The following is a 114,595-nucleotide window of genomic DNA, read 5'->3' as shown; positions in this document are numbered from 1 at the left end:
AGGGCCAGCGAGAACCCGGCGTCCTCGAAGCGACGGGCAAGATCGTCAGCGACAGGGGACACCCGCAGTAGTTCGCTCACCGCACGGCGTTGCACCTGACTCAGGGCACTGGGATTGTCTTCGTTGGCGTTCGGCACAGCAGAAAAGGGTACGTGGCCCGGACGCGGGAGGGCGCCTCCATTAAACGCCCACAAGCGCCCGGTGGACATGCGGAAACATCCCACCTAGATGTTTACTCGTATCTCAGCACATACAGGACAGCTGGACGCCCGGTTCCGATCTTGGGGCGCGGACCGTGGCACTTCCCTTCCGCGCGCATCGTTACCATGCGTGGACGCACATTCCGACGACCACTGACGACGAGGGACGGGCGAGCGCGTGGCCGAGGCGGCAGACTTCCAGGGGATGAGTCCCTCACCTGCCCATCGGTGGCTCCGGCGCACCGGAGCGCTCCTCGCGGGCGCGCCCCTGCTGGCCGGCCTGTTGCAGCTGCCCGCCGGCCCGGCCGCACACGCCTCCGAGAAGCGCTCCCCGGCGGCCGCCGGCGGATCCCGCACCGTCAGTGTCTCCCTCGACTCGCTGAGCCCCGATACGCCGACCGACGACGACACCCTGACGGTCTCCGGCACGGTCACCAACAACGGCAAGCAGCCCGTCACGGCCGCGCATGTAGGCCTGCGTGTCGACCCCACACCCCTGAACAGTCGGTCGGCCATCGACAGCGCGGCCGAGCGAACCGGGTACCGGCCGAGCGTCGACGGCTCCGAGCTGGGGGGCAAGTACGCCGCCGAGTTCGACAAGCTCACCCCGGGCGTCTCGCAGAACTTCAGCATCTCCGTCCCCGTCAAGGACCTGGACCTGGGTTCCGACGGGGTCTACCAGCTCGCCGTCTCGCTCTCCGGTCAGACCTCCGCGCAGCCGTACGAGCAGGTGCTCGGCATCCAGCGAACCTTCCTGCCCTGGCAGCCCGACGGCACCACGACCAAGACGAAGACGACGTTCCTGTGGCCGTTGATCTCCAACGTCCACATGACCGCGGAGACGCTCCCCAACCAGCAGCAGACACCCGTCTTCCAGAACGACGAACTGGCCCAGGAGCTCGCTCCGGGCGGCCGCCTCTCCCAGCTGCTGTCACTGGGCAAGGACCTGGACGTCACCTGGGTGATCGACCCGGACCTCCTCGCCTCGGTGGACGCGATGACGGGCAGCTACAGCGTCAAGGGCGAGGGTGACAAGGTCACGGCGGGCAAGAACCAGGCGGTCGCCAAGCAGTGGCTCTCCGAACTCGAGAAGGCGGTCCAGAACAAGGAGGTCGTAGCCCTCCCGTTCGCCGATCCGGACCTGGCCTCACTGGCCCACAACGGCAGGAACGTCACGGGCTCCCTGAGCCACCTCAAGGACGCCACGGATGTGGCCTCGAGCACGGTGGAGACCGTCCTCCACGTGAAACCCGACACGGACTTCGCCTGGCCCGTGAACGGTGCGATCGATCCGTCGATCGTGAAGGTCGCCACCTCCGCGGGTGCCGACAAGGTGATCGCCCGCAGCGACAGCCTCGAGGACGGCGACCTGTCCTACACTCCCACGGCCGCCCGCCCCATCGGCGGCGGAACGACGGCTGTGGTCACGGACGCCGGCCTGTCGACGGCATTCACGGGTGACCTGACCTCGGCCGCAAACTCCACCCTCGCCGTACAGGAGTTCCTCGCCCAGAGCCTGATGATCAACCTGCAGGAGCCGGACAAGGCCCGCAGCGTCGTCATCGCCCCCCAGCGGATGCCCTCCGCCGACCAGGCTCAGTCGATGGCGGAGGCGGTGAGGGCCCTCCAGGCAGCCGGCTGGTCGCAGTCCGCCGATCTGTCGGAGGCCGCCAGGGCCAAGCCGGATCCGAACGCCACCACCAAGGTGCCGTCCATGTCCCGCTACCCCTCGTCGCTGCGCAAGGCGGAGCTGCCCAAGTCGGCGTTCCAGCAGATCGAGGAGACCCAGGACAAGCTCGAGAGCTTCAAGGTGATCCTCAGCGACCCCTCCCGGGTCGCCACTCCCTTCGGACGGGCGATAGATCGCGCCGTATCCACCTCGTGGCGTCGGCACGCCACCGAGGCGTCGACATTCCGCCAGGGCGTGGAGGCGTACCTCGAGGTGCTCACCGGCCAGGTCCGGCTGATCCCGAAGTCAGAGACGAAGCTCTCCGGCCGCAGCGCCACGATCCCCGTCACGGTCCAGAACAACCTGATGCAAGGGGTCGACCGTCTGGTACTGCGACTCACCTCGCAGCAACCGACCCGTCTGAAGATCGGCAACGGCCCCTACTTCGAGCAGCCCATCACCGTCTCGGGCGGCCACAGCCAGTCCGTGAAGTTCACCACCACGGCCAACGCCAACGGCCGGGCCGCCGTCGTCGCCCAGCTTTTCACCGAGGACGGGCGGCCCTACGGCCCCGCCGTCACCTTCGATGTGAACGTCACCGAGATCACGCCCACGGTGATGCTGGTCATCGCCGGCGGCGTCCTGCTGCTGGTACTCGCCGGATTCCGCATGTACACCCAACGCAAGCGGCTGGCGGCACAGCAGGCCGAGGAGGAGCAGCAGGGCGACCCCGAGGGCCCGGACGCCGCCTCGGAAGAGGGGGGTCTGAACGGGGCCGCGGACGGGACCGTAGACACTGGGGACGGCGAAACCTCGGCGAAGGCACCTGTAAAGGAGTCGGATGCGGAGACCGGGGCAGACGACCCGGAGCAGCCGAGTGACCCGACACCGGACACCGCAACGGAAACCGCCGACCCGTCCGGCGCGGGTGAGAGAGTGGACCGTTGAGCGATGTCGTGGCCGGTGGGCCTGGTGACAATGAGGTGGGGTAACCATGAACGCGCCGTACGTCGGTGACCGCGGCCAGGGCGCCGCGGGCAGCCAGGGCTACCCCGAGAGCCCGCCGCCGCACGAGCCCGGTCAAGTGCCCGCGCAGCCCCCGGCGGACATGTACCTCCAGGACGCCTACGACCAGGATCCCTACCGCTCACAGGGCCTCTCCGCCCAGGACCCGGTGACCGAGGCGCTCTATGACCGCGCCGCCCACCCGCCGCCACCCCCGGGCACGTACCAGCCGCAGCAGCCCTTCTACGCGCAGCCCCCGGCATCGCAGTACGCCCCCGACCCACGTGTGTGGGCACAGCCACCGGCGCCGGAGCCGGAGGGTCCCTCTCAGTACCTTCCGTACAGTGACGATCCCCGCGCGACGCAGTTCGTGGGAGTTGACGACCTGGTCACCCAGGCCGGCGAGGAGCGCCACGAGCCGGACGCCTTCGCCCACCTCTACCGGGACCAGCAGCAGGGCGGTGGTCAGCCCTACGTGGAGCGGCCGACCGCTCCCGGCGCGACCACCGCGCCGCCGCCCGGCCAGGGCCCGGCGGGACAGTACCCGGGCCAGGCCCACACTGCCCCCGCGTCGCCGATGGCCGGGCCGTATGCTCCGGGGCCCACCCCGGTGGCACCGGGCGCGGCCTACGCATCTGCGCCGGCCTCCGCTCCGGAGCCGGCCCCCGCACCTGCGGCGAAGACGGCCGGGCGGGCCTCCGGCCTGCTCAAGTCCAGCGCCGTCATGGCTGCCGGCACCATGGTCTCCCGCCTCACCGGCTTCATCCGCTCCGCGCTGATCGTGTCCGCGCTGGGGCTCGGTCTTCTCGGCGACTCGTTCCAGGTCGCCTACCAGCTCCCGACGATGATCTACATCCTCACCGTCGGCGGCGGCCTCAACTCCGTCTTCGTGCCGCAGCTCGTCCGCGCGATGAAGGAGGACGACGGAGGCGAGGCGTACGCCAACCGACTGCTGACGCTGGTCATGGTGGCACTGGGTCTGCTGACCGCACTGGCGATGCTCGGTGCACCCCTCCTGGTCCGTGTCCTGTCCGTCCCCGTGGCCAACGACCCGGCCGCCAACGAGGTCGCCGTCACCTTCACCCGCTACTTCCTGCCCTCGATCTTCTTCATGGGCATCCATGTGGTGATGGGGCAGATCCTGAACGCGCGTGGCAAGTTCGGCGCGATGATGTGGACCCCGGTCCTCAACAACATCGTGATCATCGTGACGCTCGGCGCTTTCATCTGGGTCTACGGCACCGCCGCCGACTCCGGGATGACCGTCCACTCCATCCCGCCGGAGGGCGAGCGGCTCCTCGGCATCGGTGTCCTGCTGGGACTGGTCGTCCAGGCCCTGGCGATGATCCCCTACCTCGGGGAGACCGGCTTCCGCCTCCGGCTGCGCTTCGACTGGAAGGGGCACGGCCTGGGCAAAGCCGCGATGCTCGCCAAGTGGACGGTCCTGTTCGTCCTCGCCAACCAGGCGGGCGCCTTGGTCGTCACCCAGCTGTCCACGGCCTCGGGCAAGGCTTCTCCCGTCAAGGGCACCGGCTTCGCCGCCTACGCCAACGCCCAGCTGATCTGGGGCCTGCCTCAGGCGATCATCACCGTCTCCCTGATGGCCGCTCTGCTGCCGCGGATCTCGCGCTCGGCCGCCGAGGGCGACGGCGGGGCCGTCCGGGACGACATCTCCCAGGGCCTGCGCACCACGGCCGTCGCGATCGTGCCGATTGCCTTCGGGTTCCTCTCGCTCGGCATCCCGATGTGCACCCTGATCTTCGGCTCCTCCGGCACCGGTGCAGCCACCAACATGGGCTACATGCTGATGGCCTTCGGCCTCGGTCTGATCCCGTACTCGGTGCAGTACGTCGTGCTCCGCGCCTTCTACGCGTACGAGGACACCCGCACCCCCTTCTACAACACGGTCATCGTGGCCGCTGTGAACGCGAGTGCTTCGGCCGTCTGCTACTTCGTGCTCCCGGCTCGCTGGGCCGTGGTCGGAATGGCGGCCTCGTACGGCCTGGCGTACGCGATCGGTGTCGGCGTCGCCTGGGCCCGGCTGCGCAAGCGGCTGGGCGGCGACCTGGACGGCGCACGGGTGGTGCGGACATACGCACGCCTGGGAATCGCCTCGGTGCCGGCCGCTCTGCTGAGCGGTGCGGCCTGCTACGGAATCGGCCGCACGCTGGGACAGGGCGTCGGCGGCTCGTTCGCCGCCCTGCTCAGTGGTGGCGCACTGCTTCTCGGTGTCTTCTACGTCGCCGCACGGAAGATGCGCATCGAGGAACTCAACTCAATGGTCGGCATGGTCCGCGGGCGCCTGGGGCGCTGAGGCGGGGGTACGCGCACAACCATCGTTCGTCGCCGTGTGTCGTGCATTGCGACGGACTGTGGGCACAATTGGTTTCTGCGTCGGTCAGCGCGCAACGGATGGGGAGGCAGGAACGACGGTGGCGGAACGGAGCACGGCTGCCGTCGACGTGGCAGACAACAGCGGCGACGAGCCGCTGACCGCCAAGGCGGACCAGTCCACGTCCGACGGGGCGACCCAGGACCGGGAGCAGGACACGGACAACGACGAGGCACACGGGAACGGTGCGACCGAGCGTCTCGGGAAGACCTCGCCGCTCGAGTTGCACAGCGGCCATAAGCTCGCCAGACGCTACCGCCTCGAGGAGTGCGTCACCCGTCTGGACGGATTCAGCAGCTGGCGTGCTGTGGACGAGAAGCTCCGACGTGCCGTCGGGGTGCACATCCTTCCCGCGGACCATGCACGGGCCCGTTCCGTGCTGGCCGCGGCACGCTCCTCGGCGTTGCTCGGCGACCCCCGCTTCGTACAGGTCCTGGACGCCGTCGAGGAGAACGACGTCGTCTACGTGGTCCACGAGTGGCTGCCCGACGCCACCGAGCTGACCACGCTGCTCGCCTCCGGACCGCTGGAGGCGCACGACGCCTACCAGATGGTCACCCAGGTCTCCCAGGCGATGGCCGCCGCCCACCGTGAGGGCCTCTCCCATCTGCGCCTGACCCCGGGCACTGTCCTTCGCACCTCCTCGGGTCAGTGGCGCATCCGCGGTCTGGCCGTGAACGCCGCACTGCGCGGCATCGGCTCGGACACCCCGCAGCGCACGGACACGGAGGCCATCGGCGCGCTCCTCTATGCCGCTCTCACCCAGCGCTGGCCGTACGACGACGACGCCTACGGCCTGTCCGGACTCCCCAAGGGTGTCGGCCTCATCGCACCCGACCAGGTCCGTGCCGGTGTCCACCGCGGTCTGTCCGAGCTCTCCATGCGCGCACTGGCCAACAACGGGGCCACCGCGTCCCGCCACGAGACCGCGTGCACCACGCCCGAGGAACTGGTGAAGGCGATCGGGGACATGCCTCGCGTCCGCCCGCCGGAGCCCGCATTCGCGGCCCCGCCCGAGTACCAGCGCACGACCTACCAGCAGGGCACCTACGGCCGCTCCACGGCCCGCCCGGGCGTCGCCCAGCCCGTGCCGACGCCGCCGCCCCCGCTGCAGAGCCCCACCGGCAAGGCCCTCAAATGGGTCGTGTCCGCTCTGCTGATCGTGGCGCTGGGGCTGGGGAGCTGGCAGCTGGCCGACGCGCTCATGGACCAGGGCGACAAGTCCAACGACACGCACCAGACGCAGACGACGGACGGGAACGACAAGAACGGCGGCAAGCCGATTCCTGCCGGGCCTCTCAAGATCCAGGGCTCACGCGAGTATGTCGCCAGTGGCGATGCCCAGGCACCTGAGGATGTCGCCAAGACCTACGACGGCGACAGTTCCACGTACTGGCGGACCAAGCGCTACAACGACGGGCCGGCATTGGCGCCCTACAAGCCCGGCGTGGGCATCGTCTACGACCTCGGCTCGGCCAAGGAGATCACAACCGCGTCGATAGGGCTCCGGTACTCCGGCGACCACACGACGGTCCATCTCTACGCCACGGATTCGCTGACGCCCTCGACGGGGGTCGACGGGATGAAGGAGATCGGAACCGCCACCACAAGCGGGGACTCTCTCACGGTGAAGACGAAGAAGACGGTGAAGACCCAGTACGTGCTGCTGTGGATCACGGATGTGCCGAGCGCGCCCAGTGACGGCTACAGCAGTGCCGGCTTCAAGCAGGCCATCACCGACGTGAAGTTCACGGGCTGAGCAACACGCTGAGGGAGGGGGTCCGATGGCTCGTGAGTCCGAATACGGCGATACCAGCGACCAGGACCTCCTCGCCCGTCATGTAGAGGGCGACCCCGACGCCTTCGGCGAACTCGTACGGCGCCACCGCGACCGTCTCTGGGCCGTGGCGCTCAGGACGCTGGGAGACCGCGAAGAGGCCGCTGACGCCGTCCAGGACGCCCTCGTCTCCGCGTACCGGGCCGCCCACACCTTTCGCGGCCGGTCGGCCGTCACCACCTGGCTGCACCGGATCACGGTGAACGCCTGCCTGGACCGCGCCCGCAAGGCGGCCTCCAGGAAGACCTCACCGGTCGACGACGCGGAGCGGCTGGAGCAGTTGCTGGAGCCACACGAGTCGGCTTCCGCTCCTGCCGAGCGCAATGATCTCCACCGTGAACTACTGGAGGCCCTGGGCACCCTGCCTGCCGACCAGCGGGCGGCCCTCGTTCTGGTGGACATGCAGGGCTACCCGGTAGTGGAGGCCGCCCGCATTCTCGACGTACCGACCGGGACGGTGAAGAGCCGCTGTGCCCGGGGCAGAGCCAGACTGCTACCGCTGCTGACCCATCTGCGTACGGAGGGCGGCGGCAAAGACCGAAAGTCGGGCGACGGACGGAACCGGGCGCAGGGGACGTCCGTCCCACCCGCAGCGGGACCACAGGATGTAGGGCCAAGCGATTCAGCTGCTGTGAAGGGCGGAGGTGGGCGAGCGTGACATCCACGACCGACACAGCCGGGCACCCGGACGTCGAGGAGCTCTCCGACCTCAGCGAAGGTCTTCTCCCGCCGACCCGCACCGCGGATGTGCGACGGCACCTGGCGGACTGTGCTCTCTGCTCGGAGGTGTACGACTCCCTCGAAGAGATCCGAGGCCTCCTGGGCACGGTGCCGGAGCCCCCGCGTATGCCGGACGACGTGGCGGAGCGGATCGACGCGGCCCTGGCCTCCCACGCTCTGCTGGACGCGATGACACCCGCCACCGTGGCCACTCCCCAGGGCGGTCCGGTCGCCGCACATGTTTCACGTGAAACATCGCCCGCTTCCGCATCCGACCGCCCTTCGGGCCACGCCACCGCGGCCACCGGACCGGGGTGCTCAAGGCGAACGCGCCGAAGCGGCCCCAGGACCGTCGCCCTGGCCGCCGTTTTCACGGCCGCGGCCCTGGGGGTGGGCACCTTGCTCGTCCAGACCCTGGGCAACGACTCGGGCAAGAGTCCACCGACGGCTGCTGAGGCCCAGACGGACGCTGCGCACACCTACTCCGAGGGCACATTGCAAGGCCAAGTGGTGAAGCTGCTCGATGAGGGGCAGACCGGAAGCGGCCACCCCGAGAACACCAAGCCCTGGGGCATCCAGTCCGCAGACGGCAACACGGGGTCGTCGGCCATGGGCACCGACAAGACGCTCCGCGGCACCAGCGTCACCGTGCCGAGTTGCGTCGAGCAAGCCATTCGGACGAATCAGGCCGTCCTCGCTGCCGACGAGGGCGTCTACCAGGGGACCGTCGTCTATCTCGTCGTCACCCGCGACGCCTCCGACAGCACCCGGGTCACCGCCTTTATCGTCGACGCGGCATGTGTGAAGCAGGCCTCGGCCTCGCCCGGCAAGGTGCTGCTGACCCACTCGTACGCCCGCTCCTGAAGCATCCACCGTCTGACGGCTCCTGCCTCGGTAGCGCTTGGAATCCGTGTACGGTGACGCGTCTGCGTGTGCCCGGACACGGTGGGAATGCGGGCCCCTTAGGATCCGTTGGGTGGGGTGAGAGTACAGAGAGAGCCTCCACCGAGTAGCAGCCAGACTCCAGAGACGAGGAATCAAGCCGTGAGCGACGTCCGTAACGTGATCATCATCGGCTCCGGCCCCGCCGGCTACACGGCAGCGCTCTACACCGCGCGCGCGTCGCTGAAGCCGTTGGTGTTCGAGGGTGCCGTCACCGCGGGCGGTGCGCTGATGAACACCACCGAGGTGGAGAACTTCCCTGGCTTCCAGGACGGAATCATGGGCCCGGAGCTCATGGACAACATGCGCGCCCAGGCAGAGCGCTTCGGTGCCGAGCTCCTTCCGGACGACATCGTCTCTGTCGACCTCACCGGTGAGATCAAGACCGTCACCGACACCGCCGGCACGGTCCACAAGGCGAAAGCCGTCATCGTCGCCACCGGCTCTCAGCACCGGAAGCTGGGGCTGCCCAACGAGGACGCACTGTCCGGGCGCGGTGTCTCCTGGTGTGCCACCTGTGATGGCTTCTTCTTCAGGGACCAGGACATCGCCGTGATCGGCGGCGGGGACACCGCAATGGAAGAGGCCACCTTCCTCTCCCGGTTCGCCAAGTCCGTGACGATCATCCACCGCCGTGACACCCTGCGGGCCTCCAAGGCGATGCAGGACCGCGCCTTCGCCGACCCGAAGATCAAGTTCGTCTGGGACAGCGAGGTCGCCGAGATCAAGGGCGACCCGAAACTGGAGAGTCTGACGCTGCGGAACCTGAAGAGCGGGGAGCTCACCGAGCTGCCGGTGACCGGCCTGTTCATCGCGATCGGTCACGACCCGCGCACCGAGCTCTTCAAGGGCCAGCTCAACCTCGACGGGGAGGGCTACCTCAAGGTGGACGCCCCCTCGACCCGGACCAACTTGACCGGAGTCTTCGGCGCCGGCGACGTCGTCGACCACACATACCGCCAGGCGATCACCGCGGCAGGCACAGGTTGCTCCGCCGCCCTTGACGCCGAGCGCTTCCTCTCGGCTCTCGCGGACAGCGAGCAGCAGGCCGAGCCCGAGAAGACCACCGTTTGACCCTTCCCTTCCTCCCATCGCATCACCGAGTTAAGGAGCCCGCCGTGGCCGGCACCCTGAAGAACGTGACCGACGACTCCTTCGAGCAGGACGTCCTCAAGAGCGACAAGCCCGTCCTGGTGGACTTCTGGGCCGCCTGGTGCGGTCCGTGCCGTCAGATCGCGCCGTCGCTCGAGGCGATCGCCACCGAGTACGGCGACAAGATCGAGATCGTCAAGCTCAACATCGATGAGAACCCGGCCACCGCCGCCAAGTACGGTGTCATGTCGATCCCAACCCTGAACGTGTACCAGGGCGGCGAGGTCGCCAAGACCATTGTCGGCGCCAAGCCGAAGGCCGCCATCGTCCGCGACCTCGAGGACTTCATCGCCGAGTAAGAAGGCGGCGCCGCTGAGCCAAGGCGGCGATGTTTCACGTGAAACACGAATGGGCCAGCCCCCCAAGGGGCTGGCCCATTCGTATGGGGAGAGCAGGGCGAGGGCCGCGCTCAGAAGCTCACAGCGGCCGCAGCGCGGGTTCCTTCTGTACGGCCCCCAGGAGGCGGTCCAGCGCCAGCTCGACGTCCTCCTTCCAGGAGAGCGTCGTGCGCAGCTCCAGCCTCAACCGGGGGTACGTCGGATGCGGGCGTACCGTCTTGAAGCCCACTGCCAGGAGATGATCGGCGGGCAGGAGGCACGCAGGTTCCTTCCAGCGCGCGTCGCCGAACGCCTCGATCGCCTTGAAACCTCGACGCAGCAGATCCTTGGCAACCGTCTGGACCATCACCCGGCCGAGCCCCTGCCCCTGATACCCGGGCATGATGAAGGCGGTCATCAACTGAACGGCATCCGAGGACACCGGGCTCGTGGGAAATGCGGTGGACCGTGGGACGTAGGCGGGGGGTGCGTACAGCACGAATCCCACCGGTACATCGTCCACGTAGACCACCCGGCCGCAGGATCCCCAGTCGAGCAGGACGGCCGAGATCCACGCCTCTTTCTCCAGCGCGGACGTGCCGGTCCTTACCGCTGCTTCACCGCTGACGGGATCCAGCTCCCAGAAGACACACGCCCGACAACGATGGGGAAGGTCCGGAAGGTTGTCCAGCGTGAGCGGTACGAGCCGACGCCCCATGAAGGCAGTTCCTCGCTTCCTTCGCCCGCAGCATCGCGGGCGGCTGTCAGAGTGCTCCGCTCCCTGAGCATGCTGCCGACGAACCCGCCGACCGCTCCCAGGCCCAGGCCCGCAGTCACCAGTCCGGTACGGCTCATGGTTCGCAAGGCCCCCGCCTCCCCGATGAAGGTGCCGCCAGGTGGATGCGCCATACCCGAACGCATCGTATCCATGATGCGATTCCATCGATACCGCCTGAAAGCAAAGAGCGGGCCGTGTTCCGGTACACACCGGACACAGCCCGCTCTGACGGTCGACAGCACAGAATCCGTCATGCCACCCGTCGGCTCAGTCCTCCAGCTCCTCCGAGTCATCATCCAGCAGACTCCGCTGAAGCACCGGACCCTCGCCCGGTGCAAGCGAGCCCAGGATCCGCTCCAAGTCCTCCATCGAGGCGAACTCGACGGTGATCTTGCCCTTCTTCTGCCCGAGGTCGACCTTCACCCGAGTCTCGAAGCGGTCCGACAGTCGTGTCGCCAGATCGCTCAGCGCGGGGGAAACCCGGCCACCAGCGCGCGGTCCCTTGGAACGCGGAGCGCTCTGCGGTCGTGATCCCATCAGTGTGACGATCTCTTCGACAGCCCGCACGGACAGCCCCTCGGCCACGATCCGATGGGCCAGCCGGTCCTGCTCCTCCGAGTCTTCGACGGACAGCAGGGCTCGGGCGTGGCCGGCCGACAGTACTCCCGCGGCGACCCGGCGCTGGACCGCCGGCGACAGCTTCAGCAGCCGCAGCGTGTTGGAGACCTGTGGGCGGGACCGGCCGATGCGGTCCGCCAGCTGATCATGAGTGCAGTTGAAGTCCTTGAGGAGCTGGTCGTAGGCGGCCGCCTCTTCCAGCGGATTCAGCTGGGTCCGGTGCAAGTTCTCCAGAAGAGCGTCCAGGAGGAGCTTCTCGTCCTCCGTGGCCCGCACGATCGCCGGGATGAACTCAAGACCGGCCTCACGGCAGGCCCGCCAGCGGCGCTCGCCCATGATGAGCTCGTAGCGCGAAGGACCGACCTGTCGCACCACGATGGGCTGCAGAAGGCCGACTTCTTTGATAGAGGTGATCAGTTCGGCGAGCGCGTCCTCGTCGAACACCTCTCGGGGCTGCCGCGGGTTCGGCGTGATGGAGTCGAGGGGCAGCTCGGCGAAATGGGCACCGAGCGGCGGCGCGGATGTCTCCGCGGCACTGCCCGTCGACGGCTCCTCGGTTTCATATGAAACAGGAGGGAGCGTGGTCACCTTCGCGGCGGCCACCCCCCGGTCCGTCGTCAACACGGGCACCGCCGTCGAAGAGCCGGACACACTGCCGCTCCCCGCACCCGGCGTCGCCGTCTTTTCCCCTGTCGGGGCAGCAGGGATCAGCGCGCCGAGACCACGGCCCAACCCCCTCCGTCGCTCGCTCACTGGATCCCCTCCACCATGCTCTGTTCCGTCTGGGCGCCGAGGTGGGCCTGCTGCTCGTCGTAGTGGACGCCAACACCCCTCAGCGCAATTTCACGTGCCGCCTCAAGATACGACAGAGCGCCACTCGACCCTGGATCGTAGGTCAGCACCGTCTGCCCATAACTCGGGGCCTCGGAAATGCGGACCGAGCGCGGGATGCTCGTCCTCAGCACCTCGTCACCGAAGTGGGTCCGGACCTCTTCCGCGACCTGGGACGCCAGCCGCGTCCGTCCGTCGTACATGGTGAGCAGGATGGTCGACACATGCAGGGCGGGGTTGAGGTGCCCCCGGACCAGATCGACGTTCCGCAGCAGTTGGCCCAAGCCCTCCAGTGCGTAGTACTCACACTGGATAGGGATGAGCACCTCCTGTCCGGCGACCAATGCGTTGACCGTCAACAGGCCCAGGGAGGGCGGACAGTCGATGAGGACGTAGTCCAGAGGCTGCTCGTAGGACTGGATCGCCCGTTCAAGTCGGCTCTCCCGCGCCACCAGGGACACCAACTCGATCTCCGCACCGGCGAGATCGATCGTGGCAGGCGCGCAGAAGAGACCTTCGACATCGGGGACAGGTTGGACGACCTCAGCGAGCGGCTTGCTCTCCACCAACACGTCATAGATGGAGGGGACTTCGGCGTGATGGTCGATTCCCAGCGCAGTGGACGCATTGCCCTGAGGGTCAAGGTCGATCACCAGAACCCGGCCACCATGCAGGGCAAGCGATGCCGCAAGGTTGACTGTCGTCGTGGTCTTGCCCACCCCACCCTTCTGGTTGGCGACCACAATGACACGGGTCTGCTCGGGTCGCGGCAGGCCTTCGCCGGCGCGCCCCAGTGCCTCCACCGCAAGTTGGGCAGCACGACCGATGGGAGTGTCGTCCATCGGGGGCGGTGTTTCACGTGAAACATCGTCCCCCATCGACTCGGTACGGGGACCGGGGACCGGATCGGTCATCGGTCCCGCGATGTTGGCGTCGGACCGCAAGGATTCACTCTCCTCGACTTCAAGCTCGCAATGAACAGAGCCTCCCATGCCTTCGGGGTCGTGAACCAGTGAGGTCTGGCCTTCTGTGGAGAAATCCACCTCTGTGGACAACTCTGAGCCCTCCACGGGGGATAAAACCCCGTGCCTGGACGGTTCACCGAGGGATCCGAGGGGCTTGCGATCGCGGGGTTCGGCCGCAGCCCGGCCGCGACTGATGATGCCGTGGAGCAGTGAGCGACGTTTCACGTGAAACACGATGCACAGCAGCCCCGGCTTGGACTCTGCGACACTCCGAGATGCATGGGTTTGGCAGCTTGTGTGGCGTACGACTGGTGGTCGGGACGGATGAGTCCCTCACTCCGGCAACCTGATCAAGCAACCAGTCATCGACGCCGGCGAGTCCGGCCTGTCCGGGCCGCCTTCGCCCGTTTGGCCGCGAAGCGCACCCCGCCGGGGCTCTCGCCGACCTCAACGCGGACCACGGTCGAGAGCGGATCCACAATCCCCTCGCCGACATGCAGGATGGACGTCTCCACGGCGCCGAGCTTGGTCAGTGCGGTGGCAGCGCTCTTCAGCTCCTCTTCCGCGGTGTCGCCCTTGAGGGCGAGCATTTCGCCGTAGGGGCGCAACAGAGGAATGCCCCAGGCGGCCAGGCGGTCCAGAGGGGCCACGGCGCGTGCGGTCACGACTTGGACCGGAGGCAGCTGACCCATGACCTCCTCGGCGCGGCCACGGACGACCGTCACATGATCGAGGCCCAGCAGTTCGACAACCTCCGTAAGGAAGTTCGTCCGACGCAGCAGAGGCTCGAGCAACGTGATCTTCAGGTCCTCCCGGACGAGCGCGAGCGGGATGCCCGGCAGTCCAGCGCCGGAGCCCACGTCGCACACGCTCACGCCGTCGGGGACAACCTCCGAGAGCACCGCGCAGTTCAGCAGGTGCCGTTCCCACAGCCGGGGCACTTCCCGTGGGCCGATCAGACCGCGCTGCACACCTGCCTCGGCGAGCAGCTCCGCATAGCGGACCGCGTCCGCGAAGCGATCGCCGAACACCTCGGCCGCCTGCTCGGGCGCAGGGGGAAGCTCTGCTGCCTCCGTCACGAGGACCGTCCTTCCGTACCGCATGAGCGCACTGAGCGCAGACCACCAGAACTATCAGGGACCACTGACTGCCTTCACCGCAGCCGTGAGGGACTACCAGGCTGACAAAGTTCGGCCCCGCCTGCGCAACAGACGGGGCCGGGGGAACGTGTATGGACCGGATCAGGCGGGAAGCACGACGACGAAGCGCTGCGGCTCCTCGCCCTCCGACTCGCTGCGCAGACCCGCGGCCTTGACCGCGTCGTGCACCACCTTGCGCTCGAAGGGCGTCATCGGCTTGAGCTTCACGGGCTCACCGGTGTTCTTGACGTCGGCCGCCGCCTTGGCACCGATCTCCGAGAGCTCGGCACGCTTCTTGGCACGGTAGCCCGCGATGTCCAGCATCAACCGGCTGCGATCGCCGGTCTCCCGGTGCACCGCCAGGCGTGTGAGCTCCTGGAGCGCCTCCAGCACCTCGCCGTCCCGGCCGACCAGCTTCTGCAGGTCACGGCCGCCCGTTTCGTTGATGATCGACACGGACGCCCGGTCGGCCTCGACGTCCATGTCGATGTCGCCGTCAAGATCGGCGATGTCCAGCAGACCCTCAAGGTAGTCCGCCGCGATCTCGCCCTCCTGCTCCAGGCGGGTCAGGGTGTCTGCACCCTCGGCAGCGGCGGAGGTGGTGCCTTCCGTCACGGGATGGACTCCTTCTTACTTCTTGGACGGGGACTTGGGCCGCTGCGGACCCTTGCGCTGGCCGGACTGGGCCCTGCTACGGGTGCTGCTACCGGGCTTGGGTGTCGCCTTCCCGGTGCCACCCGTCTGCTGAGCGTCCTGCGGCTCGTCGGATTTGCTCAGCGACAATGACGAGGAAGGCTGCTCCTCGGAGCCGCTTGCCGGCTTGGCGCCACCGGACTGGCGCTGAGCCTTGGACTGCCGCTTGGGCTGCTGACGCCGGGGAGCGGCAGTGGTGGGCGTACCGTCTTCGACGGTGGCGACGGCCGCGGCCTCGCTCTTCCCCACGGTGCCGTCGGCCTGCGCTGCCAGGCCCGCCTTGGTCAGACCGTTGATGAACTTCCGCTCGAACTCGTTGCGGTCACGGCCCTTGGCGACGATGGCTTTGACGATGGTCTTCTCACGCCGGTTTCGGGTCTCGCCGTGGTGCGTCACGTGCTTGTGCAGACGCTCCAGGTACGCGGCCTGGGCCTTGGAACCGGGGGTCGGGTTGTTGTGGATCACGTACATCTGCTGGCCCATGGTCCACACGTTGGTGGTCAGCCAGTAGACGAGGACACCGACCGGGAAGTTGATACCGAAGACGGCGAACATGACGGGGAAGACGTACATCAGCATCTTCTGCTGCTGCATGAACGGCGTCTTCACCGTGGTGTCGACGTTCTTCGTCATCAGCTGGCGTTGCGTGTAGAACTGGGACGCCGACATCAGGACGATCATGATCGCGGTGATCACCCGGACATCGGTCAGCGAGGCACCGAGCGCCGCGACCTTGTCCGCGCCGTCCGTGAACTTCGCTGCCAGCGGGGCGCCGACGATGTGCGCCTTACGGGCGCTGGCGAGCAGCTGATCGTCGATGACGCCGATCGTCTTGCCCGTCGCGATGCCGTTGAGCACGTGGTAGAGGGCGAAGAAGAACGGGGACTGCGCCAGGATGGGAAGGCACGAGGAGAGCGGGTTGGTACCCGACTCCTTGTACAGCTTCATCATCTCTTCGGACTGGCGCTGCTTGTCGTTCTTGTAGCGCTCCTGGATCTTCTTCATCTCGGGCTGCAGCGTCTGCATGGCCCGGGTCGCCTTGATCTGCTTCACGAAGAGCGGGATGAGGCAGATACGGATCAGGATCACGAGGGACACGATGGACAGGCCCCACGCCCAACCCGTGTCGGGACCGAAGATCTCCCCGTACACCGAGTGGAATTGGACGATGACCCAGGAAACCGGTGTCGTGATGAAGCTGAAGAGGCTGGCAATCGTGTCCACTAATCATGCTCCTTGGGCATGGGACGAGGTCTCTGCGGCCGGGCTCGAGGGAATCCTGTCCCCTTCGATGGCCGGTTCGGCGGCGGAGGGCCCGCCCTTGCGTGCACGCCAGGCGTCGCGCAGCATTTCGTGCCACCGCGGGCGCTTGCGTGGTGGGACATGGTCCACACCACCCAGCGACCACGGGTTGCACCGCAGGATGCGCCAGGCGGTGAGTGCCGTTCCCTTGATCGCACCGTGCCGGTCTATGGCCGTGTAGCCGTAGTGGGAACACGACGGGTAGTACTTGCACACCGGACCGAGCAGTGGACTGATCGTCCACTGATAGAGCTTGATCAGAGCCAGCAGCGGGTACTTCACCGCGCGCTCCCTCCTCCCAGCAGCCGTTGGAGAGCGGCATCCAGGTCTCGGGCCAGCTGTGCTTGGTCGGCGTCACCCGCACCGGGTAGCGCTCGTACGACTACCAGGCTACCGGGGGGCAACAGTGCTACTCGGTCGCGCATCAGATGACGAAGCCTGCGCTTCACCTTGTTGCGTACGACCGCTCCACCCACGGTCTTGCTCACGACGAAACCCGCACGCGTCGGGGGAGCGCTCTCCCCAGGCGCATGCGGGTCCGTTGCACCGCTGCGAAGGTGGACGACGAGAAGCGGGCGTCCGGCCCGGCGTCCTCGGCGTACCACGGTCGCGAAGTCCTCGCGCCGCCTCAGCCGATGCTCGGTAGGCAGCACGACGTCATGCCTGTACGCGATCAGGCGGACAGGCGGGCGCGACCCTTGCCACGGCGGGACGCCAGGATGGCGCGGCCGGCACGGGTGCGCATACGCAGCCGGAAGCCGTGGGTCTTCGCGCGACGACGGTTGTTCGGCTGGAAGGTGCGCTTGCTCACTCGGGGGCTCCAGTAATGATTCGGTGGTTGGCGGGGTGTCGCCTGGCTGTCACCGTGCGCCCACGAGTAGCTCGCATTACGCCCGAGTGCACCGCTTCCCGATCACCGAAATGTGCCCTGGTGGGGACACTGGTGCGTGATCTGTGCCCATCGGAGGCAGGCGGCAGCAGCCATCGACAACTCGACCTGGTTACGGTACGCGCGGCTACGCCATCCGGTCAAACCAACGGCCCGTGGGAGACACTTGTCCACAGGCTGGGGACAACAACTTGAACCGTACCGGCCGCCCTGACTACCGTGGCTGGACTCCGATTCGTTCCCTTATCCCTGCCCCACCCGATTTACATCCCGACCCGTCCCGCAACCACACGTTCGTGGGACCTGTGAGAGAGCGTGCCCTGTGGCTGACCTACCTGCCGATCTTGCCGCAGTGTGGCCACGAGTGCTCGAGCAGCTTCTCGGTGAGGGGCACGGACCGGGTGTCGAGGCCAAGGACGAGCACTGGATCAAGCGCTGCCAGCCGCTGGCGCTGGTCGCCGACACCGCCCTGCTCGCCGTTCCCAACGAGTTCGCGAAGGGCGTCCTGGAAGGCCGGCTCGCGCCCGTTGTCAGTGACACGCTGAGCCGCGAGTGCGGCCGCCCGATCCGCATCGCGATCACCGTCGACGACTCCGTCGGCGAACCGCCGGCCCCGCCCGCCCAGCCGCGCTACGAGGAGCCCGAGCTCACCCCGCCCCAGGGGCGCGACCCGTACGACGGCCAGGGCGCCTATGAGGGATACGGCCGTCACCGTGCGGACGATCACCGCACGGGCCGTTCCGACCAGCTACCGGCCGGACCCGGTGACCAGCTGCCCACCGCCCGTCCCGCCTACCCGAGCGAGTACCAGCGTCCGGAGCCCGGCGCCTGGCCCCGCCCGCCGCAGGACGACTACGGCTGGCAGCAGCAGCGCCTCGGCTTCCCGGACCGCGACCCGTACGCGACGCCGAGCCCGGACTATCGCGGACAGACGCTGTCCCGTTCGCCGTACGAACAGCAGCGCCCGGACTACGACAGCGCACGCCCCGATTACGAGCAGCAGCGCTCCGGCCGGCACGAGCTCCCCGAGCAGCCCTCCGGCGATGGCCATGGGCACCGGGGCGGCCCGGTCCCGGGTCCCACCACCGGAGCGCCCGGCCCGCTGGCCGCACAACCGGCACCGGCGGCCGGCCCCGGCGAGCCCACCGCGCGCCTCAACCCGAAGTACCTCTTCGACACCTTCGTCATCGGTGCCTCGAACCGCTTCGCGCACGCGGCCGCGGTCGCCGTCGCCGAGGCGCCGGCCAAGGCGTACAACCCCCTCTTCATCTATGGGGAGTCGGGGCTCGGCAAGACGCACCTGCTGCATGCGATCGGGCACTACGCGCGCAGCCTCTACCCGGGCACGCGCGTGCGCTATGTGAGCTCGGAGGAGTTCACCAACGAGTTCATCAACTCCATCCGCGACGGCAAGGCGGACGCGTTCCGCAAGCGCTACCGCGACATGGACATCCTTCTCGTCGACGACATCCAGTTCCTGGCGCAGAAGGAGTCGACGCAGGAGGAGTTCTTCCACACCTTCAACACGCTCCACAACGCCAACAAGCAGATCGTGCTCTCCTCGGACCGGCCGCCCAAGCAGCTGATCACCCTGGAGGACCGGCTGCGCAATCGCTTCGAGTGGGGCCTGATCACCGACGTCCAGCCGCCCGAGCTGGAGACGCGCATCGCGATCCTGCGCAAGAAGGCGGTGCAGGAGCAGCTCAACGCCCCGCCGGAGGTCCTGGAGTTCATCGCCTCCCGTATCTCGCGCAACATTCGCGAGCTGGAGGGCGCGCTGATCCGGGTGACGGCGTTCGCGTCGCTCAACCGTCAGCCCGTGGATCTCGGTCTGACGGAGATCGTCCTCAAGGATCTGATCCCGGGCGGCGAGGACTCGGCCCCCGAGATCACCGCGACCGCGATCATGGCGGCCACCGCGGACTACTTCGGGCTGACGGTGGAGGACCTGTGCGGGACCTCGCGGGGCCGTGCCCTGGTCACCGCGCGGCAGATCGCCATGTACCTGTGCCGCGAGCTGACGGATCTGTCGCTGCCGAAGATCGGCGCGCAGTTCGGCGGCCGCGACCACACGACGGTCATGCACGCCGATCGCAAGATCCGTGCGCTGATGGCCGAGCGGCGCTCCATCTACAACCAGGTGACCGAGCTGACGAACCGCATCAAGAACGGCTGAGACCGCACCCACGCGGCACCGCAGACGCCCTCGGGAACCTTCCCGAGGGCGTCCTTCGCTGTCCGCGACCGCACAACGGGTGCCGTGCGCCGTTCTCGGCACGACGCACGGCACGCCCGGGCTCCTCCCCATCCCTTCGCACAGGACGCCCTCCTTCGCTGCCAGAACCAGGCTCGGTGGAAGCCCGCCGCCGCTCCTCGTCCACACGCTGAAGAAGCCCCCGGCCGTTCCCCATCTCACGTCCTGAGGGAGTCCACAGCCCTCTCCCGGCCCAGCACGGCGAACTCGGTCACCCTCTCCCGGGCCGCAGGCCGGACACCCGGTGTTCGAATACCTGGCGGGTTACGGCCACTCTCCACAGATCAGGCGACTTTCTTCCGTCCACATCCTGGGGACCGCGGAGTTGTCCAGACGATGTCCACAGGCTGCCCTGTCGAAGAGCGATCGGCCCAGCTCAGCCACCTGTGGATTGGTGGACGGACGATCTCCACAGGCTGTGGAGAAAACGAAGATCCACAGCCTGTGGGCGAAGTTGTCCACCACCCACCCACAGGTTGCCGTCCGTTGTCCCCAGTGATCCCCGCCTTCTCCACATCCCTGTCCACTGTTCGGCAACGCGACGCGGCTTCTCACCGGCGCGAGTGAAAGCCGTCACACCAAGGTGCTGGGTTGGGCTGTGGGAAAGGTGGGTAAAGCTGGGGACAGCACTGGGGAGAAGTGCCTGAGGGCTGTGCACGGTCTGTGCAGAACTTTCCGTTCTCCACAGAGATCCCTGGTTGTCCACCGCTCGCACCCACAGGGCCCGTGGACAAAATTTCACCTCTGACCTGGGACAACGTAGTTATCCACGGTATCCACAGGCCCTACTACTACTCCCAACTAGAGAGACCGGGAATTTCGCTTCGAAGCGGGTCCTGTGCACAACTCGCTCTCCGGCTCCCGACCGCCCCGCATCACGACTTGACCCCGACGGGCACCTACTGTCGGCGCGGTGCGTCAGACTGTTCCCCGGTGTCCTTCCCCTCCCAGGGGCCCACGACACCGAGTCAGACGACGAAGGCCAGGCAGGGCGAGAACGCCGGCAACAGCAGGAGGCGGCTTACGGTGAAGATCCGGGTGGAACGCGACGTACTCGCGGAGGCAGTGGCCTGGGCGGCACGCAGCCTTCCGGCCCGTCCGCCGGCGCCTGTCCTCGCCGGCCTGCTGCTGAAGGCCGAGGACGGTCAGCTGAGCCTGTCCAGCTTCGACTACGAGGTCTCGGCGCGTGTCTCCGTGGAGGCCGAGGTCGAGGAGGAGGGCACGGTCCTCGTCTCCGGCCGTCTCCTTGCGGACATCTCGCGGGCCCTGCCCAACCGCCCGGTGGAGATTTCCACAGACGGTGTACGGGCCACGGTGGTCTGCGGTTCCTCGCGGTTCACACTCCACACGCTGCCTGTGGAGGAGTACCCGGCGCTGCCCCAGATGCCGAACGCGACAGGCACGGTCCCCGGCGAGGTCTTCGCGTCGGCGGTCCAGCAGGTCGCCATCGCCGCAGGCCGCGACGACACCCTTCCCGTCCTCACCGGTGTGCGCATCGAGATCGAGGGCGACACGGTCACACTGGCCTCCACCGACCGTTACCGCTTCGCGGTGCGCGAGTTCCTGTGGAAGCCGGAGAACCCGGACGCGTCCGCGGTCGCCCTGGTGCCCGCCAAGACCCTGCTGGACACCGCCAAGGCGCTGACCAGCGGTGACACCGTGACGCTTGCCCTGTCCGGCTCGGGCGCGGGTGAGGGCCTGATCGGTTTCGAGGGCGCCGGGCGCAGGACGACGACGCGCCTGCTCGAGGGCGACCTCCCGAAGTACCGCACGCTGTTCCCGACGGAGTTCAACTCGGTCGCGACCATCGAGACCGCCCCCTTCGTGGAGGCCGTCAAGCGCGTCGCCCTGGTCGCCGAGCGCAACACCCCGGTGCGGCTCAGCTTCGAGCAGGGCGTGCTGATCCTGGAGGCCGGCTCGAGCGACGACGCACAGGCTGTGGAAAGGGTCGACGCCCACCTGGAGGGCGACGACATCTCGATCGCCTTCAACCCGACTTTCCTGCTGGACGGCCTGAGCGCGATCGACTCCCCGGTGGCCCAGCTGTCCTTCACGACGTCCACGAAGCCCGCGCTGCTGGGCGGCAAGCCGGCCGTGGACGCCGAGGCGGACGATGCGTACAAGTACCTGATCATGCCGGTGCGGCTCAGCGGCTGAGCGTCGGTCGCCGTCCACAGGTTCCGGTGGGCCGGTGGATCACCGGAACCACCGGCCGTCGGACGAAACCGCAGGTCCGGGCCTATGCGTGGGCATGGAGGGCCGGGAGATGTGCATGAGCCTTCGGGTTTAGGCTCGGACGCGGGTACGAAAGTGCCCCTCATGCACATCGCAACCTAAGGAACACCTGATGGATCTGGGTCTCGTCGGCCTCGGCAAGATGGGCGGCAACATGCGCGAGCGGATCCGCCGCGCAGGCCACACCGTCATCGGATACGACCGCAATCCGGACTTCGCCGATGTCCACAGCCTCGAGGAGCTGGTGAGCAAGCTCGAGGGCCCGCGTGTGGTGTGGGTGATGGTCCCGGCCGGCGCCCCGACCCAGTCCACGATCGACGAGCTCGCCGAGCTCCTTCAGCCCGGTGACGTCGTCGTGGACGGCGGCAACTCCCGCTGGACGGACGACGAGAAGCACGCCGCGCAGTTGGCGGCCAAGGGCATCGGTTTCGTGGACTGCGGCGTCTCGGGCGGCGTCTGGGGCCTGCAGAACGGCTACGCGCTGATGTACGGCGGCGACGCCGGCAACGTCGCCAAAGTGCAGCCGATATTCGACGCCCTCAAGCCCGAGGGCGCGTTCGGCTCGGTGCACGCCGGCAAGGTCGGTGCGGGCCACTTTGCGAAGATGGTCCACAACGGCATCGAGTACGCGATGATGCAGGCCTACGCCGAGGGCTGGGAGCTGCTGGAGAAGGTCGACTCCGTGGAGAACGTCCGAGAGGTCTTCCGCTCCTGGCAGGAGGGCACCGTCATCCGCTCCTGGCTGCTCGACCTCGCGGTCAACGCCCTCGACCAGGACGAACACCTCGACAAGCTGCGCGGCTGGGCGGCCGACTCCGGCGAGGGCCGGTGGACCGTGGAGGCGGCCATCGACAACGCCGTACCGCTTCCGGCGATCACGGCGTCGCTGTTCGCCCGCTTCAGCTCGCGGCAGGACGACTCGCCGCAGATGAAGATGATCGCGGCGCTGCGCAACCAGTTCGGTGGCCACGCCGTCGAGAAGAAGTAATCCACAGGGCCGCCCGGCGGTCCACAACCCTTGGGGAGGTCGGCGAACGACCATGCATGTCACGCACCTGTCGCTGGCCGACTTCCGCTCGTACGCCCGGGTCGAAGTCCCGCTCGACCCGGGCGTCACCGCATTCGTCGGCCCGAACGGGCAGGGCAAGACGAACCTGGTCGAGGCGGTCGGCTATCTGGCCACGCTCGGCAGCCATCGCGTCTCCTCCGACGCACCCCTCGTCCGCATGGGCGCCGAGCGCGCGATCATCCGGGCGCAGGTCCGACAGGGCGACCGGCAGCAGCTGGTCGAGCTGGAGCTGAACCCCGGCAAGGCCAACCGTGCCCGCATCAACAGGTCCGCGCAGGTCAGGCCGCGTGACGTGCTGGGCATCGTACGCAGCGTCCTGTTCGCTCCCGAGGACCTGGCTCTGGTCAAGGGCGACCCCGGTGAGCGGCGCCGCTTCCTCGACGAGCTGATCACCGCCCGCTCCCCGCGCATGGCGGGTGTCCGCTCCGACTACGACCGGGTCCTCAAGCAACGCAGCACCCTCCTGAAGACGGCCGCGCTGGCCCGCCGCCACGGTGGCCGGACGGGTGCGGACCTGTCCACACTCGACGTCTGGGACCAGCACCTCGCGCGTGCCGGCGCCGAGCTGCTCGCCCAGCGCCTCGACCTCATCGCCGCAATTCAGCCGCTCGCCGACAAGGCGTACGAGCAGCTGGCGCCCGGCGGTGGCCCGGTCGCCCTGGAGTACAAACCGTCCGCGCCGGGCGAGGCCCACACCCGTGAGGCGCTCTACGAGCAGCTGATGGACGCGTTCGGCGAGGCCCGCAAGCAGGAGACCGAACGCGGCGTCACCCTGGTGGGACCCCACCGGGACGATCTGCTTCTCAGACTGGGCCAGCTGCCCGCCAAGGGATACGCGTCCCACGGCGAGTCCTGGTCCTACGCGCTGGCGCTGCGCCTGGCGTCGTACGACCTGCTGCGCGCGGAGGGCAACGAGCCGGTGCTCGTCCTCGACGACGTCTTCGCCGAGCTGGACACCCGTCGGCGCGAACGCCTGGCCGAACTGGTGGCACCCGGCGAGCAGGTCCTGGTGACCGCCGCGGTCGACGACGACGTACCGCACGTACTGACAGGGACGCGGTACGCCGTGTCCGGCGGCACCGTGGAGCGCGCATGAGCACCGAAGGGCCCACCCCGAAGAACCCCCCTGAACTCTCGGGCGTGGACCTCGCGCGCGTGGCGCTCCGGGCCGCGAAGGAACAGGCACGCGCGCGGGGGGATGCCGCACAGCAGAAGAAGCAGGCACGCCGCGGCGGACTGCGCTCCGGCGCCCGTGCCGACGGCCGCGACCCCATGGCGCTCGGTGCGGCGATCAACCGGCTGATCACCGAGCGCGGCTGGGAGACCCCGGCCGCCGTGGGCAGCGTGATGGGCCGCTGGCCGCAGATCGTCGGCGCGGACCTGGCCAGGCACTGTGTACCGCAGAGGTACGACGAGGACGAACGCGTGCTGACCGTGAGCTGCGACTCCACGGCGTGGGCGACGCAGCTGCGGCTGCTGGCCCCGCAGCTCGTGGCGCGTCTGAACGAGGACCTGGGGCACGGCACGGTGCGGTTGATCAAGGTGCACGGCCCTGGTGGCCCCGCCCGCCGCTTCGGCCCACTGCGTGCCCCCGGCAGCACGGGACCAGGCGACACCTACGGGTGACCGACATCACTCGAAACCGCCCGGAGCAGGTGCCAGGCGGTCGTTTCGGCGTACCCGCACGCGATTGCGGACTGCGAGCTGACTCCGAAGTAGCCAAGGGTTGACAGCCGGAAGCGCTGGGTGCCTCGTAGAGCCTCTTGGAGCCCCGCTCCGCATATGGGGAGTCGGGCGAGACCGGTTGAGGGCGGCACATGCGGACTCAGGTACCGGCAAACCCCCATCACTGTCGGCGCTACCGGTAGACTAGAAGCTAATCCCGCCCCAAACGTGGGGACCGTCCGGGAGTAGCTGAGCAACGCTGATCAAGGCTTACCAACGCAACATGCCGCAGCCGCTCCGGCAAGCCGCCGACGAGCCCGGCTCGTGCTGTGCCAGAAAGGGCGCTTCGTGGCCGATTCCGGCAACCCCAACGAGAACATCCCGTCCACCGACGCCGGCGAGAACGGCGCGGTGACTTCGTCGAACGGCGAGGTCACCGCCTCGTACGACGCCAGCGCCATTACCGTGCTCGAAGGGCTGGACGCGGTCCGCAAGCGACCCGGTATGTACATCGGCTCCACCGGCGAGCGCGGTCTGCACCACCTCGTGTACGAGGTCGTGGACAACTCCGTCGACGAGGCTCTGGCCGGCCACGCGGACACGATCGATGTGACGATCCTGGCCGACGGCGGTGTGCGTGTCGTCGACAACGGCCGTGGTATCCCGGTGGGCATCGTTCCCTCCGAGGGCAAGCCGGCCATCGAGGTCGTGCTGACCGTGCTGCACGCGGGCGGCAAGTTCGGCGGTGGCGGCTACGCAGTCTCCGGCGGTCTGCACGGCGTCGGCGTCTCCGTCGTGAACGCCCTGTCCAGCAAGGTGTCGGTCGAGGTCAAGACCGACGGCCACCGCTGGACGCAGGACTACAAGATGGGCGTCCCGACGGCACCGCTGGCCCAGCACGAGGTGACGGGTGACACCGGCACCTCGGTCACCTTCTGGGCCGACGCGGACATCTTCGAGACCACCGAGTACTCCTTCGAGACGCTCTCGCGGCGTTTCCAGGAGATGGCGTTCCTCAACAAGGGCTTGACCATCAGGCTCACCGACGAGCGCGAGTCGGCGAAGGCCACCGCAGGGGCGGACGAGGCCGGAGCCGACGAGAAGGACGAGGTCAAGAGCGTTACGTACCACTACGAGGGCGGCATCGTCGACTTCGTGAAGTACCTCAACTCCCGCAAGGGAGACGCGGTGCACCCGACGGTGATCGACCTCGAGGCCGAGGACAAGGACAAGAGCCTGTCCCTCGAGGTCGCGATGCAGTGGAACAGCGGTTACAGCGAGGGCGTGTACTCCTTCGCCAACATCATCCACACCCACGAGGGCGGTACGCACGAGGAGGGCTTCCGTGCGGCGCTGACCTCGCTGATCAACAAGTACGCGCGCGACAAGAAGATGCTCCGCGAGAAGGACGACAACCTCACCGGTGACGACATCCGCGAGGGTCTGACGGCCATCATCTCGGTCAAGCTGAGCGAGCCGCAGTTCGAGGGCCAGACCAAGACCAAGCTGGGCAACACCGAGGCGAAGACCTTCGTCCAGAAGGCGGTCTACGAGCACCTCAACGACTGGCTGGACCGCAACCCGAACGAGGCGGCGGACATCGTCCGCAAGGGCATCCAGGCGGCCACCGCGCGTGTGGCGGCCCGCAAGGCCCGTGACCTCACCCGGCGCAAGGGCCTCCTGGAGAGTGCGTCCCTGCCGGGCAAGCTCTCGGACTGCCAGTCCAACGACCCGACCAAGTGCGAGATCTTCATCGTCGAGGGTGACTCCGCCGGCGGCTCGGCCAAGTCGGGCCGCAACCCGCAGTACCAGGCGATCCTCCCGATCCGAGGCAAGATCCTCAACGTCGAGAAGGCCAGGATCGACAAGATCCTGCAGAACCAGGAGATCCAGGCGCTGATCTCCGCGTTCGGCACCGGCGTGCACGAGGACTTCGACATCGAAAGGCTCCGCTATCACAAGATCATCCTGATGGCGGACGCCGACGTCGACGGCCAGCACATCAACACCCTGCTACTGACGTTCCTGTTCCGCTTCATGCGGCCGCTGGTCGAGGCCGGGCACGTGTTCCTCTCGCGTCCCCCGCTCTACAAGATCAAGTGGGGCCGGGACGAGGTCGAGTACGCGTACTCCGACCGTGAGCGCGACGCGCTGCTGGAGCTGGGCCGCCAGCGCGGCAAGCGTGTCAGGGAGGACTCGATCCAGCGCTTCAAGGGCCTCGGCGAGATGAACGCCGAGGAGCTGCGGGTGACCACCATGGACATCGAGCACCGCGTCCTCGGCCAGGTCACACTCGACGACGCCGCCCAGGCCGACGACCTGTTCTCGGTCCTCATGGGTGAGGACGTCGAGGCCCGCCGCGCGTTCATCCAGCGCAACGCCAAGGACGTCCGCTTCCTCGACATCTGAGTCGGTCTCAGCTGACCGCACCAGGAAGGATCTTCACCAGCAATGGCCGACGAGAACACCCCCGCCACGCCGGAAGAGGCAGCCGGCGACACCAGCGTCCGCATCGAGCCCGTCGGGCTCGAGACGGAGATGCAGCGCTCGTACCTGGACTACGCGATGTCCGTCATCGTGTCCCGGGCGCTGCCCGACGTCCGGGACGGCCTCAAGCCCGTCCACCGCCGCGTCCTGTACGCGATGTACGACGGCGGATACCGGCCCGAGCGCGGTTTCTACAAGTGCGCCCGTGTCGTCGGCGACGTCATGGGCAACTACCACCCGCACGGCGACTCCTCGATCTACGACGCGCTGGTCCGCCTCGCGCAGCCGTGGTCGATGCGGATGCCGCTGGTGGACTCCAACGGCAACTTCGGCTCTCCGGGCAACGACCCCGCGGCCGCCATGCGCTACACCGAGTGCAAGATGGCGCCGCTGTCCATGGAGATGGTCCGCGACATCGACGAGGAGACCGTCGACTTCACGGACAACTACGACGGCCGCTCCCAGGAGCCGACGGTCCTTCCGTCCCGCTTCCCGAACCTGCTGATCAACGGCTCCGCCGGTATCGCGGTCGGCATGGCGACCAACATCCCGCCGCACAACCTCCGTGAGGTCGCGGCGGGCGCCCAGTGGTGCCTGGAGAACCCGGACGCCTCGCACGAGGAGCTGCTCGAGGCCCTCATCGAGCGGATCAAGGGACCCGACTTCCCCACGGGCGCCCTCGTGGTGGGCCGCAAGGGCATCGAGGAGGCCTATCGCACCGGGCGCGGCTCGATCACCATGCGCGCGGTCGTCGAGGTCGAGGAGATCCAGAACCGCCAGTGCCTGGTGGTCACCGAGCTGCCCTACCAGGTCAACCCGGACAACCTGGCGCAGAAGATCGCCGACCTGGTCAAGGACGGCAAGATCGGCGGTATCGCGGACGTCCGCGACGAGACGTCGTCGCGGACCGGCCAGCGCCTGGTCATCGTGCTGAAGCGGGACGCGGTCGCCAAGGTCGTACTGAACAACCTCTACAAGCACACCGACCTGCAGACGAACTTCGGCGCCAACATGCTGGCGCTCGTCGACGGCGTGCCGCGCACCCTGTCCCTGGACGCGTTCATCCGCCACTGGGTGACGCACCAGATCGAGGTCATCGTCCGCCGTACGCGCTTCAGGCTGCGCAAGGCCGAGGAACGCGCGCACATCCTGCGCGGCCTGCTGAAGGCCCTGGACGCCATCGACGAGGTCATCGCACTGATCCGGAGCAGCGCGACCGTCGAGGTAGCGCGCGAGGGCCTGATGGGGCTCCTGGAGATCGACGAGATCCAGGCGAACGCCATCCTCGAGATGCAGCTGCGCCGCCTGGCCGCCCTGGAGCGTCAGAAGATCGTCCAGGAGCACGACGAACTCCAGGCGAAGATCACCGAGTACAACGAGATCCTCGCCTCCCCGGTCCGCCAGCGCGGGATCGTCAGCGAGGAACTCGCCGCGCTCGTCGAGAAGTACGGCGACGACCGCCAGACGAAGCTGATCCCGTACGAGGGCGACATGTCCATCGAGGACCTGATCGCCGAAGAGGACATCGTGGTCACGGTCACCCGCGGTGGCTACATCAAGCGCACCAAGACGGACGACTACCGCGCGCAGAAGCGCGGCGGCAAGGGCGTGCGCGGAACGAAGCTGAAGGAAGACGACATCGTCGACCACTTCTTCGTGTCCACGACGCACCACTGGCTGCTGTTCTTCACCAACAAGGGCCGCGTCTACCGTGCGAAGGCCTATGAGCTGCCCGACGCCGGCCGGGACGCGCGCGGTCAGCACGTGGCGAACCTGCTGGCCTTCCAGCCGGACGAGTCGATCGCCGAGATCCTCGCGATTCGCGACTACGAGGCCGCGCCGTACCTGGTGCTCGCCACCAAGGGGGGTCTGGTCAAGAAGACGCCTCTGAAGGATTACGATTCGCCGCGCTCCGGCGGTGTCATCGCGATCAATCTCCGCGAGATGGAGGACGGTTCCGACGACGAACTGATCGGGGCCGAGCTTGTTTCGCCCGACGACGATCTGCTTCTGATCAGCAAGAAGGCACAGTCGATCCGGTTCACGGCGACCGACGAGTCCCTGCGCCCGATGGGCCGCGCCACCTCGGGTGTCAAGGGCATGAGCTTCCGTGAGGGTGACGAGCTCCTCTCGATGAATGTTGTTCGACCCGGTACGTTCGTGTTCACCGCAACAGACGGTGGGTACGCGAAGCGGACCGCTGTCGACGAGTACCGCGTCCAGGGTCGCGGCGGCCTCGGCATCAAGGCCGCCAAGATCGTCGAGGATCGTGGCTCGCTCGTCGGCGCGCTGGTGGTCGAGGAGAGCGATGAGATCCTCGCCATCACGCTGTCGGGCGGTGTGATTCGTACCCGGGTCAACGAGGTCAGGGAGACGGGCCGTGACACGATGGGCGTCCAACTGATCCACCTGGGCAAGCGCGATGCCGTGGTCGGCATCGCTCGTAACGCCGAGGCGGGGCGCGAGGCGGAGGAGGTCGACGGCGATGTGGCCGTGGACGAGATCGCCGACGACGCCGCTGCCCTCGGCACGGCCGAGGGCGAAATGCCCCCGGCCGAGTAACACGAGGAGTGAGTCAGCGTGAGCGGAGCCACGGGTGCCGGACCGACCGGTGCGGAATCGGACGGCGGCGGCCGTGGCTCCGCGACGAACTCGACGTACTCCCATGAGGCTCATGGATCCCAGGGGGGAACTGTGACAGACACCCGAGGCCCGCAGACGCAGCAGTACCAGGCGGGTCCGGCCGCCCCCGGTGCCGCGCAGCCCGTGCCGGGGGTGCAGCCTGCCGCGGCACCCCCAGGCCAGGTACCCGCCTCCCCCCTGCCGGGGGAGCGGTGGGCCCACCAGCCCGCGGGGCCCTACCACCCGCCGCAGGCGTACCAGGCGCAGCCGCCGGCCGGCGCCGTACGCCGTCCCCGGACCGGGGCGCGCACCGCTCCGCGCACCCGCAAGGCGCGCCTGAGGGTGGCGAAGGCCGACCCGTGGTCGGTGATGAAGGTCAGCTTCCTGCTCTCCATCGCGCTCGGTGTCTGCACGATCGTGGCGTCTGCGGTGCTGTGGATGGTCATGGACGCGATGGGCGTCTTCTCGACGGTCGGCGGCACGCTGTCGGAGGCCACCAGCTCGAACGGGAACGGCTTCGACCTGCAGTCGTTCCTGTCCCTGCCGCGCGTCCTGACCTTCACCGCGATCATCGCGGTCATAGACGTCGTGCTGGCGACCGCTCTCGCGACACTGGGAGCGTTCATCTACAACATCTCCGCGGGCTTTGTCGGCGGCGTCGAGCTGACGCTGGCGGAGGACGAGTAGACGGTTTGTGCGAGTGCCTTCGGCACCCGTGGCGTCCGGCTGCTCCGAGAGCGCGTCCCTGACGGGGATGCGCTCTCTTCGTGGTGGTCCCGGCCCCTTGAGTATCGATTTTGGGACTTCCCACCTCGTGCGCTAATCTTCAGGGGTCAGCGCGCGGAACACACACCGCAGAGCGCGGCGGGGCTATAGCTCAGTTGGTTAGAGCGCATCCCTGATAAGGATGAGGCCACAGGTTCAAATCCTGTTAGCCCCACAGCTGAAGAACAACACATGAATGGGCGTCTCCCCGGTGGGAGGCGTCCATTCTGCGATGTGCCTGGGCCCCGTCGCCCTGGCGACATCCGCGCTCGACATCGACGGCGGACTTCAGCCGTGGACATCGACGGCCCGGCACCTGGGAGCAGGTGCCGGGCCGTTCGCTGTGGCGGTGTACGCAAGATCGCCCTGTGATGGTTCAAGGTGCCCGTGGGGGCTGTGAGGGACCGAAGGGGAGAGGGGCTAGGTCAGCACTGGAGCCGCGCGGTTGGCTCGAGCGTGGCGGTTGCCGGTTCGCATCGGGGCTGGAGGGAGGAGCGGGCGACGGGGATTGCCGGAACGGTGCCCGTGGTCGTTCGGCGCCGACAACTCGGGGAGGAACCGTGGGCCTCGGCTCTGATGCGTTGCTTCATCGTGGGGGGTAGGGACCGACCGCGGGTCCATTCCGACCGGGTCTGTCTCGGCAGCGTCACCTGGAGGACCTGGCGGGCCTGAAGGACCTGGAAGCCGCTGTTGCGCTCCGGCTGGGGCTGGGGTACCGCGGCGGCCGCGGTCTTCTTGATGAGTCCGAGCGCGGTGCACACTGCCAGGAAGGCGGTGACGACGGCGTTCCACAGCTTCATGACCTTGTTCCCGGTCATGTCCCCTCACTTTCGGGTCGAGCGATTTGCGTACTTTCCTCATGATGTGTATGAGGGGCGCGAAGTGGTGGAGCGACGCCCGTGGCGCGACGTTCTTCGGATGAACACCACTCGGATGGACGCAAGAGGTCCGGAAAGTTCGGAAAAGGCCGGGGAGGGCGGTGAACGTCACAGTCTGTGATGGATGACCACCCGTAGGCCACGGCGGTGGTGGTCGGCCGTACTGCGGTGCACCGGGCCCGAGTTGAGGGCCGACTGAGGCGCGTCGATCGATATCGGTCGGTGTGTATAGTCGGGCGCCAGAGGTCCCCTACGTCAAGGAAAGACGAGGTCGCGCGGTGAAGAAGCTTCTCCTGGTCGCACTGGCCGCCATCGGCGGGCTCCTCGTGTACCGCCAGATCCAGGCGGATCGCGCCGAGCAGGATCTGTGGACGGAGGCGACTGACTCCGTGCCCACGGGTTCGTGAGGTCCGACGGACAAACAGATTCGGAGCAGGCCCCGACCGCCGTTGCGGTCGGGGTTTTGTGTCGTCTCAGGGGATGTCGGCGCCTTCGGGGGGAGCGTTTCGGACGCTCGGACGCAATGCCCGGGTGCCGCCGTGGCCTGCGAGGCAGGATGGGCGGCGGTCCGGGTGGTGTACGGCGAGAGGGCGTGGGATGGAGTGGCGCGCTGGGGCGGCACAGGATGCGCTCGCACGCGGGTGGACACCGGCGTGCATGGCGTTGACCCTGTGTGCCACGGCGGCGCTCGCGATGACCGCGGCGTATCCGACGCGGGCTGACCCGGTCTCCGCGGCCACCGAGGGCACGCCGGCTCCGTACGCCTTCGCCGACGACGACACGAGGGTCGAGGGCGCCACCGTCACCACGGACGCCGTGCGCCTGGATTCCGGGCACACGTACCGGAGCACCCTGCCCGCCGCCGGCAAGCGCTACTACCGCCTGGAGCTCGACTCCGCAGCCAACGCCTATGTCTCCGCGACGGCCGTCCCCAGGGCGGGAGCACGGGTCTCCTCGTCCGACGGACTGAGGGTGTCCGTGCAGGACGCCGGCGGAACCACCTGCTCCACCGGGACCGCGTACTTCGGGCCCACCCGGAGTCCGCATCCGATCGCCGCCTGGGCCTCGCGCGAGACGGGCGCCGGTGCCCACGGCTGCAAGGGGGCGGGGGCGTACTACGTCGTCGTGGAGCGGCGCGTTCCGGGGGCCTCCGCGTCCACCCCCGGCGACTGGGATCTCGAACTGGACTATGTATCGGAACCGGCCCTCGGGCAGGCCGGTGCGACGACCCCGCCTGGAACCTGGAACTCCGCCACCCCTGAGGCCGTCCTGGGCGATGCCACGCGGCGCGCCGGCGGGGCCGGATTCGCCACCGCGAGCGCCCTGGGGCAGGGCGTCTGGCAGGACGCCATCAGGCCCGGGCAGACCCTCTTCTACAAGGTGCCCGTCGACTGGGGCCAGCAGCTCTCCGCGACCGTCGAGATGAGCAGTTCCCCCAATGCGGACGGCTTCGTCGGCACCGCCCTGGCCATGTCGCTCTACAACCCCGTGCGCGCCCACGTCGACGACGCCGACGCCGGGTACAACGGTGCCCAGACCTCGACGGCGCTCGAGCCACTGCCACCCGTCGATCACGCCAACCGCCGTGCCGTCGGCGACCGTACGAGCGCGATGCGGTTCGCGGGCTGGTACTACCTCGCCGTGCATCTCGGCGCTCCCGTGGCGGACAGGTTCGGGGACGGGCCGTTCGGGCTGACGCTGCGGGTGAGCGGGACGCCGGCATCCGGTCCGGCGTACGCGGGACGGTCCGCGCCGGGCGGCGTCTTCGGCATCACGGCAGCGGACCGTGAGGAGGCCGCGGCGGGCACATCAGGAGACGGGGGCGCTGCGGACGGCTCCCCGGGGGCGCCGAGGACCGACGCGACGGCACGCGGAGACAGCGGGGCGGAGAGCGACGAGGCCGACCGCGGGGGAACGGACCAGGACGCCCGCACGATGCGGCTGGTCGCCGCGGGCGGGATCGGCACCGGCAGTGTCCTGGTTCTGTGGCTCGCGTTGTGGACCGCGGTCGCCCGGCGCCGGGCACATGGCCGTTGGGCCGGGTGACCGCGCTCAGATCCGCGACAGCGCCCAGAACCCCACCGTGAAGCAGGCCAGCGCGAGCAGCAGAACCGGGACGGCGACCTTCGCCGGCGGTCCCGGGCGCGGGGCGGCCGGTTCTCCGCCGTATCGCGTGATCTCCTGTGGCGTGGTGGGGGCGTACGGGGGCTGGACGTCGTGTCCGTGGCCGGGCTGCCGTACCGAGGGCGTCCGGGCCGAGGGCGGTGCGGCCGAGGACGTGGGCGTGGGCTCGTGGTGCGGGACGTGGGCGGGAGCAGAGGCCGGCATCACGGCTGCGGCCGGTGGTGCGGACGGCTGCCGGGGCGGGCGGGACACCGCCCCGAGCGCCTCTCGTGGGAGCGGTGGCGGCAGATGGAAGCTTCCGGTGTCCGACATCGTGGGCGGTCGCTGGGAGGGCGTCGGATCGACCGCGGGTCTGGGCGGTACGACGAGGGGCGCGGGCCCGGGCGGAGCCGCAGGGGGAGGGGGCGTCGGCACGGCCGGCGAGCCATGGGCCCCGGAGACTGCGCAGGCCGATGTGCCGCTGTCGGGGGCTGTGGGCCCGGCCGTGCCGGGAGGGGAAGCGCCGGGCGTGGACGTGCGGGCTGCCGAGGACGTGGGCGCGACGGTCGGCCGCGGCGGTATCGAACCGGCCGTGGGCCGCGCCGGGCCGCTGCCGGTCCCGCAGGTGCCAGCCGGCCGCGCCGATGCAGTGCCGTCCGCTCCCGAGGGCCCCACCTGCTGTGCCGCGCCGGCCACGGCGTCCTGCGCGCGCGGCAAGGTGGCTGCGGGATTCGTCACCGTCCGCGGCGTACGCAGTGGTCCCTCGGGCCCGAATTCCTCCGGGAGCGGACCGAGTTGGTCGAAGATCTCCACCTGCTCGTCGTCGGGGCCGGGTTCCGGCAGCAGTTCCCCGGCCGCGGCCAGGGCCTTGCGGGCCCCCGTGGCGGTACGGAACCGTGCGGCCGGGTCCGGTTGCAGCAGTGTCGCCACGACCTCCCACAGAGGTCCGGGAACACCGCGGGGCGGTCCGGGCGTGCCGTTGGCCACGAAGTACTCGACGAGCGCCTTGGTGTCCGGCTTGGCGCCCTCCAGCAGGTACAGCGCGACGAGGCCGGTCGCGAACAGGTCGGCCGTGAAGTCCGGCTCCGCGCCGATCAGTTGCTCGGGCGCGAGATAACCGGGCGTACCCACCACGTAGTCGGTCTCCGTCAGCCGCGGTTCGCCCAGGCGCATGGCGATGCCGAAGTCGGACAGCCGCAGGCGGGGCCGGGCGGTGCCGGTGGCCTCGAGAAGCACGTTGGCGGGCTTGATGTCCCGGTGCACCACGCCTTCCGCGTGCACGGCGGCGAGTCCGGACAACAGCTGGTCCAGCAGAACGCAGACCAAGGACGGGGGCAGCGGGCCGTAGTCCCCGACGAGGTGGACCAGCGAGCCTCCGGTCACCAGGTCCATGGTGAACAGGACCTGGTCGTCGTCCGCCGCCCAGCTGGCGGGTGCGAGCACATGCGGGTGGTCGATGCGCAGCGCCTGTTCGCGTACGAACCGCAGCAGCGCATGGGCGTCGCTCTGCTGAAGGACCTTGGCGGCGACGTAGCGGCGGCGTCGGTGGTCCCAGGCGCGCCAGACCACACCGACTCCCCCGCGTCCGATGGGGTCGACGAGTTCGTACCGTCCGGCGAAGACCTCACCCATGGTCGTGCGTCGCTCCTTCTTCCGGACGACGATCAGGACTCCCGCGCACCCCCCGGCGCGAGAGTCCCCAACGGTTCGGGTGTCGGCTCAGCTCTGGTGCGACTGGTAGTGGGCGACCGCGTCGGAGGTGCGGCCGGCGCCGTACACCCGGAGGAACTCTGCCAGTTCCGGGTGGGTCGGGGCGAGGGTGTCCGCCGCCTCGATGATGTCCCCCGCCGCCGCCACCGAGCGCAGCAACGACTGGATCTCACGGACCACCCGCTTGACCGTGGGCGCTCCCGAACTGTTCGTCGTCTGCGTGGTGTTGTTGAGCACGGAGCCCCCCTGCGACTTCCTGATCTCATCCATCCGCTCGGTCGCCTCGGCGGCGCTCACACTGCCGTCCGCGACCTGCCCCGCCAGGTCCTGCAGCAGTTGGACCCGCTGGACCACCGCGGGGTTGCCGATCTTGGCACGCTGACCGCTCATCAGCTGCGACAACATCGGAGCGGACAGTCCCAGCACACTGGCGAGGCGAGCCTGGTTGAGCCCGAGATCCTCGATGAGCTTACGGAAGAGCGCCCCCAACGGCTCTCCGTACCAGTTCCGCTGCAGCTCCCGCGCTCTGGCGGTGGCTTCCTGCTGTGCGGCGTCCATTGCGTCTCCCCATCGCTTCCCCAAGTACCGTGGTTCGCTCTAGCGAACCACGACGAGCATCTTACGAAGAGTGCTCTCCCACGGGGACCCCCAATCTTTTTGGGAGATGCAGGGGATGACCGGGTACGCTGGTGCGCAGCGCCCGCCGGCCTCCGGTTCCACGGCCGGGAGCGTCCCCTTCGGGGCCTTAGCTCAGTTGGTAGAGCGCTGTCTTTGCATGGCAGATGTCAGGGGTTCGACTCCCCTAGGCTCCACATCGGACCGGCCAGGCGCCCTCGCGGCGGCTGGCCGGTCTTTCGTCTGCGGTGAGCGGTGTCACACCGGGGGATTTGCAGCCGTTGCATTCCTTTGCGCAAATGACCTAAAGGGTGCAGAGGCAGCGGCGCCCCGTGTGAGTGACAGGTTTGCCCGAAGCGCGGTGTGGGGTGATATAGGCACACTTATATGATCAAGTGGACCCAAAGATGCGTAAGCAGAAGGGCACATTCCGTAAAGGAAGTCTCCACGGAACTCCCACGCGGGGTGCGTTGCAAACGTCATCGAGCGGGGAACGCGTAAGCCTCTCCCGTTCCACGTGAAATATCACCACGAGGTTGCCCGTGCCTCGCCCCTCCGGCCGAGCGCAAAGCCGGTGAGCAGGGTGAGTACGCCGCTGCCGGCGGAGAGGCGCCGGGCGGGCCGGAACGCGTCCAGTGTGGCCTGGGAGGAGTCGGGAGTGCTGAGGGGTGCGATGAACACCCAGATGCCGACACCAGGCCCATCTGGCGGGTCATCAGGTTGAGGGCGGATCCGGTGGCGAAGGGCGTGGGTGACGGGTCCACGCCAACCGCCGCAGATCCTGGTAGGGGTGCTGGGTATCGAGGCGTCGTAAAAGCTGCGCGTTTTGTCCAGATGTGTGACGCTTCCATATGTCCATTGGTGACGTTCCTGGACCGTCCCGGGTTCCTGCTCGGCGGTTCATCGGGGCGGAGTTCACCTATGCCTGGCCCATGAACAGACGCGCGCGAGGTTCCGATCGGGTCGCCGGCGATGCACGCGGATCTGCTCTCGCACATACGACACCCCTGGAGTGAGCCGCGATGCGGAGACCACTTCCCCCGGGGGCCACCACTGGATGGGACCGTCCATGACCTCTGCTTCCGAAGACCTCCTTCGCATCGAGAAGGGCCATGCCGAGCCCGAGGAGGTGGCTGCCATCACGGCCGTCCTGCTGGCTCGCGCGGCGGCCCGGTCGTCCACACGGGCCACGGCCCACCGGGGCCGGACCAAGGCCGGCTGGCGCCGCCCGGAACGCTCTCGTGGATTCTCGGCGCCCCACAGTTGGCGGAGTTGAGGCTTCAAGCCCTCTGCATCCACCCCGACGGACGCGTCGACCGGGGGCTGCGAGCAGGTCTGCCCGGTCGAGGTGAGCGAGGACGACGCCCCCAGCAGACTCGGCTCGACAGCACGAGATCACCCCTGGTTGCGACCTGTCCAGTCGGCCTCATGAACGAGAGGGCCTGGACCATCCGGGCGTTTCACGTGAAACACCACTGTGGGGCAGGAGACCCTCAAGTCTTCTGCCCCACAGTGTGGTTGCGGACCGGGCTTCAGTGGCGGTCGTCGTCGTTCCCCGCGGACTCCTCCTCCGCCTGCTTGGCCTCGACCTCGGGGTCCAGCACGCTCGGGCCGCTGCCGTCCACCGACGTCAGACGGTCGTCCTGCGAAATTTCGGTCGCAGCGGGCGGCTCGACCAACCAGTCGGGGTTCGCCTGCTTGTCCCACCATTTCCAGGCGGCGAAGGCTCCCCCCGTCACGGCACCCAGCACTGCCAGTCCCCTGGCGATGCGGCCGATCCTGGCCCGCCGCTGCTGCCGGCGCACCAGCTTCTGGATCTGCCGCGGCGAGATCTGACCACGCAGCGCGGCCAGCGCCGCCGCGCCGCGGGCCGCCGCCTCCTCCCGGACCGGACCGGCCGAGGCAACCGCCTGTTCGATCTTGGGACGGGAGTAGTCGGCCGCTTGTCGGGCGGCCTTGCGTGTGTAGAAGGCTGCGTCCTGGGCCGCCTGATCCACCTTGGGCGGCACATGGGTGCGAGCCTGTTCCAGGCGTGGGGCGAGGTGGGCGTCGTACTGGACGCGGGCCTGCCCGGCGGCCTGCAACACCCTGGGCGCGAGACGGACGCGCGCCTCGTGTGCGTAGTGCGCTGCCTTGTCCTTGGCCGTGTCGGCGTAGGGCGCCACCACTTCCGCGGCATGCAGCACGCTGTCCTTCGCCGAACCGGTCGCGGCGCGCACGCTGTCGATGCGGGTCACGGGTTCCTCCTCCTCGGTGGCGTACAGTAACTCGACTTTCCAGCCTTTTACGGATCATGCCTCCCGAAGAGCTCCCGGGCATGCGAGGACGGGCAACCGGGTCATCCGGCCCGTAGGGGGCGGTCCCGGTCCGCCGCCGGACGGGAAGCGATCAGGATGATCTTCTATATCGGCTGATCACGTGCAATAGCGGATGAATACAGGGCAACGGGAGCTTGTCGACGACAATGCCACGGATCGGTGTGTCGCGCCCCCGCGACGGGACGAGTCGACCGGTTTTCTGCGCGCCCGGAGCACGGAACACGGCCGGCGACACGCCCACGACCGCCCACCCGCCCCTGGCGCACCACGACACCGACCCGCGGACGTTCACGCAGAGGTGAGGCCGAGCAACGCCGGGCGCGTACCGTGCGAGGATCAGGGGGTCACAAAGGACAACGGAAGGCAGATCGTGGCTGAGCAGCTTTACGCCACCTTGAAGACCAACCACGGCGACATCGAGATCCGGCTTCTGCCGAACCAGGCGCCGAAGACGGTCCGTAACTTCGTCGAGCTCGCCCAGGGCGAGCGTGAGTGGACCCACCCGGCGACCGGTGAGAAGTCCACGAAGAAGCTCTACGACGGCACGGTCTTCCACCGGGTGATCAGCGGGTTCATGGTCCAGGGCGGCGACCCGCTGGGCAACGGCACCGGCGGTCCGGGCTACCAGTTCGAGGACGAGTTCCACCCGGACCTCGCCTTCGACAAGCCCTACCTGCTGGCCATGGCCAACGCCGGTCCGGGCACCAACGGCTCGCAGTTCTTCATCACGGTCGCCCCGACGGCCTGGCTGAACCGCAAGCACACCATCTTCGGCGAGGTCACCGACGCTGCCAGCCAGAAGGTCGTGGACACCATCGCCACCACCCAGACCAACCCGCGCACGGACCGGCCGGTCAACGACGTCGTCATCGAGTCCGTCGTCGTCGAGTCCCGCGAGGGCTGAGCCCCCTGGGCACACCGCACGAGGGAACCAAAGCGCCCCGCCCGTCCGTAGAACGGAGGGCGGGGCACCCCGTCGTACGGAGAGTGAGGGACCCGATGGACCAGGCGCCAGGCAGCCCGCCGCAGGGCCCGCCGAACCAGGAACCGCACGGAGCCGGGGAGCTGCCCGTTTGCTACCGGCACCCGGACCGGGAGACCGGCATCCGCTGCACCCGCTGTGAGCGCCCCATCTGCCCGGAATGCATGGTCGACGCCTCGGTCGGCTTCCAGTGCCCGGACTGCGTCCGCACCGGGTCCGGCACGGGCCACGCGCCCGGCGCCAGCCGCCCCCGGACCCTTGCCGGAGGCACCGTCACCGCCGACCCCAGGCTCCTCACCAAGATCCTGATCGGGATCAACGTCGCGGTGTTCATCGCCGTCCATGTCGACTCGTCACTGCTGGACCACCTGGTCCTCGTCGGCGCGTGGCCGCCGACACCGTTCACCCCGACCACGGGTGTCGCGGGGGGCGAGTGGTATCGCCTGGTCACCTCGATGTTCACGCACGAGGCGATCTGGCACATCGCCTTCAACATGCTCAGCCTGTGGTGGATCGGCGGTCCCCTGGAAGCGGCCCTCGGCCGCCTGCGCTACATCACGCTCTACTTCGTCTCGGGCCTGGCCGGCGGCGCGCTGACGTATCTGCTGGCCTCCCCGAGCCAGGCATCGCTCGGTGCCTCCGGCGCGATCTTCGGGCTCTTCGGTGCCACCGCCGTGCTGATGCGCCGGCTCCGCTACGACATGCGGCCCGTCATCGCGCTGCTGGTGATCAACCTGATCTTCACCTTCGGCTGGGGCAACATCGCCTGGCAGGCCCATATCGGCGGACTCGTCGGCGGTGTCGTGGTCGGCTTCGCGATGGTCCACGCCCCCCGTGAGCGGCGGGCTCTCGTGCAGTACGGGGTGTGTGCGCTGGTGCTGGCCGTCGTGGTCCTCATGACGGTGCTCAGGACCGCCCAGCTCACCTGATCGGCGGACGTGCACAGGCCGTAGCCCGAGGTTTTACCCAGCGTTGTCCACAGACTGTGGTGGATCTTGTGCATCTGGTGGGGAACGCGCGCCCCCTGTCACCCACTGGAGTTTTCCCAGGTGAGACAGGGGGCGAACATGTTTACGGAGGCCGGTGATTCCGTCATACCGGTGTCAACGCTTGATGCGTTATCCACAGATCGTCGTTCTTTTTCCACTGGTCGCCGACTCTGTGGACAAGGCTGTGGATAACTCAGTGCACAGCCTTGGGCAGAGCCGGCCGCGAGCAGGCCGGAGCCGCTACTTCCACTGCGTGGAGACGCCGAACCCCGCCGCGATGAAGCCGAAGCCCACCACGATGTTCCAGTTGCGCAGCGCGTGGATCGGCAGCGAGCCGTCGGTCACGTAGAAGACCACGATCCATGCGAGGCCGATGAGGAACATGGCCAGCATGACCGGTGCGACCCAGCCGCGGTTGTTCATCTTGATGGCCGTCGCCTGCCTGGTCGGGGGCGGCGTGTAGTCGGCTTTCTTGCGGATACGTGACTTCGGCACGAGGGTCTCTCCTGTCGATGCGCTGCGTGGCCGCGCAGGGTACGGGGGCGGGCTCCGGGGCAGCGTACAGGGGACACCGAGCGCTCCCCCGGGCGTCCGTTAGCGTAGTGCTTCCGCGGCGCCGAAGGAGATAAGGGTACGTTGAGCAATACTGCCGACTCCCACGAGGCGGGTCCCGGTTCCCCGGAATCAGGGTCTACCTCGCCCCGCTCACGCCGGTTGAGGCCCGTGCGCGTGCTCAGCGTGGGCGTTTTCGCCCTCGCCGGGCTCCTTTTCATCACGAGCTTCAACACGGCCAAGGGCACCAATATCCGCACGGACTCCTCGCTGCTGAAGCTTTCCGACCTCATTCACGACCGCAGCCACAAGAACGGCCTGCTCGACGAGTCCAATGCCGCGCTGCGCGACGACAACGAGGCACTGGCCAAGCACACCGCCGGTGGCGGCAGCAAGGCCGAGGAGGCCCGGCTGGCGGCGCTGGAGAAGAACGCCGGCACCCAGAGGGTGACCGGCCAGGCCGTCACGGTCACCCTCAACGACGCCCCGCCCGACGCGACCGCCAAGCTCCCCGGTTATCCCGAGCCGCAGCCCGATTATCTGGTCATCCACCAGCAGGACCTGCAGGCCGTCGTGAACGCGCTGTGGGAGGGCGGTGCCTCGGGGATCAAGGTCATGGACCAGCGGCTGATCTCCACCAGCGCCGTGCGCTGCGTCGGGAACACCCTGATCCTCCAGGGCCGTGTCTACTCGCCCCCGTACAAGATCACCGCGATCGGGAACCCGGACAAGCTCCAGAAGGCGCTCGCCGACTCGCCCGCGATCCAGAACTACATGGTGTACGTCAACGTCTACGGACTCGGCTGGAAAGTCACCGAGGACGGGACGGTGACTCTTCCGGGCTACTCGGGCACAGTGGATCTGCACTACGCGAAGCCCGTGGAGTAGAAGCCCGGAACAGCTGCCGCTGGGGGATCTGTGTCGGTGCGCACGCTCGTCAGGACCGTCAGCGAACTGTGCATCACCATCGGCACCCTCATCGTGCTCTTCGTGGTCTACGTCGTGTTCTGGACGGGTGTGAAGGCCGACGGCGCGATGCACGACCAGATCGACCGGCTGCAGCGGCTGTGGTCGAAGGGGACCGTGACGCCATCGGCGGCACCTCGCGGTTCCGCGAGTCCGGCGCCGTACGCCCCCGGCCGGGCGTTCGCCGTCATGTACATCCCGCGGCTCGGTTTCACGTGGAACAAGCCGGTGCTCGAGGACACGGCCGTGGACACCCTGAAGAAGGGCCTCGGCCACTATGCGGGCACCGCCCAGCTCGGCCAGGAGGGCAACTTCGCCGTCGCCGGCCACCGGCGCACCTACGGCGACCCCTTCAAGGACTTTCCGCGGCTGCGGCGCGGGGACGCGGTCGTTCTCACCGACGGAACGACCTGGTTCACGTATCGGATCGACAAAGGCCCTTACAAAACCGTGCCCGCGGACGTTGAAGTAATCGACCCTGTGCCACGTACGTCGGGGTATACGCGTCCGGGCCGATATCTGACGCTGACGACGTGCGATCCGGAATGGGGGCACAGCCACCGGCTGATCGTCTGGGCGCACCTGGATTCCACACAGCCTGTGGAGGCAGGCGAACCGGCGGCCCTGCGCCGTTAGTCTGGTGGCGTACGGCGTGAGTCTGGTGCCGTGGTGAGACGGAAGGGACGGCATGTACGGCTGGATCTGGCGGCATCTGCCGGGCAACGCATGGCTGAAGGCACTGATCTCCCTCGTGCTGGTCCTGGCCGTGGTCTACGTCCTCTTCCAGTACGTCTTCCCGTGGGCCGAACCGCTGTTGCCCTTCAACGATGTGACGGTGGACAACCAGTGAGCGCGCGCATCCTAGTCGTCGACAACTACGACAGCTTCGTCTTCAACCTGGTGCAGTACCTGTACCAGCTGGGCGCCGCATGCGAAGTGCTGCGCAACGACGAGGTGTCGACGGCGCATGCGCAGGACGGCTTCGACGGTGTGCTGCTCTCTCCCGGGCCCGGCACCCCCGAGGAGGCGGGTGTCTGCATCGAGATGGTGCGGCACTGCGCCGCGACCGGCGTCCCCGTCTTCGGTGTCTGTCTCGGCATGCAGTCGATGCAGGTGGCGTACGGCGGTGTCGTCGACCGTGCGCCGGAGCTGCTGCACGGCAAGACCTCGCTGGTCGAGCACGAGGGCAAGGGCGTCTTCGCCGGACTGCCCTCCCCCTTCACGGCGACCCGGTACCACTCGCTGGCCGCGGAACCGGAGACGGTGCCGGCCGAGCTGGAGGTCACGGCGCGCACACACGACGGGATCATCATGGGGCTCAGGCATCGCGAACTCCCGGTCGAGGGTGTTCAGTTCCATCCCGAGTCGGTGCTGACGGAACACGGCCACCGGATGCTGGCCAACTGGCTGACCCAGTGCGGTGACCGGGGGGCCGTGGCGAGATCGGCGGGGCTCGCCCCGGTGGTGGGCAGGGCCACGGCGTGACCGCACTGCGCCCCGAGCACGAGACCGGCGCCCCGTACGGGCGCGCCGCCGAATCCGGACCCTCGTACGGGCAGCAGCCGTACGAGGGCGCCGGCGCGTGGCACGAGGGGCAGGAGTGGTCCGGCTACGAGCACCCCGGGGACGGCGGCGCGGGGCAGGTCGGGGCGCAGCCGTACGGACAGCGGACACAGCAGACGCCGTACGACGCGACGACGGTGCTGCCTTCGTATGACGAACCCGCGTCCGCCCCCTCGTACGGCCCACCGGCCCCCAGGGACGGCTCGATGCCCCTGAGGGGGCTCGTGGACGACGAGACCGTCGCGCTGCGCGCCACGGACGTCGGGGCGGCGCGGCTGGCCGCGGACCGCGTCGGTGGGGCGGCGCCCGCACCGGCGCCGGGAGGCCGTGCCGCGCGGCGCAAGGCGGCCAGGAGGCACGGACGGCGCGGAAACGGGCCCCGGACGGCCGAGAGGCCCGCTGAGGCGGCTGAGACGGCCTTGGGGGCGCCCAGGTCCCGTATGGAGGCCAGGCGGGCCGCACGGGCCCAGAAACCCGGTGCGGCGGTCCTGGTGAGCCGCTTGGTGGGCGAACTGTTCATCACCACCGGTGTGGTGATGCTGCTGTTCGTGACGTACCAGCTGTGGTGGTCGAACGTACGGGCGCACCAGGAGGCGGGAAGCGCCGCGAAGCACCTCCAGCAGGACTGGGCGAACGGAAGGCGGGAGCCGGGCGAGTTCGCCCCCGGCCAGGGGTTCGCCCTCCTGCACATCCCCAAGCTGGACGTGGTCGCGCCGATCGCGGAGGGCACCAGCAAGACGAAGGTGCTCGACAAGGGCATGGTCGGGCACTACGGGGAAGGCAGCCTGAAGACGGCGATGCCGGACGCGAAGGCGGGCAACTTCGGGCTCGCGGGCCACCGGAACACGCACGGCGAGCCGTTCCGGTACATCAACCGCCTGAAGCCGGGCGACCCGATCGTGGTGGAGACGCAGGACACGTACTTCGTCTACAAGATGACGTCGATCCTGCCGGTGACGTCGCCGTCCAACACGAGCGTGCTCGCCCCGATACCCAAGGGCTCCGGCTTCACCACGCCCGGCCGTTACATCACGCTGACGACCTGCACCCCGGAATTCACCAGCACATACCGGATGATCGTCTGGGGCAAGATGGTCGAGGAGCGGCCGCGCAGCAAGGGCAAGCCGGACGCGCTCATCTCGTAGGGCACGCGGACTCGCGAACTCGTGGGTACCTGGAACAGACGGGGCAGATGCAGTGGGAGTGACGACCGACCACGACGAGCAGACCGGCGCACCGTCGCCGGGCTCCGCCTCCCCCTCCCGGCCGCGCCGCCGCGGGCGCGGGCGGATCGCGGCGGCCGTCAGCGTCTTCGGTGAACTGCTCATCACGGCGGGCCTGGTCCTCGGTCTGTTCGTTGTCTACTCCCTGTGGTGGACGAACGTGATAGCGGACCGCAAGGCCGACCGGGAGGGCGACAAGGTGCGCAACCACTGGGCGGCCGAGCAGGACACCGGGCCGGGCGCGCTGGACACCAAGGGCGGCATCGGCTTCCTGCACGTGCCGTCGATGAAGAACGGCGATGTGCTCGTCGAGAAGGGCACGTCGACGGACGTCCTCAACGACGGTGTGGCCGGCTACTACACGGACCCCGTCAAGGCGACGCTGCCGATGACGGGCACGACCGGCAACTTCTCGCTGGCCGCGCACCGCGACGGGCACGGGGCGAAGTTCCACAACATCGACAAGGTGCGCGAGGGCGATCCGGTCGTCTTCGAGACGAAGGACAACTGGTACGTCTACAAGGTCTTCGCGATCCTCCCGGAGACGTCGAAGTACAACGTGAAGGTCCTCACGGCGATCCCGAAGCAGGCGGGCGTGAAGAAGCCGGGCCACTACATCACGCTGACGACGTGCACCCCGGTCTACACCTCGCAGTACCGCTACATCGTGTGGGGTGAGCTGGAGCGGGTGCAGAAGGTGGACAGCAAGCGGACGCCGCCGGAGGAACTGCGCTGAGCGCGGTTCCTCCCCGGAGCGAAACGACGAAGGAGCCCCAGTACCCATGGAGGGTGCTGGGGCTCCTTCATGACAGCGGGTGGGTCAGTTCCTCCAGCCGGTCACCCCGCCGAAGAAGTTCGCGCCGCCGTCGTTTCCGCCGTTGCCCTGGCCGGGGCCGGTGAACACGGTCACCACGGTGTTCGGGGCGGCCGGCGAGCCCGGAGGCGGATTCGACCCGATGACGATGGAGTTGTCGTCCGTGGGGCCGCTGACGTTGACCTGGAAGCCCGCCTTCTGAAGCGCCGCCCGGACGTCCTTGAGCTTCTGGCCCACGATGTTGTTCGGGATCGTGCCCTGGCCGTTCTGGGCCTGCTTGCCGATCTGGATCTGGACCGTGGAGCCCTTCTTGACCGTCTCGCCCTTCGCGGGGCTGGTCTGGATGACCTTGCCGACCTGGTTCGGGTCCTGGGTCTCCACCTCGACGCAGTTGCCGGTGAGGTTGTTGTCCTTCATCTGCTGCCTGGCACTGTCGCAGCCCTGACCGGTCACGTCCGGCACGGTCGCCGTCTCCACGGCCTTGGCGACCGTGAGGGTGATCGTGGTGCCCTTCTCGACCTTCTTGCCGAACGGCGGATCCGTCTCCAGGACCGTGCCCGCCTCCTGAGCGGACTCCTTCTGCCTGCGCTCGACCTTGAACTGGTAGTCGTCGCCCTCGAGCTTCGTCGTGGCGTCGTTGACGTCCTGTCCGACGACGTCCGGCACCGTCACCTTGGGTGCGCCCGTCGAGACCACCAGGTTGACCGTGCTGTTCTTCTTGACCTCGGTGTTCGGCTTCGGGTCCTGGGTGCAGATGTTGCCCTTCTTCTGGTCGTCGCAGGGCTGCTGCGTGAAGGACAACTTCAGCTCGGCATTGCTCGCCTGCTGCTGCGCATCGGACTGGGTCTGGCCGACGAAGTTGGGTACGGGGACCGTGTCATTGCCCACTCCGCCGCCGCTGAACATCCACTTGCCGATGAGGATCGCGCCGATCAGCACCAGCACACCGGCGAGGACCAGCAGGATCGTCGATGTGTTCGACTTCTTCTGGCGGCGGCGGTCCGGGCGCTCCTCGTAGCCGAAGCCGCCGTCATCGGGGCTCATCGGCGGCAGCATCGTGGTGGCGCCGCCGGGGTCCGTGCGCAGGGCCGTCGTCGCCTGATCGTCGTGGTAGCCGCCGTAGCCGACGGAACCCATGGCCGCCGTGGCCGCGACCGGCTGGCCGTCGAGGCAGGCCTCGATGTCGGCACGCATCTCATCGGCGCTCTGGTACCGGTAGTCCGGGTCCTTGACCAGCGCCTTCAGCACGATCGCGTCCATCGCGGGCGTGATCTCGGGGTCGAAGATGCTCGGAGGCTGGGGCTCCTCGCGGACGTGCTGGTAGGCGACCGCGACCGGCGAGTCGCCCACGAACGGAGGGCGTACCGTCAGAAGTTCGTACAGCAGGCAACCGGTCGAATACAGGTCCGACCGCGAGTCGACCTGTTCGCCCTTCGCCTGCTCCGGCGAGAGGTACTGGGCCGTGCCGATCACCGCCGCCGTCTGCGTCATCGTCATACCGGAGTCGCCCATGGCGCGGGCGATGCCGAAGTCCATGACCTTGACCTGGCCGTTGCGCGTCAGCATGACGTTCGCGGGCTTGATGTCGCGGTGGACGATGCCGTTGCGGTGGGCGTACTCGAGGCCCTGGAGGATGCCGATGGTCATCTCCATGGCCCGCTCCGGCAGCAGCTTGCGGCCGCTGTGAAGCAGCTCACGCAGCGTGGACCCGTCGACGTACTCCATCACGATGTACGGGATCGAGACCCCGTCGATGTAGTCCTCGCCCGTGTCGTACACCGCGACGATCGCGGGATGGTTGAGTGAGGCGGCCGACTGGGCCTCCCGGCGGAACCGGGCCTGGAACGACGGATCGCGTGCGAGGTCCGCCCGCAGCGTCTTCACCGCCACGGTGCGGCCGAGCCTGGTGTCGTGCGCGAGGTAGACCTCGGCCATGCCACCACGGCCGAGCACCTGGCCCAGCTCGTACCGGCCGCCGAGGCGACGTGGCTCTTCCATCAGAGTTCTTGCGCGGGTGCCCGCAGCCGTCAGGCTGGGGGCTGATGGCGTCCCGTGGCTCCGGTGCTTCAGTACAGAGCACGGCGGCCCGACGGGATGCTTCTAGAGCCGCGCGTCCTCCTTCCTGGTGGTGTAGGCGTATCCGTCGCCTCGCTGGAGCAGGCGCAGGTTGCTGTGGTGCGTGTCGGCGTACCCGCCGGGGACAGGGATGCGATGGGTGCCGGAAGCGCGAACAGCAACGCGACCGGTGTACGTACCTTGGTACTTGCCGCGCGGGATGTCGGCTCGTACGAGATCGCCAGTGGAGAAACCGTAGTGCTGTTTCTGACGCGGCAGGTACAGCCTGGGGAAGCCGTGCTTGTCCGTGCGCGTGCGGGCGTAGGAGCCGCGCCCGCACGCTGAGGTGACCAACACCATGTCGGGGTGTCGGACGATGCGGGTGGATGTGCTGATCTCGCCGACCGCGAGGGCGTCAAGTGTGTGCGATTTCGCCAGGCCCTGCACGGCTCGGTTGTACTTGGTTCTCCCGCCGGACCAGGCGGATACGGGGAGCCCCGGACTCTTGAGCGCCTGCCAGAGTTGCCAACGGGTGGCATTCATGGCCGCCGCGTCCCCGAGCGGGGCCTGCGCTTGTGCCAGGAGTCGCGCCAGCCGTGCGGGCTTGCCTGCCAGGAACTCCTCCACCGGCCGCGCGTCTTTGGCCTGGTTGCAGGGACCACAGGCAAGGGTCAGATTGCTCACACGGTCAGAACCCCCGCGAGCACGGGGGCGGATGTGGTCGATTTGGAGTGGGACGTTCTTTGCCCCACAGTAGGCGCAGGTACGCCCCCATTTCTCCAGCAAGTACTGGCGAACCTCGTACCCCGCAAGAGCACCCTGCTGATATTCCACGCCATTCAGGTCCTCACGGCCCAGGCTCAGTGCGTGGGTATCGAACGCGGCCCGCTCGAGGTGCAGTTCGGTAACGGGAAACAGCATCATGAGTCGAGTGACAATGCTCATGGTGGTGTCAACCCTGTGTTGCAAGGATGGAGCAAGCCAGCCCGCCGGGCGGGATCGGTTGCTGAAACGGGGCGCGCGGTAGCGAAGATTCGCACTACGCCGCCTACGTCGGTAGTTCGCCCGCTGCTGCATACTGCCGTGGACCTGTGAGCCTCGGTGCCGGAGTTCGACGGCAAGCAGGCCGCGGCGGCTGGTTGTGACCTCTCCCATGGCCGGGTCGATGTGCTCGACATCGGTGGTGACGGCGATTCCGGTACCCTTCGACCCTGGGTCGATGCGCACCGAGACAGTGGACACGTCGGAGTCCTCCGCAACGCGGTCTTTCAAACGGATCGCGAACGGAATGGATTGCACGATGACCGCCCGGCCTCGGGCCAGAAGCTTGCGGGCTCTGGCGGGGTGGCAGGGCATTAGCGGACGGCCATTCTTGTCGAGGACGGCGACCATCTGCGCCCCTGCCCCCACCTTGCTGTTATCTGTGCGCAGAGTGCTGCTCTCACGAACAGCGTTCACTCCCTTCGCCACCGCGGACGCGGTCGCGTCGGGGTGTCGCCGTACGCCGGGAAGTGACGTGCGTACGGTCTCCCCTCGCCCATGTTCCATACCGGCTGCGTCACCCTGACGGGTGGCGCGCCCACAGCCCGTTTCGTCCCTGCTCCCGGGGTTGTCTGCTGCCGCAGGTTCCAGAGCCTGCCGCTGAGGAAGCACGGCAGGGTGGGTCTGCTCACCTGTATGAAACGTAGTCACCGAACACCTCCATTCACCGATGACTCGGGCTGGTCAACCATGGGCTTGACCACCTGTGGCGGACTAACCCCGACCTTTTCAGGCCGGGGAGCGGCTGACAGCTTCCTACCAGCCCTTCGAGTGGTGCTGTCCGGGGGATACGGTACCCGGCTCGCTGTGTGTGACCTGGCCACATCCGCCACCTGATACAGGACCGGTATCGCAACGTGCACCGATGTGAAGGGGACGTGACGGGGGTCACTTCTTGCTGTTGATGACCGCCTCCATGACGTTCTTCGCGATAGGGGCGGTGAGGCCGCCTCCGGAGATGTCGTCGCGGTTGGCGTTGTCGTCCTCGATCACCACGGCTACGTCGACTGGCCAGCTGCCGTCGGGGAGCTTGGCCTACGAGATGAACCAGGCGTACGGCTTCTCGCTGCTGTTCAGACCGCGCTGACCGGATCTGGGCGTTCAGCTCGGGCAGCGGCCGACTCAGCTCCTGCAACTGCGTACGCGATACGACGTCCAGATTGGGCGCCTGCAGCTTGTCCGCCATGTACGGCTTCATCAGCTTGCCGTCGTTGGCGACCGCAGGAGGCGACCACGGCCACCTACACGGGGGTCGCGGCGATCTCGAATTGCCCGATCGCCAGCGCGAGGAAGGCATCAGTCTGCGGGTTGAGTGACAGGGCCGCGCCCTTGGCGCCGACCGACTGGCGCCGCATGCGAACAGGTCGTGCCCCCTCGGCAGAACTCTGACGAGGGGGCACGACCCGAACGAGAAGGAGCTGCTATCCGCAGTGAGTTGCGACCGTACTCGCGGTCGCAACATCGCTGCCGTAGGGGTTGTCAATCCTGCCGTAGACCATAATGCAGCGGGAAGCTGTGCCGGTAACCGATCGCGGACCCGCGTACGAGTAGTAGTTACCGGTGTCGTTGGCGGACTGGTCGGAGTCGCAGAACTGTCCCGCCGTGGTGCCGGCCACGCACCTCCAGATGTACACCTCCATGTACTTTTTCACGCTCGTGCCAAAGTAGGTGTCGACCGTTACGGCGCAGTTCGTGCCGCCGTTCGCGGTGCTGTAGTAGAGGTAGAGAGTTCCGTACCTGGTTCCGGTTCCGCCGTTGGTTCTGACGGCGTACGAGTCGATCAGGGAGCCGCTACAACCGTAGCCGCTGGCGTGCGCGGCGGGCGCACCCACAAGCGAGAGACCTGCGAAGGCAAGTGCGGATGCGAGAAGGGCGGCGAATTTCTTCTTCATGGAGGGTCCGTCCTCGCTCGAAGGTTTGTTCGGCTGATGCTTCTTCTTGATCATATGGTCTTTATTTGGCTTGACTCAACGGTGAAATTTCGGCCATGACTCAAAACGGATGCCGATTTTATGTCGATTTAATCGAAATGCGCTTAGAATGCTTACCTTTCGGTATGGGCGGCCTTGGAGCCTGAGAGACTGAGCGGCCCCAGCCAGACAACCCCACGCATGACTGTCGCCCGGTACCTGTTCGGTAACGGGCGACAGTTGCGGAAGCGGAGGTGTGTGACGGTGGTCACTTCTTGCTGTTGATGACCGCCTCCATGACGTTCTTCGCGATGGGAGCGGCCAGGCCGCCACCGGAGATGTCGTCACGGTTGGCCTTGTCGTCCTCGACCACCACGGCGACGGCCACCGGCGAGCTGCCGTCGCTGAGCTTGGCATACGAGATGAACCAGGCGTACGGCTTCTCGCTGTTGTTCAGACCGTGCTGCGCGGTACCGGTCTTACCGCCCACGGTGGCGCCCTGGATCTGCGCGTTCGTACCCGTGCCCTTCTGGACGACCGTCTCCATCATCGACTGAAGGATCTGGGCGTTCTTCTCGGACAGCGGCCGGCTCAGTTCCTGCGGCTGGGTCTGCTCCAGGGTGTCGAGGTTCGACGACTGCAGCTTGGCCACCATGTACGGCTTCATCAGCTTCCCGTCGTTCGCGACCGCCGAGGCGACCATCGCCATCTGCAGCGGGGTCGCGGCGGTCTCGAACTGTCCGATCGAGCTGAGCGCGGTCTGCGGCTTGTCCATCTTCTCGGGGAAGTTGGAGGCGTTGGCGCGCACCGGCGTGTACTGCTCGGAGTCGAAGCCGAACTTCTGCGCCTCCGCCAGCATCTTGTCCTTGCCGAGGTCGGCGCCGATCTTGCCGAAGACGGTGTTGCAGGACACCCGCAGCGCCTCGCGCATGGACGCGTTCTTGCAGCGGATGTTGCCCTCGTTCTTCAGCTCGGTCGTGGTGTTCGGCAGGATGTATGGGAGGGGGGAGTCGGTATCCTGATCCGCCGACGTGTACAGCCCGTCCTCCAAGGCGGCCGCCGCGGTGACCACCTTGAAGGTGGAGCCCGGCGGGTAGGTCTCGCGCAGCGCCCGGTTCAGCATCGGGTCGCTCGGGTTGTTCTTCTTCTGCAGCGCCGTCCAGGCCTTGGAGTCGACCGAGGTGGAGTTGCCCGCGAAGGACGACGGGTCGTACGAGGGGTAGGAGGCCAATGCCAGGATCGCGCCGGTCTGCGGGTCCAGCGCCACCGCCGCGCCCTTGCCGCCGACGTTCTTCAGACCGTTGTAGGCGGCCTTCTGCGCGGCGGCGTTCAGCGTGGTGACGACGTTGCCGCCCTGCCTCGGCTTGCCCGTCAGCATGTCGAGGGTGTTGCGGAAGAAGAGCCGGTCGTCGTCGCCGGTGAGGATGCCGTCCTCGATCGACTCCAGCTGCGTGGCGCCGAACGCCTGGGAGGCGTATCCGGTGACCGGCGCCCACATCGGGCCGTTCTTGTACGTGCGCTTGTACGCGAAGTCGTTGAGGCTGTCGGTGGGCGTCTTCTTGGACCCGGTGATCGGGTTTCCGTCGACGACGATGTCGCCCCGCGGTGTCGAGTACCGGGCGATCAGGACACGGCGGTTCTGCGGGTCGCTGCGCAGAGTGTCGGCCTGGACGTACTGGAGCCAGTTGTCGCGGACGAGCAGTGCGAGGACGAGGAGCCCGCAGAAGATCGCGATCCGGCGCAGGGGCTTGTTCACGGGCGGACCACCTGGGTCATCTCGGCGTCGGGGTTCGGGGCGGGGGACGGGGCCGGGCGGCGCGCGGTGTCGCTGATGCGGATCAGGATGCCGATCAGCGCCCAGTTGGCGATGACGGACGAACCACCGTACGCGAGGAACGGCATCGTCATACCGGTCAGCGGGATGAGCCCCATGACACCGCCCGCGACGACGAAGACCTGGAGCGCGAAGGCGCCGGACAGGCCGACCGCGAGCAGCTTGCCGAACGGGTCGCGGGCGGCGAGGGCGGTGCGCACGCCGCGCTCCACGATCAGACCGTAGATCAGCAGGATCGCCATGATGCCCGCCAGGCCCAGCTCCTCGCCGAACGTGGCGAGGATGAAGTCGGAGTTGGCGGCGAACCGGATCAGTTCGGAGTGGCCCTGGCCGAGGCCGGTCCCGAGGGTGCCACCGGAGCCGAACGCCCACAGTGCCTGCATGGCCTGCTCGGAGTGGCCGCCGACACCCTGACGGCTGAGCGTGTACTCCTTCATCGGGTCGAGCCAGGCCTGGACACGCATCTTCACATGCGGTTCGAAGCTCGCCACACCCACGGCACCGGCCGCGGACATCAGCAGACCGAAGAAGATCCAGCTGGTCCGCTCGGTGGCGACGTACAGCATGATGACGAACATTCCGAAGAACAGCAGCGACGTGCCGAGGTCGGTCTCGAAGACCAGGATCAGGATCGAGATCGCCCAGACCACGAGGATCGGACCGAGGTCGCGGCCGCGCGGCAGGTACAGGCCCATGAAGCGGCGGCTGGCCAGGGCGAGCGCGTCCCGCTTGACCATCAGATAACCGGCGAAGAAGACCGCCAGCACGATCTTGGCGAACTCGCCGGGCTGGATGGTGAATCCGCCGATCGAGATCCAGATCTTGGCGCCGTAGACGTTCAGCCCGAGGCCCGGCACCAGCGGGAGCAGCAGCAGGAACAGCGCGGCCACCATGGAGATGTAGGTGTAGCGCTGCAGGGTGCGGTGATCCTTCAGGAAGATCAGCACCATCACGAACAGTGCGATGCCCATCGCCGTGTACAGCAGCTGGTTGGTCGCCTTGCCGCCCGCGACATGGATGGACTGCAGAAGCTTGGACTGGTCGAGCCGCCAGATGACAACCAGACCGAGTCCGTTCAGCAGTGTGGCCAGCGGCAGCAGCAACGGGTCCGCGTACGGCGCGAACTTGCGGACGACCAGATGCCCGACGCCGGCCAGCAGGCCGAGACCGAGGCCGTAGCTGAGCAGTCCGGCCGGTACCGAACCACTGATGGCCAGGCCCACATTGGCGTAGGCGAACACCGGGATGACGACGGCGAACACCAGCAGCGCCAACTCGGTGTTGCGCCGGCTCGGTGCGCCGATCGCGCCGATCGTGGACGTGTGGTGCGTCGTCGTGTTCGTACTGCTGCTCATGGTGTGACAGGGCCCCTCACGGCTTGCTTACTGCTTTCCGCACAGTGAGACGACCTTCTGCTCTTCCTCCGAGAGGCTGGGGCCGGGTGTGGGGGTGGGTGCGGTTGGGGTCTTGGTCGCCGATCCCGAGGGATTCGGGGTCGGCGAGGCCTTGGACGTCAACGAGGCCTTCGTGGTTCCCGTGGTGCCCCCGGCCTGGCCCTCGCCGGTGCTGGACTGGTTCTCGCTCTCGGCCTTCCGGCGCTCGTTCTCCTTCTTGCACGCGGACGCCTGCACGGCCAGCTCGGAGACTTTCGACTGCGCCGCCGAAAGACCGCCCTCGGCGATGGTCGCCTTGACCTGCTTCTGCTGATACGGAGGCAGGTACTTGAGTTCGATCTCGGGGTGGTCCTTCTGCACCTTCGACAGCGACACCCAGGCCAGGTCCTGGCTGATACCGCGGTACAGCGCCACGTGCTCACCGTTGGCGCCGACGTAGTACTGCGTCTGCGTCCACCGGTAGGCGCCGTAGCACCCACCGCCGATGACGGCGAGCGCGAGAACGGTGGAGAAGGATCTCTTCAGCCACTTGCGGCCCCGGCGCGGCTTGACGAAGTCCTCGTCGGAGTAGTCACCGAAGCTGCCCGCCGGGGTGTAGCCGGTGGTGTCGCCGCTGCCGGGCGGGCCGAACTCGCCGCCACCGCCCTGTCCGGGCATCTGGCGGCCGAGGCCCGAGGCGCGGCCGGCGGGCGTCTGCATGATGCCGTTGTCGTGCAGGTGGAGCTGGTTCTCGGCGACCGCACCCACCACGACCGGAGTGTCGGAGAGCTGCCCCGCGAGGGTGTCCCCGGTGTCCAGGTCGAGGACGTCGGCCACGATGACCGTGATGTTGTCCGGGCCGCCGCCGCGCAGCGCGAGCTGGATCAGCTCCTGCACGGTCTCCTGCGGGCCCTGGTAGCTGGCGAGGGTCTCCTCCATGGTCTGGTGGGAGACGACCCCGGACAGTCCGTCGGAGCAGATCAGATACCGGTCGCCTGCCCGCACCTCACGGATGGACAGGTCGGGTTCGACGTGGTCGCCACTGCCCAGCGCGCGCATCAGAAGGGAGCGCTGCGGGTGGGTGGTGGCCTCCTCCTCCGTGATGCGGCCCTCGTCGACGAGCCGCTGCACCCAGGTGTGGTCCTGGGTGATCTGCGTAAGGACGCCGTCCCGCAGCAGATAGGCCCGGGAGTCGCCGACGTGGACGAGGCCCAGCCGCTGACCGGTCCACAGCAGGGCGGTGAGCGTGGTCCCCATGCCCTCGAGCTGGGGGTCCTCCTCGACCATCGCCCGCAACTGGTCGTTGGCGCGCTGCACCGCAGAGCCGAGCGAGGTGAGAATGTCGGAGCCGGGGATGTCGTCGTCGAGCGGGACGATGGTGGAGATCACCTCGGAGGAGGCGACCTCGCCGGCCGCCTGGCCGCCCATCCCGTCCGCGATCGCGAGCAGGCGCGGACCGGCGTAACCGGAGTCCTCGTTGCCCTCGCGGATCATGCCTTTGTGCGATCCGGCGGCGAAGCGCAGTGACAGACTCATGCGCACCTCGCCCGTCGGCTCCGGGTACATCCGCACGGTGCCCACCCTCCGGTCGGGAGCGCGCCGGGGCCCGGGATGTGGGCCACCGCTGCGTGCTCGCTCCGCTCGCTCATTGTCGTACTACTTCCGCAGCTCGATCACGGTCTTGCCGATGCGGATCGGCGCACCCGGTGGAATCGGTGTGGGGGTCGTCAGCCGGGTCCGGTCGAGGTACGTGCCGTTCGTGGACCCGAGGTCCTCGACGATCCACTGCCCGTCCCGGTCGGGATAGATCCTGGCGTGCCGGCTCGAGGCGTAGTCGTCGTCCAGCACGATAGTGCTGTCATGGGCACGGCCGAGCGTGATGGTCTGGCCCTGCAGCGCGACCGTCGTGCCCGTCAGGGAGCCCTCGGAGACGACCAGGTTGGTGGGGGCACCACGGCGCTGACGGCCGCCGCCCGACTGCTGGCGCTGCGGCGGGGGCGCCGCCTGACGGGCGGCCTGCTGAGGCCGCCCGTTGTCCCGGCGCGAGCCGCGCTGTGTGACACGCGTACCGAACAGGTCGCTGCGGATGACCTGCACGGCCACGATCACGAACAGCCACAGTACGGCCAGGAAACCCAGCCGCATGACCGTGAGGGTCAGCTCTGACATTGCCCCCGCTTCACCCTTCGGCTTGCCGGTAAATGATGGTGGTGCTGCCCACGACGATCCGCGAGCCGTCGCGGAGCGTAGCGCGGGTGGTGTGCTGTCCGTCCACCACGATGCCGTTGGTGGACCCGAGATCCTGGATCGTCGAGGGCGTTCCGGTCCGGATCTCACAGTGCCGGCGCGAGACGCCGGGGTCGTCGATCCGCACGTCGGCTTCGGTGCTGCGGCCCAGCACCAGCGTCGGGCGGGAGATCTGATGGCGGACGCCGTTGATCTCGACCCAGTAGCGGGTGCGCCCGCCCGCCGTGGGCGCGGTCGCCGGCCGCTGGCCGTAGGACGCGGCACCCGGCCGCGCACCGGGCGGCGGCGCGGACGGCATGGGCGGGACACCCGGGGAGCCGACGGCCGGCGAGTAGCCGTAGCCGCCGGGGCTCTGCCGGCCCGCCGGAGCGGACGCAGGAGCCTGCTGGTCGGTGGAGGAGGCGAGCGTACGGCTGCGCACCCGGTACAGACCGGTGTCGAGGTCGTCGGCCTTCTCCAGGTGGACCTTGATGGGCCCCATGAAGGTGTAGCGCTGCTGCTTGGCGTAGTCGCGCACCATGCCGGCCAGCTCGTCCCCGAGCTGCCCCGAGTAGGGACTGAGCCGCTCGAAGTCCGGCGCGCTCAGCTCCACGATGAAGTCGTTGGGGACGACGGTCCGGTCGCGGTTCCAGATGGTCGCGTTGTTGTCGCACTCCCGCTGGAGCGCTCCGGCGATCTCCACAGGCTGGACCTCGGACTTGAACACCTTGGCGAAGGTGCCGTTGACCAGACCTTCGAGACGCTGCTCGAACTTCTTCAGGACTCCCACAGGGCACCTCCTCCTTCGCTGTCGTCCTGCGTTCTGCTTCGTACCTGGTACTGCTTACTGATCGTATCCACGCGCCGGAAAATCGGCTGGTTCCCCCTGTCGGCCCTGTCGACGGGTGTCGACGCCACGGGGGGTTCCCTGCCGACGACCCCTTCGAACTCATTCCGGACGTACTCCTTGCGCGTACTTCTCGGATGCACTCCTGGCATGGATCGTAGAGGCGGCTGCAGACCAGTGTCCCGCACCTGACCGTGGACCCTGTCCGTCTCCTGGGGAGATGCGTCGGACCGGTACGAGGTTGATACGTGAGCAGGCACAGGTCGAGATGTTGTGAGACACGACGGGATCGAGGGCGGACGGCGGCAGTCCGCAGCCGGGTCCGGGCGCCGGACGCCGGGGCCGGCCGGAATGCCGAGCACCATCCCTCTGCGCTCGACGATGAGCGGACCGGGTACGGCACAAGCCCGCGGCCGGCCGGCCACGATCTTGGCTGGTCGGCCATGGTCTTGGCCGGTCGGGCCCGGGCCCCGGTTTCCGGGGGTCGGGCCCCGGGCCGGGTGGGATAAGGGATGTGAACGCACCCTCTCCAGCGTGCTAATGTTCTGGATGTCGGAAGGCGCCGGCACCGAGAAGGGCCGGAGCCGGAGGGCACACCCAATGCGCGGGTGGCGGAATAGGCAGACGCGCTGGATTCAGGTTCCAGTGCCCGCAAGGGCGTGGGGGTTCAACTCCCCCCTCGCGCACCACACGAGAAGGTCGTCATCGGATCCCGATGACGACCTTCTCGCCGTTTTCGGCTCGAGGAGAGCATCCTTGGCGCAGTACAGGATGTGAGGAAGCTCTCAGACATGCGGACTTCGGATTCCGGCAGAGGTAGCCGCCTTCGGAGCGGGGGCGGGTGGCGTTCGGGGCGGGCGCTCGTCCCCTTCCGGCCTCCGGGGCCGGGCCGAGCGGTCCGCGGCTTCCGGTGCGTTTGATGCCTGACCGCCGGGACACCCGGTGGCGCGGTCGGACGGCCGTGGCGCGGTCGGCGAGGCGAACGTGCCGCAACCGACGGGGTTTTCCACAGAGGCCGACTTGTCCACAGGGTCTGACGCCTTCCGGCACCCGGCTGTACGGTCGTCCGCAGTTGATGTTCATACGGCGGCATGGTCAGCGGGGGAGGCGGTCGGTGTGGCCGAGGTCGGTACGGAGGCCGGGGCGGCGGTGCCGCGCCAGGAGGCGAGGATCTCCCCGGTGCGCGGCTTCGCGCGGTGGCCGGTCCAGGGCTCCCCCAAGGAGGAGGGCAAGGCTCTGCGGAGCCGCGTACGCCGCCGGGCACACGCCGAACTGGCGTTGGACGCCTATCGCCCCGACGCGGTCACCGCGGTGCAGGAGTCCAACCGCGGCCGGATTCCCGAGCTCACACCGATACGCGTCGGCAGGATGGCCGCCACACCCTTCGCGTTCCTGCGGGGCTCGGCGGGCCTCATGGCATACGACCTCGCGCGCACCCCGATGACGGGCATCAACGCCCAGATCTGCGGCGACGCACACGCCGCGAACTTCGGCCTGTACGGAGACGCGCGCGGCGGCCTGGTCATCGATCTGAACGACTTCGACGAGACGGTGCACGGCCCCTGGGAATGGGACCTCAAGCGCCTCGCCAGCTCGCTGGTCCTCGCCGGCCGTGAGGCGGGGGCCGACGAGGACACCTGCCGGGCGGCGGCGCACGACGCGGTGGGCGCCTACCGCCGCACCCTGCGCCTGCTGGCCAGGCTCCCGGTCCTGGACGCCTGGAACGCGATCGCCGACGAGGAACTGGTCTCCCACACCGACGCCCACGATCTCCTCGGCACACTGGAACGGGTCTCGGAGAAGGCGCGGAACAACACGAGCGGACGGTTCGCGGCGAAGTCCACCGAACCCGTCGAGGACGGCGGCCGTCGTTTCGTGGACGCATCGCCGGTGCTGCGCCGCATACCTGACGCCGAGGCGGCGGCGGTCGCGGCCTCGCTGGAGGAGTATCTGACGACGCTGTCCGAGGACCGCCTCCCGCTTCTGGCCCGGTACGCGGTGCACGACGTGGCGTTCCGCGTGGTCGGCACGGGCAGCGTGGGCATGCGCTCGTACGTCGTGCTGCTCCTCGACCACCGGGGCGAGCCGCTCATCCTTCAGGTCAAAGAGGCCCGGCCGTCCGCATTGCTCCCCCATCTGGCCACGGCCGGCCACCCGCTGCCGGAGGTGGAGCACGAAGGCCGCCGGGTCGTCCTCGGCCAGAAGCGGATGCAGGTCGTCAGCGACATCCTGCTCGGCTGGACATCGGTCGGCGGACGGCCCTACCAGGTACGGCAGTTCCGCAACCGCAAGGGCAGCGTCGAACCCGCGGCGCTGGCCGCCGACCAGATCGACGACTACGCCCGTATGACCGGAGCGTTGCTGGCCCGCGCCCACGCGCACAGCGCCGACCCGCGCCTGATCTCCGGCTACTGCGGCAAGAACGAGGAACTGGACGAGGCGATAGCCACGTTCGCCGTGTCCTACGCGGACCGCACGGAGGCGGACCACGCGGAACTGGTGGCGGCGGTGCGTGGTGGGCGGATTCAGGGGGAGACGGGGGTCTGAGTTCGGGGGGGGTGGGGAGGGAGGGGGAGGGGGAGGCCCCCAAGCGCTCGAGCCCGCCCCTGGGCGCCCGCTGATCCCGGAAGCCGAGGACTTCGGCGGACCGGGAAACGGCTCTGCGTACGTGTCTTACGCTGGTCCGGTGACGACGCCCGAAGCCGAGCAGAGCCAGTCCCTGTCCGCTGCCGAGGAGCCGGTTGCCGAGGGCGCCGGGTCCGGGGAAGGCGCGGGCCCAGGAGGGGACCGTGCCGGGGGCGAGGCGCGGCCCGAGGAGCGGCTGGAGCGGGCCGTGCGGGCCGCCGAGCAGGCGTTGATCGAGTACGAGATCGCCGTGGAGACGTTCCGCGTCGAGGTCGAGAACTTCTCCCGGCTGCACCACCAGAAGCTGGGCCCGATGTACACGCGCCTCGACGAACTGGAGGCGGAGATCGCCGAGGCGCGGGCCGCCCGTTCCGGCGACCCAGAGGACATACGCCGCGCCCAGGAGGCACGCGCCCGGGTCATGCCGATGCCGGGGGTCGAGGAACTGTTCCACGGCTGGATGGACCCCGAGGAAGGGCTGTTCGCGGAGGCCGAGGCCATGCTGACGGACCGGCCCGTGCGGCCCCCGCAGCGCGTGCGCCCCAGCGATGAGGCCCGCAAGCTCTTCCGCGCGCTCGCCCGCAAGGCCCACCCCGACCTGGCCCAGGACCAGAACGAGCGCAAGCGGCGCGACGAGTTCATCGCCCGGGTCAACGCCGCCTACGCCCGGGGCGACGAGGCCCTGCTGCGGGAACTGTCCGAGGAGTGGGCGGCGGGCCCCGTCCCCCAGGAGCGCAGGCCGAGCCGCAGCGAGGAGCTCTACACACGCCTCGAATGGCTTGCGCAGCGCAAGGAAATGCTCACGCTCGTGGCTCGGGAGCTGGAGGAGAGCGCGATCGGATCGATGCTCCGGCTCGCTCCCGACGATCCCGACCGTCTCCTCGACGACATCGCGGAACAGCTGCTGGCCCAGGTGGCGGAGAGGCAGGCCGAGCTGGAGGCGCTGCGCGGCTGAGCCGACCGCGTCGACAACGGCTTCCTGACGGCGGCCGTGAGGTGATCGTCCGTACGCGGCCGATCGCGTACGGTGCTGGTCATCGGGGGTCGAGGCGCGTTCGGGTTGTCGTCGGGTAGCGTCGAAGCATGCATTTCGGAGCTGGTGTGCCCACGGTCGGGGTCGCGGACCTCAAGGACGGCGACTTCCTGCTGGACGTCCGCGAGGACGACGAGTGGCAGGCGGGTCACGCCGAGGGGGCGCTGCACATCCCCCTCAGCGAGTTCGTCGCACGGTACGGAGAGTTCACTGAGGCGGCGCCGCAGGACGGCAGGGTCCATGTGATCTGCCGCTCCGGTGGCCGTTCGGCTCAGGTCGCGATGTATCTGGTCCAGCAGGGCATCGACGCGTTGAACGTCGACGGCGGCATGCAGGTCTGGGCGGCCGCGGGCCGTCCCCTTGTGGACGCCAAGGGCGAGTTGGGCTTCGTGCTGTAGACCGGGGTCCGTGGGCCGCCTCGGGGCGGGCCGCCGCTCATCTCAGTGGATGTGTCGCGAGCAGGTCGCCCAGTGTCTCCTCGTGTGCGGCGGCCGGGCCGAGCGAGAGTTCCAGGTGCTTGGCCCACGCGTGGTAGCGGTGCAGTGGGTAGTCGACGTCGGCGCCGAAGCCCCCGTGCAGATGCTGCGCCGTCTGTACCACCCGCCGTACGCCTTCCGACGCCCAGATCTTCGCCACCGCCACGTCCCCCGACGCCGGCAGCGCACCCGCCGCCCCGGAGCCGATCCGCCATGCGGCCTGCCAGAGTGTGGCTTCCATGGCGCGCAGGTCGATGTACCGGTCGGCGGCCTGTACGGCGACCGCCTGGAACGTGGCGACCGGGTGGCCGAACTGTTCCCGTTTCCCCGTGTACTCGCTCGTCATCCCCAGCACGGCTTCGCCGAGACCGAGCGCGAGCGCGCATGTCCCGGTGGTGAGCAGCAGTCGCAGCCACTCCCAGGCCCCCTCGGCGTCGAGCACGTACCGCGGTGCGAGCCGCGCCGATTCGAGCCGTAGTTCCGCGAGCCGTTCCCCCGTGGTGGAGAACTGTTCGGCCGTTACGACGTCTTCGTGCCCCCGGGGCACCAGGGCGAGGACGGTGCGGCCCGAGTAGTCGGTGTGTGCGGGCAGGAGGACGGCGTCGGCGTTGTACGCCCAGGGCACCGCTGTGTGCATCCCGTCCAGCACCCAGGTGCCGTCTGTGTCCCGGCGTGCGACCACCGCGAGTTCGGCAGGGTCGTGGCCGGTGCGGCCGTGTGCGGCGACCGTGAGGACCTGTTCTCCGCGCCCCGCCCGGGTGAGCAGTTCCTCCTTCAACTCCGGGCTGCCGTAGGCCTGTACTGCTGCGGCCGCGGCTGTGCTCTCCAGCAGCGGTACGCGGGCCAGGACCTTCGCCGACTCCCGCAGCACCATGCAGAGGGCGATCGGGTCGAGGCCCGCCCCGCCGTACTCGGTGTCGAGCAGCAGGCTCAACAGGTCCGCGTCGGCGAGCCGCGCCCACAGCGCCCGGTCGAAATCGTCGGCGACGGCGCCCGAGGCCAGTGCGGGACTGGGCACCCCGTCCGGCGCTACGCGGGCGAACACGGCCTTCGCCGCTTCGAGCGCCGCCTGCTGCTCCTCGCTGAAGGTGAAGTCCACGGCCTGTCCTCCCGGCGGATCCGGTTCCCTGACGGAGCGTCAAGATAGAACAGGTTCTAGAAGAAGGGAACGGCCGGACGAGGCATCGGCGCCACGAGCACCGTCGCCATGTGTCGGTCGGCCGCCCGCAGTTCATCTGTGCCGGCCGTCCCTCCGCTCACCGGTCGAAGTCGAGCTCCACTCGCTCCGTGACGGGATGCGACTGGCATGCCAGTACATATCCCGCGTCCGTCTCCTCCGGCTCCAGCGCGAAATTGCGATCCATGCGCACTTCGCCCGAGACCAGGAAGGCCCGGCAGGTCCCGCACACCCCGCCCTTGCAGGCGTAGGGCGCGTCGGGACGGTTGCGCAGCACCGTCTCCAGCAGTGACTCGCCGTCCTGCACCGGCCAGGTTCCGCCGCGTCCGTCGAGCCGGGCGGTCACCGTGCTGTGTGCAGGAGCCGGTACGGAGGGCGGGACCAGGGCCCCGGCGTCCACATGGAATATCTCCTCGTGGATGCGCGTCCGCGCCACCCCGAGCCCGCGCAGCACTCGCTCCGCCGACTGCACCAGCCCGAACGGTCCGCACAGGAACCAGCCGGCCACCTCGTCCACCGGCAGCAGCGCCGGCAGCAGCCCGGACAGCCGCTCCCGGTCCAGACGTCCGGACGGCAGTCCCGCCTGCTGTTCCTCCCGGGAGAGCACCGTGACCAGCTGGAACCTCTCTGGGAAGCGGTCCTTGAGGTCGGCGACCTCCTCCAGGAACATCGTCGAGGCGGACGTACGATCGCTGCGTATGAGGCAGAACCGAGCCCGCGGCTCCCGCGCCAGCAGTGTCGTCGCGATCGACAGCACGGGGGTGATCCCGCTGCCGCCCACCACCGCCGCGTACAGCCCGGGTGCGGGCTCCACCGTGAACCGCCCCGCCGGAGTCATCACCTCGAGTTCGTCGCCGACGGCGATCTCCTTGAGCGCGTACGTGGAGAAGGCACCGCCGTCGACCAGGCGTACTCCGACGCGGAGTGTGCGGGGCCCCTCGCCGTCCGGTGCCGGGGCGGGGGAGCAGATCGAGTAGGTGCGGCGAACCTCCGTGCCGTCCACGGTGCGGCGCAGGGCCAGGTGCTGGCCGGGGGCGTGCCGGTACTCCTCGCGCAGGGCGGGGGGCACGGTGAACGTCAGGGCCACGGAGTCGTCGGTCAGCCGGTCGACCGCGGCCACCGGGAGTAGGTGGAACCGGGCCATCACAACTCCTTGAAGTGGTCGAACGGCTCGCGGCAGGCCAGGCAGCGGCGCAGCGCCTTGCAGGCGGTGGACGAGAAGCGGCTCAGCAGTTCGGTCTCGGAGGATCCGCAGTGCGGGCAGTGCACGGGTTCGTCCTGCGGGTGGGGCGAGTCGGGGACCGTACGTGTCGGGCCCAGCTGCACGGGCACCGGACCGGCTGTTTCCCGGTGCCGTACGCGTGGGGGCGCTATCCCGAACTCCCGCAGCTTGCGGCGGCCCTCCTCGGAGATGTCGTCCGTGGACCAGGCGGGGGTGAGCACCGTGCGCACGACGACGTTCCGCACACCGTGTGCGTGCAGCACCCGCTCTATGTCCACGGACATCGCCTCGATGGCGGGGCATCCCGTGTATGTGGGGGTCAGCTCGACCTCCACCGTGTCCGCGCCGCGGACGTGGACGGCCCGCAGAACGCCCAGTTCCTCCAGGCTGAGCACGGGCAGCTCGGGGTCCGGGACCGAGCCGGCCAGCCGGCGCAGTTCTTCTTCGAGGGCGGTGGCGGTCACCATGTCGCACCCGGGTGACTGCGGTGCAGATGCTGCATCTCGGCGAGCATCCGCCCGAAGGATTCGGTGTGCAGGCCCTGCCGCCCGGCGCCGGCGGTCCACGCCCCGGACTGCGGTCCCTCGGGGACCTGAAGGGTGGCCCGGTGCAGGACATCGCTCACCGAGTCCAGCCAGGCGTCCTTCATACCCGTCCAGTCGACGTCCACACCGTCGATCGGCAGGAACATCTCACCCGTGAACCGCCACAGCGCCTCGCAGGCGCGTCCCATCCGCTCGTGGCTGAGGTCCGTGCCGTCGCCGAGTCGCAGCGTCCACTGCTCGGCGTGGTCCTGGTGGTAGGCGACCTCCTTGACCGCTTTGGCCGCGAGACCGGCGAACTCGCTCTGGCCCGCGGTCAGGTGGCTGTAAAGGAGGCGCTGGTAGGTGGAGAAGTACAGCAGGCGGGCAATGGTGTGGGCGAAGTCGCCGTTGGGCTGCTCCACCAGTTGCAGATTGCGGAAGGCACGCTCCTCACGGAGGTACGCGAGCTCGTCCTCGTCGCCCACCATCGACAGCAGCACCCGGGCCTGTCCGAGCAGGTCGAGGGCGATGTTGGCGAGCGCGACCTCCTCCTCGAGCACCGGCGCGAGGCCGGCCCACTCCCCCAGACGGTGTGACAGCACCAGGGCGTCGTCGCCGAGGGCCAGTGCGGCCGCGGTGTGCACGGTGGCGGTCACAGGTGCTTCACCCCCTCCGGGATCTCGTAGAACGTCGGGTGCCGGTACGGCTTGTCGGCGGCCGGCTCGAAGAACGGGTCCTTCTCGTCCGGCGAGGACGCCGTGATGGCGGACGACGGGACGACCCAGATGGAGACACCCTCACCGCGCCGGGTGTACAGGTCGCGCGCATTGCGCAGGGCCAGTTCGGCGTCCGGGGCGTGCAGGCTGCCAGCGTGGGTGTGTGAGAGGCCTCGGCGGGAGCGCACGAAGACCTCCCACAGGGGCCAGTCGGTGTTCGTCATGTGTGCGTCGCTCCCGTTCCGCCGTTGTGCTTCGCCGCGTGGGCCGCGGCCGCCTCCCGTACCCATGCGCCTTCGTCGTGCGCCTGCCTGCGCCGTGTTATCCGCTGCTCGTTGCAGGGGCCGTTGCCCTTGAGGACTTCCCAGAACTCGGTCCAGTCGATCGGGCCGAAGTCGTAGTGTCCCCGCTCCTCGTTCCATGTGAGTGCCGGGTCGGGGAGCGTGAGGCCCAGCGATTCGGCCTGCGGGACGCAGATGTCCACGAAGCGCTGGCGCAACTCGTCGTTCGAGTGCCGCTTGATCTTCCACGCCATCGACTGCGCGGAGTGTGCCGACTCGTCGTCGGGCGGGCCGAACATCATCAGGGACGGCCACCACCAGCGGTTCACCGCGTCCTGAGCCATCGCGTGCTGCTCGGGTGTTCCGCGGCTCAGGGCGAGCAGCAGCTCGTACCCCTGACGCTGGTGGAAGGACTCTTCCTTGCAGATACGGACCATGGCGCGCGCGTACGGGCCGTAGGAACAGCGGCACAGGGGCACTTGGTTGGTGATCGCCGCGCCGTCCACGAGCCAGCCGATGGCGCCGACGTCCGCCCACGTCAGCGTGGGGTAGTTGAAGATCGACGAGTACTTCTGCCGGCCACTGTGCAGCTTGTCGAGCAGCTCGTCGCGGCTTGTGCCGAGCGTTTCCGCCGCGCTGTACAGGTACAGGCCGTGGCCCGCCTCGTCCTGGACCTTGGCCATCAGGATCGCCTTGCGGCGCAGGGAGGGGGCGCGGGTGATCCAGTTGGCCTCCGGCTGCATGCCGATGATCTCGGAGTGCGCGTGCTGGGCGATCTGCCGGACCAGGGTGTCCCGGTAGGCGTCGGGCATCCAGTCGCGCGGCTCGATGCGCTCCTCGGCGGCGACGGCGGCGTCGAAGATGGCCTGGTAGGCCGCCGTGTCCGCCGGTGCCGTGCCGTCCGCCTGGGCCGTCCGGTGCGCTGCTGCTGTCGCCATGAGGTCCCCCTCGACCACTCCGTCTCCCGACCGATCGTTCGGTCCGTCGGATTCAATGGTGGGCCGAGGCGCCGTAGGGTGTCAACCGCTGTGGACAACCTCCGAGCCGGGGTCCGCCTGCTGTGTCCATTGGGGTGTGCGGTACGGGTGGGTCTGAGTACCGTTCCGGTGCACATGCCGCGTCGTGCTGCGAACGGGTGAGCGGCCCGTGCCGACAGCGGCAGGGCGCGGCACCAGGCAGGCGAGGCTCCGAAGACGGGGCGGGAAAGACGGGGCGGGATGGACGTGTACGACGAGGAACCGGAGGCCCGGCCGGACCAGCCGGGCGGTTCCGACGATCCGGGGTCACGCCCGCCCGAGGGCGCCGTGAGAGACCTGCCGGAGAACCCGTCGGCGGCCGAGGCCGCGCGGGCTTCGGACGCGGGCGGCCCGGACCCCGACGAGGCGGCCGAAGTCGCGCGGCCTGCAGAGAGGGGCGGTCCTGCCCCGGACGCGGCGGCCCCGCCCGGACGGCCGCCCACCCCCGTCGCCGATCCCGGTGACGCGGAGCCGGCCGCATGTCGTCGCGGTATGGCCGCCCTCTCCCAGCGGTACCAGATCGCCGCCGCTGTGGCGCTCGCGGTCGTCGCCGTCGCCGCCTGTGTGCACCTCGGGATGGTGTTCCTGCACGTCGCGCCGTCGAACACCGTCACCAAGAAGCACGGCAAGGCGATCGACGCATGGATCTATCCCGAGTTCGAGCAGAACTGGAAGCTCTTCGCCCCCAATCCGCTGCAGCAGAACATCGACGTCCAGGTCCGCGCCGAGGTGCTCACATCGGACGGCAGTGTGCGGACGACCGGCTGGTACGACCTGTCCGCGCTGGACGGCGCCGCCATCCACGGCAATCTGCTGCCGAGCCACACCCAGCAGAACGAACTGCGCCGCGCCTGGGACTTCTACCTCGCCTCGCACGACGGCGAGAACCGGCCCTCGGGCCTGCGCGGGGCTCTGTCCGAGAACTATGTACGCCGCCTGGTCGTGCTGCGCCTCGGCCGTGAGCACGCGGTCCGTCGCGGCGAGACCCTCGCACGCGTCCAGGTCCGCTCCCGCACCACCAATGTGCCGCCCCCCGAGTGGAGCGGAGAGCAGGTGTCCCCAACGCCCGTCTACCGTGAGCTGCCCTGGTGGTCGGTGCCGGAAGGGCAGCAGACGGGGGCGAGCACCTGATGAGCCGGCTCACTCCTGCCCTCTCGCGCGGCATCGGCCGCGTCACCGAGGCCGCCCTCGGTCCCTATCAGACAGCGGTCGTTCGCATCGGCTTCTCGGCCACCTGGCTGCTTTTCCTGCTGCGCGAGTTCCCTCACCGACAGGAGATGTACGGACCGGACGGACCGTGGAGCTGGGACCTGGCCCGGCAACTCATCGCGAGCAACCACGCCTTCACCGTCTTGATGTGGTCCGACAGCCGGGCGTGGCTCGAGGCCGTGTACGCCCTCGCGCTGCTCTCGAGCGCCCTGCTGCTGGTCGGCTGGCGCACCCGCGCGATGTCCGTGCTGTTCATGGTCGGTGTGCTCTCGCTCCAGAACCGCAGCGTCTTCATGGGCGACGGCGGTGACAACGTCATCCACCTGATGGCGATCTACCTGGTGTTCACCCGCTGCGGGCAGGTGTGGTCACTGGACGAGCGACGCGTACGGCGGGCCCGGGCGGCACGCGCGCGTGGGGAGTCCCCGGCGCCCGACCGGGCGGGCCCTGTTCTGTGGTGCGTGCTCGGTATCGCGCTGGCCGTGGCGACGGGCGCGGGCCACCTGGGCCTCGACTGGCTCGTCGTGTTCTGGGTGCTGTGGGCCGTCCACGGGCTGTGGTGGTACGTCGGCAGGCGTGCGCTGCACTCCGAGCCGCGCATCCTGCTGGACGTGATCGCCAACGTCGTCCACAACGCCGCCCTGCTCGTGATCATGGCCGAGGCGTGTCTGATCTACTCGACCGCCGGCTGGTACAAGATCCAGGGTTCCCGCTGGCAGGACGGCACCGCGGTCTACTATCCGCTCCACCTGGACTACTTCTCGCCCTGGCCCGCCCTGTCGGAGCTGATGTCCTCGCACGGCGCCGCAGTGCTGCTGGTGACGTACGGAACGGTCGCCGTGCAGGTCGCCTTCCCGTTCACCCTGCTCAACCGGCGCGCGAAGAATGTCCTGCTGACGTTGATGATGACCGAGCACACGGTGATCGCAGTGGTCCTCGGACTGCCTTTCTTCTCGCTCGCCATGATCGCCGCCGATGCCGTGTTCCTGCCGACGTCCTTCCTGCGGCAGCTGGGCGCATGGACGGCTCGCCTACGCGGACGGTTCGTTCCCAGGGGTCTGGCCCGCCTCACGCTGCCCGGTCCGCGCGGGGAGAAGCAGCCCACCGAGGAGGCGTCCGAGCACACGCCGGCCGGCTCGCGGGCGTGAGCCGCACATCGGCGGAGCCGCGTGACGGGCGAGCCGTGCCCGTGCCGTGCGGCCCGCCCCACCGCGCAGCCGGCCGCCTGTGATCCGCGCGAGGCCGTCCGGCCCGCGCCGCACGTAGGCTGCAGGGCATGACGGATCCGTCCCGCGGTGCTACCGCCCTGCTGAGCACCTGGCACAGGCTCGCCGCCACCTCCGTGCTGCTCGACGGCTTCCACGCGCTCAAACACGCGGTGCGGTTCCGTGCGTGCGTCCCGGTGGCCGTCACCACCGACCGGCGGGCGGCGCTCGCCCTCGCTGACGAGCTGGCTCCCGATGTGCGCGACACCCTGGACGCGCTCCTGTCGGAGGTCCCGGAGGACACCTACCGGGCACTCGTACCGCGCCCGCACCCCACCGGGGTCGCCGCTCTCGCCGAGCGTCCCTCGCGCGAGGCCGACCTGGAGATCCTCAGGCGCACACCCCGCAGCGCACCCGTGGTCGTTCTCGACAACCCCCGCAACCTGGGCAACACGGGCGCGGTGATCCGGCTCGCGGCCGGATTCGGCGCGACCGGCGTGGTCACGACCGGCACGCTCGACCCGTGGCATCCGACGGTGGTCCGGGGCGGAGCCGGGCTGCACTTCGCGACCACCGTGGAACGGCTGACCGTGGCCGAGCTGCCGCCCGGCCCGCTGTTCGCGCTGGACCCGGAGGGCGAGGACATTCGCGGGCTGAAGCTCCCCGACGACGCCGTCCTCGCCTTCGGCTCCGAGCGCACCGGTCTGTCCGCCGAGATCCGCGCCCGCACGGACCACCTGGTGGCCCTGCCGATGCGCCCCCAGGTCTCCAGCTACAACCTCGCGACCAGCGTGGCCATGACGCTGTACCACTGGAGCGCCACCGGGGGCGCACCCGCCTGAGCCGGTCCTACGCCTCCCGGCGCACCTCCACCACGCGGAAGCGGTTCGCCACGAACGCGCCGTCGCACAGGGCCGAGTTGGCTGCCGGGTTGCCGCCCGAGCCGTGGAAGTCGGAGAAGGCGGCCGTCTGGTTGACGTACACCCCGCCGGTCAGATTGAGCGAGAGCTGGGCGCACTCCTCCAGACAGGCTTCCTCGACGGCCTGTTCCACCTCTTCGGAGGCGGTGTACGCGCCGACGGTCATGGCGCCCTTGTCCCTGATGGTGCGCCGCAGCAGCTCCACCGCGTCCGCCGCCGAGTCGACGGCGACCGCGAAGGCGACCGGGCCGAAGCACTCGCTCATGTAAGCGGCCTCAGCGTCCGGCTTGGCGCCGTCGAGCTTCACGATCACCGGCGTACGGACGACCGCGCCCGGGAACTCCGGGTTGGTGATCTCCCGCGAGGCCAGAGCGACCTCGCCGAGGCCGGCGGCCGCCTCGAGGCGGGCCTTGACGTCGGGGTTCACGATCGCGCCGAGCAGGGCGTTCGCGCGGGCGTCGTCGCCGAGCAGGCCGCCCACCGACCGCGCGAGATCGGCGACCACCTCGTCGTACGACTTCGGGCCCTCGTCGGTGGTGATGCCGTCCCGGGGGATCAGCAGGTTCTGCGGGGTGGTGCACATCTGGCCGCTGTACAGGGACAGGGAGAACGCCAGGTTCGACAGCATCCCCTTGTAGTTGTCCGTCGACTCCACGATCACCGTGTTGACGCCGGCCTTCTCCGTGTAGACCTGCGCCTGACGGGCGTTGGTCTCCAGCCAGTCGCCGAACGCCGTGGAGCCCGTGTAGTCGATGATCCGGATCTCCGGGCGGACGGCCAGCGTCTTGGCGATGCCCTCGCCGGGGCGCTCGGCGGCCAGGGCGACCAGGTTCGGGTCGAAGCCCGCCTCGGCGAGCACCTGCCGGGCCACCTGCACGGTGAGCGCGAGCGGCAGCACTGCGCGCGGGTGGGGCTTCACCAGGACCGCGTTGCCCGTGGCCAGGGACGCGAACAGACCCGGGTAGCCGTTCCACGTCGGGAAGGTGTTGCAGCCGATGACCAGCGCGGTGCCGCGCGGGACGGGCAGATACGTCTTCGTGAGCGCCAGCGGGTCACGCTTGCCCTGGGGCTTGGTCCACTCAGCGGTGTCCGGTGTGCGGATCTGCTCCACGTAGGCGTAGGCGACCGCTTCCAGGCCGCGGTCCTGCGCGTGCGGGCCGCCCGCCTGGAACGCCATCATGAAGGCCTGGCCGCTGGTGTGCATGACGGCGTGCGCGAACTCGTGCGTCCGGTCGCTGATGCGCTTGAGGATCTCCAGGCACACGACCGCGCGCGTCTCCGCGCCGGCGTCGCGCCACGCCTTCTGGCCCGCGCGCATGGCGGGCAGCAGGACGTCGATGTCAGCGTGGGGGTAGGTGATCCCCAACTCGATTCCGTACGGCGACACTTCCGCGCCCGTCCAGTCGTCCGTGCCGGGCTGGCCGAGGTCGAGGCGGGTGTTCAGGAGGGCGTCGAAGGCGGCCTTGCCCGCCGCTGCGTCCAGGCTGTCGCCCTCGCCGTAGGCCTTGGGGTGCTCGGGGTGCGGGGACCAGTACGCGCGCGTGCGGATCGCTTCCAGCGCCTGGTCGAGAGTGGGCCGATGCTGGGCGATCAGCTGGTGCGCGGTGAGTTCGGCGGCCATGCGGGACCAACTCCTCGTCTCTTGAGCTCTTCCTTGAACTCATGACCTGGGCAGGAACAGGCGGACAGAGTTAGAGTAACCGAACGATCGGTCGGGACAAGGGGGACCGCCGCATCTGTGGAAAACACCGTGCGGGAGGATCGCGCACATGACAGCACTCGACCTCAGCAGCCCCGTGGCCGTCGTGGGCACCGGCACCATGGGCCAGGGCATCGCCCAGGTCGCGCTGGCCGCGGGCCATCGCGTACAGCTGTACGACGCCGTCCCGGGCCGCGCCCACGAGGCGGCGGCCGCGATCGGCGCCCGCCTCGACCGGCTCGTCGAGAAGGACCGGCTCACCGGTGCCGAGCGGGACGCGGCCCGCGCCCGCCTGCTGCCCACCGACAGCCTGGAGGGGCTGGCACGCTGTTCGCTCGTCGTCGAGGCGGCGCTGGAGCGCCTCGAGGTCAAGCAGCAGCTGTTCCGGGAGCTGGAGGACATCGTCGGCGACGACTGCCTGCTCGCCACCAATACCTCGTCCCTGTCCGTGACCGCCATCGGCGGCGCCCTGCGCAACGCGGGCCGCTTCGTCGGCCTGCACTTCTTCAACCCCGCCCCGCTGCTGCCGCTCGTGGAGGTCGTCTCCGGGTGCGCCACCGACGTCACCTCGGCCACACGCGCCTACGAGACGGCCCGCGCCTGGGGCAAGACACCGGTCGCCTGCGCGGACACCCCCGGCTTCATCGTCAACCGCATCGCGCGGCCCTTCTACGCGGAGGCGTTCGCGGTCTACGAGGCGCAGGCCGCCGACCCCGCCACGATCGACGCGGTGCTGCGCGAGTCCGGCGGCTTCCGCATGGGCGCCTTCGAGCTGACCGACCTCATCGGGCAGGACGTCAACGAGTCCGTCACCCGCTCCGTGTGGGAGTCCTTCTTCCAGGACGTGCGCTTCACACCGTCGCTGGCCCAGCGGCGGCTGGTCGAGTCGGGCCGGCTCGGCCGCAAGAGCGGACAGGGCTGGTACGACTACGCGGACGGAGCGGAGCGGCCCGAGCCGCACACCGCGGAGAAGGCCCGACCACCCGCGTACGTCTTCGCCGAGGGCGACCTGGGGCCCGCCTCCGAACTGCCGGCACTGATACGTGAGGCGGGCATCGGCGTCCGCGAGGACGACGAGGACCACGGCACCCGCCTCGTGCTGCCGAGCGGAGGCCAGCTGGCCCTCGCCGACGGGCAGACCTCCGTCGAGTTCCGTGACGTCGTCTACTTCGACCTGGCACTGGACTACCGCAGCGCTACCCGGATCGCCCTGTCCGCCTCCCAGGACACCTCTCCGCAGACCCTCGCGGAGGCCACCGGACTCTTCCAGGCGCTCGGCAAGGACGTCAGCGTGATCGGTGACGTGCCCGGCATGATCGTCGCCCGCACGGTGGCCCGGATCGTCGACCTGGCGCACGACGCGGTCGCCAAGGGCGTGGCCACCGAGGAGGACATCGACACCGCGATGCGCCTCGGCGTCAACTACCCCCTCGGGCCGTTCGAATGGAGCCGCCGGCTCGGCCGCAGCTGGGCCTACGACCTCCTGGACGACCTGCACATGCGGGACCCCTGCGGACGCTACGCCCCGTCCCTCGCGCTCTACCGCCACGCGTACGCATCCGAGAAGCGGGAGGGCACCTCATGACCACCGCCAAACGCGACACGTACACCCCGGAGAGTCTGCTCTCCGTCGCGGTGCAGGTCTTCAACGAGCGGGGCTACGACGGCACCTCCATGGAGCACCTCTCCAAGGCGGCGGGCATCTCCAAATCGTCGATCTACCACCACGTCGCGGGCAAGGAGGAGCTGCTGCGGCGCGCCGTCAGCCGGGCGCTGGACGGTCTCTTCGGGATCCTCGACGAGGAGCGCGCGCGCGTGGGGCGCGCCGTGGTGCGGCTGGAGTACGTCGTACGGCGGATGGTCGAGGTGCTCACGGCCGAACTGCCCTATGTGACGCTGCTCCTGCGGGTGCGCGGCAACACCGGCACCGAGCGGTGGGCGCTTGAGCGGCGCCGTGAGTTCGACCACCGGGTCGCCGAGCTGCTCAAGGCCGCGGCCGCCGACGGGGACGTCCGCGGCGACGTGGAGGTGCGGCTCGCGACGCGGCTCGTCTTCGGGATGATCAACTCGATCGTGGAGTGGTACCGGCCGGAGGGGCGTGGCATGGGCGAGCAGGAAGTCGCCGACGCCGTCGTGCAGTTGGTCTTCTCCGGGCTGTGCAAGGACAGCTGAGGACCGCCGGGGCGGGCCCTGCGCAGGTCAGCGGTCCGGCTCCAGGTCCTCCTCCTCGAACACCAGCAGCGTGCGCGTGCTGAGCACCTCGGGGATCGCCTGGAGCCGTGTGAGGACCAGTTCGCGCAGCGCCCTGTTGTCGGGCGTGTGCACCAGCAGCAGTACGTCGAAGTCGCCGCCCACCAGGGCGATGTGGGAGGCGCCCGGCAGCATGCGCAGCTGCTCGCGGACCGTGCGCCAGGAGTTCTGCACGATTTTGAGGGTGATGTACGCCGAGGTGCTGTGGCCGGCGCGTTCGTGGTTCACCCGGGCACCGAAGCCACGGATCACGCCGTTGTCGATGAGCCTGTTGATCCGGGCGTAGGCATTGGCGCGCGAGACGTGGACGCGCTCGGCGACCGATCGTATCGAGGCGCGGCCGTCCGACTGGAGGATCTGAAGGATGTCGCGGTCGATGGCGTCGAGAAGGCGTGGAACAGACAGTGAGGGGCCGTGCTCCGGCGGCTCGGCCATTTGTTCAGGTGCCATGCGCCCCCGCCTCTCTACCATGGACGTACTGCGTACATCTCAGGTTGTGGAGAACCGTTTGTCCACAGCCTGGAGGCGCCTGTAGCCAAAATGTGCCGACGACCGAACAATCGGTAGGTGAGGCGCGACTTCCGTGGCGCGCCTGAAGCCGCTCCCACGAGGAGGTGCCGTCATGACGGTCATGGAGCAGCGGGGCGCCTACCGGCCCACACCGCCGCCCGCCTGGCAGCCCCGTACCGACCCCGCTCCGCTGCTGCCCGACGCACTGCCCTACCGCGTCCTCGGTACCGAGGCGGCCGCCAAGGCCGACGCGGAGCTGTTGCGCCGGCTCTACGCGCAGGTGGTGCGCGGCCGCCGGTACAACGCGCAGGCGACAGCGCTCACCAAGCAGGGCCGTCTGGCCGTCTACCCCTCCAGCACCGGGCAGGAGGCCTGTCAGGTCGCCGCTGCGCTCGTGCTCGAGGAGCGCGACTGGCTCTTCCCCAGCTACCGCGACACTCTCGCCGCCGTCGCCCGCGGACTCGACCCGGTCGAGGCCCTGACCCTGCTGCGCGGCGACTGGCACACCGGTTACGACCCGTACACGCACCGCGTGGCCCCCCTGTCCACCCCGCTCGCCACCCAGCTGCCGCACGCCGTGGGCCTCGCGCACGCCGCGCGTCTGAAGGGCGACGACGTGGTCGCGCTCGCCCTGGTCGGCGACGGCGGCACCAGCGAGGGCGACTTCCACGAGGCCATGAACTTCGCCGCCGTCTGGCAGGCACCGGTCGTCTTCCTCGTCCAGAACAACGGCTTCGCGATCTCCGTCCCGCTCGCCAAGCAGACCGCGGCGCCCTCCCTGGCCCACAAGGCCGTCGGGTACGGCATGCCGGGCCGCCTGGTCGACGGCAATGACGCGGCCGCCGTGCACGAGGTCCTCAGCGACGCGGTGCGCCACGCGCGTGCCGGCGGCGGTCCCACCCTCATCGAGGCCGTGACCTACCGCATCGACGCCCACACGAACGCCGACGACGCGACCCGCTACCGGGGCGACGCCGAGGTCGAGGCCTGGCGCGCCCACGACCCGATCGTGCTGCTGGAGCGCGAGTTGACGGAGCGCGGACTGCTCGACGAGGACCGAATAAAGGCCGCGCGCGACGATGCCGAGGCGATGGCTGCGGACCTGCGGGCACGGATGAACCAGGACCCCGCGCTCGACCCGATGGACCTCTTCGCCCACGTGTACGCCCGCCCCACCACCCAGTTGCTCGAGCAGGAGACCCAGGTGCAGGCGGAGCTGGACGCGGAGGCCGCCGGACCGGAAGGAGCCGGGCGATGACGACCGTTGCCCTCAAGCCGGCCACCATGGCGCAGGCTCTTACGCGAGCGTTGCGCGATGCCATGGCGGCCGACCCGTCCGTGCACGTCATGGGCGAGGACGTGGGCACGCTCGGCGGTGTCTTCCGGGTCACCGACGGGCTCGCCAAGGAGTTCGGCGAGGACCGTTGCACGGACACACCGCTTGCTGAGGCCGGCATTCTCGGCACGGCCGTCGGCATGGCGATGTACGGCCTGCGGCCGGTCGTGGAGATGCAGTTCGACGCGTTCGCCTACCCGGCGTTCGAGCAGCTCGTCAGCCATGTCTCGCGGATGCGCAACCGCACCCGCGGCGCGATGCCGCTGCCGATCACCATCCGTATCCCCTACGGGGGCGGCATCGGCGGCGTCGAGCATCACAGCGACTCCTCCGAGGCGTACTACATGGCGACTCCGGGGCTCCATGTCGTCACGCCCGCGACGGTCGCCGACGCCTACGGACTGCTGCGTGCCTCGATCGCCTCCGACGACCCGGTCGTCTTCCTCGAGCCCAAGCGGCTGTACTGGTCCAAGGACTCCTGGAACCCCGAGGAGCCCGTGGCCGTCGAGCCCATAGGCCGTGCGGTGGTCCGTCGTGCGGGCCGGAGCGCCACGCTGATCACCTACGGGCCGTCGGTGCCCGTCTGCCTGGAGGCTGCAGAGGCGGCCCGCGCCGAGGGCTGGGACCTCGAGGTCGTCGATCTGCGCTCCCTGGTCCCGTTCGACGACGAGACCGTGACCGCGTCCGTGCGCCGCACGGGCCGGGCCGTGGTGGTCCACGAGTCGACCGGCTTCGGCGGTCCGGGCGGCGAGATCGCCGCGCGGGTGACCGAACGCTGCTTCCACTATCTGGAAGCTCCGGTGTTGCGCGTGGCCGGGTTCGACATCCCGTATCCGCCGCCCATGCTGGAGCGGCACCATCTGCCGGGCGTCGACCGGATCCTCGACGCCGTAGGGCGCCTGCAGTGGGAGGCGGAGAGCTGATGGCCCAGGTCCTGGAGTTCAGGCTGCCCGACCTCGGGGAGGGGCTCACCGAGGCGGAGATCGTCCGCTGGCTGGTCCAGGTGGGCGACGTCGTCGCGGTCGACCAGCCGGTCGTCGAGGTCGAGACGGCCAAGGCCATGGTCGAGGTGCCCTGCCCCTACGGGGGCGTGGTCACGGCCCGCTTCGGTGAAGAGGGTGCGGAACTTCCCGTGGGCGCACCGCTGTTGACGGTCGCGGTCGGAGCCGCCGCCGAACCGGCCGAGGAGTCCTCCGGGAATGTGCTGGTCGGATACGGCACATCCGCCGCTCCCGCCCGACGTCGCCGGGTGCGGTCGTACCAGCCCGGCCCGCGGGCCGCGGACGGTGTGGCCCGTCCGGCCTCTTCCGTCGCCGAACGGTCCCCGGCTCCGGCGGACCTCGGCTCCGCGCCCGCCGCGACGGGCCGGACGCGCCGCCTCACGGTCCCGGAGCGTCCCGACGGTCCCGTCCCGGTGATCTCCCCGCTCGTCCGCAGGCTCGCCCGCGAGAACGACCTCGACCTGCGGCAGTTGGCGGGTTCCGGGCCGGACGGGCTGATCCTGCGGGCGGACGTGGAAGACGCGATCAAGGCCTCGGTGGCGGGGGTCGGTGGCGCCACGGCGGCCACCGTGGCTGTCGCGGCCGGGCCCGCTGCGAGTGCTCTCGCGGACACGCCCGGGACGATCCCCAGCGCTGTGGCGGCGGCTCCCCGGGCGGCGATGCGCGCGGCGGCCACCGCCGGCACGCGCATCCCCCTCAAGGGTCTGCGCGGCGCCGTCGCCGACAAGCTCTCCCGCAGTCGTCGCGAGATCCCGGACGCGACCTGCTGGGTGGACGCCGACGCCACGGAGCTCATGCGTGCGCGCACGGCCATGAACGCGGCCGGCGGCCTGAAGATCTCCCTGCTCGCGCTGCTGGCCCGCATCTGCACCTCGGCGCTCGGCCGTTTCCCCGAGCTCAACTCCACCGTCGACATGGAGGCCCGCGAGGTCGTCCTGCTCGACCAGGTGCATCTCGGCTTCGCCGCGCAGACCGAGCGGGGACTCGTCGTCCCCGTCGTGCGGGACGCGCACACACGGGACGCCGAGTCACTGACCGCGGAGTTCGCCCGGCTGACCGAGGCCGCACGCGCCGGAACCCTCACGCCCGGTGATCTGACCGGCGGGACCTTCACGCTGAACAACTACGGCGTGTTCGGTGTCGACGGCTCCACGCCGATCGTGAACCACCCGGAGGCGGCCATGCTCGGCGTCGGCCGTATCGTCCCCAAGCCGTGGGTGCACGAGGGGGAGCTGGCGGTGCGGCAGGTCGTGCAGCTCTCGCTCACCTTCGACCACCGGGTGTGCGACGGCGGCACGGCGGGCGGCTTCCTGCGCTACGTGGCGGACTGTGTGGAACAGCCGGCGGTGCTGCTGCGCACCCTCTGAGCCGTGACCATGACCGGATGCCGCTGAAACTGTGAGCAAGCTCCCGCGCACAGCCGTTGTGCGCGGGGGTGGCAATGATCCACGCGGCGCCCATACTCGGGGCATGACCGCGTACGAGACCACCGGCGCCCAGGGTGTCGATGTGTACGACGCCGTCGTGCTGGCCGGTGGTGCCGCACGGCGGCTCGGCGGCGTCGACAAGCCCGGTGTGCGCGTCGGCGGGCGGGCACTGCTCGACCGCGTGCTGGCGGCCTGTTCCGGCGCGGCCACCACGGTGGTCGTCGCCGAGCCCAGGCCCACCGTGCGCCAGGTGGTCTGGGCCCGTGAGGAGCCACCCGGAGGCGGACCGGTCGCCGCGCTCGACGCGGGCCTGAGCCGGACCACCGCCGGGTACGTCGTCGTACTCTCCGCCGATCTGCCGTTCCTGGACCAGGAGACGCTACGGGCGCTGCTGGGCGGACTCGCGGCGAGCGACGCCGAGGGGGTCGTGCTCACCGACAGCGAGGGCCGCGACCAGACTCTCGTCGCCGCCTACCGCAGCGCCGCCCTGCGCCGCGAACTGGACCGGCTGGCCACCGAGCACACCGGCCTGACCGGCCTACCGCTGCGGCGCCTGGTCGCCCGGCTGGACCTTGTACGCATCTTCGACCCCGTCGCGTCCTTCGACTGCGACACCTGGGACGACATCGCCTCCGCCCGGACACGTATCAGGGAGCATGAGCACGTGTTGGATGAATGGATCTCCGCAGTCAAGGACGAGCTGGGCATCGACCTCGACGTCGACACCGGTGTTCTCCTCGATCTCGCCCGCGACGCCGCGCACGGCGTGGCCCGCCCCGCGGCTCCGCTGACGACGTTCCTCGTCGGTTATGCGGCCGCGCAGTCGGGCGGCGGGCCCGAGGCGGTGGCCGAGGCCGCCCGCAAGGCGGCCGCGCTGGCCCTGCGCTGGGCGGACGAGGATTCCGCCGAGGCCAAGCCGGACACGGAATGACCGGGCGGGGCGCCCAGGGACACCTGGACACCGAGGAACGCCACGTGGAGGAGGCCTTGGCCGTGGCCAACGAGAGCGGGGGCCGGGGCCGTCCGCAGGAGGCCCGCCCCGCCCCTCCGTCCGAGGAGCGGGGCGACCCGGATCTGGACGAGGCCCTCGCCCTGGTCCGGGATCCGGACCCGCACGCCCCCGGGCCCGCTTCACCACTCGCGGGACCCGGTGCCGGTGCGCCCGCATCCGCGCCCCGTCCCACCGGGCACGACGAGGCCCATGAGCCCGTCGTGGACAGGGCGGCGGGGAACCGATCGCCGGCCGCAGGCGCGTCGAAGCACGGCGCCCGGCACACGGCCACGCCCTGGCCCGAGGCGCGGGCCGTGGCCGAGCGCGCCGCCCGTTCCGTGCCGCGCCGGGAACCCGTCCGTGTCCCCCTCGACACCGCCCTCGGCCTGGTTCTCGCAGCCCCCCTCACCGCCCTCACCGACCTGCCCTCCTTCGACACCTCGGCCATGGACGGATGGGGGGTCGCGGGCCCCGGTCCCTGGGACGTACGGGACGAGGGGATCCTCGCCGGACACGCCGAGCATGCGCCCCTCGGCGACGGCGAGGCCGTCCGGATCGCCACCGGTGCCCGGGTCCCGCCGGGCACCACCGCGGTCCTGCGCAGCGAACACGGGCACACCGACGACAAGGGACGGCTGCAGGCCACCCCCCAGGCTTCGGGCTCCGCTCGGGCAGGGGGGACCTCCACGCTCGCGCACGGCCAGGACATCCGGCCGCGCGGTCAGGAGTGCCACAGCGGAGACCAGTTGCTCCCGCCCGGCACTCAGGTCACTCCGGCCGTGCTCGGACTCGCCGCGGCCGCCGGGTACGACACCCTGACCGTGCAGCCCCGGCCGCGTGCCGAAGTCCTGGTCCTGGGCGACGAGTTGCTGAGCGAGGGCGTGCCCAAGGACGGCCTGATCCGGGACGCACTCGGTCCGATGCTGCCGCCGTGGCTGCGCGCCCTCGGTGTGGACGTGGTGGCCGTCCGCAGGCTGGGGGACGACGCCGAGGCCCTGTTTCAGGCCGTCACGTCCTCGAGGGCCGACCTGATCGTCACGACCGGGGGGACGGCCTCGGGCCCCGTCGACCACGTCCATCCCACCCTGCGCCGTGTCGGAGCCGAACTCCTCGTCGACGGAGTGAAGGTGCGCCCGGGCCACCCCATGCTCCTTGCGCACATGCGTGAGGACCAGCACCTGGTCGGCCTGCCCGGCAACCCCCTCGCGGCCGTGTCCGGGCTGCTCACGCTCGCCGAGCCGCTGCTGCGCATCCTCGGGGGCCGGATGGAACCGGAGCCGTGCACGCTGGCGTTGAGCGATGTCGTCCACGGTCATCCGTACGACACCCGGCTCGTCCCCGTGGCCGTGCGCGCCGATCACGCCGTGCCGCTCCACTACAACGGCCCGGCGATGCTGCGCGGCATCGCCGCCGCGGACGCGCTCGCGGTCGTACCGCCGGGCGGCGCCCGGCGGGGCGTGGAACTGGAGCTCCTCGACCTGCCCTGGCCCTGGGTGGGGTGAGAGCCACTGTGTCCGCCCGGTGGCGGGACGCCGGCAGGGTCCAGGAGGAAAGGGAATGTTTCACGTGAAACGTCCGGGCGTGGTTCCCCCCATCACTCACCGACCGGCCGAGCGCCTCGTCGCATCGGGTGAAATTCCGCGGCGGGGCCGCCCGGTGTCCGGTCCGACAGCTCGGAAAACGGCTGCGCGGGTCCTGGGCGGCTCACTGCGAGGAGTAGCGTCCCCTTCATGTACGCGATCACGATTCCTGAACCCGGTGGGCCCGAGGCGCTGGTGTGGACCGAGGTCCCCGATCCCGTACCCGGCGAGGGCGAAGTACTGGTCGAGGTGGTGGCCAGCGCCGTCAACCGCGCTGACGTCCTCCAGCGGCAGGGCTTCTACAATCCTCCGCCCGGTGCGTCCTCGTATCCCGGACTCGAGTGCTCGGGGCGGGTCGCCGCGCTCGGCCCCGGGGTCTCGGGGTGGGCCGTCGGCGACGAGGTCTGTGCGCTCCTCGCGGGCGGCGGGTACGCCGAGAAAGTCGTCGTCCCCGCGGGGCAGCTGCTGCCCGTGCCCGAAGGGCTCGATCTGCGGCAGGCGGCCGCGCTTCCCGAGGTGACCTGCACGGTCTGGTCGAATGTCTTCATGATCGCCCATCTGCGCCCGGGCGAGACGCTGCTCGTGCACGGCGGTTCCAGCGGCATCGGCACGATGGCGATCCAGCTGGCCAAGGCGGTGGGGGCCAAGGTCGCGGTCACCGCGGGCAGCAAGGAGAAGCTGGAGCGCTGCGCGGAACTGGGCGCGGACGTGCCGATCAACTACCGCGAGCAGGACTTCGTGGAGGAGATCAGGGAAGCCACGGCAGGGGAGGGCGCGGACGTCATCCTCGACAACATGGGCGCGAAGTACCTGGACCGCAATGTCCAGGCGCTCGCCGTGAACGGGCGCCTGGCGATCATCGGCATGCAGGGCGGGGTCAAGGGCGAGCTGAACATCAACTCGCTGCTGCGGAAGCAGGCGGCGATCACCGCGACCTCGCTGCGGGCGCGGCCGCTCGGCGAGAAGGCGGCGATCGTGGCGGCGGTGCGTGAGCATGTCTGGCCGCTGATCGCCTCCGGTCACGTCCGCCCGGTCATCGACCGGGAGATCCCGATGAACGACGCGGCCACAGCCCACCGAGTGCTGGAGGAGAGCGGCCATATCGGCAAGGTGCTGCTTGTGACGCCGTAGCAACGTGCTGCTTGTGACGCCGTAGGAGGACGCGACGGTCATTCCCGGCGCAGGCGCAGGGCCAGAAGCGCGAGCGCCAGCCCGGTACCGACGAGGACCAGGCCGCTGCCGAGAGGCAGGATCTCCACCACGGACTCCGAGGTGGCGGCCTCCCGGGCGAGGACGGCCGGGTCCTTCGACGGGGCGGGGGAGGACGCGGCGGGGCCGACCGCATCGGCGGACGCCTCGATACCCGTGTCCGGGCTCGCGTCCCCGGTGCCGCCTTCCGCGGAGGGTTGGTCCTGCGGTGTCGTCGGGTCGGCGTCCGTGTAGGTCGGGTCGTTCGCCTCGTTCTGCGGTTCGGCATCCGGCCGTCCGGGCCGCTCCCGTCCCTCGCCCGCAACGCTGCCCGCACGGGAGGTGCCGGGCGAGGGCTCGGCGGCGGACAGGCGGGCGGCGGAGTGCCCGGAAGCAGGTGCACCCGCGGCGGGGAGCGCCGTCTTGTGCCCGGGGGCGGATATGAGGCCGAGCAGGGCGGACGTCCTGTTCGCGAGGGGGAAGGCGCCGATCGGCAGGGCGGGCATCGGGGGCCAGAGACGCGAAGGGCCGGACGCCTGGTGCCCGAGCGGAGACGCGAAGGCGACCGTGACGGAGTGCCCGTGTTCGCGGGCGCCCGAGGGGGCTGCGACGGAGGCCGTGTGCCCGGATGTGTGGGCGAGAGCGGGGGGCGGCGCCGCGGAGCGGCGGGCGGGATACGTGGATCGGGTGAGGTGTGCCGGCTGGGCGGCCGCGTCGAAGATTTCGGCGCCGGGCGCGGGCTGAACGGTGTACGAGGCGGGCCGGAGGCCGTACGAAGGACCGAGTCCGTGCCCGGGCGGAACGCCGTATGCGGCGGATATGCACAGCAGGGCCGTCGTCATGAGGACCGGGGGCACAACGGCCACACGGAGCGCGCGGAACGTGGACGGCGTACACAGCCTTGGAGTCATGGGCGTGACCCCCTCCCGTGGTCGGGCGGCAAGATCAACGGCTTCAGCGTCACACGGACTTCGGACTCCGGCATCTCGGCCGCGCGGCTCGCGCGGGCCCGACGGGGCGGTGGGTCCACGGCCGGCATTCCCCCACCCCACCCACTACAGATACCGCCACGTCGATACGCGACGGCCCGCCGGCGTTGCTGGAGGGCGGCCCCGGACGGTGCCCGGCTGCCCGCGGAACTCCAGGCGCGCACCGGGGCCGTATGGGCGCCGGACGCCGGGCAGGGGGATGCGGAGCCGGAGCGCCTGGAGGGGGCGGGACCGGTCCTCCGGCAAGGGCGGGACGCGGAGGGCAGCACGCCGTACGCGCTCACCGACGAGGGCAGGGCCGAACTGCTGGGGAGCCCTTCTGACGAGCGGCACCGACGGGCGGCGCAGGGTGGATCACCCGCAACGGGGGGCACATGGCTGGTGAGGTGTACCGGTGCGAGAGAATGGCGGCATGGAGATGCCGAGGAACGACAGGTCGTCGGAGAACGCCCAGAAGATCCTGGTCGTGGGCCAGGACGGAATGGCTCTCGGCGGCACCGGAGACGACGACTCCCGCGAAGTCCCGGTGACGGAGCAGGTGGAACAGCCGGCGAAGGTCATGCGCATCGGCAGCATGATCAAGCAGTTGCTGGAGGAGGTGCGTGCCGCACCTCTGGACGAGGCGAGCCGACAGCGCCTGAAGGAGATCCACGCCAGCTCGGTCAAGGAACTGGAGGACGGTCTCGCCCCCGAACTCGTCGAGGAGCTCGAGCGGCTCTCCCTGCCGTTCACGGACGAGGCGATCCCGAGCGACGCTGAGCTGCGCATCGCCCAGGCCCAGTTGGTGGGCTGGCTGGAGGGCCTCTTCCACGGGATCCAGACCACGCTGTTCGCCCAGCAGATGGCGGCGCGGGCCCAGCTGGAGCAGATGCGCCGTGCCCTGCCGCCCGGCGTCGGTTCTCCCGACGGCGAGGACGACGCCCGTGCAGGCGGCCGTTCCGGGGGCCCGTACCTGTAAGAACCCCTGGTCATGCGAAGGGGCCCGGCACCGTGGAGGTGCCGAGCCCCTTCGCCGTGCGTCAGAAGCGGGTCACGACGGGTTGCCTGTCGACACGCTGAGCTCGATCTCCGGCATGTTCTTGGGGTCGACGTCCGTGCCCGCGGACGGGAACTGGTCCATGACAGTGCCCTCGCCATAGGTGTTCTCGTCGTAGTTCTTGATCTTCATCCGCCAGCCGGCGGCCTGGAAGCACGACTTCACGGACTGGACGTTCTTGAACACGAAGTCCGGCACCCGGATCTTCTTGTCGTCGTTGTACGACTCCGCCGGCTCCGTGCACTTCGTCGTCTCGATCGTCTTCGTCAGGTCCGGGCCCTTGTGACCCGTGACCTCGCTCGAGGACGAACCGGTGGCGGTGCCGCTGGGACCACCACTCGTGTCCTCGCCGTTGCCGCCCCTCAGTGCCAGGGCCGTGATCAGGCCGGCTATCGCGACCAGGGCGACCACGGCCGAACCGATGACCACGCCCCGGCCGCTCTTCTGCCCACCCGAGCCGCCCGCGGGCGTCGCGGAGTGCGGGGAGAGGTTGTACGGCGGCGGGGTCGCGGCGGACTGCTGGGGCGCGTAGGCGGCGGTCTGCGGCGGCGTCTGGTAGCCGCCCTGCTGCGGGTAGCCGTACGCGGGCGACGGCGTCGGCGCGGGGGACGGGCTGCCGTAGGGGCCGGGCTGGTACGGCGTGTGCACCGGGCCCGGCGGGGGCGGCGTCGCCCGGTCGACCGGCGGGAAGACCGCGGAACTCACACCGGCGCCGTTGGACGTCTGTGCGCCCGGCACGATGCTCGGCGCGGCGGCGGTGAAGGAGGCGGCCACGCGCAGGCACTCGTCGCGCATCGCCTCGGCGCTCGGGAACCGTTCGTTGGGGTTCTTCTTGAGCGCGCGGGCGACCAGCGCGTCCACCGCCGGGGGCAGCGAGCGGTTGATCGACGAAGGAGCCACCGGCTCCTCCTGCACGTGTGCGTACGCGATCGCCAGCGGCGAGTCCGCCTCGAACGGCAGCCGTCCGGTGACGAGTTGGAACAGCATGATGCCGACCGAGTACAGATCGCTGCGCGCGTCGACGCCCCGGCCGAGGGCCTGCTCCGGGGACAGGTACTGGGGTGTGCCGACCACCATGCCCGTCTGCGTCATCGAGGTGACCCCGGACTGCATGGCGCGGGCGATGCCGAAGTCCATGACCTTGACGACGTTCCGCTTCGTCATCATGACGTTGCCCGGCTTGATGTCCCGGTGCACCAGGCCCATCTCGTGGCTGATCTCCAGGGCCGCCAGCACGTCGGCGGTGACCTTCAGGGCCTTGTCGGCCGGCATCGCGCCGTACTGCCGGATGTCCGCGTCGAGGACCGACCCCAGCGGTTTGCCCTCGATGTACTCCATGACGATGTACGGAGTCGTCAGCCCGTCGAGTTCGTCCTCACCGGTGTCGAAGACCGAGACGACGTTCGTGTGCGTGAGTTTCGCCACGGACTGCGCCTCGCGGCGGAACCGCTCACGGAAGGCCTGTTCGCGACCGAGTTCCGTGTGCAGCGTCTTGATCGCGACGTTGCGGTCGAGCACGGTGTCGTACCCGAGATGCACCGAGGCCATGCCGCCCTCGCCGAGCAAGTCGCGCAGCTGGTAGCGGCCCCCGGCGATCGATCGCCCCGCGTACCGGCCCTGTGCGCTGTCCTGGCTCATCTTCAGCGTCCCCCATCGGAGCGGCGGCAGCGGCCGGACGTAGTCCCGCGGTCCGCGATCCCTGTTCATGTCCGGCGATCGACGCGGTAGTTCCGTGATCGACAGGCTCATTCCCGGCCAAGTCTGCCCCAGGGCAGTGACACGTCAAGCTCGGTGCCCGTTCCGTGACCGTACGCGAAAGAAGCGTCGCGGAAGCGTTACAGCGGAGGCGTTACAGGGGTTGTACGGGCGGTACACGGAATTTGCATGCGGGACCGCGTGCAGGGTTCCATGGAGGATCCGTCTCGACTTCGTCTCGGACCGGCGCCTTGCGTGGAGCCTGTAGCGTGGCCCGTCGGAGACCGTGACAACCACCGCGCAGACCGCGGGCAGAAACGACGGCGAGGACTGATGGCACAGACGCAGCGCGCCCAGGGCCCGTCCGACCCCGAGGCGACTGGCGGCGGGATGTCGGACGCGCCGGACATGTGGGGCAACGGCGGACTTGTCGGGGACGGCCGGTACCGGCTCACCCGCAGACTCGGCCGAGGCGGCATGGCGGAGGTGTTCGCGGCAGAGGACGTACGCCTCGGCCGGACCGTCGCGGTCAAACTGCTCCGCTCGGATCTCGCCGAGGACCCGGTCGCCAAGGCCCGCTTCACCCGCGAGGCCCAGTCGGTGGCCGGACTCAACCACCACGCGATCGTCGCCGTGTACGACTCCGGCGAGGACTTCGTGGGCGGGCAGCCGGTGCCCTACATCGTGATGGAACTGGTCGAGGGCCGCACGATCCGCGACCTGCTGCTCAGCGCCGAGGCCCCCGGTTCCGAGCAGGCCCTGATCATCGTCTCGGGCGTCCTGGAGGCGCTGGCCTACTCGCACCAGCACGGCATCGTGCACCGCGACATCAAGCCCGCGAACGTCATCATCACCAACAACGGCGCCGTCAAGGTGATGGACTTCGGCATCGCCCGCGCCCTGCACGGGGCGTCCACGACGATGACGCAGACCGGCATGGTGATGGGCACGCCGCAGTACCTCTCGCCGGAGCAGGCGCTCGGCAAGGCCGTCGACCACCGCTCCGACCTGTATGCGACGGGCTGTCTCCTGTACGAACTGCTTGCGTTGCGTCCGCCGTTCGTCGGCGAGACGCCGTTGTCCGTGGTGTACCAGCACGTCCAGGACCTTCCGGTGCCGCCGTCCCAGATCTCCGACGGCGCCTCGCCGCCGGAACTGGACGGGCTCGTCATGCGCTCCCTCGCCAAGGAGCCCGACGACCGGTTCCAGACCGCCGAGGAGATGCGCGGCCTGGCCCAGTACGCACTGCAGATGCTGTACGACCAGGGGGGCCACACGGGCACCTGGAACACCGGCCCGGTGGACATGCACGACGGCCGGCACACCCCGGCGGCGGGCTTCGCCGGCACCACGGTGATGCCGCACCCCGGCGAGCCCGGAACGACGCAGATCCCCCAGCCGATCATGCCTTCCGGGTACGGCGCCGGGGACGACGGCGGTTTCGAGGGCCACGGCAACAAGGGCAGCGGCCGCGGCAAGCTGTGGATCCTCGCCGTTCTCGCGGTCGTCGCGATCGTGGCGGGCGTCGCGCTGGCGCTGAACAACACGGGCGGCGGCGGTGGCGGGACGGGTACGACGCAGTCGCCGACCGTCACGCAGTCGCACGAGGACAAGCAGTCCAGCGAGCCGCCGACGGACGAGCAGACCGAAACGTCGACGAGCGACAGCTCGGACACGGGCGGCGGCTCGGACTACACGCCCTCGCAGCCGCCCTCGCAGACCTACAGCCAGCCGCCTGCCCAGCCGTCCACGACGCCGGACCAGCCGAGCGACGATCCCACGGAGCCGGCACCCTCGGGCGAGCCGACGGAAACGTCCACGGACGGTGGCGGCGGCACGTCGGACCCGTCCGCGACGGACGGGGGCGGCGGCAACTCCGGCAACACGCCGGGGACCTGACCGCGCGGGGCCGGTGACGAGTGCCGGGCGGTCAGGACCTTGACCGCCGGCGCCGTTCGGCACTGCCGGTTCCGCACCGGGTCGTCAGTGCGTGAACGCGTCGCACACCGTGTGGTACTCGTGCGTCCACCACACCGCCGGGGCCGAGGCCGCCGGGGACTGCGCATCCGCACGGGGGCCGCCGCGCTCGTAGTGCCGGCGCAGCATCCAGAAGTCGCCGTGGGGCCGGCGGTCTCGGGGTCGGAGTGGTGCTTGAGGAAATGGCGGCCGCGCGTCGTGCAGAGCCGGTAGCCGCGGTTGAGCAGCCCTTGGTCGACGGGGCCGCAGGCGAGTGCGGAACCGGCGCCGTACCGGAGGAGCAGGGCGCCCAGAGGGGGCGCGTGCGACACGGGGGTGGTACAGATGAGCGCGGCACGCGCCAGATGTCAGGCCACAAGCCGAACCCGTGAGCCGGGCCCTGTCACAGACAGTCGCACTCGGTCGCACGGAGTCTGTGAGGTGATCACGTGATGGCCGCATGAGCGGCCGTTCGCCGGGCCACGCGTCGGCGCCACCCCATCGATGTCTTCCCGTGTTCCAGGTGAGCGGGATAACGTGCGGTTGTTCCGGTCCCCTGCAAGGCCCTGACCAGCGCTGTTCCCGACTTCCTCGATTTACTTGGAAATCCAAGCAAAATCCCAGGTCAGGAGGGGTTTCACAGAAATGTGCGGCACTGGGTAACGTGCCCTTTGCAGGGCGCTCGCCGGGGCACCTGTCACGTCTGTTTCGCACGAGTCGCACCCACCCTGTGCGTCCGCGAGTTGCAGGCGAGCCGCTCCCATCGGCCCGGAACGGACCGATGGGACCCCCAGGCACCCGGCGAACCCGGGGGCCGGACCGACGGAGGAGCACACGTGACCGTGGAGAGCACTGCCGCGCGCAAGCCGCGACGCAGCGCCGGAAGCAAGGCCGGCACCACCGGCACCAAGCGCACCACCCGCACCACACCCAAGAAGGGCAGCGATCCCGACCTCGTGCAGTTGCTGACACCCGAGGGCGAGCGCGTCGAGAACCCCGAGTACGACCGGTACGTGGAGGGCATCACGCCCGAAGAGCTGCGCGGTCTGTACCGGGACATGGTGCTGACCCGCCGCTTCGACGCGGAGGCGACCGCCCTTCAGCGCCAGGGCGAGCTGGGCCTGTGGGCCTCGCTGCTCGGCCAGGAGGCCGCCCAGATCGGCTCGGGCCGGGCTCTGAACGACGACGACTACGTCTTCCCGACCTATCGGGAGCACGGTGTCGCCTGGTGCCGTGGGGTCGACCCCACCAACCTGCTCGGCATGTTCCGCGGCGTGAACAACGGCGGCTGGGACCCGAACAGCAACAACTTCCACCTGTACACGATCGTCATCGGCTCGCAGACGCTGCACGCCACCGGCTACGCCATGGGCGTCGCCAAGGACGGCGCCGACTCGGCGGTGATCGCGTACTTCGGTGACGGCGCCTCCAGCCAGGGCGACGTGGCCGAGTCCTTCACCTTCTCCGCGGTCTACAACGCCCCGGTCGTGTTCTTCTGCCAGAACAACCAGTGGGCGATCTCCGAGCCCACCGAGAAGCAGACCCGCGTGCCGCTCTACCAACGCGCGCAGGGCTTCGGCTTCCCGGGTGTGCGCGTCGACGGCAACGACGTCCTGGCCTGTCTCGCGGTCACGAAGTGGGCGCTGGAGCGGGCGCGCAACGGCGAGGGCCCGACCCTGGTCGAGGCCTTCACGTACCGCATGGGCGCCCACACGACCTCCGACGACCCGACCCGTTATCGTCACGACGACGAGCGGGCCGCCTGGGAGGCGAAGGACCCGATCGCCCGCCTGCGCAGCTATCTCCTGGACTCGAACCACGCGGACGAGGCGTTCTTCGCGGAACTCGAGGCCGAGAGCGAAGCGTTGGGAAGGCGGGTACGCGAAGCGGTCCGTGCCATGCCGGACCCGGATCACTTCGCCATCTTCGAGAACGTGTACGCGGACGGGCATGCGCTCGTCGACGAGGAGCGGGCCCAGTTCGCCGCCTACCAGGCGTCGTTCGCGGACGCAGAAGGGGGTCGGTGACATGGCGGAGAAGATGGCGCTGGCCAAGGCGATCAACGAGTCGCTGCGCAAGGCCCTGGAGTCGGACCCCAAGGTCCTGGTGATGGGCGAGGACGTCGGCAAGCTCGGCGGTGTCTTCCGGGTCACCGACGGTCTGCAGAAGGACTTCGGCGAGGAGCGGGTCATCGACACCCCGCTCGCCGAGTCGGGCATCGTCGGCACGGCGATCGGCCTGGCCCTGCGCGGCTACCGGCCGGTGGTGGAGATCCAGTTCGACGGCTTCGTCTTCCCGGCGTACGACCAGATCGTCACGCAACTCGCGAAGATGCACGCCCGCTCGCTGGGCAAGGTCAAACTGCCGGTCGTCGTCCGTATCCCCTACGGCGGCGGCATCGGCGCGGTCGAGCATCACAGCGAGTCCCCCGAGGCGCTGTTCGCGCACGTGGCGGGCCTGAAGATCGTCTCTCCGTCGAACGCCTCGGACGCCTACTGGATGATGCAGCAGGCGATCCAGAGCGACGACCCGGTGATCTTCTTCGAGCCGAAGCGGCGCTACTGGGACAAGGGCGAGGTCAACGTCGAGGCCATCCCCGGACCCCTGCACAAGGCGCGCGTGGTGCGTGAGGGCACGGACCTGACGCTCGTCGCCTACGGCCCGATGGTGAAGGTGTGCCAGGAGGCCGCGGCCGCGGCCGCGGAGGAGGGCAAGTCCCTCGAGGTCCTGGACCTGCGCTCGGTCTCCCCGCTCGACTTCGACTCCGTCCAGGCGTCGGTGGAGAAGACCCGCCGCCTGGTCGTGGTGCACGAGGCTCCGGTGTTCTTCGGTTCGGGCGCGGAGATCGCCGCCCGCATCACGGAGCGGTGCTTCTACCACCTCGAGGCGCCCGTGCTGCGGGTCGGCGGCTATCACGCCCCGTACCCGCCGGCGCGGCTGGAGGAGGAGTACCTGCCGGGTCTGGACCGGGTGCTCGACGCAGTCGACCGCGCCCTGGCGTACTGAGGAGAGGGTCGTGACGACGATGACTGACGCGTCCGTGCGCGAGTTCAAGATGCCCGATGTGGGCGAGGGACTCACCGAGGCCGAGATCCTCAAGTGGTACGTGCAGCCCGGTGACACGGTCACCGACGGACAGGTCGTCTGCGAGGTGGAGACGGCGAAGGCGGCTGTGGAGCTGCCCATCCCGTACGACGGAGTCGTCCGCGAACTCCACTTCCCCGAGGGCACCACCGTCGACGTCGGCACCGCGATCATCGCGGTCGACGTGACCGGGGGTGTCCCGGCCGCGGAGGCGCAGGCGTCCGCGGAGGAGGCCCCGGCCGAGCGGCCCGCGGCCGAGGAGCCCGAGCAGGAGGGCCGCAAGCCGGTCCTCGTGGGGTACGGCGTCGCCGAGTCCTCCACCAGGCGCAGGCCCCGCAAGACCGCTGCGACGGCCGGCGAGGAAGCCCTCCATGCGGCCGCGGCGCTCCAGAGCGAGCTGAACGGACACGGCACGCAGGTCGCCCGTCCGCTCGCGAAGCCGCCGGTGCGCAAGCTCGCCAAGGACCTGGGCGTCGACCTGGCGACGGTGCGGCCGTCGGGCCCGGATGGGATCATCACCCGCGAGGACGTGCACGCGGCCGTGGCGCCCGCACCGGCCCCCGCGGCGCCCGCAGCCGTCGAGGCACCGGCCGTCGTCCAGGCACCGGCGCCGGTGGTGACGTACGACGGCGCCCGGGAGACCCGCATCCCCGTCAAGGGCGTCCGCAGGGCCACCGCCCAGGCGATGGTAGGCTCGGCGTTCACCGCGCCGCACGTCACGGAGTTCGTGACGGTCGACGTGACGCGCACGATGAAGCTGGTCGAGGAGCTCAAGCAGGACCGGGACATGCAGGGGCTGCGCGTCAACCCGCTGCTCCTCATCACCAAGGCCCTGCTCGTGGCGATCAAGCGCAACCCGGACGTCAATGCGTCCTGGGACGAGGCGAACCAGGAGATCGTGCGCAAGCACTATGTGAACCTGGGCATCGCGGCGGCCACCCCGCGCGGGCTGATCGTGCCGAACGTCAAGGACGCGCACGACAAGACGCTTCCGCAGCTGGCCGAGGCGCTCGGCGAGCTGGTGACCACGGCCCGCGAGGGCAGGACGTCCCCGGCGGCGATGCAGGGCGGCACGATCACCATCACGAACGTGGGTGTGTTCGGCGTCGACACGGGCACGCCGATCCTCAACCCGGGCGAGTCGGCGATCCTCGCGGTCGGCGCGATCAAGCTCCAGCCGTGGGTCCACAAGGGCAAGGTCAAGCCCCGCCAGGTCACCACCCTGGCCCTCAGCTTCGACCACCGCCTGGTCGACGGCGAGCTGGGCTCGAAGGTCCTCGCGGATGTGGCGGCCGTGCTGGAGCAGCCCAAGCGCCTGATCACCTGGGGCTAGGGGCTTCGGGGCACATCTCTGCGACGCGACGGGCCGGAGCCGAGCCCCCGCCCGGGGGCTCGGCTCCGGCCCGTCGTGCGTCGCTCGGCCCCGCCTGTCGTACCCCTCACACGAGACAGGGGTCCGGCCGCGGGAGAGCGACCGGACCCCCTTCGTGCCGTGTGCGGCGGATGTCAGACGGCGAAGCCGTAGTTCAGGAGCTTCTTCGCGTCCGCGGTGCGGTTGGCGACCGAGGTGGACGCCAGGACCGTGCCGATGACCGTCTTGCCGTTGCGGGTCGCGGCGAAGACCAGGCAGTACTTGGCCTGCGGGCCGGAGCCGGTCTTCACGCCGATGGCGCCGCTGTAGGTGCCGAGCAGCGGGTTGGTGTTCGTCCAGGTGTAGTAGCGGTAGCCGCCGCTCTTGGTGGTCACCTTCTGCTTCGTGGACTTGGTCTTCACGACGGTACGGAAGGTGGAGTTCTTCATGGCGCTGCTCGCGATCTTGGTGAGATCGCGGGCCGTCGAGTAGTTGCTGCCGCGTCCGATGCCGTCGAACGAGTCGAAGTGCGTGTTGTTCAGGCCGAGGCTCTTGGCGGCGCTGTTCATCTTGCCGATGAACGACGTCACACGTGCGGCGCGCGTCGAGCCGGTACCGAACTTGTCCGCGAGCGCGTAGGCGGCGTCGCAGCCGGAGGGCAGCATCAGCCCGTACAGCAGCTGGCGGACGGTGACCTTGTCACCCACGATCAGGTGGGCGGAGGAGGCGTTGTTGGCGACGATGTAGTCGCTGTACGCCTTCTGGATCGTGACCTTCGTGTCCAGGTTCAGGTTCGGCTGTGACAGCACCACCTTCGCCGTCATGATCTTGGTGGTGGAACCGGTGGACAGCCGCGTGTCGGCCGCCTTGGTGAACAGCGTCCTGCCGGTGCCGTTGTTCATCACGAATCCGCCCTTGGCGGTGATCGAGGGCTTCGTGACGGCCTGCGCGGGCGCCGCGGTGAGAGCTCCGGTGGTGAGCACGGCTCCGGTGGTGACCACTGCCGCGACGGCCCTGCGAATCCGCACGCCCTTAATGCCGTTAATCAAGTCAAACGCTCCGATTGCGTCTTTGATGCGTCCTAAAGCACCCAAATGCCCCTGAGAGCGGCCCGCTGGCAAGGCCGCCTTCTCGTGAGACTCGCAAGTGGGCCACATGGATGTGCGGTTGAGCAGGGAGATTTTTCGAGACGGCTGCACCGTCCGCATGGTGGACGTACGCCGGCATGTGCACGTGTTGTATCTATGATGTGCGCATGCCTTCAGCCCCGTCCGCCGTCCCCGCTGCCGCGAAGCCGTCCGTCAAGCAGCCGCCCGCCGCCGACCGTGTCTACGCCCACGTCAAACAGGGCGTCCTGGAGCGCCGTTACGAGGGCGGGACGCTGCTCACCGAGGGCGAGCTCGCCGAGGCGGTCGGCGTCTCGCGGACCCCGGTGCGGGAGGCGCTGCTGCGGCTGGAGGTCGAAGGGCTGATCAGGCTGTACCCGAAGAAGGGGGCGCTCGTCCTGCCCGTCTCCGCCCAGGAGATCGCGGACGTGGTCGAGACGCGCCAGCTCGTCGAGGAGCATGCGGCCCGTAAGGCCGTGCCCGCCCCGGCCGGCCTGATCACCCGTCTCGAGGAACTGCTCGCCCGTCAGAAGGAGCAGGCCGCCACCGGCGACCTGGCAGGGGCCGCGGTCACGGACCGCACCTTCCACGCCGAGATCGTGCGCAGTGGCGGCAACGAGATCCTCTCCCGCCTGTACGACCAACTGCGCGACCGCCAGCTGCGGATGGGTGTCGCGGTCATGCACTCGCACCCCGACCGGATCGCCAAGACGCTCACCGAGCACGAGGAGATCCTGAACGCCCTGCGGTCCGGCGACGCCGAGGCGGCCGTCGACATCGTCCACCGTCACGTCAGCTGGTTCTCCCACCTGGCCCGGGGTGAGGTGCGATGAGTTCGCGCTCCGTGAGTCCCCGTTCCGTGTCCCTGCCCGGCGATCCACCGGGCGGCCGTCGCGCCGTGGCCGTGTGGACCATCGGCGTCTCGGTCTACTTCGTCGCCGTCATCTTCCGAACGTCCCTGGGGGTGGCCGGACTTGACGCCGCGGACCGCTTCCATGTGGGTGCGTCGGCCCTGTCGACCTTCTCCATCCTCCAACTCCTCGTCTACGCGGGCATGCAGATACCCGTCGGCCTGCTGGTGGACCGGCTGGGCACCAAGAAGGTGCTGGCCATCGGGGTCGTCCTGTTCACTGCCGGCCAGCTGGGGTTCGCCCTCTCCCCGTCGTACGGCACGGCGCTCGCCTCGCGTGCGCTGCTCGGCTGCGGTGACGCGATGACGTTCATCAGCGTCCTGCGGCTCGGCACGCGCTGGTTCCCGGCCCGGCGTGGGCCGCTGGTCGCCCAGCTCGCCGGTCTGGTGGGCATGGCGGGCAACCTGGTCTCGACACTGGTGCTGGCCCGGCTGCTGCACAGGGTGGGCTGGACGGCGGCGTTCGGCGGCAGCGCCCTCGCCGGAGTGGTCGTCTTCGTGCTGCTTCTGCTCTTCCTCAGGGACCACCCCGAGGGGCACGAACCGGAGCCGTTCCCGCACCACGGCTCGGCGTACGTGCGGCGGCAGATCGTCACGTCGTGGAAGGAGCCGGGGACGCGCCTCGGCATGTGGGTGCACTTCACGACGCAGTTCCCGGCGATGGTGTTCCTGCTGCTGTGGGGCCTGCCGTTCCTGGTCCAGGCACAGGGCCTGTCCAGGGCGACGGCCGGTGACCTCCTGACACTCGTGGTGCTGTCGAACATGGCCGTCGGACTGGTCTACGGGCAGATCGTCGCCCGGCACCACGCGGCACGGCTGCCGCTGGCGCTCGGGACGGTCGGGGCCACGGCGGCCCTGTGGGCGGCCACGCTCGCCTACCCGGGCCCGCACGCGCCGATGTGGCTGCTGATCGTGCTGTGCACGGTGCTGGGGGCCTGCGGCCCGGCCTCGATGATCGGCTTCGACTTCGCGCGCCCGGCGAACCCGCCGGAGCGTCAGGGCACGGCCTCCGGCATCACCAACATGGGCGGTTTCATGGCGTCCATGACGACGCTGCTGGCGATCGGCGTACTCCTGGACGCCACGGGCGACGACTACACCGTCGCGTTCTGCGCGGTGTTCGTCCTTCAGGCGCTGGGGCTCAGCCAGATCCTGCGGCTGCGCGAACAGGCGGCGCGCAGGGAGCGGGAGCGGCTGGTGGCGAGCCGGGTGGAGACGGTGCACGTGCCGGCCTAGAGCCCACGCGCACGGCGGTGCGCGCGGCGCCGCCCACCCGGGAGGGAGCGCCCGGTTCAGCGGCGCGGCGGCTCCAGGCCCAGGACCCGGTCCTTCAGCGCCGGGAACTCTTCCCGTGTGGTCGCGACCTTGGCCGGGTCGAACTCCACCGTGAGGATCTCCTCGTCGGGGCCCGCCTCCGCGAGGACCTCGCCCCATGGATCCACCACGATCGAGTGACCGGCCTGGGGGACCCCGGCGTGCGTGCCGGCCGTTCCACAGGCAAGGACGTACGCCTGGTTCTCGACCGCCCGCGCCCGGGCCAGCAGCGTCCAGTGGGACCGGCGGCGCTCGGGCCAGCCCGCCGGGATCACGAGCGTCTCGGCCCCCGCGTCCACGAGCGAGCGGAACAGCTCCGGAAAGCGCAGGTCGTAGCAGGTGGCCAGGCCGACGGTCGTCTCCGGCAGGCGCACCGTCACCGGCTCGGTGCCGGCGCCCATCAGCACGGCCTCGCCCCTGTCGAAGCCGAAACGGTGGATCTTGCGGTAGGAGGCGGCCAGCTCACCGGAGGGGGAGAAGATCAGAGACGTGTTGTACAGGGGGCCGTCGTCCCCGCTCGAACCACTTCCGGACGCGTCCCGCTCCGGGATCGACCCGGCGTGCAGCCACACGCCCGCGTCGCTCGCCGCCTTGGCCATCGCCTCGTACGTCGGCCCCTCGAGCGGCTCGGACTCGGTCCCGAACCGTTTGTAGGCGAACGCCCCGGTCGTCCACAGCTCTGGCAGCACCACCAGATCGACTCCGGCTTGATCCCGCACCAGAGAGGCGGCGCGACGACGGCGCGAATCGACCGATTCGTCCTCGTCTACCCGGAATTGGATGAGGGAGGCGCGCACAGTACCACCGTCCTGGCATTCGAGCCGTCTCTTCGGGCCTACGATCGTCACACGAAAGCACTGCCGGGGTGCCTCGCAGCAGCGTAACTTAACGTTCCGAGACACCCGCCGACAGTCGTCACCCGTCGACACCGCCGCTACAACCACCCGTGCACCGACCGCCCGAGGGGTCCCGTTCCGTGAGTCTGCATCCCACTCTCCAGCCCTACGCCGACGCTTGGACCCACTCCATCGAAGCGATATCCGAACTGGTTCAGCCCCTTGTGGACGGCGAATGGAACCGGCGGACCCCCTGCCCCGGCTGGTCGGTGCGCGACGTGGTCTCCCATGTGATCGGCATGGACTGCGAGATGCTCGGCGACCCGCGGCCCATCCACACCCTGCCGCGCGACCTCTTCCACGTCACGAACGAGCACCAGCGCTACATGGAGATGCAGGTCGACGTCCGCCGCCATCACACGGCACCCGAGATGACGTCCGAGCTGGAGTACACGATCATCCGCCGCAACCGCCAGCTGCGGAACGAGACACGGGACCCGGACAGCAAGGTGCGCGGCCCGCTCGGCACGGAGCAGACCCTCGAAGAGGCCATGCGATACCGCGCGTTCGACGTGTGGGTGCACGAGCAGGACCTGCGGGCGGCGCTGGGCCGCCCGGGAAACCTGGACTCGCCCGGCGCGTACATCGCGCGGGACGAGCTGCTGGCCGCGCTGCCGAAGGTCGTCGCCGAGCACGCGGGGGCGCCCCCCGGTTCGGCGACCGTCTTCGACGTCCACGGCCCCGTCGAGTTCCTGCGGACGGTCCGGGTCGACGCGGAGGGCCGCGGCAGGATCGACGGCACGCCCTCGCTGGGCCCGACGGTGTCGCTCACGCTCGACTGGGAGACCTACGTCCGCCTCGCCTGCGGCCGCGTCACCGCGGACGTCGTGGCGGACCGCGTCAAGGCGGAGGGGGACCCGGAACTCACGACGGCGATCTTCCTGGCGTTCGCCGTGACGAAGTAGAGGGGCAGGCCTCGAGGCGTGCCCGGTTCCACGGGCGCGCCGCAGGAAGACGCCGGGCCGGTGCGGTCCCCGTCGGGCCCGGCTCCGGCATCCCCTGCGGCCGGGCCGCTCAGTCCTCCTCGCGCTCCTTCTCCGCAAGGTGGATCACACACACGGCCACCGCGATCAGCAGGGCCGGGTCCACGTCGTCGCGCACGATGTCGATGCCGTACGTCTCGCGGACGTGCAGCCAGCGGCGGGAGATCTGCGCGAGCAGCTCCTCGTCGTAGTCGATGGCGAACTCGCGATCGAAGATCTTGCCGCTGACGTCGAGTTCGGAGCCGTCCGCCAGCGAGACGCGGTAGTGGTTGCGCAGCAGGGACAGCCGCTTGCGCTTGATCTTGGCCAGCGGTTCGCCATCACGTTCGATGACCATCGTGTCGCGCAGGGCGAACATCTTCTGGTGGATGTCGATCAGGACCCGCCCCTGCGTGTCCTTCAGTTCGAAGGTGTCCCGCAGCCGCATCGCCTTGCCGTCGACCAGGAAGACCTTGTTGCCGTGCTGGTCCTCGATCCAGTAGTCGTCACCGAAGCCGAGGAGCCGGTCGCGTACGAGGAATCTCATACGATGAGGGCTTCCCCCGTCACCGGTCCGAAACGCCGCCGGTAGGCCGACGGACTGAGTCCGGTCTCGCGCCGGAGACGCGCGCGCAGGTTGGCGGCCGTGCCGAGACCGCTGCGCGCCGCGACGACGTTCAGCCGTTCCTCCCCGCGTTCGATCAGCCGGCAGGCGAGGGCGACGCGCTCCCCGGTCAGCCAGGCCAGCGGGGTGGTGCCCAGCTGGGCGCGGAAGCGGCGGTGCAGTGTGGCGGAACTCACCGCGGCGCGTGCCGCGAGGCCGGCGACGGTTAGCGGTTCGGCCAGGTGCTCCTGGGCCCAGGCCAGCAGCGGTGCCAGCGACTCGTCCGGCACCTCGGGCACCGGCCGCTCCACGAACTGCCGCTGTCCGCCGTCGCGGTGCGCCGCGAAGACCAGCCGCCGGGAGACCGCGTTGGCGATCTCGGCTCCGTGGTCGCGGCGCACGACATGCAGCGCGAGGTCGAGCGCCGAGGCGCTGCCGGAGGCCGTGAGGATGTCGCCGTCGTCCACGAACAGCACGTCCGGCTCCAGCTCGACCTGAGGGAACCGCGTTCGGAACGACGCGGCCCACATCCAGTGGCAGGCCGCACGCCGGCCGTCGAGCAGTCCGGCCTCGGCGAGCGTGAAGGCGCCGGAGCAGAAACCGATCAGCCGGGCGCCCCGTGCGTGTGCCCGGCGGACGGCGTCCAGGACCTCCGGAGAGCGCGGGGTGTCGGTGTCGGGCCGGTTCGGCACGATCAGTGTGTCCGCCTCGTCGACGGCGTCGAGCCCCGCGACGCCGGTCAGCGTGAAGAAGCCGTCCCGCATCCGGGTCATGGGTGCGGCCGCGCACAACCGGAAGTCGTAGAGCCTGCGTCCCAGTTCGGGCCGTTCGAGCCCGAAGACCTCGATGGCGCAGCTCATCTCGAAGGGGTTGGAGTTCTCGTCCACGACCAGGACGACCCGGTGCACGGACGACACCTGAGAGGATCCTTGCGGCATATGCGATTTCTAGCACTCGTGCAGCACGGAGAACACCCGCACGATGGCGGCATGGCACCCAAGGAACCCGTCTCCCTCGCCACGGCCCTCGCCTCCTTCACCGAGCTGTGGAGCCCGCGCATCGTCACCGCAGTCAACGACTACGACGTCCGCGTCGCCAAGGTCGAGGGCGAGCATCTCTGGCACACGCACGACCATACCGACGAGTTCTTTCTCGTCCTGGACGGCGAACTGAGCATCGCGCTGCGCGAGGCGGCCGGCGAGCGCACCGTCACGCTGCCCAAAGGCTCGGTCTTCACGGTCCCGCGCGGTACGGAGCACAGGCCGTCCGCCCCTGCCGGGGCCTCGATCCTGCTGTTCGAGCCCACCGGGACCATGACGGTCGGCGACCGCCACGAGGAGATCCCCGACCACGTGGACGCGACCACCGGGCACGCGCTGACCTGAGGCCGGAGCGCGGACGAGTCCCCCGCCGGGCGGCGGGGGACTCGCTCAGGGGCCGCGAAGGGACCGCTGATCGACCGCGGAGGGCCGGGTCCGGTCTACCGGTAGCCCTCCTGCGTGTCGTCATCGTCGTCCCACGATGCGCGTCGGTCGCCGCGCTCGCGGCGCAGGTCCGGGTCCGACACGTCGGACCCGCTACGGTCCTGCTCGCGCTTGTCCCGGTCGCGCGCCCGGTCGCCGGAGATCTCGCCGTACTCATGTTCGCGGTCCCGGCGGCGCATCCGGTCGTCGATGTCTCGTGGCATGGAACTGCTCCCTTGCAGTGGCCCCCCTGTCTGCGTAGAGCATCTCTCCGTGACCGCGTGAACGCATCCGGTAGGGAGATGTGCACGCACCGTCACCGACGTTGTCCACAGGCTCCGTGGCACCCGCGCCGCGGATGGCACTCTTGACCCATGAACGACTCCACACCTCGTCGCGTCCGTGTCCGTGCCCCCGAGCTGATCGGCAAGGGTGGCTGGCTGAACACGGGCGGTGAGCGGTACACCCTTGCCGACCTGCGAGGACGTATCGTCATCCTCGATTTTTGGACGTTCTGCTGCATCAACTGCCTGCACGTCCTGGACGAGCTGCGCGAGCTGGAGGAGAAGCACCGCGACACCGTGGTGATCATCGGTGTGCACTCTCCGAAGTTCGTCCACGAGGCGGAACACCAGGCGGTGGTGGACGCGGTCGAGCGGTACGGAGTGGAGCACCCGGTTCTCGACGACCCCGAGCTCGCCACCTGGAAGCAGTACGCCGTCCGCGCCTGGCCGACGCTCGCGGTCATCGACCCCGAGGGCTATGTGGTCGCCCAGCACGCGGGCGAGGGCCACGCACACGCGATAGCGCGGCTCGTCGAGGAGCTGGAGGAGGAGCACCAGGCCAAGGGCACGCTGCGCCGTGGCGACGGCCCCTACGTGGCGCCGGAGCCCGAGCCCACGACCCTTCGCTTCCCGGGCAAGGCGCTCCTGCTGCCGTCCGGGACGTTCCTGGTCAGCGACACCACCCGGCATCGGCTGGTGGAGCTCGCGGCGGACGGCGAGACGGTCGTCCGCAGGATCGGGTCGGGTGCACGGGGCTTCGCGGACGGCCCGGCGGACGCGGCGAGCTTCAGCGAGCCGCAGGGCCTGGCGCTGCTGGACGAGGGCGCGGTGGTCGTCGCCGACACCGTGAACCACGCGCTGCGCCGTCTGGACCTGGCGACCGGCGAGGTCACCACCCTCGCGGGCACCGGCAAGCAGTGGTGGCAGGGCTCGCCGACGTCCGGTTCTGCCCGGGAAGTGGACCTCTCCTCGCCGTGGGACGTGGCGGTCTTCGGCGGCCGGGTCTGGATCGCGATGGCGGGCGTGCACCAACTGTGGACGTACGACCCGCAGACGGCCACGGTCGCGGTTGCGGCCGGCACCACGAACGAGGGGCTGGTGGACGGTCCGGGCGCCGAGGCCTGGTTCGCTCAGCCGTCCGGGCTCGCGGTGTCCGCCGACGGCGAGCGGCTGTGGCTGGCGGACTCCGAGACGAGCGCCCTGCGCTGGGTGGACCGGGACGGTGCGGTCCACACGGCGGTCGGTACCGGGCTGTTCGACTTCGGGCACCGCGACGGTGCGGCGGAACAGGCACTGCTCCAGCATCCGTTGGGCGTCACCGCCCTGCCGGACGGCTCGGTGGCGGTCAGCGACACGTACAACCACGCCCTGCGGCGCTACGACCCGGCGACCGGTGAGGTGAGCACGCTGGCGACGGATCTGCGGGAGCCGTCGGACGCGGTGCTCGTCGGTGAGGACATCGTGGTCGTGGAGTCGGCCCGCCACCGGCTGACCCGGCTGCGGCTGCCCGAGGAGGCGGTCCAGGTCGCCTCGGTCGCCCACCGCACCCAGCGTGCGGCGACCGAAGTGGCACCGGGCCGGCTGCGGCTGGACGTGATCTTCCAGGCTCCGGCCGGTCAGAAGCTCGACACGCGCTACGGCCCCTCGACGCGGCTGCTGGTCTCCTCGACCCCGCCCGAGCTGCTGCTCAAGGGCGAGGGAGCGGACACGGACCTCACGCGTGAGCTGGAGTTGAATCCGGCGATATCGGAGGGCGTCCTGCACGTCTCGGCGATGGCCGCGTCCTGCGACGACGATCCCGCCAACGAGTACCCGGCGTGCCACGTCCACCAGCAGGACTGGGGTGTCCCGATCCGCCTGACGGACGGCGGGGCGGGGCGGCTTCCGCTGGTGCTGGCGGGCATGGACGCGGAATAGCACGCGACGGGCCGGGCGGGCCCGGGGTCACAGCCCCTGCCCGTCCCGGTGATGGTGCCGCTCCTCCTCGATGACGGGTGGCGGCACCAAGACCCGCCTCCGGCGGTGGATGCTGCTGAACGTGGCCACCCCGATCAGGCCGACGATCATGCAGATGACACCGACCAGCTGAGGGTCGACGCCTTGCGTGTGGCCGTCGGACGCGAACGCGAGGATGGCCCCTACGGCGACCAGGATGGTGCATCCACCCCGGCCCATGAGCCCCGCCCTGCCTGCGGGGGTCCGGTCCTTCCGACCCCGGGCCCGGGTGCCCGGGCCCGGGTGGGTGTGCGGGCAGCGGCTCGCGGGCTCGGTTCCTATCCCTCCAGGAACGCCACCAGCGCGTTCGCCAGCAGGTGCGGGTCGTCCGCGCCGCACAGCTCGCGGGTGCTGTGCATGGACAGGATCGCCGCGCCGATGTCGACCGTCCGGATGCCGTGGCGGGCCGCCGTGATGGGGCCGATGGTCGTGCCGCAGGGCATCGCGTTGTTCGAGACGAAGGACTGGAAGGGCACGTCCGCCTTCTCGCAGGCGGCGGCGAAGAGGGCCCGGCCCGAACCGTCCGTGGCGTAGCGGTTGTTGACGTTCACCTTGAGGATGGGGCCGCCGTTCGCCCGGGGGTGGTGGGTCGGGTCGTGCCGCTCCGCGTAGTTGGGGTGGACGGCGTGCCCGGTGTCGGAGGACAGGCAGACCGAGCCGGCGAAGGCACGCGCCCGGTCCTCGTACGAGCCGCCCCGGGCGAACACCGAGCGCTCCAGCACCGACCCGAGCAGCGGACCGTCGGCACCGGTGTCCGACTGGGAGCCGTTCTCCTCGTGGTCGAAGGCCGCGAGCACCGGAATGTACGCCAGGCCGGCGTCGGAGGCGGCCACGGCCGCCAGCGCCGCGGTGGCCGCGTGTACGGACAGCAGGTTGTCCATGCGCGGTCCCGCCACCAGGTCCTTGTCCCGGCCCAGGTAGGCCGGCGGCTCGACGGGATGGGTCATCAGGTCCCAGCCCGTCACCTCGCCCGTGGCCAGGCCCAGCTCCTCCTCCAGGAAGGCGATCAGGTCGCCGTCCCGCACGTCGTCGCCCACACCCCAGACCGGCTGCAGGTGGCGCTGCTTGTCGAGCTTCAGCCCCTCTGCGGAGACCGAGCGGTCCAGGTGGATGGCCAGCTGTGGCACGCGCAGCAGCGGTCTGTCGACGTTCACCAGGCGGGTCGAGCCGTCGCGCAGGGACAGCCGGCCCGCGAGGCCCAGGTCGCGGTCCAGCCAGGAGTTGAGGAGGGGGCCGCCGTAGATCTCCACCGCGATCTGCCGCCAGCCGTGTGCACCGCTGTCCGGCCGCGGCTTCACCCGCAGGTTCGGGGAGTCGGTGTGCGCGCCCACGATCCGGAACGGCGTGTGCGCTTCGGCACCCTGGGGGACGTACCACGCGATGATCGCGCCTCCGCGCAGCACGTACCTGCCGCCGCTCGTACCGTCCCACGCATCCGTCTCGGCGACCTGGTGGAAGCCGGCCTTCTCCAGCCGCTCGGCGGCGTTCGCCACGGCGTGGTACGGCGACGGACTCGCCGCCAGGAAAGACATGAGGTCGTCGGTGTGACCGCGGTCGAAGCGGGGGCTTGTGCTCATGTGTTCACCTTAACGACGGACGAGGGCCCGCTCCCGATGATCGGGAGCGGGCCCTCGTAAGGGGGATGTGGAGAGTCGGGGGGATCCGGACGGACCGGGGCGCTGGTCGGCCCGCTACGGACGTCGCAGGCGACGGGTCCCGGCGGGGGCCGGCCGTGTCCTAGAACGCGGCCTCGTCCAGCTCCATGAGGTCCAGGTCCACACCTTCGGCCACCTTGCGGGTCAGGGTCACGCCCGGCAGCACGTTGGCGGCGAAGAACTTCGCCGCCGCGATCTTGCCGGTGTAGAACGCCTTGTCCTTGGCGGAGGCCGTCTGAAGCTTCTCGGCGGCGATCGCGGCACCCTTCAGCAGCAGGTAGCCGACGACGACGTCACCGGAGGCCAGCAGCAGGCGGGTGGTGTTCAGGCCCACCTTGTAGATGTTCTTGACGTCCTGCTCGGTGGCGGCGAGGTCGGTCAGCATCAGGCCGACGATGGCCTCCAGCTCGACGGCCGCCTTGGCGAGGTGCTCGCGGGCGCCCGCCAGCTCCTCGCCGCCCGTGCCGAGCGCGAGGAACTTCTTGATGTCCTCGGCGAGGGAGTTCAGCGCGGCGCCCTGGTTGCGGACGATCTTCCGGAAGAAGAAGTCCTGGCCCTGGATCGCGGTGGTGCCCTCGTACAGGGTGTCGATCTTGGCGTCGCGGATGTACTGCTCGATCGGGTATTCCTGCAGGAAGCCGGAGCCGCCGAAGGTCTGCAGCGACTGGGCGAGCTGCTCGTAGCCCTTCTCGGAGCCGTAGCCCTTGACGATCGGCAGGAGCAGGTCGTTGAGGGCTTCCTCGGCGGAGGCTTCCTCGCCGGTCGCCTCCTTGACCGTGATCGTGTCCTGGATGGAGGCCGTGTAGAGGACGAGGGCGCGCATGCCCTCGGCGTACGCCTTCTGCGTCATCAGCGAGCGGCGCACGTCGGGGTGGTGCGTGATGGTGACCTTGGGCGCGGCCTTGTCCATGAAGTTGGCCAGATCCGGGCCCTGTACGCGCTCCTTGGCGTACTCGAGCGCGTTCAGGTAGCCGGTGGACAGCGTGGAGATCGCCTTCGTGCCGACCATCATGCGGGCGAACTCGATGATGCGGAACATCTGGCGGATGCCGTCGTGCTTGTCGCCGATCAGCCAGCCCTTGGCCGGGTGGCGGTCGCCGAAGGTCATCTCGCAGGTGTTGGAGGCCTTCAGGCCCATCTTGTGCTCGACGTTGGTGGCGTACACGCCGTTGCGCTCACCCAGCTCGCCGGTCTCGAAGTCGAAGAGGTACTTCGGGACGAGGAAGAGGGACAGGCCCTTGGTGCCGGGGCCGGCGCCCTCGGGACGGGCGAGGACGTAGTGGAGGATGTTCTCCTCCATGTCGTGCTCACCGGAGGTGATGAAGCGCTTCACGCCCTCGATGTGCCAGGAGCCGTCCTCCTGCTGGACGGCCCTGGTACGGCCGGCGCCCACGTCCGAACCGGCGTCCGGCTCGGTGAGCACCATGGTGGAGCCCCAGGTCTTCTCGACGGCTATCTGCGCGATCTTCTTCTGGGCCTCGGTGCCCTCCTCGAAGAGGATGCGGGCGAACGCCGGGCCGGAGGAGTACATCCAGATCGCCGGGTTCGAGCCGAGGACCAGCTCCGCATACGCCCAGATCAGGGATGGCGGGGCGGTGGTGCCGCCGATCTCCTCGGGCAGTCCGAGGCGCCAGTACTCGGAGTCCATGAAGGCCTTGTAGCTCTTCTTGAAGGACGCCGGGACGGGCGCGGTGTTCGTCTCGGGGTCGAAGACGGGCGGGTTGCGGTCGGCGTCGGCGAAGGACTCCGCCAGCTCGTTCTCCGACAGGCGGGTGAGCTCCCCGAGAATGCTCTTGGCGGTGTCCGAGTCCATCTCCGCGAACGGGCCGGTGCCGTACAGCTTGTCGCGCCCGAGCACCTCGAAGAGGTTGAACTCGATGTCGCGGAGATTCGACTTGTAGTGCCCCATGGCGACGGCTCCGTAGAGGGATCGGCGAGGCACTGTCTCCTCGCATCTGGTTCACGTACCAACTAGTAGCACCGATGATGCTACCCGTCGGTAATAAGAATCAACCCCTCATGGCTCTGATGTGGCCCACTACTCTTTGGGGCATGTACGGCTACCAGAACGCGGGCGCGCAGCAGCAGTACGCCCCGCCGCAGCAGCAGATGCCCGGGCAGCAGATGCCGGGCGGGCAGATGCCCGGCGGATACGGCCAGCAGCCGCCGCTCTACCCCGAGCCGTCACCGCCGTCGCTCGCGGACGCGGTCCGGGCCTTCACCACCGGGTCGGTGTCGGCCGAGGACTTCCAGCAGATCTTCGCCACGTCCAAGGTGTACTGCCCGCGCGGCGACAACCCGGGGTTCCTGGCGCTGCACAACACCCAGCAGCCCGTGATCCCCATGTTCACCTCGCTGAAGGAGCTGCGCCGGTACGCCGGCAAGGAGTCCAAGTACTTCGTGATCACCGGGTCCGAGGTGATCGATCTGCTGCCGACCGGATACGGGTTCGTCCTCGACATGGAGGGTGAGCACCGGATGGTCTTCGACGCGAAGGCGGTCGAGCAGATGGTGGAGTTCGCGATGCGTCGGATGTACGGCTAGAGGCCGGTTTCGCGCAGATGACAGGTCGCCGTTTCCGCGCCGGCGGCCACAGCCTCAAGTCGCTCACCGAGCCGACGATGAACCCTTCACGGACACCACCCCGCCGGCCGGCGGCACGGTCAGGTGCAAGGTCGGCCACGCGGGTGACGGCGCACATGGCGGTCACGGCATCCGGCAAGGGCGAGGTCTCCCGCACCTGCAGGGCCACTGCAACGGCAGGTGGCACTCGGCCGGCTCCGAGTACTTCCCGGTCGGCACGAGCGAGAAGTAGGGGGGTTGCCTGGAGATGCCCGGGGGGGCGCGGATGCGGGCGGTGTACGTCTACGGATCGTCCGGTGACACCGTGAACTCCACGATGTACGGGGCCTGGAAGTACCTGTACGTGAGCAAGTGACGCAGCCGACACGGTGACAGGAGCCCGGAGGGAATGCCCTTCGGGCTTTTCGCGTTCCGGGTGGCAGAAAGTTCAACCATCAACTAAAGTGAGAGCACAAGGAGGTACCGACATGCCTGCAGTGACCGTCGAAAACCCGCTGACCCTGCCCCGTGTGGTCGCTCCGGCCGACGCGGTGGCCCGACCCGTGCTCGGTGTCACGACCGCACCCAGCGGCTTCGAGGGCGAGGGCTTCCCGGTCCGTCGCGCGTTCGCCGGGATCCACTACCGCCACCTCGACCCGTTCATCATGATGGACCAGATGGGCGAGGTGGAGTACGCGCCGGGCGAGCCCAAGGGCACCCCGTGGCACCCACACCGTGGCTTCGAAACGGTCACGTACATCATCGATGGCATCTTCGACCACCAGGACTCCCAAGGCGGTGGCGGCACCATCACCAACGGCGACACCCAGTGGATGACCGCCGGTTCGGGCCTGCTGCACATCGAGGCCCCACCGGAGTCGCTGGTCGTGTCCGGCGGTCTGTTCCACGGCATCCAGCTCTGGGTCAACCTGCCCGCCAAGGACAAGATGATGGCCCCGCGCTACCAGGACATCCGCGGTGGCCAGGTGCAGCTGCTGACGACCCCCGACGGAGGCGCACTGCTGCGCGTCATCGCCGGTGAGCTGGACGGCCACAAGGGCCCGGGCATCACGCACACGCCGATCACCCTGGTCCACGCGACCGTGGCGCCGGGCGCGGAGATCACCCTGCCCTGGCGCGAGGACTTCAACGGTCTCGCGTACGTCCTGGCCGGTCGCGGCAGCGTGGGCACGGAGCGGCGGCCGATCCACCTCGGCCAGACCGCTGTGTTCGGCGCGGGCTCCTCGCTGACCGTCCGCGCGGACGAGAAGCAGGACTCCAACACGCCGGACCTGGAAGTCCTCCTGCTGGGCGGGCAGCCGATCCGTGAGCCGATGGCCCACTACGGTCCGTTCGTGATGAACACCCGCGAAGAGCTCCAGGAGGCCTTCGAGGACTTCCAGAAGGGCCGCCTCGGCACCATCCCGGCGGTGCACGGGATGACCGCAAGCGGTCCGCAGGGCTCGTGACCAGCGGCCGCATGGCCGACCGAGTCTGACGCCGCGTCACCCGGGCGGGCCGTCCGCACAGGACAGCCCGCCCCTGGCGTGCTGGTCTGGGAAGGTGCAGCTCCTTCCCGACCCCGTACGCCGGCTCGCCGCCTGGTGCGTCGTCATCCTGCTGGTCGCGGGGGTCGGCTGGGTGGGGATCCGGCTGTGCGCGGTGTTCCGCACCGCTGTCGTCCCCGTGCTGCTGGCGCTGCTGGGGACCGCGCTCCTCGGGCCGCTGTACCGGCGGCTCGTGCAGGTCGGCGTGCAGCGGTCGCTCGCCGCCGTGATCACGTGTCTGGCCGTGATGGCCGTGGTGGGCGGGGCCGTGTACGTCGTCGTCGCCGCGCTCATGGACAGCGGCGACCAGATCATCGACTCGCTCAGACGCGCAGCGAAGTCGCTCACGCGGTTCTTCGGGGCCGCCGGGACGTCACTGGACGATGTGGTGTCCCATTCCAAGGAGCTGCTGACCAAGTTCGGCGGGACCGCCGCCTCCAATGTCATCAGCGGGGTCAGCGTCGTCGGCGAGACCATCGCCATGGCCGTCCTGGCCCTGCTGCTCGTCTTCTTCTTCCTGCGCGACTCCCACCGGGTCGCAGGCCTGTTGCGCTCGCTCGTCCCGCGTGGTGCCGCCGACACCGTCGAGGTCATGGCGCGGCGCGCCTTCGAGGCGGTCGAGGGATTCATGCGCGGGACCACGATCATCGCGCTCATCGACGCGATCTGCATCACCGTGGGGCTGCTGGTCCTGCGCGTCCCGGGCGCGGTCGGGCTCGGTGCGCTCGTCTTCGTCGGCGCGTACATCCCCTACCTCGGAGCCTTCCTCTCCGGGGCGGTCGCGATCCTGGTCGCCCTCGCCGACCGCGGGTTCGTCATCGCGCTGTGGGCGCTCGGCGTGGTCGTCGCCGTGCAGCTGCTGGAGGGGCACGTGCTCCAGCCGGTGATCCAGAGCCGGACCGTGCAGATGCATCCCGCGGCGGTGCTGCTGGCGATCACCGCGGGCGCGTCGGTCGCCGGGATCCTGGGGATGCTGCTGGCCGTGCCGCTGACGGCGGCGGCGTTCGGTGTCGCCCACGAGCTGAGGACGCGCTACGGGGACGGGGAGGCGGCACAAACACGTCCGCCGGAACCCGAGGGTGGGCGGTGAGGACCGCCGAAGGCGTGGCCGAGGGCCCTGTCACCGAAGCGACGGGTCCTGAGCCTCCACGTCCTCCTTCGCCGGCTCCTCGTGCAGTTCGAACCAGGTGCTCTTGCCCTCGCCCTGCGGATCCACCCCCCAGGCGTCGGCGAGCAGTTCGATGAGGACCAGGCCGCGCCCTGAGGAGGCGAGTTCGCCGGGGTCACGCTTGTGCGGAAGGTCGTCGCCGCCGTCCGTGACCTCCACACGCACCAGACGTCCCCCCCTGCCGTCCACGCTGTCCAGGCCGTCCGCGTCGCTGAGGACCTCCGCGACGAGGAGCGCGTCCGTGTCGGTGTGCACGAGGACGTTCGTGAGCACCTCGGAGACCAGGAGGACGGCCGAGTTGACCTGGTCCTCGCAGGACCAGTCGTGCAGCAGCTCGCGCACCTGCTGCCGGACAACCGCGACCCGCTCCGGCTCGGCCTGCGCGACCGTCAGCATCGTGCGGCGCACGACATGCCGTCCACCCGCCACGGTGGTGCAGCTGCTCCCGTAGCCGCCCCGGCACAGCAGCACCACGGCTATGTCGTCCTCGCGCCGGTCGGTCAGCGGCCCGGTGGCGTGGTGCGAGCAGGGCCCGTGCACGGCCTGGACCAGAGCGTCGGCCAGCTCCTCCATGTCGCCGTCGTGTTCCTCCAGGATCCGCCGGATCCGCCGCCAGCCGGTGTCCAGATCGTGTCCGCCGGTCTCGATCAGCCCGTCCGTGCAGAGAAGCATGGTCTCGCCGGGCTCCAGGACGAGCCGGGTGGTCGGGTAGTCCGCGTCCGGGTCGATGCCGAGCGGCAGCCCGCCCGCGGTCGGCCGCATCAGCACCGTCCGGTCGGTGGTGCGGATCGCGGGGTCGGGGTGGCCGGCGCGGGCGATCTCCAGCGTTCCGGTCGCCGGGTCCACCTCGACGTAGAGACAGGTCGCGAAGCGCAGGTCGGCGCCGTCCTCGCCGTACGTCATTCCGTGCAGGAACCGCGAGGCGCGCGAGAGGACGGCGTCCGGGCGATGGCCCTCGGAGGCATAGGCGTGCAGCGCTATCCGCAGCTGGCCCATGAGGCCCGCGGCGCGCACGTCATGGCCCTGGACGTCGCCGATGGTGAGCGCGAACCGGCCTCCCCCGGACTCCGTCCGGGAGGTGCCCCCAGGCAGCTGGATCATGTCGTACCAGTCGCCGCCCACCTGGAGCCCGCCGCCGGTGGGCACATAGCGCGCGGCCACGGTCATCCCCGGTATCGCCGGGCCCAGTGTGGGCAGCATCGAGCGCTGCAGCCCGTCCGTCAGCTCCCGCTCCGTCTCGGCGGCGCCCGCGCGGGTCAGGGCCTGGGCGAGCATCCGGGCGACCGTGGTGAGTACCGAGCGCTCGTCGGGCGCGAAGGTCACCGGGTACTTGAAGGCCGCCATCCACGCGCCCATCGTGCGGCCCGCCACGGTCAGCGGCAGGAAGGCCCAGGACCGGCGGCCGAAGTGCGCGGCGAGCGGCCAGGAGACGGGGTAGCGGGCCCGGTACTCCTCGGGCGAGGACAGATAGACGGCGCGCCCGGTGCGGACGACCTCGGCGGCCGGGTAGTCCGTGTCGAGCGACATCTGTGTGAAGGGTTCCTCGTCCCCTGCCTTGTGCCCGTGGTGCCCTATGACGATCAGCCGGTCGCCGTCGGCCCCGAAGACCGCGAGCCCGTCCGGGGAGAAGCCGGGCATCGCCAGCCCCGCCGCCACCCGCAGCACCTCCTGTGTGGACCGGGCCTCGGCGAGGGCACGCCCCGCGTCCAGCAGGAACGCCTCGCGTGAGCGGCGCCAGTCGCCGGTGATGGGGGAGCGGGCGGCGTACGGGGAGGGATCGGTGACCTCCTGGAGGGTGCCGACCAGCTCGTATTCGCCGGTCCGCGGGTCGATCGACGGCTTGGACCGGCTGCGGACGGTGCGGACGACGCGCCCGTGCCCGTCCATGATCCGCATCCGCACCTCGGCGATGGTGCCTTCGGCCAGGGCGAGCTGGACGACCCCGTCGACCTCGTTCCAGTCGACGGGGTGGAAGCGGGCGCGCATCCCGGCCTGGGAGAGCGTCGTCGCCCGCGCGGGCAGCCCGACCAGCCGTGCGGCCTCGGCGTCCAGAGTGACGAGTCCTGCGGCGGCGTCGTAGCGCCACAGACCGGTCGCGAGATCGGCCAGGACGTCCCCCACGGCGGGCAGGGGCTCACCAGTGCGCATTGCCCCACTGTAAGAAGAGCTGATCGAAAGGTGCCACCGAACGTGAGAAAAAGGACATCCTGTAGGGCCCCGGAGCGATCTCGCAGCCCCACCGGAGGCGTCCGCGCCCATGATCGGCGCGCGCCTGTGCGTTATGTGGGGGAGGCGATCTTGGGGCGGCCGGTACCCTTGGTAGGTCCGGGCCGTGACCGCCCGGAGGCGCCGGGGCGCGACCCCGGAAAGACCCCGATCCGCGAAGACTGGATGAACGACGATGCATCGGTACAGGTCCCACACCTGCGGCGAGCTCCGCGCCTCTGACGTCGGCAGCGACGTCCGGCTGAGCGGCTGGCTGCACAATCGGCGCGACCTGGGCGGCATCCTCTTCATCGATCTGCGCGACCACTACGGCATCACGCAGCTCGTCGCACGCCCCGGCACGCCCGCCTACGAGGCGCTCGACAAGCTCTCCAAGGAGACGGTCGTCCGCGTCGACGGCCTTGTCGTCTCCCGCGGCGCGGAGAACGTGAACCCCGACCTGCCGACCGGCGAGGTCGAGATCGAGGTCGGCGAGGTGGAGGTGCTGGGCGAGGCCGCCCCGCTTCCCTTCACGATCAACACCGAGGACGGGGTGAACGAGGAGCGGCGCCTGGAGTACCGCTTCCTGGACCTGCGCCGCGAGCGCATGCACCGCAACATCCTGCTGCGCACGTCCGTGATCTCGGCCATCCGCCACAAGATGGCAGCGATGGGCTTCAACGAGATGGCGACCCCGATCCTCAGCGCCACCTCTCCGGAGGGTGCCCGCGACTTCGTCGTCCCCTCCCGTCTGCATCCGGGCAAGTTCTACGCGCTGCCGCAGGCTCCGCAGCAGTTCAAGCAGCTGCTGATGATCTCCGGGTTCGACCGCTACTTCCAGATCGCGCCCTGCTTCCGTGACGAGGATGCCCGCGCGGACCGCTCGCCGGGCGAGTTCTACCAGCTCGACGTCGAGATGAGCTTCGTCGAGCAGGAGGACGTCTTCCAGCCGATCGAGAAGCTCATGACGGAGATCTTCGAGGAGTTCGGCGGTGGCCGTCACGTCACCTCCCCCTTCCCGCGGATCCCGTTCCGCGAGGCGATGCTGAAGTACGGCTCCGACAAGCCGGACCTGCGCGCCAAGCTGGAGCTGGTGGACATCACCGATGTCTTCGAGGGCTCGGAGTTCAAGGCCTTCGCGGGCAAGCACGTGCGCGCGCTGCCGGTGCCGGCCGTACAGGACCAGCCGCGGAAGTTCTTCGACCAGCTCGGTGAGTACGCCGTCTCGCTGGGTGCCAAGGGACTGGCCTGGGTGCGTGTCACCGAGGACGGCTCACTGGCGGGCCCGATCGCCAAGTTCCTCACCGAGGAGAACGTCAAGGTCCTCACCGAGCGCCTCGGCCTGGAGGCCGGCCATGCCGTCTTCTTCGGCGCGGGCGAGTTCGACGAGGTCTCCAAGATCATGGGTGCCGTGCGGGTGGAGGCCGCCAAGCGCGCCGGCCACTTCGAGGAGGGCGTCTTCCGCTTCTGCTGGATCGTCGACTTCCCGATGTACGAGAAGGACGAGGAGACCGGCGCGATCGACTTCTCGCACAACCCGTTCTCGATGCCGCAGGGCGGTCTGGAAGCCCTTCAGACCCAGGACCCGCTGGACATCCTGGGCTGGCAGTACGACATCGTCTGCAACGGTGTCGAGCTGTCCTCCGGCGCCATCCGGAACCACGAGCCGGAGATCATGCTCAAGGCCTTCGAGATCGCGGGCTACGACCGTGAGACCGTCGAGGAGAAGTTCGCGGGCATGCTGCGTGCCTTCCGCTTCGGCGCCCCGCCGCACGGCGGCATCGCGCCGGGTGTGGACCGCATCGTCATGCTGCTGGCCGACGAGCCCAACATCCGCGAGACGATCGCCTTCCCGCTCAACGGAAACGCCCTGGACCTGATGATGGGCGCACCGACGGAGCTGGACGAGGCACGGCTGCGCGAGCTGCACCTGTCCATTCGCAAGCCGCAGCCGAAGTAAGGGCGCTGCACGAGAGCGGGCCCGGAACCCCGAAGAGGGGTTCCGGGCCCGTCCGTCTTTTCCGCGAACACGACGTCGTGACAGGGCCTTGCCCCCCGACCCGTCGTGATCCGCGTCCGCCCGCCGAACGACCCGGCATCAACCTCCGCTCGGGTCCCCGGACGGAACCGCCCTGATCGAGGTAGACCGGCCGGTGGCCGGACGGAAGGGCCCGGGAAGCGTGCGGCTTCCCGGGCCCCTGAGGTCGTACCGTCCCGCGTTCCGCGGTCCTACTCGGTCTCGCCGCCGAAGCGTGCCTTGTAGTTCTCCAGGTCCTCCTCCGTGAGCTTGGCGAAGAGGACCGGTGGGACGGTGAACGGCGTGCCCGGGGCGACGGCGGTGAGGGATGTGGCCTCCTCCTGTGTGACCCAGGCCGCCGTGTCGTCCGTCAGGTCGAAGGCGCCGCGCATGGCCGCCGAGGACGTCGGGATGAACGGTTCCGAGACGACGGCGTAGAGGTGGATCAGGTTCATCGCCGTGCGGAGGGTGAGGGCCGCGCCCTCCTTGTTCGTCTTGATCTCCAGCCAGGGGGCCTTCTCCTCGAGGTAGGAGTTGCCGGCCGACCACAGGGCGCGCAGCGAGGCCGCCGCCTTGCGGAACTGGATGGCCTCCATGTGCTCCTCGTACTCGGCGAGCAGGCGTGCGATCTCCGCACCGAGCCTCGCCTCCGCCTCGCCCGGCTCGCCGCCCTCCGGCACCGCGTCGCCGAAGCGCTTGCGGGAGAAGGACAGGACCCGGTTGACGAAGTTGCCCAGTGTGTCCGCCAGGTCCTTGTTCACCGTGGCCGTGAAGTGCTCCCAGGTGAAGGACGAGTCGTCGGACTCCGGCGCGTTCGCCATCATGAAGTAGCGCCAGTAGTCGGCCGGGAGGATCTCCAGCGCGTCATGCGTGAAGACACCGCGCTTCTGCGACGTGGAGAACTTGCCGCCGTAGTAGTTCAGCCAGTTGAAGGCCTTGATGACGTCGACCTTCTTCCACGGCGAGCGGGTGCCCAGCAGGGTCGCCGGGAACATCACGCTGTGGAAGGGCACGTTGTCCTTGCCCATGAACTGCGTGTAGTGGACGTCCGCGTCCGACTCCCACCACCACGAGCGCCAGTCCCGGTTCTCCGGGTCCCGGTCCGCCCACTCCTTCGTCGCGCCGATGTACTCGATCGGGGCGTCGAACCAGACGTAGAAGACCTTGCCCTCGGCGGCCAGGTCCGGCCAGGCGTCGGCCGGCACCGGGACGCCCCAGTCCAGGTCACGGGTGATCGCCCGGTCGTGCAGACCCTCGGTGAGCCACTTGCGGGCGATCGAGGAGGCCAGCACCGGCCAGTCGTCGGCGCGCTCGTCGACCCATGCCTCGACCTCGCCGGCGAGCGCGGACTGGAGGAGGAAGAGGTGCTTGGTCTCGCGGACCTCGAGGTCGCTGCTGCCGCTGATCGCCGAGCGCGGGTCGATCAGGTCCGTCGGGTCCAGGACGCGGGTGCAGTTCTCGCACTGATCGCCGCGCGCCTTGTCGTAGCCGCAGTGCGGGCAGGTGCCGATGATGTACCGGTCGGGCAGGAAGCGGCCGTCGGTAATCGAGTACACCTGGCGGATGGCCCGCTCCTCGATGAACCCGTTCGACTTGAGCTCGCGGGCGATCTCCTGCGTGATGTCCCGGTTCTGCGGGGAGGAGCTGCGCCCGAAGTAGTCGAAGGCCAGGTTGAAGCCGTCGTACACGGCCTTCTGCGCGTCGTGGGCCTGGGCGCAGAACTCGTCGACCGGAAGTCCCAGCTCCTTCGCCGCCAGCTCGGCGGGGGTGCCGTGCTCGTCCGTCGCGCAGATGTACAGGACGTCGTGGCCGCGCTGGCGGAGGTACCGGGAGTACACGTCCGCCGGGAGCATGGACCCCACCATGTTGCCCAGGTGCTTGATCCCGTTGATGTACGGAAGGGCGCTGGTGATGAGGTGTCGAGCCATCGCGGGCTGCTCCCAAGTCGCTACGTGGGGTGACGGTGCGTCCGTTTTCGGGTCGTCTGCATCGTCTACGAACCTTGAAATCGTAGCCGACATGGGTGGGCCGCCCGCTTCCCGTTTTGATTCGTGGGAAGGGGCGGCCGCGGTGTGGCCTGCCGGGCGGGCCCGGATCACGGGCGCCAGGACGCCAGGATGCCCTCGTAGACCTCCGAGTCCGTCAGCTCGAGCGGGGTCTCGCCGGCCAGGAAGGCCGAGGTGTTGTCCGACTTGAGCTTGCGCAGGTAGTCGAAGGCCTTGTTCTCGGGGTCACCGAAGGCGACGAAGGAGAAGAAGACGGCGGGGTGCTTCTGCGCGGCGTCCGTGAGGGACCGGGTGGCTGGGGTCTTCGCGTCCGGGGCGCCGTCCGTCTGGAAGACCACCAGGCCGGGCAGGCCCGGGTCCGACTTCTCGTGGTGGGCGAGCACCGCCTCCACGGCCACGTGGTAGCTGGTACGGCCCATGCGGCCGAGGCCCGCGTGGAGCTCGTCGATCTTGTTCTCGTGGTCGGTGAGGGACAGTTCGCCCGTGCCGTCCAGTTCTGTGGAGAAGAACACCACGTGGACCCTGGCCTCGGGGTCCAGATGGGCGGCAAGCGCGAGGGCCTGCTCGCCGAGGGCCTGGGCGGAGCCGTCCTTGTAGTACGGGCGCATGGAGGCGGAGCGGTCCAGTACGAGGTAGACCCTGGCCCGGGTGCCGGTGAGGCCGTGCTTCTCGAGGGCGGTGGCCGCGGCCTCGTAGGCGGAGGTCAGACCCGGTGCGCGCGACGTGAGGCCGGCGAGCGTGACGGCGGGTTCGGCGGCGGTCGGTTCGCCGGCCCGAGCGGCCACGGGCTCGGCCACGTCCCGTTCGGCCTCGGGGGTGGCCGCCGGCTCGGGCTCCGGGTCGGGGGTGACGTCGGCGG

Annotated in this window: 99 protein-coding genes, 3 tRNA genes and 3 pseudogenes (1 of these 105 cut by a window edge); 58 read left to right on the top strand and 47 right to left on the bottom strand. The window is 69.4% G+C overall.

Annotated features, from left to right (window positions below; all coding sequences use genetic code 11):
• Positions 1–137: the beginning of a CCA tRNA nucleotidyltransferase gene (locus tag VXC91_RS02825; protein WP_329504806.1), read on the bottom strand. 1,330 nt of this gene lie to the left of the window's left edge; only the first 137 of its 1,467 coding nucleotides appear in the window; its start codon is at positions 135–137; its stop codon lies beyond the left edge, outside the window.
• 241 nt (positions 138–378) lie between these two features.
• Here VXC91_RS02825 and VXC91_RS02820 point away from each other — a divergent pair, with 241 nt between their 5' ends.
• The 7 genes from VXC91_RS02820 (at position 379) to trxA (ending at position 10,216) form a co-directional block, all read left to right on the top strand.
• Positions 379–2,817 (top strand): DUF6049 family protein, encoded by a 2,439-nt coding sequence (locus tag VXC91_RS02820; RefSeq protein WP_329504804.1) that lies wholly within the window; start codon positions 379–381, stop codon positions 2,815–2,817.
• A gap of 46 nt (positions 2,818–2,863) precedes the next feature.
• Complete coding sequence (gene murJ / locus VXC91_RS02815; RefSeq protein ID WP_329504803.1) at positions 2,864–5,188, top strand: murein biosynthesis integral membrane protein MurJ; 2,325 nt, start codon at positions 2,864–2,866, stop codon at positions 5,186–5,188.
• A 118-nt stretch (positions 5,189–5,306) separates the two neighbouring features.
• The gene (locus VXC91_RS02810) at positions 5,307–7,025 is read left to right on the top strand and encodes a protein kinase family protein (RefSeq protein ID WP_329504802.1); all 1,719 of its coding nucleotides are present in this window, start codon (positions 5,307–5,309) and stop codon (positions 7,023–7,025) included.
• 25 nt (positions 7,026–7,050) lie between these two features.
• Positions 7,051–7,761, top strand: a complete 711-nt coding sequence (gene sigM, locus VXC91_RS02805; protein ID WP_329504800.1) for an RNA polymerase sigma factor SigM — start codon at positions 7,051–7,053, stop codon at positions 7,759–7,761.
• Positions 7,758–8,687, top strand: a complete 930-nt coding sequence (locus VXC91_RS02800) for an anti-sigma factor family protein (protein ID WP_329504798.1) — start codon at positions 7,758–7,760, stop codon at positions 8,685–8,687. The genes sigM and VXC91_RS02800 overlap by 4 nt, the downstream gene beginning before the upstream one ends.
• Before the next feature lie 180 nt (positions 8,688–8,867).
• Positions 8,868–9,839 (top strand): thioredoxin-disulfide reductase, encoded by a 972-nt coding sequence (gene trxB / locus VXC91_RS02795; protein WP_329504796.1) that lies wholly within the window; start codon positions 8,868–8,870, stop codon positions 9,837–9,839.
• Between the two features lie 44 nt (positions 9,840–9,883).
• Positions 9,884–10,216, top strand: a complete 333-nt coding sequence (trxA, locus tag VXC91_RS02790) for a thioredoxin (RefSeq protein ID WP_329504794.1) — start codon at positions 9,884–9,886, stop codon at positions 10,214–10,216.
• Positions 10,217–10,334: 118 nt separating this feature from the next.
• Here the strand turns inward: trxA and VXC91_RS02785 are convergent, their stop codons facing one another.
• From VXC91_RS02785 to rpmH, 9 genes are all read right to left on the bottom strand, one after another.
• Positions 10,335–10,952 carry a GNAT family N-acetyltransferase gene (locus VXC91_RS02785; protein ID WP_329504793.1) on the bottom strand — a complete coding sequence of 206 codons (618 nt, stop codon included), beginning with the start codon at positions 10,950–10,952 and terminating at the stop codon, positions 10,335–10,337.
• 327 nt (positions 10,953–11,279) lie between these two features.
• Positions 11,280–12,383, bottom strand: coding sequence for a ParB/RepB/Spo0J family partition protein (locus VXC91_RS02780; RefSeq protein WP_329504791.1), 1,104 nt, complete (start codon positions 12,381–12,383; stop codon positions 11,280–11,282).
• Positions 12,380–13,453 carry a ParA family protein gene (locus VXC91_RS02775; protein WP_329504827.1) on the bottom strand — a complete coding sequence of 358 codons (1,074 nt, stop codon included), beginning with the start codon at positions 13,451–13,453 and terminating at the stop codon, positions 12,380–12,382. The genes VXC91_RS02780 and VXC91_RS02775 overlap by 4 nt, the downstream gene beginning before the upstream one ends.
• Before the next feature lie 335 nt (positions 13,454–13,788).
• On the bottom strand, positions 13,789–14,505 hold the full coding sequence (gene rsmG / locus VXC91_RS02770; RefSeq protein ID WP_329504789.1) for a 16S rRNA (guanine(527)-N(7))-methyltransferase RsmG: 717 nt from the start codon (positions 14,503–14,505) through the stop codon (positions 13,789–13,791).
• Positions 14,506–14,667: 162 nt separating this feature from the next.
• Positions 14,668–15,180: a Jag family protein gene (locus tag VXC91_RS02765; protein ID WP_329504787.1), complete on the bottom strand. Its 513-nt coding sequence runs from the start codon at positions 15,178–15,180 to the stop codon at positions 14,668–14,670.
• Positions 15,181–15,195: 15 nt separating this feature from the next.
• A complete protein-coding gene (yidC, locus tag VXC91_RS02760) occupies positions 15,196–16,482 on the bottom strand; it encodes a membrane protein insertase YidC (protein ID WP_329504785.1) in 1,287 nt (428 codons plus the stop codon).
• A gap of 3 nt (positions 16,483–16,485) precedes the next feature.
• Positions 16,486–16,842 carry a membrane protein insertion efficiency factor YidD gene (yidD, locus tag VXC91_RS02755; protein ID WP_329504783.1) on the bottom strand — a complete coding sequence of 119 codons (357 nt, stop codon included), beginning with the start codon at positions 16,840–16,842 and terminating at the stop codon, positions 16,486–16,488.
• Entirely contained in the window at positions 16,839–17,213 is a 375-nt protein-coding gene (rnpA, locus tag VXC91_RS02750; protein WP_329504781.1) for a ribonuclease P protein component, read from the bottom strand. The genes yidD and rnpA overlap by 4 nt, the downstream gene beginning before the upstream one ends.
• A 20-nt stretch (positions 17,214–17,233) precedes the next feature.
• On the bottom strand, positions 17,234–17,371 hold the full coding sequence (rpmH, locus tag VXC91_RS02745) for a 50S ribosomal protein L34 (protein WP_003949374.1): 138 nt from the start codon (positions 17,369–17,371) through the stop codon (positions 17,234–17,236).
• 400 nt (positions 17,372–17,771) lie between these two features.
• Between rpmH and dnaA the strand changes: the two genes are divergently transcribed.
• The 9 genes from dnaA to VXC91_RS02700 all read left to right on the top strand — a co-directional run bounded on the left by dnaA (position 17,772) and on the right by VXC91_RS02700 (position 30,721).
• Positions 17,772–19,625 (top strand): chromosomal replication initiator protein DnaA, encoded by a 1,854-nt coding sequence (dnaA, locus tag VXC91_RS02740; RefSeq protein ID WP_329504779.1) that lies wholly within the window; start codon positions 17,772–17,774, stop codon positions 19,623–19,625.
• Between the two features lie 1,104 nt (positions 19,626–20,729).
• A complete protein-coding gene (gene dnaN, locus VXC91_RS02735) occupies positions 20,730–21,860 on the top strand; it encodes a DNA polymerase III subunit beta (protein ID WP_329504778.1) in 1,131 nt (376 codons plus the stop codon).
• A gap of 190 nt (positions 21,861–22,050) precedes the next feature.
• Positions 22,051–22,926 (top strand): phosphogluconate dehydrogenase (NAD(+)-dependent, decarboxylating), encoded by an 876-nt coding sequence (gene gnd, locus VXC91_RS02730; RefSeq protein ID WP_329504777.1) that lies wholly within the window; start codon positions 22,051–22,053, stop codon positions 22,924–22,926.
• Positions 22,927–22,978: 52 nt separating this feature from the next.
• Positions 22,979–24,103: a DNA replication/repair protein RecF gene (gene recF / locus VXC91_RS02725; protein ID WP_329504776.1), complete on the top strand. Its 1,125-nt coding sequence runs from the start codon at positions 22,979–22,981 to the stop codon at positions 24,101–24,103.
• On the top strand, positions 24,100–24,633 hold the full coding sequence (locus VXC91_RS02720) for a DUF721 domain-containing protein (protein WP_329504775.1): 534 nt from the start codon (positions 24,100–24,102) through the stop codon (positions 24,631–24,633). Before recF ends, VXC91_RS02720 begins: the two co-directional genes overlap by 4 nt.
• 387 nt (positions 24,634–25,020) lie before the next feature.
• Complete coding sequence (gene gyrB, locus VXC91_RS02715; protein ID WP_329504774.1) at positions 25,021–27,081, top strand: DNA topoisomerase (ATP-hydrolyzing) subunit B; 2,061 nt, start codon at positions 25,021–25,023, stop codon at positions 27,079–27,081.
• Positions 27,082–27,123: 42 nt separating this feature from the next.
• Positions 27,124–29,721 (top strand): DNA gyrase subunit A, encoded by a 2,598-nt coding sequence (gene gyrA / locus VXC91_RS02710; protein ID WP_329504773.1) that lies wholly within the window; start codon positions 27,124–27,126, stop codon positions 29,719–29,721.
• A gap of 18 nt (positions 29,722–29,739) precedes the next feature.
• On the top strand, positions 29,740–30,468 hold the full coding sequence (locus VXC91_RS02705; protein WP_329504772.1) for a DUF3566 domain-containing protein: 729 nt from the start codon (positions 29,740–29,742) through the stop codon (positions 30,466–30,468).
• 179 nt (positions 30,469–30,647) lie between these two features.
• Positions 30,648–30,721 (top strand) — tRNA-Ile (locus tag VXC91_RS02700).
• A 250-nt stretch (positions 30,722–30,971) separates the two neighbouring features.
• Here VXC91_RS02700 and VXC91_RS02695 read toward each other — a convergent pair.
• Positions 30,972–31,364, bottom strand: a complete 393-nt coding sequence (locus VXC91_RS02695; RefSeq protein ID WP_329504769.1) for a DUF6344 domain-containing protein — start codon at positions 31,362–31,364, stop codon at positions 30,972–30,974.
• A 338-nt stretch (positions 31,365–31,702) separates the two neighbouring features.
• Between VXC91_RS02695 and VXC91_RS02690 the strand changes: the two genes are divergently transcribed.
• The gene (locus VXC91_RS02690) at positions 31,703–31,831 is read left to right on the top strand and encodes a DLW-39 family protein (RefSeq protein ID WP_003999697.1); all 129 of its coding nucleotides are present in this window, start codon (positions 31,703–31,705) and stop codon (positions 31,829–31,831) included.
• Positions 31,832–32,081: 250 nt separating this feature from the next.
• Positions 32,082–33,470, top strand: a complete 1,389-nt coding sequence (locus VXC91_RS02685; protein WP_329504767.1) for a hypothetical protein — start codon at positions 32,082–32,084, stop codon at positions 33,468–33,470.
• 6 nt (positions 33,471–33,476) lie between these two features.
• Here VXC91_RS02685 and VXC91_RS02680 read toward each other — a convergent pair whose 3' ends face one another.
• Both VXC91_RS02680 and VXC91_RS02675 read right to left on the bottom strand, forming a co-directional pair.
• On the bottom strand, positions 33,477–35,159 hold the full coding sequence (locus VXC91_RS02680) for a serine/threonine-protein kinase (RefSeq protein WP_329504765.1): 1,683 nt from the start codon (positions 35,157–35,159) through the stop codon (positions 33,477–33,479).
• 87 nt (positions 35,160–35,246) lie between these two features.
• Entirely contained in the window at positions 35,247–35,795 is a 549-nt protein-coding gene (locus VXC91_RS02675; RefSeq protein WP_329504764.1) for a helix-turn-helix domain-containing protein, read from the bottom strand.
• 181 nt (positions 35,796–35,976) lie between these two features.
• Here VXC91_RS02675 and VXC91_RS02670 point away from each other — a divergent pair.
• Positions 35,977–36,049 (top strand) — tRNA-Ala (locus VXC91_RS02670).
• A 328-nt stretch (positions 36,050–36,377) separates the two neighbouring features.
• On the opposite strand, the gene VXC91_RS02665 is transcribed toward VXC91_RS02670, so the two are convergent.
• Positions 36,378–36,533, bottom strand: a complete 156-nt coding sequence (locus VXC91_RS02665; protein WP_329504763.1) for a hypothetical protein — start codon at positions 36,531–36,533, stop codon at positions 36,378–36,380.
• 91 nt (positions 36,534–36,624) lie between these two features.
• Between VXC91_RS02665 and VXC91_RS02660 the strand changes: the two are divergent.
• Positions 36,625–36,749: pseudogene (locus VXC91_RS02660) on the top strand (carboxyl transferase domain-containing protein); the annotation flags it as partial.
• Positions 36,750–36,921: 172 nt separating this feature from the next.
• Entirely contained in the window at positions 36,922–37,128 is a 207-nt protein-coding gene (locus tag VXC91_RS02655; protein ID WP_329504761.1) for an acyl-CoA carboxylase subunit epsilon, read from the top strand.
• Between the two features lie 256 nt (positions 37,129–37,384).
• Here VXC91_RS02655 and VXC91_RS02650 read toward each other — a convergent pair whose 3' ends face one another.
• Positions 37,385–38,089: a DUF5324 family protein gene (locus VXC91_RS02650; RefSeq protein WP_329504759.1), complete on the bottom strand. Its 705-nt coding sequence runs from the start codon at positions 38,087–38,089 to the stop codon at positions 37,385–37,387.
• A gap of 451 nt (positions 38,090–38,540) precedes the next feature.
• On the opposite strand from VXC91_RS02650, the gene VXC91_RS02645 reads away from it, so the two are divergent.
• Positions 38,541–39,074 carry a peptidylprolyl isomerase gene (locus tag VXC91_RS02645; RefSeq protein ID WP_329504757.1) on the top strand — a complete coding sequence of 178 codons (534 nt, stop codon included), beginning with the start codon at positions 38,541–38,543 and terminating at the stop codon, positions 39,072–39,074.
• Between the two features lie 95 nt (positions 39,075–39,169).
• Positions 39,170–40,081: a rhomboid family intramembrane serine protease gene (locus VXC91_RS02640; protein WP_329504755.1), complete on the top strand. Its 912-nt coding sequence runs from the start codon at positions 39,170–39,172 to the stop codon at positions 40,079–40,081.
• A gap of 300 nt (positions 40,082–40,381) precedes the next feature.
• Here VXC91_RS02640 and crgA read toward each other — a convergent pair whose 3' ends face one another.
• On the bottom strand, positions 40,382–40,636 hold the full coding sequence (crgA, locus tag VXC91_RS02635) for a cell division protein CrgA (protein ID WP_329504753.1): 255 nt from the start codon (positions 40,634–40,636) through the stop codon (positions 40,382–40,384).
• A 141-nt stretch (positions 40,637–40,777) separates the two neighbouring features.
• On the opposite strand from crgA, the gene VXC91_RS02630 reads away from it, so the two are divergent.
• Genes VXC91_RS02630 through VXC91_RS02605 form a run of 6 tightly spaced genes read left to right on the top strand, consistent with a single transcriptional unit; the run spans position 40,778 to position 45,181 of the window.
• Entirely contained in the window at positions 40,778–41,581 is an 804-nt protein-coding gene (locus VXC91_RS02630) for a DUF881 domain-containing protein (RefSeq protein ID WP_329504752.1), read from the top strand.
• A gap of 36 nt (positions 41,582–41,617) precedes the next feature.
• Positions 41,618–42,295, top strand: coding sequence for a class E sortase (locus VXC91_RS02625; protein WP_329504751.1), 678 nt, complete (start codon positions 41,618–41,620; stop codon positions 42,293–42,295).
• Positions 42,296–42,347: 52 nt separating this feature from the next.
• Complete coding sequence (locus tag VXC91_RS02620) at positions 42,348–42,509, top strand: hypothetical protein (RefSeq protein ID WP_018569171.1); 162 nt, start codon at positions 42,348–42,350, stop codon at positions 42,507–42,509.
• Entirely contained in the window at positions 42,506–43,144 is a 639-nt protein-coding gene (locus VXC91_RS02615; protein ID WP_329504747.1) for an aminodeoxychorismate/anthranilate synthase component II, read from the top strand. The genes VXC91_RS02620 and VXC91_RS02615 overlap by 4 nt, the downstream gene beginning before the upstream one ends.
• Positions 43,141–44,367, top strand: coding sequence for a class E sortase (locus tag VXC91_RS02610; RefSeq protein WP_329504745.1), 1,227 nt, complete (start codon positions 43,141–43,143; stop codon positions 44,365–44,367). The genes VXC91_RS02615 and VXC91_RS02610 overlap by 4 nt, the downstream gene beginning before the upstream one ends.
• 52 nt (positions 44,368–44,419) lie before the next feature.
• The gene (locus VXC91_RS02605) at positions 44,420–45,181 is read left to right on the top strand and encodes a class E sortase (RefSeq protein ID WP_329504744.1); all 762 of its coding nucleotides are present in this window, start codon (positions 44,420–44,422) and stop codon (positions 45,179–45,181) included.
• Between the two features lie 84 nt (positions 45,182–45,265).
• On the opposite strand, the gene pknB is transcribed toward VXC91_RS02605, so the two are convergent.
• From pknB to VXC91_RS02560, 9 genes and pseudogenes are all read right to left on the bottom strand, one after another.
• Complete coding sequence (pknB, locus tag VXC91_RS02600) at positions 45,266–47,257, bottom strand: Stk1 family PASTA domain-containing Ser/Thr kinase (protein WP_329504742.1); 1,992 nt, start codon at positions 47,255–47,257, stop codon at positions 45,266–45,268.
• 102 nt (positions 47,258–47,359) lie between these two features.
• Complete coding sequence (gene iscB, locus VXC91_RS02595; protein WP_329504740.1) at positions 47,360–48,784, bottom strand: RNA-guided endonuclease IscB; 1,425 nt, start codon at positions 48,782–48,784, stop codon at positions 47,360–47,362.
• Between the two features lie 459 nt (positions 48,785–49,243).
• Positions 49,244–49,635, bottom strand: a pseudogene (locus VXC91_RS02590) (penicillin-binding protein 2); the annotation flags it as partial.
• A 141-nt stretch (positions 49,636–49,776) separates the two neighbouring features.
• Positions 49,777–50,301 (bottom strand): hypothetical protein, encoded by a 525-nt coding sequence (locus VXC91_RS02585; RefSeq protein WP_329504738.1) that lies wholly within the window; start codon positions 50,299–50,301, stop codon positions 49,777–49,779.
• A gap of 232 nt (positions 50,302–50,533) precedes the next feature.
• On the bottom strand, positions 50,534–52,021 hold the full coding sequence (locus VXC91_RS02580) for a peptidoglycan D,D-transpeptidase FtsI family protein (protein WP_329504737.1): 1,488 nt from the start codon (positions 52,019–52,021) through the stop codon (positions 50,534–50,536).
• A complete protein-coding gene (locus VXC91_RS02575; RefSeq protein WP_329504736.1) occupies positions 52,018–53,454 on the bottom strand; it encodes an FtsW/RodA/SpoVE family cell cycle protein in 1,437 nt (478 codons plus the stop codon). Before VXC91_RS02575 ends, VXC91_RS02580 begins: the two co-directional genes overlap by 4 nt.
• Before the next feature lie 27 nt (positions 53,455–53,481).
• On the bottom strand, positions 53,482–55,038 hold the full coding sequence (locus VXC91_RS02570; RefSeq protein WP_329504826.1) for a Stp1/IreP family PP2C-type Ser/Thr phosphatase: 1,557 nt from the start codon (positions 55,036–55,038) through the stop codon (positions 53,482–53,484).
• Positions 55,039–55,128: 90 nt separating this feature from the next.
• Positions 55,129–55,641: an FHA domain-containing protein FhaB/FipA gene (locus VXC91_RS02565; RefSeq protein WP_329504735.1), complete on the bottom strand. Its 513-nt coding sequence runs from the start codon at positions 55,639–55,641 to the stop codon at positions 55,129–55,131.
• A gap of 10 nt (positions 55,642–55,651) precedes the next feature.
• On the bottom strand, positions 55,652–56,488 hold the full coding sequence (locus VXC91_RS02560) for a DUF3662 and FHA domain-containing protein (RefSeq protein ID WP_329504734.1): 837 nt from the start codon (positions 56,486–56,488) through the stop codon (positions 55,652–55,654).
• A 659-nt stretch (positions 56,489–57,147) separates the two neighbouring features.
• Between VXC91_RS02560 and VXC91_RS02555 the strand changes: the two genes are divergently transcribed.
• From VXC91_RS02555 to VXC91_RS02540, 4 genes are all read left to right on the top strand, one after another.
• Positions 57,148–57,234: transfer RNA gene (locus tag VXC91_RS02555), tRNA-Leu, on the top strand.
• A gap of 427 nt (positions 57,235–57,661) precedes the next feature.
• Positions 57,662–59,092, top strand: coding sequence for a DUF2252 domain-containing protein (locus VXC91_RS02550; protein WP_329504732.1), 1,431 nt, complete (start codon positions 57,662–57,664; stop codon positions 59,090–59,092).
• Positions 59,093–59,231: 139 nt separating this feature from the next.
• Positions 59,232–60,125, top strand: a complete 894-nt coding sequence (locus tag VXC91_RS02545; RefSeq protein WP_329504731.1) for a hypothetical protein — start codon at positions 59,232–59,234, stop codon at positions 60,123–60,125.
• A 146-nt stretch (positions 60,126–60,271) separates the two neighbouring features.
• Entirely contained in the window at positions 60,272–60,601 is a 330-nt protein-coding gene (locus VXC91_RS02540) for a rhodanese-like domain-containing protein (protein ID WP_329504824.1), read from the top strand.
• Positions 60,602–60,638: 37 nt separating this feature from the next.
• Here the strand turns inward: VXC91_RS02540 and VXC91_RS02535 are convergent, their stop codons facing one another.
• The 6 genes from VXC91_RS02535 to paaA form a co-directional block, all read right to left on the bottom strand.
• Positions 60,639–61,778 carry an acyl-CoA dehydrogenase family protein gene (locus VXC91_RS02535; protein ID WP_329504730.1) on the bottom strand — a complete coding sequence of 380 codons (1,140 nt, stop codon included), beginning with the start codon at positions 61,776–61,778 and terminating at the stop codon, positions 60,639–60,641.
• Between the two features lie 157 nt (positions 61,779–61,935).
• Positions 61,936–63,000: a 2Fe-2S iron-sulfur cluster-binding protein gene (locus tag VXC91_RS02530; protein WP_329504729.1), complete on the bottom strand. Its 1,065-nt coding sequence runs from the start codon at positions 62,998–63,000 to the stop codon at positions 61,936–61,938.
• Entirely contained in the window at positions 63,000–63,545 is a 546-nt protein-coding gene (gene paaD / locus VXC91_RS02525) for a 1,2-phenylacetyl-CoA epoxidase subunit PaaD (RefSeq protein WP_329504728.1), read from the bottom strand. The genes VXC91_RS02530 and paaD overlap by 1 nt, the downstream gene beginning before the upstream one ends.
• Entirely contained in the window at positions 63,539–64,258 is a 720-nt protein-coding gene (gene paaC / locus VXC91_RS02520; RefSeq protein WP_329504727.1) for a 1,2-phenylacetyl-CoA epoxidase subunit PaaC, read from the bottom strand. The genes paaD and paaC overlap by 7 nt, the downstream gene beginning before the upstream one ends.
• The gene (gene paaB / locus VXC91_RS02515; protein ID WP_073944895.1) at positions 64,255–64,542 is read right to left on the bottom strand and encodes a 1,2-phenylacetyl-CoA epoxidase subunit PaaB; all 288 of its coding nucleotides are present in this window, start codon (positions 64,540–64,542) and stop codon (positions 64,255–64,257) included. The genes paaC and paaB overlap by 4 nt, the downstream gene beginning before the upstream one ends.
• Positions 64,539–65,537, bottom strand: a complete 999-nt coding sequence (gene paaA, locus VXC91_RS02510) for a 1,2-phenylacetyl-CoA epoxidase subunit PaaA (RefSeq protein ID WP_329504724.1) — start codon at positions 65,535–65,537, stop codon at positions 64,539–64,541. Before paaA ends, paaB begins: the two co-directional genes overlap by 4 nt.
• Before the next feature lie 279 nt (positions 65,538–65,816).
• Between paaA and VXC91_RS02505 the strand changes: the two genes are divergently transcribed.
• From VXC91_RS02505 to VXC91_RS02495, 3 genes are all read left to right on the top strand, one after another.
• Positions 65,817–66,746, top strand: a complete 930-nt coding sequence (locus tag VXC91_RS02505) for a DUF5819 family protein (protein WP_329504723.1) — start codon at positions 65,817–65,819, stop codon at positions 66,744–66,746.
• The gene (locus VXC91_RS02500; protein WP_329504722.1) at positions 66,746–67,972 is read left to right on the top strand and encodes an HTTM domain-containing protein; all 1,227 of its coding nucleotides are present in this window, start codon (positions 66,746–66,748) and stop codon (positions 67,970–67,972) included. Before VXC91_RS02505 ends, VXC91_RS02500 begins: the two co-directional genes overlap by 1 nt.
• A 128-nt stretch (positions 67,973–68,100) precedes the next feature.
• Positions 68,101–68,871 (top strand): TrmH family RNA methyltransferase, encoded by a 771-nt coding sequence (locus VXC91_RS02495; protein WP_329504721.1) that lies wholly within the window; start codon positions 68,101–68,103, stop codon positions 68,869–68,871.
• Positions 68,872–68,878: 7 nt separating this feature from the next.
• Here the strand turns inward: VXC91_RS02495 and paaN are convergent, their stop codons facing one another.
• Positions 68,879–70,570, bottom strand: a complete 1,692-nt coding sequence (gene paaN, locus VXC91_RS02490) for a phenylacetic acid degradation protein PaaN (RefSeq protein ID WP_329504720.1) — start codon at positions 70,568–70,570, stop codon at positions 68,879–68,881.
• Between the two features lie 148 nt (positions 70,571–70,718).
• Here paaN and VXC91_RS02485 point away from each other — a divergent pair, with 148 nt between their 5' ends.
• Both VXC91_RS02485 and VXC91_RS02480 read left to right on the top strand, forming a co-directional pair.
• Positions 70,719–72,233, top strand: a complete 1,515-nt coding sequence (locus VXC91_RS02485; RefSeq protein ID WP_329504719.1) for a 3-hydroxyacyl-CoA dehydrogenase — start codon at positions 70,719–70,721, stop codon at positions 72,231–72,233.
• Complete coding sequence (locus VXC91_RS02480; protein ID WP_329504718.1) at positions 72,230–72,820, top strand: TetR/AcrR family transcriptional regulator; 591 nt, start codon at positions 72,230–72,232, stop codon at positions 72,818–72,820. The genes VXC91_RS02485 and VXC91_RS02480 overlap by 4 nt, the downstream gene beginning before the upstream one ends.
• Positions 72,821–72,847: 27 nt before the next feature.
• On the opposite strand, the gene VXC91_RS02475 is transcribed toward VXC91_RS02480, so the two are convergent.
• On the bottom strand, positions 72,848–73,333 hold the full coding sequence (locus tag VXC91_RS02475; protein ID WP_329504823.1) for an Lrp/AsnC family transcriptional regulator: 486 nt from the start codon (positions 73,331–73,333) through the stop codon (positions 72,848–72,850).
• 187 nt (positions 73,334–73,520) lie between these two features.
• On the opposite strand from VXC91_RS02475, the gene pdhA (VXC91_RS02470) reads away from it, so the two are divergent.
• From pdhA (VXC91_RS02470) to VXC91_RS02445, 6 genes are all read left to right on the top strand, one after another.
• Entirely contained in the window at positions 73,521–74,666 is a 1,146-nt protein-coding gene (gene pdhA / locus VXC91_RS02470) for a pyruvate dehydrogenase (acetyl-transferring) E1 component subunit alpha (protein WP_329504717.1), read from the top strand.
• On the top strand, positions 74,663–75,667 hold the full coding sequence (locus VXC91_RS02465) for an alpha-ketoacid dehydrogenase subunit beta (RefSeq protein ID WP_329504716.1): 1,005 nt from the start codon (positions 74,663–74,665) through the stop codon (positions 75,665–75,667). Before pdhA (VXC91_RS02470) ends, VXC91_RS02465 begins: the two co-directional genes overlap by 4 nt.
• Positions 75,667–77,112 (top strand): dihydrolipoamide acetyltransferase family protein, encoded by a 1,446-nt coding sequence (locus VXC91_RS02460; protein ID WP_329504715.1) that lies wholly within the window; start codon positions 75,667–75,669, stop codon positions 77,110–77,112. Before VXC91_RS02465 ends, VXC91_RS02460 begins: the two co-directional genes overlap by 1 nt.
• A 103-nt stretch (positions 77,113–77,215) precedes the next feature.
• On the top strand, positions 77,216–78,103 hold the full coding sequence (locus tag VXC91_RS02455) for an NTP transferase domain-containing protein (protein ID WP_329504713.1): 888 nt from the start codon (positions 77,216–77,218) through the stop codon (positions 78,101–78,103).
• Entirely contained in the window at positions 78,100–79,665 is a 1,566-nt protein-coding gene (locus tag VXC91_RS02450) for a molybdopterin molybdotransferase MoeA (RefSeq protein WP_329504712.1), read from the top strand. The genes VXC91_RS02455 and VXC91_RS02450 overlap by 4 nt, the downstream gene beginning before the upstream one ends.
• Before the next feature lie 228 nt (positions 79,666–79,893).
• Complete coding sequence (locus tag VXC91_RS02445) at positions 79,894–80,874, top strand: NAD(P)H-quinone oxidoreductase (RefSeq protein ID WP_329504711.1); 981 nt, start codon at positions 79,894–79,896, stop codon at positions 80,872–80,874.
• Between the two features lie 38 nt (positions 80,875–80,912).
• Here VXC91_RS02445 and VXC91_RS02440 read toward each other — a convergent pair whose 3' ends face one another.
• Entirely contained in the window at positions 80,913–81,842 is a 930-nt protein-coding gene (locus VXC91_RS02440) for a hypothetical protein (RefSeq protein WP_329504709.1), read from the bottom strand.
• A gap of 490 nt (positions 81,843–82,332) precedes the next feature.
• Between VXC91_RS02440 and VXC91_RS02435 the strand changes: the two genes are divergently transcribed.
• Positions 82,333–82,878 (top strand): bacterial proteasome activator family protein, encoded by a 546-nt coding sequence (locus tag VXC91_RS02435; RefSeq protein WP_329504708.1) that lies wholly within the window; start codon positions 82,333–82,335, stop codon positions 82,876–82,878.
• A 72-nt stretch (positions 82,879–82,950) separates the two neighbouring features.
• On the opposite strand, the gene VXC91_RS02430 is transcribed toward VXC91_RS02435, so the two are convergent.
• The gene (locus VXC91_RS02430) at positions 82,951–84,594 is read right to left on the bottom strand and encodes a protein kinase domain-containing protein (RefSeq protein WP_329504707.1); all 1,644 of its coding nucleotides are present in this window, start codon (positions 84,592–84,594) and stop codon (positions 82,951–82,953) included.
• Between the two features lie 390 nt (positions 84,595–84,984).
• On the opposite strand from VXC91_RS02430, the gene VXC91_RS02425 reads away from it, so the two are divergent.
• Positions 84,985–86,550 carry a protein kinase domain-containing protein gene (locus tag VXC91_RS02425; RefSeq protein ID WP_329504705.1) on the top strand — a complete coding sequence of 522 codons (1,566 nt, stop codon included), beginning with the start codon at positions 84,985–84,987 and terminating at the stop codon, positions 86,548–86,550.
• Between the two features lie 215 nt (positions 86,551–86,765).
• Here VXC91_RS02425 and VXC91_RS02420 read toward each other — a convergent pair.
• Positions 86,766–86,939, bottom strand: a pseudogene (locus tag VXC91_RS02420) (aminoglycoside phosphotransferase); the annotation flags it as partial.
• 504 nt (positions 86,940–87,443) lie between these two features.
• Here VXC91_RS02420 and pdhA (VXC91_RS02415) point away from each other — a divergent pair.
• The 3 genes from pdhA (VXC91_RS02415) to VXC91_RS02405 are packed head-to-tail and all read left to right on the top strand — an operon-like array spanning position 87,444 to position 91,024.
• The gene (pdhA, locus tag VXC91_RS02415) at positions 87,444–88,634 is read left to right on the top strand and encodes a pyruvate dehydrogenase (acetyl-transferring) E1 component subunit alpha (RefSeq protein WP_329504703.1); all 1,191 of its coding nucleotides are present in this window, start codon (positions 87,444–87,446) and stop codon (positions 88,632–88,634) included.
• 1 nt (position 88,635) lies between these two features.
• On the top strand, positions 88,636–89,613 hold the full coding sequence (locus VXC91_RS02410; protein WP_329504702.1) for an alpha-ketoacid dehydrogenase subunit beta: 978 nt from the start codon (positions 88,636–88,638) through the stop codon (positions 89,611–89,613).
• Between the two features lie 10 nt (positions 89,614–89,623).
• Positions 89,624–91,024, top strand: coding sequence for a dihydrolipoamide acetyltransferase family protein (locus VXC91_RS02405; protein ID WP_329504701.1), 1,401 nt, complete (start codon positions 89,624–89,626; stop codon positions 91,022–91,024).
• Positions 91,025–91,197: 173 nt separating this feature from the next.
• Here the strand turns inward: VXC91_RS02405 and VXC91_RS02400 are convergent, their stop codons facing one another.
• Positions 91,198–92,091, bottom strand: a complete 894-nt coding sequence (locus VXC91_RS02400) for a D-alanyl-D-alanine carboxypeptidase family protein (protein WP_329504700.1) — start codon at positions 92,089–92,091, stop codon at positions 91,198–91,200.
• 206 nt (positions 92,092–92,297) lie between these two features.
• On the opposite strand from VXC91_RS02400, the gene VXC91_RS02395 reads away from it, so the two are divergent.
• Together VXC91_RS02395 and VXC91_RS02390 are read left to right on the top strand one after the other, a co-directional pair.
• Positions 92,298–92,981: a GntR family transcriptional regulator gene (locus VXC91_RS02395; RefSeq protein WP_329504699.1), complete on the top strand. Its 684-nt coding sequence runs from the start codon at positions 92,298–92,300 to the stop codon at positions 92,979–92,981.
• The gene (locus VXC91_RS02390; RefSeq protein WP_329504698.1) at positions 92,978–94,294 is read left to right on the top strand and encodes an MFS transporter; all 1,317 of its coding nucleotides are present in this window, start codon (positions 92,978–92,980) and stop codon (positions 94,292–94,294) included. Before VXC91_RS02395 ends, VXC91_RS02390 begins: the two co-directional genes overlap by 4 nt.
• 56 nt (positions 94,295–94,350) lie before the next feature.
• Here VXC91_RS02390 and VXC91_RS02385 read toward each other — a convergent pair whose 3' ends face one another.
• Positions 94,351–95,169 carry a carbon-nitrogen family hydrolase gene (locus VXC91_RS02385; RefSeq protein WP_329504697.1) on the bottom strand — a complete coding sequence of 273 codons (819 nt, stop codon included), beginning with the start codon at positions 95,167–95,169 and terminating at the stop codon, positions 94,351–94,353.
• Between the two features lie 179 nt (positions 95,170–95,348).
• On the opposite strand from VXC91_RS02385, the gene VXC91_RS02380 reads away from it, so the two are divergent.
• On the top strand, positions 95,349–96,173 hold the full coding sequence (locus VXC91_RS02380; protein ID WP_329504696.1) for a maleylpyruvate isomerase family mycothiol-dependent enzyme: 825 nt from the start codon (positions 95,349–95,351) through the stop codon (positions 96,171–96,173).
• Between the two features lie 109 nt (positions 96,174–96,282).
• Here the strand turns inward: VXC91_RS02380 and VXC91_RS02375 are convergent, their stop codons facing one another.
• Together VXC91_RS02375 and VXC91_RS02370 are read right to left on the bottom strand one after the other, a co-directional pair.
• Positions 96,283–96,777, bottom strand: coding sequence for an LURP-one-related/scramblase family protein (locus VXC91_RS02375; RefSeq protein ID WP_329504695.1), 495 nt, complete (start codon positions 96,775–96,777; stop codon positions 96,283–96,285).
• Complete coding sequence (locus tag VXC91_RS02370; protein WP_329504693.1) at positions 96,774–97,772, bottom strand: GlxA family transcriptional regulator; 999 nt, start codon at positions 97,770–97,772, stop codon at positions 96,774–96,776. Before VXC91_RS02370 ends, VXC91_RS02375 begins: the two co-directional genes overlap by 4 nt.
• Before the next feature lie 51 nt (positions 97,773–97,823).
• Here VXC91_RS02370 and VXC91_RS02365 point away from each other — a divergent pair, with 51 nt between their 5' ends.
• The gene (locus VXC91_RS02365) at positions 97,824–98,219 is read left to right on the top strand and encodes a cupin domain-containing protein (protein WP_329504691.1); all 396 of its coding nucleotides are present in this window, start codon (positions 97,824–97,826) and stop codon (positions 98,217–98,219) included.
• A gap of 95 nt (positions 98,220–98,314) precedes the next feature.
• Here the strand turns inward: VXC91_RS02365 and VXC91_RS02360 are convergent, their stop codons facing one another.
• Positions 98,315–98,521: a hypothetical protein gene (locus VXC91_RS02360; RefSeq protein ID WP_329504690.1), complete on the bottom strand. Its 207-nt coding sequence runs from the start codon at positions 98,519–98,521 to the stop codon at positions 98,315–98,317.
• A 150-nt stretch (positions 98,522–98,671) separates the two neighbouring features.
• On the opposite strand from VXC91_RS02360, the gene VXC91_RS02355 reads away from it, so the two are divergent.
• Positions 98,672–100,498 carry an NHL domain-containing thioredoxin family protein gene (locus VXC91_RS02355; RefSeq protein ID WP_329504689.1) on the top strand — a complete coding sequence of 609 codons (1,827 nt, stop codon included), beginning with the start codon at positions 98,672–98,674 and terminating at the stop codon, positions 100,496–100,498.
• A 27-nt stretch (positions 100,499–100,525) separates the two neighbouring features.
• Here the strand turns inward: VXC91_RS02355 and VXC91_RS02350 are convergent, their stop codons facing one another.
• The 3 genes from VXC91_RS02350 to VXC91_RS02340 form a co-directional block, all read right to left on the bottom strand.
• Complete coding sequence (locus VXC91_RS02350; protein ID WP_329504688.1) at positions 100,526–100,756, bottom strand: hypothetical protein; 231 nt, start codon at positions 100,754–100,756, stop codon at positions 100,526–100,528.
• 98 nt (positions 100,757–100,854) lie between these two features.
• Positions 100,855–102,153 carry a M18 family aminopeptidase gene (locus tag VXC91_RS02345; RefSeq protein WP_329504687.1) on the bottom strand — a complete coding sequence of 433 codons (1,299 nt, stop codon included), beginning with the start codon at positions 102,151–102,153 and terminating at the stop codon, positions 100,855–100,857.
• 160 nt (positions 102,154–102,313) lie between these two features.
• Positions 102,314–104,140 carry an acyl-CoA dehydrogenase gene (locus VXC91_RS02340; RefSeq protein WP_329504822.1) on the bottom strand — a complete coding sequence of 609 codons (1,827 nt, stop codon included), beginning with the start codon at positions 104,138–104,140 and terminating at the stop codon, positions 102,314–102,316.
• 143 nt (positions 104,141–104,283) lie between these two features.
• Here VXC91_RS02340 and VXC91_RS02335 point away from each other — a divergent pair, with 143 nt between their 5' ends.
• The 3 genes from VXC91_RS02335 (at position 104,284) to VXC91_RS02325 (ending at position 107,430) form a co-directional block, all read left to right on the top strand.
• Complete coding sequence (locus VXC91_RS02335) at positions 104,284–104,775, top strand: SseB family protein (protein ID WP_329504686.1); 492 nt, start codon at positions 104,284–104,286, stop codon at positions 104,773–104,775.
• A gap of 506 nt (positions 104,776–105,281) precedes the next feature.
• Positions 105,282–106,262 carry a pirin family protein gene (locus VXC91_RS02330; RefSeq protein WP_329504685.1) on the top strand — a complete coding sequence of 327 codons (981 nt, stop codon included), beginning with the start codon at positions 105,282–105,284 and terminating at the stop codon, positions 106,260–106,262.
• Between the two features lie 94 nt (positions 106,263–106,356).
• Positions 106,357–107,430 (top strand): AI-2E family transporter, encoded by a 1,074-nt coding sequence (locus VXC91_RS02325; RefSeq protein WP_329504684.1) that lies wholly within the window; start codon positions 106,357–106,359, stop codon positions 107,428–107,430.
• Positions 107,431–107,460: 30 nt separating this feature from the next.
• Here the strand turns inward: VXC91_RS02325 and VXC91_RS02320 are convergent, their stop codons facing one another.
• On the bottom strand, positions 107,461–109,656 hold the full coding sequence (locus VXC91_RS02320; RefSeq protein WP_329504683.1) for an ATP-binding SpoIIE family protein phosphatase: 2,196 nt from the start codon (positions 109,654–109,656) through the stop codon (positions 107,461–107,463).
• 253 nt (positions 109,657–109,909) lie between these two features.
• Between VXC91_RS02320 and aspS the strand changes: the two genes are divergently transcribed.
• A complete protein-coding gene (gene aspS, locus VXC91_RS02315; protein ID WP_329504682.1) occupies positions 109,910–111,673 on the top strand; it encodes an aspartate--tRNA ligase in 1,764 nt (587 codons plus the stop codon).
• Positions 111,674–111,942: 269 nt separating this feature from the next.
• Here the strand turns inward: aspS and metG are convergent, their stop codons facing one another.
• Both metG and VXC91_RS02305 read right to left on the bottom strand, forming a co-directional pair.
• A complete protein-coding gene (gene metG, locus VXC91_RS02310; RefSeq protein ID WP_329504680.1) occupies positions 111,943–113,658 on the bottom strand; it encodes a methionine--tRNA ligase in 1,716 nt (571 codons plus the stop codon).
• Between the two features lie 167 nt (positions 113,659–113,825).
• Positions 113,826–114,595, bottom strand: a 770-nt coding sequence (locus VXC91_RS02305; RefSeq protein ID WP_329504679.1) for a VWA domain-containing protein, incomplete at its 5' end; no start/stop codon positions are given.

The sequence above is a fragment of the Streptomyces chiangmaiensis genome, from assembly GCF_036281785.1.
GTDB classification, from domain to species: Bacteria; Actinomycetota; Actinomycetes; order Streptomycetales; family Streptomycetaceae; genus Streptomyces; species Streptomyces chiangmaiensis.
The sequence above is the reverse complement of the archived record's forward strand: the minus strand, read 5'-3'. Positions and strand labels throughout refer to the sequence as shown.

Excerpts from the sequence above, each read along its gene's own strand:
- murJ (WP_329504803.1), top strand. The coding sequence starts at position 2,864 with ATGAACGCGCCGTACGTCGGTGACCGCGGCCAGGGCGCCGCGGGCAGC.
- sigM (WP_329504800.1), top strand. The coding sequence starts at position 7,051 with ATGGCTCGTGAGTCCGAATACGGCGATACCAGCGACCAGGACCTCCTC.
- VXC91_RS02785 (WP_329504793.1), bottom strand. The coding sequence starts at position 10,952 with ATGGGGCGTCGGCTCGTACCGCTCACGCTGGACAACCTTCCGGACCTT.
- VXC91_RS02775 (WP_329504827.1), bottom strand. The coding sequence starts at position 13,453 with ATGGGAGGCTCTGTTCATTGCGAGCTTGAAGTCGAGGAGAGTGAATCC.
- gnd (WP_329504777.1), top strand. The coding sequence starts at position 22,051 with ATGGATCTGGGTCTCGTCGGCCTCGGCAAGATGGGCGGCAACATGCGC.
- recF (WP_329504776.1), top strand. The coding sequence starts at position 22,979 with ATGCATGTCACGCACCTGTCGCTGGCCGACTTCCGCTCGTACGCCCGG.
- VXC91_RS02720 (WP_329504775.1), top strand. The coding sequence starts at position 24,100 with ATGAGCACCGAAGGGCCCACCCCGAAGAACCCCCCTGAACTCTCGGGC.
- gyrA (WP_329504773.1), top strand. The coding sequence starts at position 27,124 with ATGGCCGACGAGAACACCCCCGCCACGCCGGAAGAGGCAGCCGGCGAC.
- VXC91_RS02695 (WP_329504769.1), bottom strand. The coding sequence starts at position 31,364 with ATGACCGGGAACAAGGTCATGAAGCTGTGGAACGCCGTCGTCACCGCC.
- VXC91_RS02685 (WP_329504767.1), top strand. The coding sequence starts at position 32,082 with ATGGCGTTGACCCTGTGTGCCACGGCGGCGCTCGCGATGACCGCGGCG.
- VXC91_RS02680 (WP_329504765.1), bottom strand. The coding sequence starts at position 35,159 with ATGGGTGAGGTCTTCGCCGGACGGTACGAACTCGTCGACCCCATCGGA.
- VXC91_RS02675 (WP_329504764.1), bottom strand. The coding sequence starts at position 35,795 with ATGGACGCCGCACAGCAGGAAGCCACCGCCAGAGCGCGGGAGCTGCAG.
- VXC91_RS02655 (WP_329504761.1), top strand. The coding sequence starts at position 36,922 with ATGACCTCTGCTTCCGAAGACCTCCTTCGCATCGAGAAGGGCCATGCC.
- VXC91_RS02640 (WP_329504755.1), top strand. The coding sequence starts at position 39,170 with ATGGACCAGGCGCCAGGCAGCCCGCCGCAGGGCCCGCCGAACCAGGAA.
- VXC91_RS02620 (WP_018569171.1), top strand. The coding sequence starts at position 42,348 with ATGTACGGCTGGATCTGGCGGCATCTGCCGGGCAACGCATGGCTGAAG.
- pknB (WP_329504742.1), bottom strand. The coding sequence starts at position 47,257 with ATGGAAGAGCCACGTCGCCTCGGCGGCCGGTACGAGCTGGGCCAGGTG.
- VXC91_RS02585 (WP_329504738.1), bottom strand. The coding sequence starts at position 50,301 with ATGATCAAGAAGAAGCATCAGCCGAACAAACCTTCGAGCGAGGACGGA.
- VXC91_RS02575 (WP_329504736.1), bottom strand. The coding sequence starts at position 53,454 with ATGAGCAGCAGTACGAACACGACGACGCACCACACGTCCACGATCGGC.
- VXC91_RS02570 (WP_329504826.1), bottom strand. The coding sequence starts at position 55,038 with ATGTACCCGGAGCCGACGGGCGAGGTGCGCATGAGTCTGTCACTGCGC.
- VXC91_RS02565 (WP_329504735.1), bottom strand. The coding sequence starts at position 55,641 with ATGTCAGAGCTGACCCTCACGGTCATGCGGCTGGGTTTCCTGGCCGTA.
- VXC91_RS02530 (WP_329504729.1), bottom strand. The coding sequence starts at position 63,000 with ATGGCCCGGTTCCACCTACTCCCGGTGGCCGCGGTCGACCGGCTGACC.
- paaD (WP_329504728.1), bottom strand. The coding sequence starts at position 63,545 with ATGGTGACCGCCACCGCCCTCGAAGAAGAACTGCGCCGGCTGGCCGGC.
- paaB (WP_073944895.1), bottom strand. The coding sequence starts at position 64,542 with ATGACGAACACCGACTGGCCCCTGTGGGAGGTCTTCGTGCGCTCCCGC.
- paaA (WP_329504724.1), bottom strand. The coding sequence starts at position 65,537 with ATGGCGACAGCAGCAGCGCACCGGACGGCCCAGGCGGACGGCACGGCA.
- VXC91_RS02505 (WP_329504723.1), top strand. The coding sequence starts at position 65,817 with ATGGACGTGTACGACGAGGAACCGGAGGCCCGGCCGGACCAGCCGGGC.
- VXC91_RS02500 (WP_329504722.1), top strand. The coding sequence starts at position 66,746 with ATGAGCCGGCTCACTCCTGCCCTCTCGCGCGGCATCGGCCGCGTCACC.
- VXC91_RS02495 (WP_329504721.1), top strand. The coding sequence starts at position 68,101 with ATGACGGATCCGTCCCGCGGTGCTACCGCCCTGCTGAGCACCTGGCAC.
- paaN (WP_329504720.1), bottom strand. The coding sequence starts at position 70,570 with ATGGCCGCCGAACTCACCGCGCACCAGCTGATCGCCCAGCATCGGCCC.
- VXC91_RS02485 (WP_329504719.1), top strand. The coding sequence starts at position 70,719 with ATGACAGCACTCGACCTCAGCAGCCCCGTGGCCGTCGTGGGCACCGGC.
- VXC91_RS02480 (WP_329504718.1), top strand. The coding sequence starts at position 72,230 with ATGACCACCGCCAAACGCGACACGTACACCCCGGAGAGTCTGCTCTCC.
- VXC91_RS02475 (WP_329504823.1), bottom strand. The coding sequence starts at position 73,333 with ATGGCCGAGCCGCCGGAGCACGGCCCCTCACTGTCTGTTCCACGCCTT.
- pdhA (WP_329504717.1), top strand. The coding sequence starts at position 73,521 with ATGACGGTCATGGAGCAGCGGGGCGCCTACCGGCCCACACCGCCGCCC.
- VXC91_RS02465 (WP_329504716.1), top strand. The coding sequence starts at position 74,663 with ATGACGACCGTTGCCCTCAAGCCGGCCACCATGGCGCAGGCTCTTACG.
- VXC91_RS02460 (WP_329504715.1), top strand. The coding sequence starts at position 75,667 with ATGGCCCAGGTCCTGGAGTTCAGGCTGCCCGACCTCGGGGAGGGGCTC.
- VXC91_RS02455 (WP_329504713.1), top strand. The coding sequence starts at position 77,216 with ATGACCGCGTACGAGACCACCGGCGCCCAGGGTGTCGATGTGTACGAC.
- VXC91_RS02450 (WP_329504712.1), top strand. The coding sequence starts at position 78,100 with ATGACCGGGCGGGGCGCCCAGGGACACCTGGACACCGAGGAACGCCAC.
- VXC91_RS02445 (WP_329504711.1), top strand. The coding sequence starts at position 79,894 with ATGTACGCGATCACGATTCCTGAACCCGGTGGGCCCGAGGCGCTGGTG.
- VXC91_RS02440 (WP_329504709.1), bottom strand. The coding sequence starts at position 81,842 with ATGACTCCAAGGCTGTGTACGCCGTCCACGTTCCGCGCGCTCCGTGTG.
- VXC91_RS02435 (WP_329504708.1), top strand. The coding sequence starts at position 82,333 with ATGGAGATGCCGAGGAACGACAGGTCGTCGGAGAACGCCCAGAAGATC.
- VXC91_RS02430 (WP_329504707.1), bottom strand. The coding sequence starts at position 84,594 with ATGAGCCAGGACAGCGCACAGGGCCGGTACGCGGGGCGATCGATCGCC.
- VXC91_RS02425 (WP_329504705.1), top strand. The coding sequence starts at position 84,985 with ATGGCACAGACGCAGCGCGCCCAGGGCCCGTCCGACCCCGAGGCGACT.
- VXC91_RS02410 (WP_329504702.1), top strand. The coding sequence starts at position 88,636 with ATGGCGGAGAAGATGGCGCTGGCCAAGGCGATCAACGAGTCGCTGCGC.
- VXC91_RS02395 (WP_329504699.1), top strand. The coding sequence starts at position 92,298 with ATGCCTTCAGCCCCGTCCGCCGTCCCCGCTGCCGCGAAGCCGTCCGTC.
- VXC91_RS02390 (WP_329504698.1), top strand. The coding sequence starts at position 92,978 with ATGAGTTCGCGCTCCGTGAGTCCCCGTTCCGTGTCCCTGCCCGGCGAT.
- VXC91_RS02375 (WP_329504695.1), bottom strand. The coding sequence starts at position 96,777 with ATGAGATTCCTCGTACGCGACCGGCTCCTCGGCTTCGGTGACGACTAC.
- VXC91_RS02370 (WP_329504693.1), bottom strand. The coding sequence starts at position 97,772 with ATGCCGCAAGGATCCTCTCAGGTGTCGTCCGTGCACCGGGTCGTCCTG.
- VXC91_RS02365 (WP_329504691.1), top strand. The coding sequence starts at position 97,824 with ATGGCACCCAAGGAACCCGTCTCCCTCGCCACGGCCCTCGCCTCCTTC.
- VXC91_RS02360 (WP_329504690.1), bottom strand. The coding sequence starts at position 98,521 with ATGCCACGAGACATCGACGACCGGATGCGCCGCCGGGACCGCGAACAT.
- VXC91_RS02355 (WP_329504689.1), top strand. The coding sequence starts at position 98,672 with ATGAACGACTCCACACCTCGTCGCGTCCGTGTCCGTGCCCCCGAGCTG.
- VXC91_RS02350 (WP_329504688.1), bottom strand. The coding sequence starts at position 100,756 with ATGGGCCGGGGTGGATGCACCATCCTGGTCGCCGTAGGGGCCATCCTC.
- VXC91_RS02345 (WP_329504687.1), bottom strand. The coding sequence starts at position 102,153 with ATGAGCACAAGCCCCCGCTTCGACCGCGGTCACACCGACGACCTCATG.
- VXC91_RS02340 (WP_329504822.1), bottom strand. The coding sequence starts at position 104,140 with ATGGGGCACTACAAGTCGAATCTCCGCGACATCGAGTTCAACCTCTTC.
- VXC91_RS02335 (WP_329504686.1), top strand. The coding sequence starts at position 104,284 with ATGTACGGCTACCAGAACGCGGGCGCGCAGCAGCAGTACGCCCCGCCG.
- VXC91_RS02330 (WP_329504685.1), top strand. The coding sequence starts at position 105,282 with ATGCCTGCAGTGACCGTCGAAAACCCGCTGACCCTGCCCCGTGTGGTC.
- VXC91_RS02320 (WP_329504683.1), bottom strand. The coding sequence starts at position 109,656 with ATGCGCACTGGTGAGCCCCTGCCCGCCGTGGGGGACGTCCTGGCCGAT.
- aspS (WP_329504682.1), top strand. The coding sequence starts at position 109,910 with ATGCATCGGTACAGGTCCCACACCTGCGGCGAGCTCCGCGCCTCTGAC.
- metG (WP_329504680.1), bottom strand. The coding sequence starts at position 113,658 with ATGGCTCGACACCTCATCACCAGCGCCCTTCCGTACATCAACGGGATC.